Origin of the sequence: Bacillus sp. FSL P2-0069, from assembly GCF_038593315.1 — a bacterium.
Classification (GTDB): Bacteria; Bacillota; Bacilli; order Bacillales; family Bacillaceae; genus Bacillus; species Bacillus safensis.
In genome coordinates this window covers 516,981-630,188 of record NZ_CP151984.1, presented here as the reverse complement: position 1 = coordinate 630,188, position 113,208 = coordinate 516,981, and the positions used below count along the sequence as shown (strand labels likewise).

General features: G+C 41.2%; 121 protein-coding genes, 11 tRNA genes, 3 rRNA genes, 2 pseudogenes, 2 riboswitches and 1 other annotated feature (1 of these 140 cut by a window edge). Of the genes and pseudogenes, 40 read left to right on the top strand and 97 right to left on the bottom strand.

What is annotated here, in order from left to right; all coding sequences use genetic code 11:
- The 9 genes from purK to NSQ34_RS03120 all read right to left on the bottom strand — a co-directional run.
- Window positions 1-1,045, bottom strand: partial view of a 5-(carboxyamino)imidazole ribonucleotide synthase gene (gene purK, locus NSQ34_RS03160; RefSeq protein ID WP_111927667.1) — the 5' portion only. It extends 98 nt beyond the left edge of the window; the window shows 1,045 of its 1,143 coding nt (coding positions 1-1,045); it begins with the start codon at window positions 1,043-1,045; the stop codon falls past the left edge of the window.
- Window positions 1,038-1,526: a 5-(carboxyamino)imidazole ribonucleotide mutase gene (gene purE, locus NSQ34_RS03155; protein ID WP_024424506.1), complete on the bottom strand. Its 489-nt coding sequence runs from the start codon at window positions 1,524-1,526 to the stop codon at window positions 1,038-1,040. Before purE ends, purK begins: the two co-directional genes overlap by 8 nt.
- A gap of 169 nt (window positions 1,527-1,695) precedes the next feature.
- Window positions 1,696-1,797: riboswitch (purine riboswitch) on the bottom strand.
- A gap of 50 nt (window positions 1,798-1,847) precedes the next feature.
- Window positions 1,848-2,078 carry an NETI motif-containing protein gene (locus NSQ34_RS03150; RefSeq protein WP_342501037.1) on the bottom strand — a complete coding sequence of 77 codons (231 nt, stop codon included), beginning with the start codon at window positions 2,076-2,078 and terminating at the stop codon, window positions 1,848-1,850.
- Window positions 2,075-2,629 carry a DUF2179 domain-containing protein gene (locus tag NSQ34_RS03145; RefSeq protein WP_098676690.1) on the bottom strand — a complete coding sequence of 185 codons (555 nt, stop codon included), beginning with the start codon at window positions 2,627-2,629 and terminating at the stop codon, window positions 2,075-2,077. Before NSQ34_RS03145 ends, NSQ34_RS03150 begins: the two co-directional genes overlap by 4 nt.
- 205 nt (window positions 2,630-2,834) lie before the next feature.
- Window positions 2,835-3,626 (bottom strand): hypothetical protein, encoded by a 792-nt coding sequence (locus NSQ34_RS03140; RefSeq protein WP_254001589.1) that lies wholly within the window; start codon window positions 3,624-3,626, stop codon window positions 2,835-2,837.
- Between the two features lie 204 nt (window positions 3,627-3,830).
- Window positions 3,831-4,013 (bottom strand): YezD family protein, encoded by a 183-nt coding sequence (locus NSQ34_RS03135; RefSeq protein ID WP_234107621.1) that lies wholly within the window; start codon window positions 4,011-4,013, stop codon window positions 3,831-3,833.
- An 11-nt stretch (window positions 4,014-4,024) separates the two neighbouring features.
- On the bottom strand, window positions 4,025-4,186 hold the full coding sequence (locus tag NSQ34_RS03130) for a hypothetical protein (protein WP_166644707.1): 162 nt from the start codon (window positions 4,184-4,186) through the stop codon (window positions 4,025-4,027).
- Window positions 4,187-4,394: 208 nt separating this feature from the next.
- Window positions 4,395-5,720: an NCS2 family permease gene (locus NSQ34_RS03125; RefSeq protein ID WP_024424502.1), complete on the bottom strand. Its 1,326-nt coding sequence runs from the start codon at window positions 5,718-5,720 to the stop codon at window positions 4,395-4,397.
- A gap of 145 nt (window positions 5,721-5,865) precedes the next feature.
- A riboswitch (purine riboswitch) is annotated at window positions 5,866-5,967 on the bottom strand.
- Between the two features lie 115 nt (window positions 5,968-6,082).
- On the bottom strand, window positions 6,083-6,979 hold the full coding sequence (locus NSQ34_RS03120; protein WP_024426705.1) for a LysR family transcriptional regulator: 897 nt from the start codon (window positions 6,977-6,979) through the stop codon (window positions 6,083-6,085).
- A gap of 100 nt (window positions 6,980-7,079) precedes the next feature.
- Here NSQ34_RS03120 and NSQ34_RS03115 point away from each other — a divergent pair, with 100 nt between their 5' ends.
- Window positions 7,080-8,267, top strand: coding sequence for an MFS transporter (locus NSQ34_RS03115; RefSeq protein WP_342501036.1), 1,188 nt, complete (start codon window positions 7,080-7,082; stop codon window positions 8,265-8,267).
- An 18-nt stretch (window positions 8,268-8,285) separates the two neighbouring features.
- Here NSQ34_RS03115 and NSQ34_RS03110 read toward each other — a convergent pair whose 3' ends face one another.
- Window positions 8,286-9,734, bottom strand: coding sequence for a DUF4179 domain-containing protein (locus NSQ34_RS03110; protein ID WP_342501035.1), 1,449 nt, complete (start codon window positions 9,732-9,734; stop codon window positions 8,286-8,288).
- Window positions 9,703-10,248: a sigma-70 family RNA polymerase sigma factor gene (locus NSQ34_RS03105; RefSeq protein ID WP_041116055.1), complete on the bottom strand. Its 546-nt coding sequence runs from the start codon at window positions 10,246-10,248 to the stop codon at window positions 9,703-9,705. Before NSQ34_RS03105 ends, NSQ34_RS03110 begins: the two co-directional genes overlap by 32 nt.
- Window positions 10,249-10,427: 179 nt before the next feature.
- On the opposite strand from NSQ34_RS03105, the gene NSQ34_RS03100 reads away from it, so the two are divergent.
- Complete coding sequence (locus NSQ34_RS03100; protein WP_098676695.1) at window positions 10,428-10,601, top strand: Fe3+ hydroxamate ABC transporter substrate-binding protein; 174 nt, start codon at window positions 10,428-10,430, stop codon at window positions 10,599-10,601.
- A gap of 45 nt (window positions 10,602-10,646) precedes the next feature.
- Here NSQ34_RS03100 and NSQ34_RS03095 read toward each other — a convergent pair whose 3' ends face one another.
- Window positions 10,647-11,216, bottom strand: coding sequence for a hypothetical protein (locus NSQ34_RS03095; protein ID WP_024426710.1), 570 nt, complete (start codon window positions 11,214-11,216; stop codon window positions 10,647-10,649).
- Between the two features lie 141 nt (window positions 11,217-11,357).
- Between NSQ34_RS03095 and NSQ34_RS03090 the strand changes: the two genes are divergently transcribed.
- From NSQ34_RS03090 to NSQ34_RS03075, 4 genes are all read left to right on the top strand, one after another.
- A complete protein-coding gene (locus NSQ34_RS03090) occupies window positions 11,358-11,924 on the top strand; it encodes a GNAT family N-acetyltransferase (RefSeq protein WP_268456728.1) in 567 nt (188 codons plus the stop codon).
- A 749-nt stretch (window positions 11,925-12,673) separates the two neighbouring features.
- On the top strand, window positions 12,674-13,603 hold the full coding sequence (locus tag NSQ34_RS03085) for a S8 family serine peptidase (protein ID WP_024424495.1): 930 nt from the start codon (window positions 12,674-12,676) through the stop codon (window positions 13,601-13,603).
- 1 nt (window position 13,604) lies between these two features.
- A complete protein-coding gene (locus NSQ34_RS03080) occupies window positions 13,605-14,453 on the top strand; it encodes an SAR2788 family putative toxin (protein WP_098676696.1) in 849 nt (282 codons plus the stop codon).
- A complete protein-coding gene (locus NSQ34_RS03075) occupies window positions 14,429-14,899 on the top strand; it encodes a hypothetical protein (RefSeq protein WP_024424493.1) in 471 nt (156 codons plus the stop codon). Before NSQ34_RS03080 ends, NSQ34_RS03075 begins: the two co-directional genes overlap by 25 nt.
- A gap of 1,090 nt (window positions 14,900-15,989) precedes the next feature.
- Here the strand turns inward: NSQ34_RS03075 and NSQ34_RS03070 are convergent.
- Window positions 15,990-16,181 (bottom strand): annotated as a pseudogene (locus NSQ34_RS03070) (GMP synthase (glutamine-hydrolyzing)); the annotation flags it as partial.
- 104 nt (window positions 16,182-16,285) lie between these two features.
- Here NSQ34_RS03070 and NSQ34_RS03065 point away from each other — a divergent pair.
- From NSQ34_RS03065 to NSQ34_RS03050, 4 genes are all read left to right on the top strand, one after another.
- On the top strand, window positions 16,286-17,173 hold the full coding sequence (locus tag NSQ34_RS03065) for a helix-turn-helix domain-containing protein (protein ID WP_163115526.1): 888 nt from the start codon (window positions 16,286-16,288) through the stop codon (window positions 17,171-17,173).
- 219 nt (window positions 17,174-17,392) lie between these two features.
- Window positions 17,393-17,657, top strand: a binding site (T-box leader).
- 57 nt (window positions 17,658-17,714) lie between these two features.
- Window positions 17,715-19,376: a 2-isopropylmalate synthase gene (locus NSQ34_RS03060; protein WP_342501034.1), complete on the top strand. Its 1,662-nt coding sequence runs from the start codon at window positions 17,715-17,717 to the stop codon at window positions 19,374-19,376.
- Window positions 19,377-20,435: an AraC family transcriptional regulator gene (locus NSQ34_RS03055; RefSeq protein WP_176966841.1), complete on the top strand. Its 1,059-nt coding sequence runs from the start codon at window positions 19,377-19,379 to the stop codon at window positions 20,433-20,435.
- Between the two features lie 38 nt (window positions 20,436-20,473).
- Window positions 20,474-20,983 carry a YbaK/EbsC family protein gene (locus tag NSQ34_RS03050; RefSeq protein WP_065215072.1) on the top strand — a complete coding sequence of 170 codons (510 nt, stop codon included), beginning with the start codon at window positions 20,474-20,476 and terminating at the stop codon, window positions 20,981-20,983.
- A gap of 55 nt (window positions 20,984-21,038) precedes the next feature.
- On the opposite strand, the gene guaA is transcribed toward NSQ34_RS03050, so the two are convergent.
- From guaA to NSQ34_RS03025, 5 genes are all read right to left on the bottom strand, one after another.
- Window positions 21,039-22,580 (bottom strand): glutamine-hydrolyzing GMP synthase, encoded by a 1,542-nt coding sequence (guaA, locus tag NSQ34_RS03045; RefSeq protein WP_024424487.1) that lies wholly within the window; start codon window positions 22,578-22,580, stop codon window positions 21,039-21,041.
- A gap of 186 nt (window positions 22,581-22,766) precedes the next feature.
- Window positions 22,767-24,971, bottom strand: coding sequence for a transglutaminaseTgpA domain-containing protein (locus NSQ34_RS03040; RefSeq protein WP_098676700.1), 2,205 nt, complete (start codon window positions 24,969-24,971; stop codon window positions 22,767-22,769).
- 9 nt (window positions 24,972-24,980) lie between these two features.
- A complete protein-coding gene (locus NSQ34_RS03035) occupies window positions 24,981-26,171 on the bottom strand; it encodes a DUF58 domain-containing protein (RefSeq protein WP_342501033.1) in 1,191 nt (396 codons plus the stop codon).
- A complete protein-coding gene (locus NSQ34_RS03030; protein ID WP_034282878.1) occupies window positions 26,168-27,130 on the bottom strand; it encodes a MoxR family ATPase in 963 nt (320 codons plus the stop codon). Before NSQ34_RS03030 ends, NSQ34_RS03035 begins: the two co-directional genes overlap by 4 nt.
- A gap of 102 nt (window positions 27,131-27,232) precedes the next feature.
- Window positions 27,233-28,132 (bottom strand): cation diffusion facilitator family transporter, encoded by a 900-nt coding sequence (locus NSQ34_RS03025; RefSeq protein ID WP_034282879.1) that lies wholly within the window; start codon window positions 28,130-28,132, stop codon window positions 27,233-27,235.
- Window positions 28,133-28,613: 481 nt separating this feature from the next.
- On the opposite strand from NSQ34_RS03025, the gene gabP reads away from it, so the two are divergent.
- The 3 genes from gabP to NSQ34_RS03010 all read left to right on the top strand — a co-directional run bounded on the left by gabP (window position 28,614) and on the right by NSQ34_RS03010 (window position 32,285).
- On the top strand, window positions 28,614-30,002 hold the full coding sequence (gene gabP, locus NSQ34_RS03020; protein WP_176966842.1) for a GABA permease: 1,389 nt from the start codon (window positions 28,614-28,616) through the stop codon (window positions 30,000-30,002).
- Between the two features lie 105 nt (window positions 30,003-30,107).
- Window positions 30,108-31,640, top strand: a complete 1,533-nt coding sequence (locus NSQ34_RS03015) for a multicopper oxidase domain-containing protein (protein ID WP_342501032.1) — start codon at window positions 30,108-30,110, stop codon at window positions 31,638-31,640.
- A gap of 273 nt (window positions 31,641-31,913) precedes the next feature.
- The gene (locus NSQ34_RS03010; protein WP_034282883.1) at window positions 31,914-32,285 is read left to right on the top strand and encodes a carboxymuconolactone decarboxylase family protein; all 372 of its coding nucleotides are present in this window, start codon (window positions 31,914-31,916) and stop codon (window positions 32,283-32,285) included.
- Window positions 32,286-32,499: 214 nt separating this feature from the next.
- Here the strand turns inward: NSQ34_RS03010 and NSQ34_RS03005 are convergent, their stop codons facing one another.
- Together NSQ34_RS03005 and NSQ34_RS03000 are read right to left on the bottom strand one after the other, a co-directional pair.
- Window positions 32,500-33,549 carry a hypothetical protein gene (locus tag NSQ34_RS03005; protein WP_041116021.1) on the bottom strand — a complete coding sequence of 350 codons (1,050 nt, stop codon included), beginning with the start codon at window positions 33,547-33,549 and terminating at the stop codon, window positions 32,500-32,502.
- A gap of 73 nt (window positions 33,550-33,622) precedes the next feature.
- Window positions 33,623-33,991 carry an RlpA-like double-psi beta-barrel domain-containing protein gene (locus NSQ34_RS03000; RefSeq protein ID WP_024424478.1) on the bottom strand — a complete coding sequence of 123 codons (369 nt, stop codon included), beginning with the start codon at window positions 33,989-33,991 and terminating at the stop codon, window positions 33,623-33,625.
- A gap of 209 nt (window positions 33,992-34,200) precedes the next feature.
- Between NSQ34_RS03000 and NSQ34_RS02995 the strand changes: the two genes are divergently transcribed.
- The 3 genes from NSQ34_RS02995 to NSQ34_RS02985 all read left to right on the top strand — a co-directional run bounded on the left by NSQ34_RS02995 (window position 34,201) and on the right by NSQ34_RS02985 (window position 35,956).
- Window positions 34,201-34,875: a hypothetical protein gene (locus NSQ34_RS02995; protein WP_024424477.1), complete on the top strand. Its 675-nt coding sequence runs from the start codon at window positions 34,201-34,203 to the stop codon at window positions 34,873-34,875.
- A gap of 124 nt (window positions 34,876-34,999) precedes the next feature.
- Window positions 35,000-35,467: a hypothetical protein gene (locus tag NSQ34_RS02990; protein WP_024426723.1), complete on the top strand. Its 468-nt coding sequence runs from the start codon at window positions 35,000-35,002 to the stop codon at window positions 35,465-35,467.
- A gap of 138 nt (window positions 35,468-35,605) precedes the next feature.
- Window positions 35,606-35,956 carry a DUF4064 domain-containing protein gene (locus NSQ34_RS02985; RefSeq protein WP_025092751.1) on the top strand — a complete coding sequence of 117 codons (351 nt, stop codon included), beginning with the start codon at window positions 35,606-35,608 and terminating at the stop codon, window positions 35,954-35,956.
- Window positions 35,957-35,986: 30 nt separating this feature from the next.
- Here NSQ34_RS02985 and NSQ34_RS02980 read toward each other — a convergent pair whose 3' ends face one another.
- Window positions 35,987-36,421, bottom strand: a complete 435-nt coding sequence (locus tag NSQ34_RS02980) for a hypothetical protein (RefSeq protein WP_024426725.1) — start codon at window positions 36,419-36,421, stop codon at window positions 35,987-35,989.
- A 244-nt stretch (window positions 36,422-36,665) separates the two neighbouring features.
- Here NSQ34_RS02980 and NSQ34_RS02975 point away from each other — a divergent pair, with 244 nt between their 5' ends.
- Window positions 36,666-37,202 carry a hypothetical protein gene (locus tag NSQ34_RS02975; RefSeq protein ID WP_024426726.1) on the top strand — a complete coding sequence of 179 codons (537 nt, stop codon included), beginning with the start codon at window positions 36,666-36,668 and terminating at the stop codon, window positions 37,200-37,202.
- A 110-nt stretch (window positions 37,203-37,312) separates the two neighbouring features.
- Here NSQ34_RS02975 and NSQ34_RS02970 read toward each other — a convergent pair whose 3' ends face one another.
- From NSQ34_RS02970 to groES, 6 genes are all read right to left on the bottom strand, one after another.
- The gene (locus NSQ34_RS02970; RefSeq protein WP_098676706.1) at window positions 37,313-37,951 is read right to left on the bottom strand and encodes an FMN-binding negative transcriptional regulator; all 639 of its coding nucleotides are present in this window, start codon (window positions 37,949-37,951) and stop codon (window positions 37,313-37,315) included.
- A gap of 20 nt (window positions 37,952-37,971) precedes the next feature.
- On the bottom strand, window positions 37,972-38,490 hold the full coding sequence (locus tag NSQ34_RS02965) for a GNAT family N-acetyltransferase (RefSeq protein WP_046314197.1): 519 nt from the start codon (window positions 38,488-38,490) through the stop codon (window positions 37,972-37,974).
- Window positions 38,491-38,510: 20 nt separating this feature from the next.
- On the bottom strand, window positions 38,511-38,963 hold the full coding sequence (locus NSQ34_RS02960) for a MarR family transcriptional regulator (RefSeq protein WP_041116013.1): 453 nt from the start codon (window positions 38,961-38,963) through the stop codon (window positions 38,511-38,513).
- A 108-nt stretch (window positions 38,964-39,071) separates the two neighbouring features.
- Complete coding sequence (locus tag NSQ34_RS02955; protein WP_255290936.1) at window positions 39,072-39,203, bottom strand: hypothetical protein; 132 nt, start codon at window positions 39,201-39,203, stop codon at window positions 39,072-39,074.
- 138 nt (window positions 39,204-39,341) lie between these two features.
- The gene (gene groL, locus NSQ34_RS02950) at window positions 39,342-40,976 is read right to left on the bottom strand and encodes a chaperonin GroEL (RefSeq protein WP_024424467.1); all 1,635 of its coding nucleotides are present in this window, start codon (window positions 40,974-40,976) and stop codon (window positions 39,342-39,344) included.
- A 53-nt stretch (window positions 40,977-41,029) separates the two neighbouring features.
- Complete coding sequence (gene groES, locus NSQ34_RS02945; RefSeq protein WP_024426730.1) at window positions 41,030-41,314, bottom strand: co-chaperone GroES; 285 nt, start codon at window positions 41,312-41,314, stop codon at window positions 41,030-41,032.
- 229 nt (window positions 41,315-41,543) lie between these two features.
- Between groES and NSQ34_RS02940 the strand changes: the two genes are divergently transcribed.
- Genes NSQ34_RS02940 through NSQ34_RS02930 form a run of 3 tightly spaced genes read left to right on the top strand, consistent with a single transcriptional unit; the run spans window position 41,544 to window position 43,152 of the window.
- The gene (locus tag NSQ34_RS02940; protein ID WP_024424466.1) at window positions 41,544-42,278 is read left to right on the top strand and encodes a CPBP family intramembrane glutamic endopeptidase; all 735 of its coding nucleotides are present in this window, start codon (window positions 41,544-41,546) and stop codon (window positions 42,276-42,278) included.
- Window positions 42,275-42,469, top strand: coding sequence for a YdiK family protein (locus NSQ34_RS02935; protein ID WP_003213897.1), 195 nt, complete (start codon window positions 42,275-42,277; stop codon window positions 42,467-42,469). The genes NSQ34_RS02940 and NSQ34_RS02935 overlap by 4 nt, the downstream gene beginning before the upstream one ends.
- 56 nt (window positions 42,470-42,525) lie before the next feature.
- The gene (locus NSQ34_RS02930; protein WP_046314200.1) at window positions 42,526-43,152 is read left to right on the top strand and encodes an NUDIX domain-containing protein; all 627 of its coding nucleotides are present in this window, start codon (window positions 42,526-42,528) and stop codon (window positions 43,150-43,152) included.
- 38 nt (window positions 43,153-43,190) lie between these two features.
- Here the strand turns inward: NSQ34_RS02930 and tatC are convergent, their stop codons facing one another.
- Genes tatC through moaC form a run of 4 tightly spaced genes read right to left on the bottom strand, consistent with a single transcriptional unit; the run spans window position 43,191 to window position 45,323 of the window.
- A complete protein-coding gene (gene tatC, locus NSQ34_RS02925; protein ID WP_098676753.1) occupies window positions 43,191-43,949 on the bottom strand; it encodes a twin-arginine translocase subunit TatC in 759 nt (252 codons plus the stop codon).
- Between the two features lie 6 nt (window positions 43,950-43,955).
- The gene (locus NSQ34_RS02920; protein WP_008355689.1) at window positions 43,956-44,135 is read right to left on the bottom strand and encodes a twin-arginine translocase TatA/TatE family subunit; all 180 of its coding nucleotides are present in this window, start codon (window positions 44,133-44,135) and stop codon (window positions 43,956-43,958) included.
- Between the two features lie 27 nt (window positions 44,136-44,162).
- Window positions 44,163-44,816, bottom strand: a complete 654-nt coding sequence (locus NSQ34_RS02915; protein ID WP_008355687.1) for a redox-sensing transcriptional repressor Rex — start codon at window positions 44,814-44,816, stop codon at window positions 44,163-44,165.
- Window positions 44,817-44,831: 15 nt separating this feature from the next.
- A complete protein-coding gene (gene moaC / locus NSQ34_RS02910) occupies window positions 44,832-45,323 on the bottom strand; it encodes a cyclic pyranopterin monophosphate synthase MoaC (protein WP_024424463.1) in 492 nt (163 codons plus the stop codon).
- Between the two features lie 138 nt (window positions 45,324-45,461).
- Between moaC and NSQ34_RS02905 the strand changes: the two genes are divergently transcribed.
- Window positions 45,462-47,384 (top strand): ABC-F family ATP-binding cassette domain-containing protein, encoded by a 1,923-nt coding sequence (locus tag NSQ34_RS02905; protein WP_034283021.1) that lies wholly within the window; start codon window positions 45,462-45,464, stop codon window positions 47,382-47,384.
- Window positions 47,385-47,654: 270 nt separating this feature from the next.
- On the opposite strand, the gene tsaD is transcribed toward NSQ34_RS02905, so the two are convergent.
- From tsaD to NSQ34_RS02845, 12 genes are all read right to left on the bottom strand, one after another.
- Complete coding sequence (gene tsaD, locus NSQ34_RS02900; RefSeq protein WP_342501031.1) at window positions 47,655-48,683, bottom strand: tRNA (adenosine(37)-N6)-threonylcarbamoyltransferase complex transferase subunit TsaD; 1,029 nt, start codon at window positions 48,681-48,683, stop codon at window positions 47,655-47,657.
- A complete protein-coding gene (gene rimI, locus NSQ34_RS02895) occupies window positions 48,676-49,104 on the bottom strand; it encodes a ribosomal protein S18-alanine N-acetyltransferase (RefSeq protein ID WP_034283048.1) in 429 nt (142 codons plus the stop codon). Before rimI ends, tsaD begins: the two co-directional genes overlap by 8 nt.
- Window positions 49,105-49,129: 25 nt before the next feature.
- Entirely contained in the window at window positions 49,130-49,819 is a 690-nt protein-coding gene (gene tsaB, locus NSQ34_RS02890; protein ID WP_024426737.1) for a tRNA (adenosine(37)-N6)-threonylcarbamoyltransferase complex dimerization subunit type 1 TsaB, read from the bottom strand.
- On the bottom strand, window positions 49,800-50,276 hold the full coding sequence (tsaE, locus tag NSQ34_RS02885) for a tRNA (adenosine(37)-N6)-threonylcarbamoyltransferase complex ATPase subunit type 1 TsaE (protein ID WP_034283027.1): 477 nt from the start codon (window positions 50,274-50,276) through the stop codon (window positions 49,800-49,802). The genes tsaB and tsaE overlap by 20 nt, the downstream gene beginning before the upstream one ends.
- A gap of 13 nt (window positions 50,277-50,289) precedes the next feature.
- A complete protein-coding gene (gene thiL, locus NSQ34_RS02880) occupies window positions 50,290-51,267 on the bottom strand; it encodes a thiamine-phosphate kinase (protein WP_034283028.1) in 978 nt (325 codons plus the stop codon).
- A gap of 273 nt (window positions 51,268-51,540) precedes the next feature.
- Window positions 51,541-51,617: transfer RNA gene (locus NSQ34_RS02875), tRNA-Asp, on the bottom strand.
- A gap of 4 nt (window positions 51,618-51,621) precedes the next feature.
- A tRNA-Met gene (locus NSQ34_RS02870) sits at window positions 51,622-51,698 on the bottom strand.
- 18 nt (window positions 51,699-51,716) lie between these two features.
- Window positions 51,717-51,832 (bottom strand): 5S ribosomal RNA (rrf, locus tag NSQ34_RS02865).
- Between the two features lie 61 nt (window positions 51,833-51,893).
- Window positions 51,894-54,824: ribosomal RNA gene (locus NSQ34_RS02860) — 23S ribosomal RNA — on the bottom strand.
- A gap of 182 nt (window positions 54,825-55,006) precedes the next feature.
- A 16S ribosomal RNA gene (locus NSQ34_RS02855) occupies window positions 55,007-56,555 on the bottom strand.
- Together the 16S, 23S and 5S rRNA genes with 4 tRNA genes alongside form the textbook arrangement of a ribosomal RNA operon.
- Window positions 56,556-56,686: 131 nt before the next feature.
- Window positions 56,687-56,760 (bottom strand) — tRNA-Gly (locus NSQ34_RS02850).
- 11 nt (window positions 56,761-56,771) lie between these two features.
- Window positions 56,772-56,848 (bottom strand) — tRNA-Arg (locus NSQ34_RS02845).
- Between the two features lie 369 nt (window positions 56,849-57,217).
- Here NSQ34_RS02845 and gltP point away from each other — a divergent pair.
- Window positions 57,218-58,468: a glutamate-aspartate/proton symporter GltP gene (gene gltP, locus NSQ34_RS02840; RefSeq protein ID WP_024425437.1), complete on the top strand. Its 1,251-nt coding sequence runs from the start codon at window positions 57,218-57,220 to the stop codon at window positions 58,466-58,468.
- Window positions 58,469-58,503: 35 nt separating this feature from the next.
- Here gltP and NSQ34_RS02835 read toward each other — a convergent pair whose 3' ends face one another.
- A complete protein-coding gene (locus tag NSQ34_RS02835; RefSeq protein WP_217008901.1) occupies window positions 58,504-59,523 on the bottom strand; it encodes a S66 peptidase family protein in 1,020 nt (339 codons plus the stop codon).
- A gap of 63 nt (window positions 59,524-59,586) precedes the next feature.
- Window positions 59,587-60,462, bottom strand: coding sequence for a DMT family transporter (locus NSQ34_RS02830; RefSeq protein ID WP_034284064.1), 876 nt, complete (start codon window positions 60,460-60,462; stop codon window positions 59,587-59,589).
- Between the two features lie 297 nt (window positions 60,463-60,759).
- Here NSQ34_RS02830 and NSQ34_RS02825 point away from each other — a divergent pair, with 297 nt between their 5' ends.
- Window positions 60,760-61,485, top strand: a complete 726-nt coding sequence (locus tag NSQ34_RS02825) for an AzlC family ABC transporter permease (RefSeq protein ID WP_101677109.1) — start codon at window positions 60,760-60,762, stop codon at window positions 61,483-61,485.
- The gene (locus NSQ34_RS02820; protein WP_101677108.1) at window positions 61,482-61,808 is read left to right on the top strand and encodes an AzlD domain-containing protein; all 327 of its coding nucleotides are present in this window, start codon (window positions 61,482-61,484) and stop codon (window positions 61,806-61,808) included. Before NSQ34_RS02825 ends, NSQ34_RS02820 begins: the two co-directional genes overlap by 4 nt.
- A gap of 36 nt (window positions 61,809-61,844) precedes the next feature.
- Here the strand turns inward: NSQ34_RS02820 and NSQ34_RS02815 are convergent, their stop codons facing one another.
- Together NSQ34_RS02815 and NSQ34_RS02810 are read right to left on the bottom strand one after the other, a co-directional pair.
- Window positions 61,845-62,507 (bottom strand): O-methyltransferase, encoded by a 663-nt coding sequence (locus NSQ34_RS02815; protein ID WP_176967285.1) that lies wholly within the window; start codon window positions 62,505-62,507, stop codon window positions 61,845-61,847.
- A gap of 148 nt (window positions 62,508-62,655) precedes the next feature.
- A complete protein-coding gene (locus NSQ34_RS02810; protein WP_176967286.1) occupies window positions 62,656-62,841 on the bottom strand; it encodes a CsbD family protein in 186 nt (61 codons plus the stop codon).
- A gap of 126 nt (window positions 62,842-62,967) precedes the next feature.
- Here NSQ34_RS02810 and NSQ34_RS02805 point away from each other — a divergent pair, with 126 nt between their 5' ends.
- Window positions 62,968-63,519: a GNAT family N-acetyltransferase gene (locus tag NSQ34_RS02805; protein ID WP_176967287.1), complete on the top strand. Its 552-nt coding sequence runs from the start codon at window positions 62,968-62,970 to the stop codon at window positions 63,517-63,519.
- A 4-nt stretch (window positions 63,520-63,523) separates the two neighbouring features.
- On the opposite strand, the gene NSQ34_RS02800 is transcribed toward NSQ34_RS02805, so the two are convergent.
- Window positions 63,524-64,111 (bottom strand): LysE family transporter, encoded by a 588-nt coding sequence (locus NSQ34_RS02800; RefSeq protein ID WP_024425429.1) that lies wholly within the window; start codon window positions 64,109-64,111, stop codon window positions 63,524-63,526.
- Window positions 64,112-64,221: 110 nt separating this feature from the next.
- On the opposite strand from NSQ34_RS02800, the gene NSQ34_RS02795 reads away from it, so the two are divergent.
- Window positions 64,222-64,785 (top strand): XRE family transcriptional regulator, encoded by a 564-nt coding sequence (locus tag NSQ34_RS02795; protein ID WP_176967288.1) that lies wholly within the window; start codon window positions 64,222-64,224, stop codon window positions 64,783-64,785.
- 33 nt (window positions 64,786-64,818) lie between these two features.
- On the opposite strand, the gene NSQ34_RS02790 is transcribed toward NSQ34_RS02795, so the two are convergent.
- The 6 genes from NSQ34_RS02790 to NSQ34_RS02765 form a co-directional block, all read right to left on the bottom strand.
- Window positions 64,819-65,112 carry a hypothetical protein gene (locus NSQ34_RS02790; RefSeq protein ID WP_034284074.1) on the bottom strand — a complete coding sequence of 98 codons (294 nt, stop codon included), beginning with the start codon at window positions 65,110-65,112 and terminating at the stop codon, window positions 64,819-64,821.
- Window positions 65,113-65,462: 350 nt separating this feature from the next.
- Entirely contained in the window at window positions 65,463-66,515 is a 1,053-nt protein-coding gene (locus tag NSQ34_RS02785; RefSeq protein WP_024425426.1) for an LLM class flavin-dependent oxidoreductase, read from the bottom strand.
- Between the two features lie 17 nt (window positions 66,516-66,532).
- Entirely contained in the window at window positions 66,533-67,156 is a 624-nt protein-coding gene (locus tag NSQ34_RS02780) for a nitroreductase family protein (RefSeq protein WP_034284077.1), read from the bottom strand.
- On the bottom strand, window positions 67,140-67,613 hold the full coding sequence (locus NSQ34_RS02775; protein ID WP_034284080.1) for a MarR family transcriptional regulator: 474 nt from the start codon (window positions 67,611-67,613) through the stop codon (window positions 67,140-67,142). Before NSQ34_RS02775 ends, NSQ34_RS02780 begins: the two co-directional genes overlap by 17 nt.
- Before the next feature lie 108 nt (window positions 67,614-67,721).
- The gene (locus NSQ34_RS02770; RefSeq protein ID WP_034284082.1) at window positions 67,722-68,264 is read right to left on the bottom strand and encodes a dihydrofolate reductase family protein; all 543 of its coding nucleotides are present in this window, start codon (window positions 68,262-68,264) and stop codon (window positions 67,722-67,724) included.
- Window positions 68,265-68,349: 85 nt separating this feature from the next.
- Window positions 68,350-68,901, bottom strand: coding sequence for a TetR/AcrR family transcriptional regulator (locus tag NSQ34_RS02765; protein ID WP_048240359.1), 552 nt, complete (start codon window positions 68,899-68,901; stop codon window positions 68,350-68,352).
- A gap of 149 nt (window positions 68,902-69,050) precedes the next feature.
- Between NSQ34_RS02765 and NSQ34_RS02760 the strand changes: the two genes are divergently transcribed.
- From NSQ34_RS02760 to NSQ34_RS02750, 3 genes are all read left to right on the top strand, one after another.
- A complete protein-coding gene (locus tag NSQ34_RS02760; RefSeq protein WP_103132694.1) occupies window positions 69,051-69,674 on the top strand; it encodes a GNAT family N-acetyltransferase in 624 nt (207 codons plus the stop codon).
- Between the two features lie 68 nt (window positions 69,675-69,742).
- Window positions 69,743-70,138 carry a VOC family protein gene (locus NSQ34_RS02755; protein ID WP_024425420.1) on the top strand — a complete coding sequence of 132 codons (396 nt, stop codon included), beginning with the start codon at window positions 69,743-69,745 and terminating at the stop codon, window positions 70,136-70,138.
- Complete coding sequence (locus NSQ34_RS02750; RefSeq protein WP_024427798.1) at window positions 70,135-70,674, top strand: GNAT family protein; 540 nt, start codon at window positions 70,135-70,137, stop codon at window positions 70,672-70,674. The genes NSQ34_RS02755 and NSQ34_RS02750 overlap by 4 nt, the downstream gene beginning before the upstream one ends.
- Here the strand turns inward: NSQ34_RS02750 and NSQ34_RS02745 are convergent.
- Entirely contained in the window at window positions 70,671-70,940 is a 270-nt protein-coding gene (locus NSQ34_RS02745) for a YesK-like family protein (RefSeq protein ID WP_024425418.1), read from the bottom strand. The two genes, NSQ34_RS02750 and NSQ34_RS02745, sit on opposite strands and share 4 nt — an antisense overlap.
- A 41-nt stretch (window positions 70,941-70,981) precedes the next feature.
- Here NSQ34_RS02745 and NSQ34_RS02740 point away from each other — a divergent pair, with 41 nt between their 5' ends.
- Window positions 70,982-71,455 (top strand): GNAT family N-acetyltransferase, encoded by a 474-nt coding sequence (locus NSQ34_RS02740; protein WP_342501030.1) that lies wholly within the window; start codon window positions 70,982-70,984, stop codon window positions 71,453-71,455.
- Here the strand turns inward: NSQ34_RS02740 and NSQ34_RS02735 are convergent.
- From NSQ34_RS02735 to NSQ34_RS02725, 3 genes are all read right to left on the bottom strand, one after another.
- A complete protein-coding gene (locus NSQ34_RS02735) occupies window positions 71,447-72,235 on the bottom strand; it encodes a GNAT family N-acetyltransferase (RefSeq protein ID WP_342501029.1) in 789 nt (262 codons plus the stop codon). The two genes, NSQ34_RS02740 and NSQ34_RS02735, sit on opposite strands and share 9 nt — an antisense overlap.
- Window positions 72,236-72,375: 140 nt before the next feature.
- Entirely contained in the window at window positions 72,376-73,578 is a 1,203-nt protein-coding gene (locus NSQ34_RS02730; protein WP_098677655.1) for an MFS transporter, read from the bottom strand.
- Window positions 73,579-73,609: 31 nt separating this feature from the next.
- A complete protein-coding gene (locus NSQ34_RS02725) occupies window positions 73,610-74,215 on the bottom strand; it encodes a TetR/AcrR family transcriptional regulator (RefSeq protein WP_034284099.1) in 606 nt (201 codons plus the stop codon).
- 419 nt (window positions 74,216-74,634) lie between these two features.
- Here NSQ34_RS02725 and NSQ34_RS02720 point away from each other — a divergent pair, with 419 nt between their 5' ends.
- The gene (locus tag NSQ34_RS02720; protein ID WP_034284102.1) at window positions 74,635-75,087 is read left to right on the top strand and encodes a helix-turn-helix domain-containing protein; all 453 of its coding nucleotides are present in this window, start codon (window positions 74,635-74,637) and stop codon (window positions 75,085-75,087) included.
- A 56-nt stretch (window positions 75,088-75,143) separates the two neighbouring features.
- The gene (locus NSQ34_RS02715) at window positions 75,144-76,037 is read left to right on the top strand and encodes an alpha/beta hydrolase (RefSeq protein ID WP_176967292.1); all 894 of its coding nucleotides are present in this window, start codon (window positions 75,144-75,146) and stop codon (window positions 76,035-76,037) included.
- A 35-nt stretch (window positions 76,038-76,072) separates the two neighbouring features.
- On the opposite strand, the gene NSQ34_RS02710 is transcribed toward NSQ34_RS02715, so the two are convergent.
- Entirely contained in the window at window positions 76,073-77,221 is a 1,149-nt protein-coding gene (locus NSQ34_RS02710; protein ID WP_176967293.1) for a type II asparaginase, read from the bottom strand.
- Between the two features lie 267 nt (window positions 77,222-77,488).
- Here NSQ34_RS02710 and NSQ34_RS02705 point away from each other — a divergent pair, with 267 nt between their 5' ends.
- From NSQ34_RS02705 to NSQ34_RS02695, 3 genes are read left to right on the top strand one after another with little or no spacing between them, the layout of a single operon-like run.
- On the top strand, window positions 77,489-78,274 hold the full coding sequence (locus tag NSQ34_RS02705) for a S8 family serine peptidase (protein WP_176967294.1): 786 nt from the start codon (window positions 77,489-77,491) through the stop codon (window positions 78,272-78,274).
- A gap of 9 nt (window positions 78,275-78,283) precedes the next feature.
- Entirely contained in the window at window positions 78,284-79,141 is an 858-nt protein-coding gene (locus tag NSQ34_RS02700; RefSeq protein WP_176967295.1) for an SAR2788 family putative toxin, read from the top strand.
- Window positions 79,126-79,482, top strand: a complete 357-nt coding sequence (locus NSQ34_RS02695; RefSeq protein WP_051627378.1) for a hypothetical protein — start codon at window positions 79,126-79,128, stop codon at window positions 79,480-79,482. The genes NSQ34_RS02700 and NSQ34_RS02695 overlap by 16 nt, the downstream gene beginning before the upstream one ends.
- Window positions 79,483-79,780: 298 nt before the next feature.
- On the opposite strand, the gene NSQ34_RS02690 is transcribed toward NSQ34_RS02695, so the two are convergent.
- The 5 genes and pseudogenes from NSQ34_RS02690 to NSQ34_RS02670 all read right to left on the bottom strand — a co-directional run bounded on the left by NSQ34_RS02690 (window position 79,781) and on the right by NSQ34_RS02670 (window position 84,363).
- On the bottom strand, window positions 79,781-80,542 hold the full coding sequence (locus NSQ34_RS02690) for an SDR family NAD(P)-dependent oxidoreductase (RefSeq protein WP_176967296.1): 762 nt from the start codon (window positions 80,540-80,542) through the stop codon (window positions 79,781-79,783).
- A 166-nt stretch (window positions 80,543-80,708) separates the two neighbouring features.
- Window positions 80,709-81,032, bottom strand: a pseudogene (locus NSQ34_RS02685) (MmcQ/YjbR family DNA-binding protein).
- Window positions 81,033-81,184: 152 nt separating this feature from the next.
- Complete coding sequence (locus NSQ34_RS02680; RefSeq protein WP_065215271.1) at window positions 81,185-82,078, bottom strand: alpha/beta hydrolase; 894 nt, start codon at window positions 82,076-82,078, stop codon at window positions 81,185-81,187.
- Between the two features lie 193 nt (window positions 82,079-82,271).
- Entirely contained in the window at window positions 82,272-83,711 is a 1,440-nt protein-coding gene (locus tag NSQ34_RS02675; RefSeq protein ID WP_065215272.1) for a DHA2 family efflux MFS transporter permease subunit, read from the bottom strand.
- Between the two features lie 79 nt (window positions 83,712-83,790).
- A complete protein-coding gene (locus NSQ34_RS02670) occupies window positions 83,791-84,363 on the bottom strand; it encodes a TetR/AcrR family transcriptional regulator (RefSeq protein ID WP_098677671.1) in 573 nt (190 codons plus the stop codon).
- Window positions 84,364-84,634: 271 nt separating this feature from the next.
- Here NSQ34_RS02670 and NSQ34_RS02665 point away from each other — a divergent pair, with 271 nt between their 5' ends.
- Entirely contained in the window at window positions 84,635-85,363 is a 729-nt protein-coding gene (locus NSQ34_RS02665; protein ID WP_025093569.1) for a glycoside hydrolase family 16 protein, read from the top strand.
- Window positions 85,364-85,406: 43 nt separating this feature from the next.
- Here the strand turns inward: NSQ34_RS02665 and NSQ34_RS02660 are convergent, their stop codons facing one another.
- Window positions 85,407-85,808, bottom strand: coding sequence for a MerR family transcriptional regulator (locus tag NSQ34_RS02660; RefSeq protein WP_008346757.1), 402 nt, complete (start codon window positions 85,806-85,808; stop codon window positions 85,407-85,409).
- Between the two features lie 219 nt (window positions 85,809-86,027).
- Here NSQ34_RS02660 and NSQ34_RS02655 point away from each other — a divergent pair, with 219 nt between their 5' ends.
- Together NSQ34_RS02655 and NSQ34_RS02650 are read left to right on the top strand one after the other, a co-directional pair.
- Entirely contained in the window at window positions 86,028-87,077 is a 1,050-nt protein-coding gene (locus tag NSQ34_RS02655; protein WP_176967297.1) for an NAD(P)-dependent alcohol dehydrogenase, read from the top strand.
- Window positions 87,078-87,404: 327 nt separating this feature from the next.
- Window positions 87,405-87,866: a CarD family transcriptional regulator gene (locus tag NSQ34_RS02650; RefSeq protein ID WP_101677100.1), complete on the top strand. Its 462-nt coding sequence runs from the start codon at window positions 87,405-87,407 to the stop codon at window positions 87,864-87,866.
- 277 nt (window positions 87,867-88,143) lie between these two features.
- Here the strand turns inward: NSQ34_RS02650 and NSQ34_RS02645 are convergent, their stop codons facing one another.
- The 15 genes from NSQ34_RS02645 to NSQ34_RS02575 all read right to left on the bottom strand — a co-directional run bounded on the left by NSQ34_RS02645 (window position 88,144) and on the right by NSQ34_RS02575 (window position 97,535).
- Window positions 88,144-88,347 (bottom strand): cold-shock protein, encoded by a 204-nt coding sequence (locus NSQ34_RS02645; protein WP_003214229.1) that lies wholly within the window; start codon window positions 88,345-88,347, stop codon window positions 88,144-88,146.
- 367 nt (window positions 88,348-88,714) lie between these two features.
- Complete coding sequence (locus NSQ34_RS02640; protein WP_034284113.1) at window positions 88,715-89,092, bottom strand: hypothetical protein; 378 nt, start codon at window positions 89,090-89,092, stop codon at window positions 88,715-88,717.
- Between the two features lie 338 nt (window positions 89,093-89,430).
- Window positions 89,431-89,514: transfer RNA gene (locus tag NSQ34_RS02635), tRNA-Leu, on the bottom strand.
- Between the two features lie 48 nt (window positions 89,515-89,562).
- Window positions 89,563-89,645 (bottom strand) — tRNA-Leu (locus NSQ34_RS02630).
- Between the two features lie 7 nt (window positions 89,646-89,652).
- Window positions 89,653-89,728: transfer RNA gene (locus NSQ34_RS02625), tRNA-Lys, on the bottom strand.
- A 31-nt stretch (window positions 89,729-89,759) separates the two neighbouring features.
- Window positions 89,760-89,834: transfer RNA gene (locus NSQ34_RS02620), tRNA-Gln, on the bottom strand.
- 20 nt (window positions 89,835-89,854) lie between these two features.
- Window positions 89,855-89,926: transfer RNA gene (locus NSQ34_RS02615), tRNA-Glu, on the bottom strand.
- A 9-nt stretch (window positions 89,927-89,935) separates the two neighbouring features.
- Window positions 89,936-90,026: transfer RNA gene (locus NSQ34_RS02610), tRNA-Ser, on the bottom strand.
- A 4-nt stretch (window positions 90,027-90,030) separates the two neighbouring features.
- Window positions 90,031-90,105: transfer RNA gene (locus NSQ34_RS02605), tRNA-Asn, on the bottom strand.
- A 223-nt stretch (window positions 90,106-90,328) separates the two neighbouring features.
- Window positions 90,329-92,176: a sigma-54-dependent Fis family transcriptional regulator gene (locus tag NSQ34_RS02600; RefSeq protein WP_176967298.1), complete on the bottom strand. Its 1,848-nt coding sequence runs from the start codon at window positions 92,174-92,176 to the stop codon at window positions 90,329-90,331.
- A 103-nt stretch (window positions 92,177-92,279) separates the two neighbouring features.
- Window positions 92,280-93,659 (bottom strand): dihydrolipoyl dehydrogenase, encoded by a 1,380-nt coding sequence (lpdA, locus tag NSQ34_RS02595; protein WP_176967299.1) that lies wholly within the window; start codon window positions 93,657-93,659, stop codon window positions 92,280-92,282.
- Between the two features lie 16 nt (window positions 93,660-93,675).
- Window positions 93,676-94,809 carry a dihydrolipoamide acetyltransferase family protein gene (locus NSQ34_RS02590; RefSeq protein ID WP_144496838.1) on the bottom strand — a complete coding sequence of 378 codons (1,134 nt, stop codon included), beginning with the start codon at window positions 94,807-94,809 and terminating at the stop codon, window positions 93,676-93,678.
- 17 nt (window positions 94,810-94,826) lie between these two features.
- Window positions 94,827-95,864, bottom strand: coding sequence for an alpha-ketoacid dehydrogenase subunit beta (locus tag NSQ34_RS02585; RefSeq protein WP_024427383.1), 1,038 nt, complete (start codon window positions 95,862-95,864; stop codon window positions 94,827-94,829).
- A 19-nt stretch (window positions 95,865-95,883) separates the two neighbouring features.
- Window positions 95,884-96,861, bottom strand: a complete 978-nt coding sequence (locus NSQ34_RS02580; RefSeq protein ID WP_176967300.1) for a thiamine pyrophosphate-dependent dehydrogenase E1 component subunit alpha — start codon at window positions 96,859-96,861, stop codon at window positions 95,884-95,886.
- 200 nt (window positions 96,862-97,061) lie between these two features.
- The gene (locus tag NSQ34_RS02575; protein ID WP_342501028.1) at window positions 97,062-97,535 is read right to left on the bottom strand and encodes a SprT family protein; all 474 of its coding nucleotides are present in this window, start codon (window positions 97,533-97,535) and stop codon (window positions 97,062-97,064) included.
- 98 nt (window positions 97,536-97,633) lie between these two features.
- Between NSQ34_RS02575 and cmpA the strand changes: the two genes are divergently transcribed.
- On the top strand, window positions 97,634-97,768 hold the full coding sequence (cmpA, locus tag NSQ34_RS02570) for a cortex morphogenetic protein CmpA (RefSeq protein ID WP_008346893.1): 135 nt from the start codon (window positions 97,634-97,636) through the stop codon (window positions 97,766-97,768).
- 20 nt (window positions 97,769-97,788) lie between these two features.
- On the opposite strand, the gene NSQ34_RS02565 is transcribed toward cmpA, so the two are convergent.
- The 14 genes from NSQ34_RS02565 to acpS all read right to left on the bottom strand — a co-directional run bounded on the left by NSQ34_RS02565 (window position 97,789) and on the right by acpS (window position 108,775).
- Window positions 97,789-99,948, bottom strand: coding sequence for a Tex family protein (locus NSQ34_RS02565; protein WP_342501027.1), 2,160 nt, complete (start codon window positions 99,946-99,948; stop codon window positions 97,789-97,791).
- Window positions 99,949-100,024: 76 nt separating this feature from the next.
- Window positions 100,025-100,624, bottom strand: a complete 600-nt coding sequence (locus NSQ34_RS02560; RefSeq protein WP_176967302.1) for a PP2C family serine/threonine-protein phosphatase — start codon at window positions 100,622-100,624, stop codon at window positions 100,025-100,027.
- A complete protein-coding gene (gene sigB / locus NSQ34_RS02555) occupies window positions 100,624-101,412 on the bottom strand; it encodes an RNA polymerase sigma factor SigB (RefSeq protein WP_024427378.1) in 789 nt (262 codons plus the stop codon). The genes NSQ34_RS02560 and sigB overlap by 1 nt, the downstream gene beginning before the upstream one ends.
- Window positions 101,378-101,866 carry an anti-sigma B factor RsbW gene (rsbW, locus tag NSQ34_RS02550; RefSeq protein WP_034283945.1) on the bottom strand — a complete coding sequence of 163 codons (489 nt, stop codon included), beginning with the start codon at window positions 101,864-101,866 and terminating at the stop codon, window positions 101,378-101,380. The genes sigB and rsbW overlap by 35 nt, the downstream gene beginning before the upstream one ends.
- On the bottom strand, window positions 101,863-102,192 hold the full coding sequence (locus NSQ34_RS02545; protein ID WP_024425392.1) for an anti-sigma factor antagonist: 330 nt from the start codon (window positions 102,190-102,192) through the stop codon (window positions 101,863-101,865). Before NSQ34_RS02545 ends, rsbW begins: the two co-directional genes overlap by 4 nt.
- Before the next feature lie 59 nt (window positions 102,193-102,251).
- Entirely contained in the window at window positions 102,252-103,259 is a 1,008-nt protein-coding gene (locus NSQ34_RS02540; protein WP_024427377.1) for a PP2C family protein-serine/threonine phosphatase, read from the bottom strand.
- A gap of 10 nt (window positions 103,260-103,269) precedes the next feature.
- Window positions 103,270-103,671 (bottom strand): anti-sigma regulatory factor, encoded by a 402-nt coding sequence (locus NSQ34_RS02535; RefSeq protein ID WP_024427376.1) that lies wholly within the window; start codon window positions 103,669-103,671, stop codon window positions 103,270-103,272.
- Between the two features lie 2 nt (window positions 103,672-103,673).
- Complete coding sequence (rsbS, locus tag NSQ34_RS02530; RefSeq protein ID WP_003214235.1) at window positions 103,674-104,042, bottom strand: RsbT antagonist protein RsbS; 369 nt, start codon at window positions 104,040-104,042, stop codon at window positions 103,674-103,676.
- 4 nt (window positions 104,043-104,046) lie between these two features.
- Window positions 104,047-104,877, bottom strand: a complete 831-nt coding sequence (locus NSQ34_RS02525) for an RsbT co-antagonist protein RsbRA (protein WP_034283948.1) — start codon at window positions 104,875-104,877, stop codon at window positions 104,047-104,049.
- A 115-nt stretch (window positions 104,878-104,992) separates the two neighbouring features.
- The gene (ndoA, locus tag NSQ34_RS02520) at window positions 104,993-105,343 is read right to left on the bottom strand and encodes a type II toxin-antitoxin system endoribonuclease NdoA (protein ID WP_024425388.1); all 351 of its coding nucleotides are present in this window, start codon (window positions 105,341-105,343) and stop codon (window positions 104,993-104,995) included.
- A gap of 4 nt (window positions 105,344-105,347) precedes the next feature.
- Window positions 105,348-105,629: a hypothetical protein gene (locus NSQ34_RS02515; RefSeq protein WP_003214273.1), complete on the bottom strand. Its 282-nt coding sequence runs from the start codon at window positions 105,627-105,629 to the stop codon at window positions 105,348-105,350.
- A 294-nt stretch (window positions 105,630-105,923) separates the two neighbouring features.
- On the bottom strand, window positions 105,924-107,105 hold the full coding sequence (gene alr, locus NSQ34_RS02510; protein WP_061110629.1) for an alanine racemase: 1,182 nt from the start codon (window positions 107,103-107,105) through the stop codon (window positions 105,924-105,926).
- Between the two features lie 127 nt (window positions 107,106-107,232).
- Window positions 107,233-108,249 (bottom strand): outer membrane lipoprotein-sorting protein, encoded by a 1,017-nt coding sequence (locus NSQ34_RS02505; RefSeq protein ID WP_098677666.1) that lies wholly within the window; start codon window positions 108,247-108,249, stop codon window positions 107,233-107,235.
- Window positions 108,250-108,409: 160 nt separating this feature from the next.
- Complete coding sequence (gene acpS / locus NSQ34_RS02500; RefSeq protein WP_041116756.1) at window positions 108,410-108,775, bottom strand: holo-ACP synthase; 366 nt, start codon at window positions 108,773-108,775, stop codon at window positions 108,410-108,412.
- Window positions 108,776-108,869: 94 nt separating this feature from the next.
- Between acpS and NSQ34_RS02495 the strand changes: the two genes are divergently transcribed.
- Window positions 108,870-109,475: a rhomboid family intramembrane serine protease gene (locus tag NSQ34_RS02495; RefSeq protein ID WP_041116754.1), complete on the top strand. Its 606-nt coding sequence runs from the start codon at window positions 108,870-108,872 to the stop codon at window positions 109,473-109,475.
- 54 nt (window positions 109,476-109,529) lie between these two features.
- On the opposite strand, the gene NSQ34_RS02490 is transcribed toward NSQ34_RS02495, so the two are convergent.
- From NSQ34_RS02490 to NSQ34_RS02480, 3 genes are all read right to left on the bottom strand, one after another.
- Window positions 109,530-111,026 (bottom strand): PH domain-containing protein, encoded by a 1,497-nt coding sequence (locus tag NSQ34_RS02490; RefSeq protein ID WP_254001582.1) that lies wholly within the window; start codon window positions 111,024-111,026, stop codon window positions 109,530-109,532.
- Complete coding sequence (locus NSQ34_RS02485; RefSeq protein WP_024425383.1) at window positions 111,016-111,495, bottom strand: PH domain-containing protein; 480 nt, start codon at window positions 111,493-111,495, stop codon at window positions 111,016-111,018. The genes NSQ34_RS02490 and NSQ34_RS02485 overlap by 11 nt, the downstream gene beginning before the upstream one ends.
- Window positions 111,496-111,609: 114 nt before the next feature.
- Window positions 111,610-113,109, bottom strand: coding sequence for a DEAD/DEAH box helicase (locus NSQ34_RS02480; RefSeq protein WP_034283956.1), 1,500 nt, complete (start codon window positions 113,107-113,109; stop codon window positions 111,610-111,612).
- Between the last annotated feature and the right edge of the window lie 99 nt (window positions 113,110-113,208).

The following is a 113,208-nucleotide window of genomic DNA, read 5'->3' as shown; positions in this document are numbered from 1 at the left end:
TGCGGCCGGCTTTTACTTCATGCTTTCCATATAGATAAAGCTTCGCTTCTTTGAGAAGCTCAGGATGCTCTTTTGGAATGTCCACTTCATCGCCTAATAAATTCACCATCATTCCCTCTGACAAAAGGGCTGTACCGCCAAGCGGCAAACCACATATAGCGCGGACGTGCTGTTCAAACTGACTTGTCTCACATAAATCGAGTGTATAATGACCAGAATTATGCGGGCGTGGTGCCAGTTCATTGACGAGCAGCTTTCCGTCATTTGTCAGGAACAGTTCTACAGCAAGAGTACCAACCAGCCCCAGCTTTTCAGCCAGTGTTGTTGCCAGTTCTTTCGCCTTCTCCTGAATGCGGTTCTCTACCCTTGCAGGTACAATGCTTTGGAACAAAATATTATGCTTATGAATGTTTTCAGCGACTGGGAATACTGCAATCTCTCCATGAACAGAACGAGTGACGATCACTGATAGCTCCATTTGGAATGGAACCCAGCTTTCTAAAATACAAGTTCCATGTGTGAGCAGTGCAGCTGCTTCCTGAAGCTGTTCTTTTTCTTTAATGACGTACTGTCCTTTTCCATCGTAGCCGCCTCTGCATGTTTTCAGCACGGCTGGCAAACCAAGCACGTCCACTGCGTCTTCCAGCTCTTTTTCATCATGAATGATGCGGTAAGGCGCTACTTCACAGCCTGCGTCTACAATTCCTTTTTTCTCGGTCTCACGATTTTGAGTTAAAAGGAGAAGGTCGCTTCCTTGTGGTAAATAGGCTTCTTCCTTCAGCTGATTGAGTGCATCATAATCAATATTTTCAAACTCATAAGTCACCACATCGCTGATGTCTGCCAGCTTTCGAATCGCTTCAAGGTCACTATATGCGGCTGTGATTTCTTTATCGGCAACCTGTCCGCAAGGAGATTGTGCGACTGGGTCTAGAACTGCTGCCCGGTACCCCATTTGCTTTGCGCTGACAGCCATGTATCTGCCAAGCTGTCCGCCGCCAATGATCCCGATGGTTGCGTTTGGAAAAATGGTCTGCTTAGCCAAGCTGATCACTGCTTTCTAGTACAGTCTGTTTTGTCTGCTCTCTTCTTTCTTCAAGGCGAGCTGCGACCTTTTCATCAAATGCTGAAATCATTTGTGCGGCAAGAAGGCCTGCATTTGTTGCACCGGCTTTGCCAATTGCTACTGTAGCAACTGGTACACCGCCTGGCATTTGAACGATGGATAATAAGGAATCCAGCCCGTTTAGTGCCTTTGATTGTACAGGCACACCAATGACCGGCAGTGTCGTTTTTGCTGCGACCATCCCCGGTAAATGTGCTGCGCCTCCAGCACCGGCAATGATGACCTTTAGTCCTTTACCTCTTGCTTCAGTCGCATATTCAAACATCAAGTCAGGTGTCCGGTGTGCGGATACTACCTGTTTTTCATACGGAATGTTTAATTCCTCTAAGATGTCGCACGCATTTTTCATTGTTTCCCAATCAGATGTACTTCCCATGATGACACCTACAAGCGGCTTCATTTTGTCCCCACCTTTAAGCTGTTATTCGATTTTGTATCGTTTGACACGCTTCCCAAACCTAAGCAGCTTGTCAAACGCCGAACAAAAAGGCCCGGTCTGTATTGCAATGTTAGGAAGCAACACAAACCGGGCCATGGTAAGCGCTGTTCGCTTTTGAAACGCCATGTCAGTTTTGTTCACTATCCTGCATAGTCCAGTCATTTACGGTAACTGGGTAGAAACTTATGGGCCATATTCCCAAGATTATATGAGGCTCGTGTTTTGATTTCATGTTTATCTTAACAACGGATGTTCATGATGTCAACGGATTTATCGAACAATCTATGAAGTCGTCGTTTTAATGTTCGGATTTAGACTATTTTTTCCTTCAAATACGATTTTTTTCCCAATCGGAATGATCTGAATCGACCCATTTTCCTTCTTTTCTTGAAAAATCGGTTCCTCCATTCGACGGACAGGCGAGTAGCCTTCCGCTGCCATCCGGGACAACACTTGATCAATCGTCATGTTGTCTTCCACATAGAATTTTTTCTTCTTTGGTTTTGCGGTCATTCTTTAATTCTCCTTTTCTTCACAGCCTTCACCCAGAAGCCGCCGTGAATCGATTTGGGCTCATATGAAATGATAAACGCCTTTGAATCCAGCGTCTTAATCGTTTCATATAATTGCAGTTCATATTTCCTCGGTGTTAAAATTTGCAATGCTGTCCGGTCTCCTTCAAGACCGCCTGCTACCCAGCTGGTGACACCATATCCTTTTTCTCTCAATTGTCTTGGGAGATCGACATCCAATTCTTTTGTGATTACGTTAACAGTTGTGTAGCCAAGTGCCAGCTTCTCTTCAATTTTCATCCCGACAATGATCCCCATTCCATAACCTAGCGCATACGCAATGACATTTTGTATTTGATCTAAGTTATCTAGAACGATACTTAACCCAATGACATAAATGAGCATTTCGATCGTACCCGCAAAAGCAGCTACGTACCGTCTGCCTTTCATTGTTAAAATTAAACGCATGGTGGAAAAAGAAACATAAACAATATTAATCACTAAAATGATTAAAACCATGGTGAACGCATTGGATAAAAGTTGTTGAAGCACGATTCGAACCCCCTGCACTAAAAAATCAAATAAAGCACCCCATATTCTACTAGAGAACATACCTTGATACAATCAAATTTACGCGATCAAAACACATATATCTTTCGACAACAAGGATGGTGTTTGTTACCAAGAGTTTACCCGTTTTTTTCTCTTCTCAACATGAAAACCCCCTTTTTCAAAAAAGGAGGTTTTCAGTGTGTTTTTATCCAAATCGAACAGGAACAAGTGATGGAATCAAATACTCCCCGACTATGCCCCAGAGCAGCGCAATAATGACAAGCTCAACCAATAAAAAGACCCAGCCCGCATACATCAAATCTCCTCGTTCGGCATCATGCTCCGACTGAATCGAGCGAAAGAGCACGACCGCAATCAACTGAAGACCGACAAACATCATCACGGATAATATGACGGTCACATATGGAATATTCAGCATGGCAAATACAAGCCAAAGGATGGATAAAACCAAAACCGGCACAAGCGCAGCACCAAACTTCATGATCACTTCTTTCAGTGATATGTTTCCTTTTAGCATGTATTTTCCGAGCAGCCAGACGGTAAGCATCATCAATGTCAACACAATGAGTGTAAAGACCGCTACCCTTAAAAAGGCGTCACCAAAAGAATAATGAATGCCAAAGCCTAATAAACGGGTCTTTGACGCCTTTAATTGAACATAGTTGCCTAAAGCAAAAAACACGCTGAATAACACAATCGAGATCCAGGCGTACTTCATACGCAATGTTTCCGCTTGATTGATGGCCCGGCTCGGTGATTTTAACATCGCCAGTCCATATGAACCATAACGCTTAAACGCGCCTCCTACACCTTGCAGCATACGCTTCATGGTTGAACGCTCATCATCCGCTGATTTTGAGGTTCTTCCACGTTTTGCAGCGCTGCGGCTGAGGCGGGATTGCCTTGTTTCTTGATCTATTGATGACTCTTCATTTTTTCTTTCAGATGTCCCCTGATCTTGATCTTTCTCTAACATCTCATATCAACTCCTATCCAATCCTTACAGGCTCAAGTAAATGATCTGTTCGGATGACTCCTCTTAAAGTAGCGGAGTCTCTCTATTCAGTCAAGATTCCTCGACGTTCATACGAATAGACGGATAAAAGGCAGCAGAGGTTTTAAATAAGACAAAACAAAAAAGCTGACGGCCTCCATCAGCTTTTTACCATGTTGAAATCCGTCAAGAACGATATTGACTCCGCTTTCCTTGCTGGACCCGGAGATTCTCCTGATGAGCGGGGAACCGAGTCTTTTTGGTCGTATCAACCTGTGTAATATGTCCATTATGAATGGTGATGACCACTGATCCATAGTCGATCCCTTTTAAGGCAGATAAAATATAATTCAGCTTTTGTTCATCCATCGCTCATCCCCCTATTTTTGTTTTCGCTCTTTTAAATAGAGAACCTCATTTTCCAGCTCATGAATTGTATAATGCATGAGCGCTTCCTGCTTTTCTTCATGCCCCCATAAAAGGAGCTTTTGAATCAGCACCTGCTTTTTACGTTCAATCACCTGTCGAAGCCAGCGTGACAAAAGGCATCTCCTCCCCTTTTGAATGTCTGCAAGAAAAAAAGGCACCCTGAAACCTTCTATTAAAAAAGGAAATCAAAGCGCCTTTGGTGATCCAATCAGCGAATTATGTCTTTTTATCATAAACACATAATTCCTATAAGTCAACTATGTTTTGATTTTTTTAACAAAAAAACAGCAGCTTCTATGAGCTGCTGTTTCAAATGTTCAATTAATGATTTAAGAAAGCAAAATATAGAATAAAGATGACAAACAATCCGTACATAATTGGATGTACTTCTTTCGCTTTCCCTTTAAAGATCATGGTGATCGGGTAGAAAATAAAGCCAACCGCAATACCTGTTGCAATACTGTAAGTCAGTGGCATCATAATCATCGTTAAGAAAGCTGGTACCGCAATTTCAAAACGATCCCATGCAATCTTCGCCAGCGGAGCGACCATCAGTGCACCGACAATGATTAAAGCAGGTGCTGTTACATTCGATGTAACGATGGATAAAAGTGGTGAGAAGAACATCGCAAGCAAGAAGAAAATCCCTGTGACGACAGCTGCAAAACCAGAACGCGCACCAGCAGCAACACCTGAGCTAGATTCAACATAAGATGTTGTTGTAGATGTACCAAGAATAGAACCTACAACAATAGAAGAAGAATCCGCCAGAAGTGCTCTTCCTGCACGAGGCAGCTCATTATTCTTCATTAAACCAGCCTGTGTTGCCACAGCCACAAGTGTACCAGCTGTATCAAAGAACCCAACGAATAAGAACGTTAAAATCACGACAAGCATTTGAATAGAGAAAATTTCTGGTAAGTGAATCAAGGCTTGACCAAAGGTTGGAGACAAGCTTGGAATACTTCCCACAATTTGAGATGGTACTGGCACAAGACCAAAAATCATCCCTGCAATAGCTGTCACAAGCATCCCAATGAAGACACCTGCATTCACTCGAAGTACCATTAAAATGACCGTCACAACGATACCAAACACCGTTAACAGAACCGGACCACTATGAATATTTCCAAGCGAAACGAGCGTATTATCATTATTGGCGATAATGCCAGAGCCTTGAAGACCGACAAACGTAATGAACAAACCAATACCCGCACCAACTGCCAGCTTCAGCTCAGCCGGAATGGCATTGATGATTTTTTCACGGAAACCTGTTAAAGAAAGAGCAACGAAAATCAATCCTGAAACAAACACACCTGAAAGTGCAGCTTCCCATTTGATGCCCATGCCAAGTACAACCGAAAAGGCGAAGAACGCATTCAGACCCATACCGGGTGCAATCGCAATCGGATACCTGGCGATCAATCCCATCAGAATACACCCTGCAGCAGAAGCTAACGCCGTCGCTGTAAAGACTGCCCCCTGATCAATTCGTAATTTATCTGGAAAATCCGGCACAGACACTAATGCAAGTGTGATCGGATTAACAAACAGAATGTAAGCCATCGACAAAAATGTGGTTAAACCACCGATGATCTCTCTGCGGTAATTCGTACCTAATTCATCAAACTGAAAAAACTGTTTCAAGCCAACTGACTCCCTTCATGTCCTTTTGCTTTAGCCTGCCCCATTCACTAGTCAAATAAAAAACGCCCCAACAATTTTGGGACGCTTGACTACCATATGTGAATTCAGACTGTGACATAAAACAAGAACAATGCATGATTTATATCAAACGAGTGTGAATTGACGTAGTCAAGCCATTTACGGTAGCTTGGTAGAAACTTGCGGGCCATATCCCCGCGATTATACGACTTCTATCTATTTGATTTCTGTGTCTATTGTACCAACTTCATTTTTAAAACACAATACGAAAAGCGAACATTTTTCAAAGAAATGTCCGCTTCATTCGTCTTATTACACGAATTTGGAAATTCACATGTAGTTCTTTATACACCCTTCCCCAAATCCTTCTCTTTTGCAAAAACCGCTTCGGCTACATGGAAAAACTCTTTCACTGCCGGCGAAGCTTGAGAGAGCGACGGACAGGCGAGCGCAACCTCACGATGATGAGAGACATTCAGCTGGCGAATATGCACAAGCTGCTGCGTTTTTAAAAACAACTCCGGACCTATCGTGACGCCAAGTCCTTCCCCGACCATACGGGCAATGGTCGTACAATCATGAACTTCAAATAAAACAGCCGGCTTCATTTGCGCCTCTGAAAAAATATCCTCTACATGTGATTGATACATGCCAGTCGGCATAATAAATGGTTCACCCGCCAAATCTGTTATATCCACAATGGGCTGCTGTTCATATCGATGATTTGGGTGATAGGCGACGACCATCTCATCTTTCATAAGCGGCATTAAATCAAAGGCTTCATCCGCATGACCCTTTACAACGAATCCAACATCAATGATGCCAGAATCCAGCCACTCCAATATTTCTTCATACGTTCCCTCATAGAATTTAAATTCGATTTTCGGATGTTTTTTCTGATAGCTCACAAGCAGTTTAGGCAATAAACAAGCAGAGGCACTGGCAAATGTGCCGATACGAATCAGGCCCGTTTCAATATTTTTCGTTAACGCAATTTCTTGCTGGATTTTCTCCACTCTATTTAACACTTCTCTAATATGCGGGAGAAGCGTTTGACCAATCTCCGTCAGCATAATACCTTTTTTTCGGTCACGAATGAATAAAGACACGCCCCACTCTGACTCTAAATTTGCCACTGCATGACTGACAGCTGACTGCGTCATGTTTAATGCTTCAGCTGCTGCTGTAAAACTGCCAAGCTCCACAACTTTTGCGATAATATCAAAGCGAACAAAGCTCATGAGTATTTACTCATCTCCTTCATGAAAAACATCAATTTTACTTATGTTAGCACGGAATTTAAACTAAAGACAACGTATCAACATGAAGGAAGGGTTCAAAATGAAAAACACATCTCATCAGCTATTAATCATTCTTTTAGCTGTCGGTTCATTTGTCACAGGCACGTCAGAATTCGTTGTGTCAGGCATTCTAGATATCATTGCTGTTGATTTACACATCTCTATTCCTGCTGCCGGACAGCTCATCACCGTCTATTCTCTTTTTTATGCAGTGGGCGCTCTCTTTTTAGTCATGGCAACGTCGAAGCTGAACCGAAAAAAGGTTTTGTTATCAGCTATTTTTGTGTTTATTTTAGGCAATATGCTCGCCTTTTTCAGCCATCATTTTGTGCTGCTCCTGCTCTCTCGTGTCATCATGGCCATGAGCGGCGGTTTATATATTGTCGTCGCCACGAATTATGCAGCGCAGATCGCCCCGCCAGAAAAAAAGGGAAGCGCAATGGCGACTGTCATCACTGGATTCACTGTTTCACTCGTACTTGGTGTGCCGATTGGAACATTTCTATCAGGCCACGTGGATTGGCACTATATTTTTCTCATCATTGCACTAGTTACTGCTTGTCTCTTCTTGCTTCTTTATCAATTGCTGCCACGCATAGAGGGACATTCACATCTGCCATTAAAGCAGCAATTACACATTCTTCAAGACCGCAGAGTGATCAGCGGATTAGCCACGACGGTCTTTTGGATCTTAGGCTACACGATGGTCTTTGCTTATATCTCTCCTTTATTACGACAGACCGCCGGCTTTTCAATTGAAATGACAAGCATGGCCTTGCTCGTCTTAGGCATTTCTGCTTTTATCGGCTCACGCTTTGGCGGCTTCGCCGTTGATCAATGGGGACCAAACCGAACCATCTCGATCAGCATCATGATCCAGATGTTCGCTCTCTTTGCCTTATTCTTTACGCAATTCTCTACAATTAGCGTCTTGATCACACTCGCCATTTGGGGCATCGCCACATGGACAACAACACCAGCGAAGCAATTTTATCTGATCTCCCTTAAACCCCAAGCATCAGAAACCGTGCTAAGCTTTAATACAGCGATTATGAACATCGGCATGATGCTCGGATCGTCAATGGGCGGTGTGATTATACAGTATACAAATGTGACTAATTTAAGTTGGATTGGCGGATTAGCTAGTTTTGTGGCGTTGATGTTGATTCGGTATTCGTTCAATCGTCATCGACTGGTGGAACAACAGACAAAAAGCGAACATGTATAACCATGTTCGCTTTCTTATTTATCGACTAGCTTTTGAAGTTTCTTTTTTGACTGGAATGGTTACCTTTATCGCTTTCTGTGGTGCCAACATGTTCAGTTCAGTCAAATCAAGATAAAGCCCATATTCTTTAAAAGAAAAATGGTTTAATGATAAAGTCTCTAAATTCTTATCATCAAATTCAAAGGTGGATTGCATGGAAGCTGTCTTTAAATTCGTCACCTTCGCATGGTTCCCCTTCAAGTAATATCCGCTTTCATAGTCTGCTTGTGGATCGGGCCATGATTTCATCTTTTCAACATCGCCTAATCCAATGAATTCACCTATATTCTCCATCACATCCTGATCTAATTCTTTTTGATCTACTCCAGTAAATTGATAATCAACAATCACAGAACGGTCTTTTTGCTCTATCTTAATGATTTTGATTCCGATGCCATGGTGTTTTGTTTTGAACTGAACAGGCAGCTTTGTCTTGAGAGGAATGATGTGGCTGTATTCTCGTTCGTATCTCACATCTGTGTAAAATGTCAATTCAGTCGCCTTTGGATTGATCGGCTGATTCAAAATGGTCAAATGATCTTTTCTAGTTTTGTCAGAAGTCAGTTGTTTTTTTCTTAAAACGGTTCCAATCTCAAGCTCATACTCATTCCCTAAATTATCCTTCATTCTATCAATACTAACTCTATCATCTTTGGCAAAACCATTGTAATCAATGGCATATTGAATAGCAGAGCCATTCACTCCATTTTCTACCTTTACGTTTCTTATTTGATAACGTCCATTTAAAATAGACACGTCTTTTTGTCCTGCTAATAAAGTGGTTTTTTGCTTGACTACAGGTAATTCAAAACGCCAATTCCCTACAATATCTCCAATTTTTGAAATGACGAGTGGGGCTTTTTGACCTTGCTTAATTGTCTGTCCATTTGTATAGACTTCCATTTGTCCAACATATCGGTCATCCTTTAATTTTATCAATTCCTGATTATCGTAACTCGGTTGGAAATTTTCATTTATATGATCTAAGTTGCTGACGATGAATGGTACAGAATCTTCCTTTGTATTCAAATGATCGACAGTAAACGTATAAACAAGACGCCCAGCATCATAGTATACACTGTTTACTTTCACAGTAATTCCTCTTGATTCAGCCCCCTCATTGACATGCTTCACCAAATCACTCTGAAAAAGGGCCATTCCAACTTTATCGTGAAACATCATATAAAACTGCCCAATAATCGGTACACGTGCCATTGCTGTATTAAGAGAAGGAAAAAGAAAACCTGATGAAAAGTAAAGTACGAGGAGAACAACGGCAGAGTATACTGGCGTTCTCCAGTTCCATTTGAACCAATGTCTTTTCTGTTCCGCTTTTACATCTCCTATTGCTTGGCGAATCGCAGAGGTTACTTCAACCATTGGTACATCAATCTCATCATAAAGCTTTTTCATTTCTTTTCGTTTCATCGACACTCTCCTCCTTCTCCAATGTTTGCTTTAATAACTTTCTTGCTCGATACAAATGAGTTTTAACCGTTCCTTCAGGCACACCCATCTGCTCAGAAATCATCGAAATTGAATAATCTTGAAAATAAAACAACTGAATGACCACCTGGTATTGCTCATCTAACACTTCAAGTGCATTTTTTAAATCGAGCTTGTCTTCCAAAAAATCATGACGCTCCACGCTTTCGTGTTGCTGTTCAAACGGAACAACATCTTGCTGTTTTTTCTTCATCGCAAAAATTGTATGAATCAAAATTCTCGTCAGCCAGCTAGAAAAATAAGCCGGTTCTTTCAAACCAGATAGATGCTTAAACGCTTTAAATACCGTCTCTTGAACAGCATCTAACGAATCCTCTTTATTTCTTGTGTAGAGAAAAGCTGTTTTATATAAACGCTCTTGATACATCAGCATTAATTTCTCAAATGCCGGGACATTCCCTTTTTGTGCTTTTTTAATTAGACGCACTTGCTTCATCACACTCACACCTCCTACACCTGTTAGAGCAAGCTTTCTTTCAAACGGTTTCAACAAATGGAAATTTCTTTTACTTAGCATATGTCGGATAAAAATAGAGAAAGTGAAGAACGAGCCGCAAAGAACATGTCGAACATTTGATATAATGGAAGAAATATGTACAAAAAGGAGTAAGTCGATTGTTTCTATTTGAAGAACCCACGTGTGCTAGCTGTCAGAAAAAGATAGAAGGAAACGAAGAAGTGTACGTCAAGCTGACCTATCCAAAGAGAAAAGGAATGACAGAGGTAAAGGCTTGGCTCAGGAATGAAGGGGTTTTTTATTGTAAGACATGTTATGGAAAAGAAACATAAAAACAAGCATTTCAATTGAAATGCTTGTTTTTACTTTCTACTTTTTTATTTCCGCTTACTACGAAGTTCAATGAGTGCTAGTTTATTGTCATTGAAAAAGAACTCCAGAATGATACCGTTTGATTGATCTTGATATTGTATACCTTTGCTATACCCTTCGACAAACCAGAGCTTCTTGAATTGATCTCCATATGTTTGTAGCACAGATGAATAATCGTCTCCAATAGTGATTCCCTTAGATGTTTTGAGTTTTTTCTGTTTTGACTGATTGTAAATAGATGTAACTCGATGATGTTGATCAACTGATACTACAAAATCTTGATTTTCTTTTTCCATATAGACCCTCTGTTTAGGATGGGAGAATTGAGTATTCTCCACAAAAGTATGATCTCTCTCAAATTTTTCACCAATCTTAAAATGACCTAGCGATTCATTTGTTAAAGATACAGAGTGAAAATTAAAAAACATAGCCACCCAAACAAATAGTGCGGTTCCTCCTAAAACAGAACCTACAATCACTAACACTTTAGAATGGATGATTCCCTTTTTAAACAAATAGATCGCTAAAGATACGATGATCATCACGATGACGATCATAATTAGAAAAATACCCATTTCAATTATCCTCTTTTGCTTTTAATCGAATTCTGTTTGTGAATTATCCCCGCAATCACATTCTCACATATTATACCAAAGCATTACACAAAATCGACCAGTACAGGTATAATTTAAATAAAATTGCACGAGGAGAAAAATATGTATAGACATAAACTGATATTCCCGCAATCATTTCCAACCATACATACCGAAAGACTAATCTTAAAACAAGCAACAATCGAAGACGCTGAGGATATGCACATCTACTTATCCAATGAAACCGTGTGCCGCTACATGGGCATTGATGCTCATGAAACGATTGAAGACACAAAAGGAGAAATCAAGTGGTATCACGACATCTTCAAAGAACAAACAGGCATCCGCTGGGGCATTTCTCTAAAAGATGATCCTGCGATCATCGGCAGCTGCGGCTTTCTCAACCTAGAAAAACAGCACTGCCGCACGGAAATCGGCTATGAATTACACCACGATCATTGGAGAAAAGGCATCATGAGCGAAGCAATTGCTGCGGTGTTACGATATGGGTTTCAGGAAATGTATCTGAATCGGATTGATGCGATTATTGATCCAGCAAATACGTCCTCTGTTCAATTATTGGAGAATGTTGATTTTGTTCGAGAGGGTTTATTAAGGGAGTATGATCTTGGTCAGAATGGGTTTGATGATGTGTTTATTTATTCGATTTTGAAGAGGGATTTCAAATAAACTGAATGATTTTTAAACAGAAGCGTTAAAGTGAATGAATTAAAATTGCACAATTACCCAGTAAGAAACCTCTAGTCAAGTTTATGACTAGAGTTTCTTTGCATGGTAACCCTTCTAATTTACTTACAATTCCAGCAATATTCAACACCCTTTCTATAATTATAGTATCAGTAATAGTAAAAATTTTTGAACAAAATGCAGATCCACACTTAAGTAATTACACTATTTCACTTACTTTTCTTTTCTAAGTACAAGATTCAAATAAAAATAGCCTATTCTTTAATCTGTTTTAGTTGGAATAATTCATATTCTAAAAAAAGAACTTTTGTCCATTTGCAATTTCACTGATTAATTTAGATTTTTCATTTTCAAAATCTATTTTAGTGACATTATTTTTACGTTTACTTGTTTCGCTTTCAATTTTGGAGAACGTTGGACATGTGGAGTTGGAGTGAGGTTACAACAAGTAATGAATAAACTCATTGTGTTATCAGGTCATAGTTGGCAGTGGCAAAACATTTTTAATCAAAAAAATCATAGATAATTATTAAGTAAACGAGTCAAGAAGAAGAACTGGCATATTTACAGTAGTACACGCATGGGAAATTTTAAATATATAAGGATATATTACCTTAAATAACATTTACATCAAAATAAATATAGGTTAATATATTCTTGTATTTCATAAAAAGGGAAGGGAGGTATATTCTGTATTAATTCTAAATACTGCATGTGAGAAGGAAGCTTGAATGAAAAAGTCAAAAGCCTTATTACTATTTGTTTCGTGCCTAGTGATTCTTGCAATTGTATTATGTTGGGGACTATCTGGCGATGTTTCTGAGGATAATAGTAAATCATACAAAACAGAGAAGGAAAAAGACCTGCTATGGGGATATAAAGTTATAGGTCATGAAAAACCTAATAATCATAAGAATTATGTCAAAATTGCTATCCTTGATAGCGGTATTAATAAGTCACATAAAGAGTTTAAAGATTTAACTTTTTATGAGTACAATGCTATTAAACCAAAAAAATCTATCGAAGATGATTATGGTCATGGTACAGCAATTGCCGGAATAATCGCTGCAACTGGTGAAGAAATAAAAGGTATTTCACAGAATCCCATTATTTATGATGTCAAGGTACTAAATAAAAATGGCAAAGGAAAAGTTGAAGATGTTGTCAAAGGGATTAAATGGTGTATTGAGCAAAAGGTAGACATAATTAATATAAGTTTCGGATTTGGAAAAGACTACGATGAATTACGAAATGTTATAAAAATTGCTTTAGATAACAATATAACAATTACAGCTGCTTCTGGAAATACATTAGGTCTAACTGTTGAATACCCTGCAAAATATGAAGGCGTCTTATCGATATCCTCACTTAACGAAAAACTAAAAATTGATCCAATTTCAGCAAAAGGAAAAATTGACTTTTCTGCGCCTGGAGTAAATATTAAAACAACTGATATACACGGAGGATATACAAAGGTAAAAGGTACATCCTTTGCAACTGCGTTTGCAACAGGTGCTATAGGCTGTTTGTATTCTAAAAAATACAAATCTAAAGAGAATGTTCATCAAACACTCAAGAAAAATACAGTTGATCTTGGAAAGCTAGGTTATGACAGAGAGTATGGCAATGGGATGATTATTTGTAACAAGGGAGAGAATTAGATTGAAAAAGGTTTTAATAAAAATTCTTGTGTTAACATTGTTTTTGTGTGGAGTTGTTCCTGAATTTGCAAGTGCAAAATCAGGCGAAATTAATTCTGATGCTTTAAGAATAGAAGAGAATGCTAGTAAAGAATATGAAGTGAATGTTGAAAAAGAATTGGGGATAGAGCTAGAACAAGATATGTTAATGGAAGTTAAGGAAAGCCTAGATGAAGTTAATGTATCTACTCAGCTTGAAGCTGAGAGTATGAATGTCCAAACTGACATGAAAATTAATCATGAGACAGGTGAAATCACAGTTGATGGTATTACAGAGTTAGAAAATGGGGAAAAAGAAACTAACAAATTCAACGTGTTAATTGAAGAGATTGAAGGAAATGATTTTACAGCAACCTTTGTGGATGATGAAACAGGAAAAGAGTATAAAGTTAGCACCATAGAAGCTCAGTCATCAATTGTTCCAGCAATAATAGTTGGAATTGTTTCTAGGTTTGGTATTCAATATGCTATTAAAAAATACGGAAAGAAGCTAATAATAAAAACTTTTAAAAAACAGGTAATTAAACAAGGTATAAAAAAAGTTTCTAAGTTTTCTGTTAGCAACAAACATCTTAGTAATGCAAAAGGTAGATACAGAAAATTTGATACCAAAAGCAAGAGCACAGTAAATAAATGGATAAAAGAAGCTTTACAATCTAAAAATGTTTCGTTTACTATAAACAATAATAAAAAACTATCCTTTGTCATCACTGCAAATCTGAAAAAGAAAATCGGAACAAAAGGTGAGACAAAAATAAAAATAGTTATAGGTTGGGATGGTAAAATATGGACAGCTTATCCAATCAAGTAGAATTTGATTATATGTTCACATCTGATGAGAAAGATATTCCAAAGAACATGAAGAAAGATCCATCAACAGCTCTAAGAGTAGAGGGAGAGTTTAAAATAGTTATAAATGGCGAAGTATATTTTGAAGAAAATATCGCCTTATTAGAATTTTATGCATCTTTGCACGACTGGATTAAAAAGATAAAGAAAAAAAACAAAGTTACAGAGTATAGATATTACACAATGGAGTATGAGGAAGACGACCCCATTATTTCAGTAATACCATTTGATAATAAGGCTCGACTCACCACTATTTGGGAAACTCAACAGTTATATAATGTATTCGATCTTAATTATATAATTGAACAAATGAAGGTATTACATGAAAACCTTGGACGTGACATTGAACAACATTATAAAATTTCACTAAAAAACTTTATTGGAAATATCCCATTAAGAAAATATTGAATAGAGAAAGGAACTCCTGGTTAGGGGTTCTTTTCAATGTTTTAGTAGGATGTTTTTAGAGGAGGTGTATTTTTGATTTTATATTTCTTAGCTGGTTTTATAGGAATCATAATAGCCACAATTATGCTAGGTATTGAAATTGAAGGATATACATTTTTGACAAGTTTTATTTTAAAGATGTTTGGGATGTCTATATTTGTAGGATCGATATGGCTAATAAATCAAAACAGAGAAGAATGCCCAAAATAGCAATAAAAATGAAGAATGAAAGCTCATTGTAAAATTCGTCGTTACAAATATCTTTTATACCTATATCTCGAATTGCAAGCGTTCTTCCATCATTAATTACAAAAACCTTTATTTGATTTATTTTAGATAACTCATTAAAAGCATCATCTCTTGAACTGAAATTATGATAAAAATATCTCTTCCTTATTACTATTATCTATAAAAAAAGATTGTTCTATTAATCTTACATGGTAAATATCCCAAACTGTATTTAAAATGGGCTCAACAGTTTTTTTAGAGTACCCTCCAAATATTCTTATCAACACCACTTATATCGGACATTGAGCGTTCCATTAATGCAGTAGTAATATTATAATTGAATTGATTATTTTTAAAAAAATTTAGATAATCGAGAAATTCATTCTTCTGAATATTTTGTCTATAATCATTTAATAACCTGTTTAAATACGTCAAAATATTCAAATCAAAATGTACAACTTTACCAACTTTTATTTTCGGTAATCCCCTCCAATATAATTACTATCAAGAATCCACATTTTTGTATAGTCAGGAGAAATATTTTATAACCGTTAATTTCCCTATTTTTAAAACTTTCATTAATATTTGAATATTTTTATATGATCTGATTTATTAAAAAATTTTTCGAATATGATATTCTTTTCAATTGTATTATCTGCTTTAATTATGAGATCAATAATAATTTTAAGTTGTTCATTCATTGTATCCCCTTCACATCTGATTTTCCTTCAATATCCCTCAACCTACATTTATCTAATTAAATATTTTTTGCAGTTCTGCTGAAACTGTAATTAATCAAAGTGATAGCACCGATACCAATTGTTTAGTCGTATATTCTGGCGTCATCCATGGCACCTTTGTTGTGGATGTCTGGGAGAACCTCAAAATATTGTCAGATGTCTCACTCAAATCCTAAGATGGAAATTTCTTCGAGTAGAATTAAATCTTATTCCCGGATGATTTCTAGATTTTCTTCAGAAACTCCACCCAGTACACGGATACCCAGTCCTGAACCTAGGACTAAAAGGTCCATTCTATAATTACAACACAGCACAAAAAGTCAAGTTTCCTAAAGATCATTTCCGCTATACTAAACTCGTAAGGCAAGGAGGTGCTCGGTTGTCCTATCAAGAACATGAGAAAACGATTCAAGAAACATTAAATTATATTGAACAACATCTGAAAGATGATTTACCGCTTCAAACTCTAGCGAAACACGCTGGTTATTCTAGGTTTCACTTTCACCGTATGTTCAAAAAAGTGATTAAGAAGTCAGTTGTTGACTATATACGGGAACGTCGAATGACCCAAGCGGCGAAGGATTTAATTCATACGGACCAACGGGCGATTGACATCGCATTGCAGTATCGTTTTGGTTCACAGGAATCCTTCACTAGAGCCTTTAAGAAAATATATGACATGTCACCCGCACGTTATCGGAGATTATTAAGGAATGTGATTAATGAGGAGGAAACAATTATGGCTGATCATCAGAACACACCTACTGGCTGGATTATGACGGGGGACACCCCATCTGACTATGAAACAGGTTTGGATAACAGAATTGTTCACAGTGGTACTAACTCCGCTTATTTAAAATCAAAAGATGAAAAAGCTCGAGGTTTCGCGACATTGATGCAGCAAATTAAGTCTGATCGTTACCGTGGAGAACGCCTTCAATTTTCTGCTTTTGTCAAAAGCGAAGATGTGAAAGGTTCAGCTGGTTTATGGATGAGGATTGACCATTCTTCAGGTGAAGTTCTTGCGTTTGACAACATGATGAACCGCCCCATTACAGGAACAAACGGCTGGAATCATTTTAGTATAGTATTGGATGTTCCAGTCAAAAGTGAAGTCATTGCGTTTGGCATATTACTACATGGTCAAGGTCACATTTGGATGGACGAACTTAGTTTTAAAATTGTAGATGAAAGTGTCCCCGTGACAGAACAAAATACTGTGGATCATTTAGAGGATGAACCAGTGAATTTAAATTTTGAAGGCTAGCAGATCGAATTTAAGAGGAGGTTCATTGTCATGAAAAAAATTGGTGCGATTTTATTGTTCGCTATGAATTCACTCACCTTTATTTGTGGCCTCGGAATTTTATTTGGTGAAGATGATTAAAGATAAGCACCCATAGAACAAAAAAAATCAATTAAAAAAGATATCCCAATCACTATCTTCTTTTTATAGACTTGGTATAATAGAAAAAATCAGAAAAATGAGAATGCAATGATAAGGAATAGTACTTGCCGAAATGTTTTCAGAAAGTTGCTGGTTGATGAGAAGCAATAACAAAAAAGCAGGGAACTCACCTTAGAGTAGCCTTAGTGAAATGAAAAGTATTGATGTAGTTAAGGTCGGCACCCCACCGTTATATGGGAAGGATATAAGATCAAACAATCTGTATCCGAATAAGGGCATGATAATGTTTGTTTATCATGAAACAGGGGTGGTACCGCGTAAGAAGAAGTCTTTCGTCTCCAAGTTAAATCTTGGGGATGAAAGGCTTTTTTTATATTCTATTTTCTAGGAGGAATCGATGATGTTTAACCACAAAAAATACGAAAAGAAATACTTTTTGCCACCGAAGCTTACTTATGATTGGGTGAAGAAAGAAACATTAGAAAGTGCTCCGATATGGTGCAGTGTGGACTTACGGGATGGTAATCAAGCATTACCTATTTCTATGAACTTAGAAGAAAAATTAGAAATGTTTCAGTTACTAGTAGAGATAGGTTTTAAAGAAATTGAAATCGCATTTCCAGCTGCTTCTGATACGGAGTTTAGGCTGTTACGGACACTGATTGATCATCATATGATTCCAGACGATGTCACGATTATGGTGATCACACAAGCGAGAGAGCATATTATCCGCCGAACCTTCGAAGCCATTAAGGGAGTACCGAAAGCAATTGTTCATTTATATAATTCGACTTCAGAAGCGCAGCGCAGACAGGTATTTAAGAAAACAAAAGATGAAATTAAACAAATTGCCATTGATGGAGCTATTTTAGTAAAAGAACTTGCCGAAAAAACAAATAGTGATATTTATTTTCAATATAGTCCAGAAAGCTTTCCAGGAACAGAAGTTGATTATGCGTTAGATATTTGTAATAGTGTTTTAGATATTTGGAAACCGACACCAACTCATAAAGCCATCATCAATATTCCGACAACAGTTGAATATTCAATGCCTCATATCTTTGCAAGTCAGATTGAGTATATACACAAAAATCTGTCTTACCGAGACAGTGTGACATTATCTGTTCATCCTCATAATGACCGCGGCTCTGGGGTGAGTGATGCAGAATTTGGTGTTCTAGCTGGCGCAGAAAGAGTCGAAGGTACATTATTTGGTATCGGTGAACGTACAGGGAACGTTGACTTGATTACCTTGGCGATGAATATGTATTCACAAGGTTATGATCCAAAATTGAATTTCAATAACCTAGAAGCTATTCGTAAAAAATATGAAAAACTAACAAAAATCACTGTGCCTGAGAGGCAGCCCTATTCTGGGGAAATGGTTTTCACCGCATTCTCTGGGTCACATCAAGATGCGATATCTAAAGGTATGAAATATAGAAAAGAAAATAAAGTTGATAAATGGGACGTTCCGTATATCCCAGTAGATCCCGTTGACTTGGGGAGGAATTATCAAGCGGATGTGATTCGAATCAACAGCCAGTCTGGAAAAGGCGGCATAGGCTATATACTAGAAACAAATTATGGCATTCAACTTCCTTATCAAATGAATGAAGCCATGGGATATGAAGCGAAGAAAGTATCTGATCAGACAAGTAAGGAATTGTCTGTCGAAGAAATATATCATGTTTTTAAAGAACAGTATGTTGATTATCACCCTCATTTCCAGCTGCTTGATTATCAATTTCATAAAGGAGAGAAGCAGGAAGTTACCTTAACTTTGCTGAGAGATGATCAACAAATTAAAATACAAGGAACTGGCACTGGAAGTTTAGATGCAATCAGTAATGCGTTAAAAGCATATTTTCATCTCGAATATGTTTTAGAAGTCTATGAACAGAATTCTTTAGGCAAGGATTCCCAAGCACAAGCCTGTGCACAGATTGGAATTTCATATCAAGGAAACATGCATTGGGGTGCTGGAATTGATAAAGATATTATAGAAGCAACAGTGAAAGCCCTGATGGTTGCAGTAAATAAACTAGAGGTTTGGATGTAGATGGAAAAAGATAAACTTGAAAAACATGAAGTGATGCAATATTTAAGAGAATATAACGAGCAAGAAATCTTTTATCTACAATACCAACAGAAAAAGCAGGACTATCAATCATTGCAATTATTTTTGAAGGATTATAATAAACACAATTTAATGCATAAGCAAATATATATAGAAGAATTTTTGCAAAATGGGCAGAACGAATTTGAAAAGGAAGATACCATGTGGTTAGGTCAGGAGAAAGATATCGAAGTGAGAAAGTATAGCCGTTTTATGCCTCAATTGTCGGCTATCCATGATTTCTTTGAGATGATCTATGTTCTGGAAAATGAGATGTGTTTAGAAGTGGAAGATAAAAAAATGACTTTAAAATCAGGAGATATTGCCTTTATTCCACCTGACACCCTACACAAGCCAATTGTAATGGAGAATACAATCGCCATGCAAATCATGATCCGTAAGAGTACTTTTCAAAAAGTGTTTTTTAAAATGTTAAAAGGAAATAATGTCATTTCAGAATTCTTTTTGAATGCATTGTATATAAAAGAAAATAAAAATATTCTTATTTTCCATAGTCACTTGGATAAACATTTGCTAGACTGCTCTCTTCAACTATTTACAGAAAATTATAATCGGTTTCCTAGTTACCAGTTGATTATGAATAATTTGTTTGAGATATTATTATGTCTTTTATTAAGGTTCAAACCAAGTCATATGAACGTAAATCAGGTCAAACAATATCGTGAAATACGTATTATTCAAATGCTCCAATATATTCAGCAATGTTGTGAGCATATAACAATCCAGGAGATGGCAGAGGAATTTAACCTTTCACAGTCTTACCTGTCAAAATATATATCTCGTAAGCTTGGCAAATCATTTCGTGAGATTCGACAAGAAATAAGATTGGAAAAAGCCTGCGAAATGCTCACTGGCAGCAATTCACAAGTAGATCATATTGCGGCAGCCGTTGGTTATCAAAATGTAGAGCATTTCATTCGTTTATTTAAGAAAAAGTATCACGTAACACCACATCAATATCGTTTAAATAATAAAGTCTAGCAAACATCAATCAATACAAATAAAAAGGAGAAATCATCATGTCAATCAAACAAGTAAAAGATTATTTTAAACAATATGATATGGATACTCGAATTCAAGAATTTTCAGTATCTAGTGCAACTGTAGACTTGGCTGCTTCTGCATTGGGCTGCGAACCTGAAAGAATCGCAAAAACACTCTCCTTTCTAGTAAATGGACAAGCTATTTTAATTGTGACCTCTGGCGATGCAAAAGTTGATAACAAAAAATTCAAGGAATATTTTAAAACAAAAGCTAAAATGCTTTCTCCTCATGAGGTCGTTGACTTGGTCGGTCATGAAATTGGCGGAGTATGTCCTTTTGCTATAAAGAATGGCGTTTCTGTTTATTTAGATATTTCACTCAAACGTTTTGAGACAGTCTATCCAGCCTGCGGGAGCAGTAACAGTGCTATTGAACTCACAATAAAACAATTAGAAAAACACTCCGGTTATTCACAATGGATTGATGTGTGTAAGGGATGGAATGATTCATTAACACATGAAGACGGAAGGGAAAAGTGCAGTTAATAATAAAAAAGAGCTAGAAACCCTTGATACACAAAGGTTTTTAGCTCTTTTACAATTATTCCCACTCAATCGTAGCAGGCGGCTTACTCGTAATATCATACACCACGCGGTTAATATGCTTCACTTCATTGACGATACGAGTTGAGATCTTTTCAAGCACGTCCCAAGGGATTCTTGCCCAATCACTTGTCATACCATCAATAGAAGTAACAGCACGGATGCCGATTGTGTAGTCGTATGTTCTTGCGTCACCCATAACACCTACGCTGCGGATGTCTGGGAGAACGGTGAAGTATTGCCAGATGTCGCGCTCAAGGCCGAAGTTGGCAATTTCTTCGCGTAGAATTGCATCCGATTCACGGACGATTTCTAGTTTTTCTTCAGAAATTTCACCTAGTACACGGATACCTAGTCCTGGACCTGGGAATGGCTGTCTCCAGACAATGTCATCAGGAATCCCAAGCTCTGAACCTAGGGCACGAACTTCATCCTTGAATAGCGTATTGAGTGGCTCAATCAATTCGAACTGCATGTCTTCTGGAAGACCGCCTACGTTGTGGTGAGATTTGATTGTTTGTGCCGTTGCTGTTCCGCTCTCAATGATGTCTGTGTAAAGTGTTCCTTGTGCTAAGTAATCGATTCCTTTTAGCTTGTCCGCTTCGTCATCGAATACATAGATGAATTCGTTACCGATGATTTTACGTTTTTGCTCAGGATCAGACACACCTTTTAGCTTGTTTAAGAAACGATCTTTCGCATCTACTTTAATCACGTTCATGTTGAAACCTTCGCTAAATGTTTTCATAACCCCTTCTGCTTCGCCTTTGCGAAGAAGACCGTGGTCAACGAAAATACATGTCAGCTGATCGCCGATGGCTTTGTGGATCAATACTGCCACAACAGATGAATCCACCCCGCCGCTTAGTGCGCACAATACTTGCTTGTCGCCTACTGTTTCACGGATTTTCTGCATTTCGATTTCAATAAAGTTCTCCATTGACCATTTGCCATCACAATCACACACGCCGAAGACAAAGTTTTTCAATAGGTCATTTCCGTACTCAGAGTGACGAACCTCTGGGTGGAATTGAACGCCATAGAAATTCTTCTCAGCTAAGCTCATGGCTGAGTTTGGACAATGTGCACTTGTTGCATCGACTGTAAAGCCTTCTGGTACTTCAACAACGAGGTCACCATGGCTCATCCAAACGACTTGATCAGTTGGAAGGTCTTTGAATAAAGCAGGTGTTCCGTTAATATGGATATCTGCTTTTCCATATTCACGCTGGCTGGCCGCTTCTACTTTCCCGCCTAAATAGTGAGTCATGAGCTGCATGCCGTAGCAAATGCCTAGAACCGGAATGTCTAGATCAAAGATCTTTTCATCACAGCGGAAAGATCCTTCATCATAAACACTGTTTGGTCCACCAGAAAGGATGATTCCTTTAGGTGCCATTTCTTTAATTTCTTCAGCAGTTAAAGTGTGCGGATGAAGCTCACTGTACACACCAAATTCACGAATACGGCGTGTGATCAGCTGATTGTACTGACTGCCGAAATCGAGAACCAAAATCATTTCATTTACTAAATTTGTCATGGTGTCACCTCTATGTCCAATATAGTTTTTTATAAACGCACAGAAAAAATGAGAGGAGAAAACCTGCTCTCAGTGTGAATCACGCTTTTGAAGCGCCCAGACTCACATCCGAACGCTTCAATTTCATGTATTTTAGAAGGTTTTAATATTCACCTATTCTAACAACAGGAAGGTACGCGGTCAAGACTATCTCCTGTTTATTAAATTTTCCCATAACTTTGCCGATTGCTGCCAAAGCGCCGACGCATCCTCTCGCCGGTAGAGCGCACGTTCATAAAGCTGCGTCAGCTCTGACATATGATGATCTCCATCCTTCTCATCAATCAGCGAAGCGAATTCTCTTAGCGTCATACCTGGCTTTTTCTCGATTCCTCTGCGCCCTAGCTGCTTTAATAGAGCTGCATACGCATAGAAGAATGCTTCATCCTCTGGCAGACGTTTCACCTTTCTTACAATAAAGAATGGCAGCCATCTTGTTCTAAATCGATAAAGCATCCAGCTGATGAATCCAAGCAGGACAATAGCTCCTGCCGCATAACCTATAACCCAACCAACATGCACCATATTTGGCTTTGCCTGCGCTGTTTGTTCCTTTGGTTGTGCCGGCTGCTCTGTCTCCTGCTGCTTCGGCTGGTCTTGCTGCTGATCTTCACTTGCATCAGAACTAGACTGATCTTTTTCTTCCTTTTGATCATCCGTTTGATCGCTTGAAACAGCTTCATTCGTAAATGTCTCTGGGTTTGTAAAGCCTTTTGTCGGCTCAAAGGTGACCCAGCCTCTGTTTGGAAAATAAACCTCTACCCATGAATGCGCATTGTTATTGGTCACTTCATACACATTGTTTCCATCCATTTGTGTTTCATATAACTGGCCAGACGTATACCCTTTTACCCATCTCGCCGGAATTCCGATCGAACGAAGCATTACAATCATAGAGGTTGAAAAATTATCACAATAGCCGATCATCGTATCAAATAAAAATTGATCCACATAATCTTCATTACGACCAGGCACAGCGACATTCTGCGTTTCATATGAAAACTTCGCAGATCCTAAATAATCCTCGATTGCTTTGGCTTTATCATACATATTGTCCTTCGTTTCCGTTAAGCTGTTTGCCAAAGTTTTCACACGTTCTGGAAGTGAGGATGGAAGCTGCAAGTATTCACGGCCAACCTGCTGATTCACCTGCTTCTTTGTCGGTACTTTAATCCTTTGCAAATCTTCCAGGATAAATGTAGGAGATAAGAAACTGACTTGATAGTTCCCCAGATTTTTAGGTGGGTTTTGCATAGACGGGACAATTTTCTCCGTTTTGCCCATGATTTGCAGCGGAATATTTTCCATTGGCGTCAGCCTAATCGTTCCAATAGGGTACACAGCATGATTAAATCGATAATCCGATTCTATATCAATTCTTGTTTCATGGTCCTCAGTTTTCACACGATTAGTAAACCATCTATTTGGCACCTCGGAGTCCTTTAGCCGAGTAGGCTTCGTATCATTTGAAGCATCCTCCCAGCCCTTTCCTGTGTAAATACTTTTTGTTTCTACACGAAAGTAAGACGGCTCCTTTCCGCTCCATTTAAAGACAGGTGTGCGGTCCTCACTAAACGGTCCGCCTAGCGCCGAATCATCTGCACTATATCCCACTTTATTCTGCCCGGCTGTCCCATCTTGATTCGTAACTGCCTTAAAAAACGGGACAGGATCAGGCCATTTCGGATCAGACTTTGGCAAAGAAGCGCCGAGTGATGCTGATAGAAGGACAAACGCCAGCATGGGCAAAAACCACTTTAGACGTGCTTTCTGTGACACCCGAACGCCCTCAGCCGAACGCAGTCGATCGAAATACAGCAATCCAAGCAAACAAAAGCCAAATACCATAATACGAACGATCGCAAAGGTCGCATCATATGGCGTAAACGTATCAAGAATCGTGACATATACAATCGTCATCAGTAAAAAGAAAAAGATACGCTGCTGATAGACCACCCAATAATGAAGCAAATAGACAAGCAGCCACAGCAAAATATAAAACAACAATGTGCGGAAAGACGGATACATGTCACTCCACATGCCCATGCTCATTAACATGATATTATCCTTGATATCAGCAAACAATGCAGCCGGATAACCTGGCGCTGATTGATAAAAGATCAAATATAAGGCGAGCAAAATCAGTCCAGCACAAATAGGAAACGTCACATACCACTTCAGACGAAAGAACGTAAACAAACACGTAAGCCCGATAAAAATGATGAAATAAGACGTATGGCTCGTCTCTGTAAAATCTTGAAGCGGACGAAGCCACTCCCATAGCAGCAGAAAAGCTACAGCATAATAGATGAACAATTCAAAACGGCTTTGCCGCAGATGCGTATGCAGCATAAATGTTTGTCACCTCACAGTTCTTTCGTGCAGCCGGTCTTCAAATAAAAGGGTGATGCGTATTCCAGAGGCCTTGAGCCGGTCTACAAGCTGTTTTTCTTTTGTCGTTAAACGGTCAACGGCTTTCTTCACTAAAAGCACGGTGATGTTCTTTCTGTTTCGATTTCCAAAAAGACTTGCCGCAAGCTCCTCCTGCAGGTGACCCGTGACGACATATTTTCCTGAGTGCTGGTACTCACTCGCTGCTAACAGTTTATATTCTAGTGCGCGGGAAGACTGCTGCTGCACCCTTGTTAAATAATAAATCATGTCCTGTAAGTGAAGTTCTCCTTGATCGACTCGAAAGGCATGCTGATCTCCTAGAGGGACAAGACCTGACGGCACGCCTTTTTTCACAGCCATTTGAAGAACAGATGCTGTAATAGAGACGACTGTTTCAAAAACAGCTTGATCAGTAAAATCAGCAAACACGACAAGGTCCTTTGCTTGATCCTGTTCAAATTCCTTCGTCATCAGCTGGCCTCTTCTGGCCGTTGTCTTCCAGTCCACCCAAGCAAAACGGTCTCCTTGCTGATATTCCCGTACGCCTGTTGTTACATGGGCCGGTTCATTTAACCACGAGTGAACCGCTTTGCCTCCATTTTCACTCACTGACTCAGCAGGCTCCACCGGGATATCCAGCACTTTGGGGTAGACAAGCAGCTTCTTCTCTAACGGAATGATGATTTCTTTCTCAACAAACCCAAACATATCACCCGTTTTAATTCTAACGGCTGTCAAATGATGCTCTCCCCGTATGACATCATTCAATTGATAGGAAAATCGCCAAGTTTTCCGAAACCAAGGAAAGAGCATTTTCTTCATTTCAATCTGTTCCTTTAAGTGAAAGGTGTCTGGCGGAGCATCCTCTATCATGACGTAAATGTACGGAAATAGATGTGTCCGCTTGATTTCAAGGTCAACGGACAGCACATCCCCCGCCTTTAAGCGTGTTTGCTGTATTGTCCTCTTGGCTGTCGCGCGCAGCGGAACGAGTGCAAACAGGAATGCATACAAAGCATATGGTAAAAATGCATAAAAAAGGAACCAGCTCACAAACCCTCCCTGAAACATGGCATAACAAAAGGCTGCCGCAGTGAGAATGATGAGCACCATCACCCGTAACCATAATGAAACTGCTACACGATGACGTGACTTCATTGAGTCATCGACTTTTGAACTGGCACGCCAATTTGCTCAAGCATTTGTCGCAGCAGTGTCTCCGCCTTCTTCCCTTCATATGTCGCTTCTGATGTCAAAATCATACGATGCGGTAATGTATAAGGCGCCAAATACTGTACATCATCAGGAATCACATAATCGCGCTGATTCAAAAGCGCATACGCCTGTGCCGCTTTCATCAAGGCGATCGATCCCCTTGGACTCACACCTAGATAAACAGATGGGTGTTTACGCGTCGCTTGAGCAATTTCAACAATATATTCTTTAATGGATGCATCCACATGAATAGTCTGAACAGCCTGCTGCAATGCATGGATATGATCCTTTGTCATGACAGCTTGGAGCGTATCAATCGGGGATTCTTTCTCCTGCAAGTTGAGCACCTCCAGCTCCTCGAGCATGGTCGGATATCCCATCTGCAGCTTGAATAAAAACCGGTCCATTTGCGCTTCTGGCAGCGGATACGTCCCTTCATATTCCACTGGATTTTGCGTCGCCATGACGAAAAAAGGATCCGCAAGCGGCATCGTTTCTCCGTCCACTGTGACACTGCCTTCCTCCATCGCTTCAAGCAATGCTGATTGCGTTTTAGGAGAGGTCCGGTTGATCTCATCAGCCAAAATAATCTGCCCCATGATCGGCCCTTGCCTAAATTCAAATTCATTCGTCTTTTTATTGTAAATCGACACGCCTGTTACGTCTGAAGGCAAAAGGTCAGGAGTGAATTGGATTCTCTTAAACTCACAGCCAATGGATTTTGCCAAAGCACGAACCATCATCGTCTTCCCTACACCAGGCACATCCTCTAGCAGCACATGCCCCTTCGCCAAAATCGCAACAAGGCTTAATATCGCAATGTCTTTTTTCCCAACCATGACTTTATTGATGTTATCTACGATTTTTTGTAAATCTGAATGCATCGGTTCATCAAATGCCATCCTGATCCTCCTATCACGTTTCTGTCAAATTTCATATAGTCTAACTTTACCATACAACGCGCATTTGCATATAACATCAGCACGTATAAAAAAGAAGCCTTCTCACGATGGAAAAGACTTCTTCTCTTCTTTCGGCTCACTTGCTGGCTCCATATGAACATGAGAATGTAAAATATCATGCTCCTGCTTCATTCTACGTTCAATTTCATCTGCAATATCATGGCTTTCTGCTATGTTCAAGTTAGGCTCGACCTCAACCACTACATCCACATGGACTGTACTTCCAAGATAACGCGCTTTTATATCCTTTAAATCGCCCACTCCTGGTGTTGCTTCAATGGTCTCTTTATATTTAGACATATCTTTTATATGAAAACCGTCTGTTAACGAATGAGAGGCATCTCTGAAAATCTCCCACGCAGTTTTACAAATAATTAAGCCAATGACAAACGCTGCAAGCGTATCAATCCATGCCAGCTGAAATTGAGAAGCCATAATTCCTACAAATGTGCCAATACTTACATACGCATCTGATTTATTATCAGCAGCTGCCGCATGAAGAGCCTGGCTATTGATCCGTTTGGACAGATTGCGATTATAGATATACACACCGTACATCACAACAGCACTTCCTGCTGCTGTCCAAGCCGCGATCATATCCGGCGTTTGATGCTCAGATGAGAAGAGCGACTTGCCTGCACTCAGCAAAACCTGAAGCCCAACAAGCATCATGATAAAGGAAGCCACAAGAGACGCAATATTTTCCGCTCTAAAATGACCATACGGATGATCTTCATCAGGCGGCTTTTGAGAAATACGCAGCCCGATCAACACAGCAAGGGATGCAATAATATCCGTCGTGTTATTCAATCCATCTGCTGAAAGAGCCTCTGAATGAAACACATACCCAATAATGAGTTTGACCGCAGATAAGATCACATAGGCAATGATGCTGACCCAAGCACCTGTTTCACCTTGTCTTAATTCGTTATAGCGCTCCATGCTGAACCGCGCCTCCTCACACATCACTTTTCTATTATTTATCTTACAAAGCAAAGCTCGTGTGGGTCTACAGCAACATGATTCGCTTATGTCAGCAAAATAGGATAAATAGAAATGTGTTGACCTAAGCAAACTTATTTTTACAAGGTCAAATGACCTCAAGACCTACTCCTATCAACCTTTTTCCATTTCTCTTCGAAATGGACATATCGTCAAATCACTCTTCTTGGGTAAATTATCAGAATAATTTTATTTTAGGACACAACTTCCCTCCTTCCTTTTTTATGCTATTTTAAAATAAACAGAGGGAAAAGAGGGAACATAATCTCTCAAATCCTTTCTACTTTTTAACATCATGTTAAGAGGTTTGAAATGTCAGTTTGATAACCTGTCCAATGCTGAATGACAATTCAGTATGATAAAATTTAAAATATTCTAAAAACAAATTCTCTATTCATGAGAAATGTTTGGAGGTAAAGAAATGTCCAACATGACAAACGGTCTTCAAAAAAACCTTAAAACAAGACATATTTCGATGATCTCCATTGCTGGGGTCATTGGGGCAGGGCTATTTGTTGGTAGCGGCGCTGTCATTCATTCTGCAGGGCCTGGATCCATTCTTTCCTATTCTTTTGCCGGACTTCTGGTGATCTTTATTATGAGAATGCTTGGAGAAATGGCATGTGCCTATCCGACAAGCGGTTCTTTCTCACAATATGCGAGCGATGCCATCGGTCCATGGGCCGGGTTTACAATCGGCTGGCTTTACTGGTTCTTCTGGGTGATCGTCATCGCCATCGAAGCAATTGCCGGTGCTGCCATTATTCAATATTGGTATGGAGATGCACCTGTTTGGCTCACAAGTCTTATCCTCACAATCCTCTTAACATTAACAAATATCTTTTCTGTTAAATCTTTTGGCGAATTTGAATATTGGTTTTCATTAATTAAAGTCGTCAGCATCATTCTCTTTCTACTCATTGGTTTTGCATTTATCTTTGGTTTTGGCGGTCATCATACTTCAGGTCTTGCCAATCTAACAGGCAACGGCGGTTTTCTTCCAAATGGATTCAGCTCTGTGTTACTCGGAATCGTCGTCGTCATCTTTTCCTTCATGGGAACGGAAATTGTGGCCATAGCGGCCGGTGAATCAGCAGACCCAGTCAAATCTGTGACGACAGCCACCCGCTCTGTTGTATGGCGTATTATCGTATTCTATGTCGGATCAATTGCTGTCGTTGTCACCTTGCTTCCTTGGAATTCCGCAAGTATTTTAACAAGCCCGTTCGTTGCGGTATTAGAATACATTGGTGTTCCATCAGCCGCTCAAGTCATGAACGTCATTGTCTTAACAGCTGTTCTATCTTGTTTAAACTCCGGGTTGTACACAACGTCCAGAATGCTTTATTCATTAGCAGAAAGAGGCGAAGCACCGAAACGTTTTATGAAAATCAGCAAACGTGGTGTTCCTGTAGCGGCTACAGTCGCAGGTACCTTCTTTTCCTACATTGCCGTCATGATGAACTACTTTTATCCTGAAACCATCTTTTTGTTCTTAGTCAATGCATCTGGCGCCATTGCTCTTCTTGTCTACTTGGCCATTGCCGTTTCTCAATTAAGAATGCGACGCAAAATCGAAAAAGAAAATCCAGAACAGCTCAAAATCAAAATGTGGCTGTTCCCATACCTCACGTACTTTACCATTTTGGTCATTTGCGCCATCTTGGCATCGATGCTGTTTATCGAATCCATGCGGCCGCAGCTCATTTTGACGAGTATCATTACCTTTGGTGTACTAGCTGCTTATTTCATCTTTAAACCGAATAAAAAAGTGCCTGCAAATGCGGCGCTTGAAAATAAACACCCGTAATTTCTCCCGCTGAAAAGCGGGTTTTTTTATTTTTTATTTTATTCACCTATTTGGATGTCCGCTCTTATACTGTATCAAATTGAATTTAAGTGAGGATTAGTCAACATGAACCTAGAAAAATTTGTTGACGAGCTTCCAATTCCAGAAGTCGCGAAGCCCGTCAAAAAGAACCCAAGACAAACGTATTATGAAATTGCTATGGAGGAGGTATTCTTAAAAGTTCATAGAGACCTGCCGCCCACCAAGCTATGGACCTATAATGGCAGTTTGCCTGGTCCAACCATTAAAGCCAATAGAAATGAAAAGGTCAAAGTGAAATGGATGAACAAATTGCCATTGAAACATTTTCTGCCTGTCGATCACACCATCCACTCCGGTCATCACGATGAACCAGAGGTGAAAACAGTCGTTCATCTGCATGGCGGCGTCACACCAGCAAGCAGTGACGGCTACCCAGAGGCCTGGTTTTCACGGGACTTTGAAGCAACCGGCCCTTTTTTTGAAAGAGAGACTTACGTCTACCCCAATCATCAGCAAGCCTGCACATTGTGGTATCACGATCATGCGATGGCATTGACACGACTAAATGTGTACGCCGGTTTAGCTGGGTTTTATTTGATCTCAGATGCATTTGAAAAGTCCTTAGAGCTGCCTAAAGATGATTATGATATTCCTTTAATGATTATGGACCGGACGTTTCAGGAGGATGGCTCACTGTTTTATCCTAGCAGACCAAACAACACGCCAGAGGACAGTGACATACCAGACCCATCCATCGTGCCCTTTTTTTGCGGAGAAACCATTTTAGTCAATGGAAAAGTATGGCCGTATTTAGAAGTAGAGCCGCGAAAATACCGTTTTCGCATTTTAAATGCGTCCAATACTAGAACTTACGAGCTGCATCTAGATAACGACGCCACAATCTTGCAAATTGGTTCCGATGGGGGCTTTTTGCCAAGACCCGTTCGCCATCAATCCTTTAGCATCGCACCTGCTGAACGTTTCGATGTCATCATCGACTTTTCAGCTTACGAAAACAAAACGATCACTCTCAAAAATACAGCCGGCTGCGGACAGGATGTGAATCCTGAAACAGATGCGAACATTATGCAATTCAAAGTCACACGCCCGCTAAAAGGGAGAGTACCTAAAACCTTACGTCCAATTTCCAAACCGCTGCCAGCGCTTCGGCCAAGTCGAGCTGATAGAGAGCGTACACTCACACTTACCGGCACACAGGATAAATACGGCCGCCCTATCCTATTGCTCGATAACCAATTTTGGAATGACCCTGTCACAGAAAATCCTCGTCTTGGCAGTCTAGAGGTTTGGTCTATCGTCAATCCAACCAGAGGGACACACCCTATTCATTTGCATCTTGTTCAATTTAGGGTTTTAGACAGAAGGCCATTTGATACAGAAGTCTATCAATCGACAGGAGAAATCGTGTATACAGGACCAAACGAAGCGCCTCCTTTACATGAACAAGGCTACAAGGACACCATTCAGGCGCATGCAGGTGAAGTCATTCGGATCGTTGCTCGATTTGTTCCATACAGCGGCCGATATGTGTGGCATTGTCATATTTTAGAACATGAAGATTATGACATGATGAGGCCGATGGATATCATTCAGTAAAAATGAAACCACTCTTCCACTAAATGCGTAGAACTTATGAAACTGCTGATTACAAAGGGGCTAACGGACATCCATTCATTAGCCCTTTTATGATCCATTTCAAAATGGAAAAATAAATCGCATGAATCATTCCTTTGAAGAGCGTTCCATACTTAAAAAGTTGACGCAGCAAACCGATAATACTACTATATACCCATTACATCTATCAAAAGGCACATAAGCCATAATGAACGAACAAATGGAAAATTGCGATAAAAAACGGAGGAGTTCAATTTGAATGAAGAAAAAGAGACTTGCCAGGTCAAACAAGAAACAGCGGCAGGTAACAGAGAGAAGCTTTCAATCCATGAGAACGAGAGCATTCGCTCAAACATTGAACAACTAACCATTGAACTCAGTGAACAAAAAGAATTCAATCACTTCATATTAGATGAAAAACAAAAGGCCATCAGCACATTATCTTCCCTCATCACAAAAGGCGATTGTGAAGAAGACTTAAAGACTCATTTTGAACAAGCATTACATATTGGACTTTCTGTCATAGAGATTATGGAGATTATTAAACACTGTACAAAGGTTGCTGGATTCCCTCACTCCATTAATGCCCTGTTTATCTTTCAGAACTTATTAGATGAAAACAAATAAAACAGAGAAAACGAGATGTCATCAGTCCTCTCGTTTTTTTATGTTCACTCATACTACCCTTTTTCTTTTCTTCTGTCACATAAGTAAAATATGAAAATAGCCCTCGTATCCCTGCTTAAAAACTGATTTTCCTTCTATAAATCCACCATTTCTCCAGCATTTCAAGTGACAAAATAAAAAAACGTCCAGTTATATAAATAACTGAACGTTTCCTTTATCGATTGACAGTGAAATTGTTAACGATTCCGCCATCCTTCTCCCAAGCGGCTTCCACTGTTTTCTTCTTCATATTGTATTCAAAAATCGTTCTTACCTTCGCCTTTCGTCCGGTGTCATCCTTTAATTCTTTTGCGTTTTTTGCAACACCTAAGAAATAAACAGACGACCCGTCCGTAGAAAATTGCGGCTGTGCAGCACTTAAAATATGAACATCCTGGCTGTTTTTAACGAGTGTCGTCGTTTTTCCTGTTTCTACATCAAGCATCTTAATCGAGGATATTTCTTTTTCTTTACGAACCTTTACTTCTGTATAAATCAATTTCTTATGATCTGGAGAAAATGAAATATCATTGATCGTTTGTGAGATACGTGCAATGCGTTTCCCCTTCTCACCTGTTTGAAGGGTGATCTTCATGGTCGTTGGTTCAGGATCTCTTCCCTTTTCATTCGCTTCATCGGTTTTTTGATAATCTTCTTTTAAAGAATAATGCTGGATCGCCAAATCATTTGAAGTCGGATCATATGCAAAAGAACTCACCGTATCATCCTTGCTTTTTTCTGGATACAGCTCCTTCATTTTGTGTGTGTTCAAATCAAAAGACGCGACAAAAAATTGCTCTCCAGAATCCTTGTTATACCTTAGAAATAACTTCTTTCCGTCACCAGACAGCCTCATACTGTCGATAGAATCATCACTCGTAAACAGTGTTTTTTCTTCTTCAGATTTCACATTTAATTCCCGAATACTCACCTTTTGCGTGTCTTCATCCGTATACGTGTAATATAAAACTTGTTTCGTAGAATCATAAGCAATCGAAGGATATGCTGTCAGTTTCTCCGTATGAAGCGCCCGATCATGCAAGTAATAAGTATTGTTTAACTTTTGATCTGTAAATGAAACGAGCAATTCGTCTTTTGCATCTTGATTTGTTTTGACTTTTCCTGTATGTTTCGCCTCTTGCCCAGGCTTCATCATGAAGAAAATAACTGCCGCAATCACTGCGACGCCAATGACTGTGATGATCCACCATGTTGATTTTTTCATTGCCTTTCAGACCCTCTCTACAAGAAAAGAAGCCAGAAAATGAACTTTTCCCGCTTCTTTGCATGCCTATGTATTAATAAGTGTAATGCCCTTTTACGACACCTTTACTTGTTTTATACCCAAGTGCTTTGAATGCTTTTGGACTTACGTCTAGTACAGCATTTGGCATTCTGCCTACATCATATTTATATACTGTAATCACTTTATGTGGTTTCGCTTTTGTTGTCACTCTTAGTTTTGTACCTTTTTTCGGTACGTCAAAGCCCATTTTAGTTGCTGCATCCCAATGACCGAGTTTTTTTCCATCTGCGCCTTTTTTGCCGACACCATTGTACCAAGTAATATTGCCGCTTACTTTTTTTGCACTTGCTCCATGTGAGAAACTGAATGCTAAAAATAAACTAGCTACTGTTACGATTGTCGTGATAAGCTTTTTATTCATTAAGAAATCCTCCGTTTTTGGTTTCTGCACTCATTATACATGAAGATGAACCCAGTTATTTTACAGACACATTACAATTCAAATACAAGTTGACCACTTTATGACCGATAAAGTTCATAAATACTACCATAAACAGCCAGAACATTGTAAGCAGCCCCCCTCCTTCATTTTATATAATGAAAGTGAATCAAATTTAAGGAGGAATTTTCATGAAAAAGTGTTTCACCGTTTTGATTGTAAGTTTGGCCTTCGTTTTGATGTTTTCAAGTCTTCCTGCCTCAGCGGCTAGTCCTCGTCACGGCGCCATTGTGACGCAAACAGATGAAGCCAAATGGTCAGGTATCTCTGCTGATATTGTCCTGCCGAAAACAGCCACCATTAAAAATGGCTATGCGGACTGGTATCTCGGTCTCGGCTCTGCTGTTGTAGAGAGCGGTATTTCAAAAACGTCTTCTGGCTATAAGGTTTTTCTGGGCAGCGGCTCACAAGGCGGCAGTAAATACTGGAACAGCGAATACGATACAAGTATTAAAGATGGCGCACGGGTCAACTTAAAGCTCATCAACAATGGTGATGGCACGGTGTCACTATATGTCAATGGGAAATTGCGCTATAAGCAGCCTGTTTACAACCCTAGCCGTCTGAAAAACCTTGATGTTGTCAAAATGGTACATGGCGTACAGGATAATGGAACAAACAGCTATTCACAAGCAAGCTTTTCGAATGTACAGCTTCGTGCAAATACATCAGGAAGTGTCTATAAAAATTGGGACGGGTCAATCAAATCGTCACTTTTACGTAAAAATTTAGAATCCGGTGCCGCAGCTCCTAAATTCACCGTCATTTCTTCTATCCCATTAAGTACAAGCCTTTCAGCACAATAAGAAAAAAGCACCCTCCATTGGGTGCTTTTTATTGTTCACAGCTTATCAACACTTCTCTTTTAATCAAAACAAGGATTCGTGGTAACATAAACATACAACATTCGACGAAAAAAGGAGAACGAACGTGAAAAAAAGTCTACTTGTTTTCATGAGTCTAGTTGCAAGTCTCTCCATTCTAGCAGCTTGCTCAAATACGACAAAAGAACAAAAACCAGAATCTAAAGCACTTCCAACGATTAATGAACGCATTCAAAAGGAAACGAAAGAAGTGATGGAGCAGTCTAAGCTCATCAAAGACACTGACATCACCGTTGATCAAAAGAAAAAAATCATTTCTTTAAACGTAACGGCTTCCTCTGATACCAATAGTGATTACGCTGAAGTCATCGGTTTAAACTTTGCAAAAACGCTGGCCATTGGTGCATCAACTGAAAAAGAAAACAATCTGCATAAACCTGAAAATGACAGCCTCGGCGCCCTCTATTCCTTTTATGACCTAAACATCACCGTGAAACAAGAAAACGGCAAGGTGCTGGCAAAGGGAACGAAAAAAACAAATGAAACAAAAATCACTTGGGAAAGAGCCCAATAATTGGACAAGAAAATCCTTTATGGATTTTCTTGTTTTTTTTAACAAAACTATTAACTTTATGAAAAGAATGCCGATTAGTAAGATTGTGTTGGTTCTTAAGTACCAATAATTCTTATTTACATATCGGAGGAAAGTATCATGAAAAGAACAACTGAATTTGTTTTAGGTTTAATTGGAGGTATTTTTGGATTTTTCGGCGCAATGTTCGCTCTTGCTTTCGGAGGAATCGATGCAGCATTTAGCGATTCAGGCACGAGTGAAATTACAGGATTAGGCTGGGCAGCAATGCTTTTCTCTATTCTTGCCATTGTCTCATCTGTCATTGTAAAGAAAAAAGCAAAGCTTGGTGGAATTTTATTATTAGTATCTGCTGTAGGCGGCATTATTTCTATTTCTATGTTCTTCATCCTTCCAGCTGTATTAATCATCATTGCAGGCTGCATGGGCGTGTTTAGAAAAGAGCCTGTCGTCAATAACACAACTGCATAAAAATAGAGAATAAAGCTTGTAGAGATTGCTCTACAAGCCTTTTCTCTCTACTCTTTGTAATTCATATTGAATGGCATCAACTAACTCTATTATGTTTTCATCTGTCCAAAGATCCAACATAAATAATATATCATTCACCATGTGTGACAAATCTTCTTGGCTCATCAATTCTTCTTTGTAAGCAGGGACAACAAAGAAATAGAGTAGATCAGCCAATTCAAGAACGACACGTACATCTTTTTCATCCATGATGGCTTTATGCAAAGAATGAATCAGCCATTTGAGGTCTTCATGAATCTCAATAGGAACATACATCAATTGGTGTATTTCATCGGTATCCCTCTCACTTAGAATCCTCTCAGCAGATTCCTTTGAAAGAGCCCCAACTGTATTTGAAGATATATTCAGAAACAAGAATTCATGTTGATCCTCTCTATTAACCGTCTTGATTGACGAACCTTCCATCTCAATCACTCCCAATCCCTTATAATAATTCTATTATAAGGAAATTTAAGTTCGTTTTAAGTCACAAGAAGTGGATTTTATGTAATTTTAAGCTAACTGGTTTATAAAAAACTCTCCAAAACAATTATTTTCTATTTTTATCATTTTTTGTTGATTCACAAGTACTTTTATCCTATTATAATAGTCATGATCAATATATAAGCACAGGACGCTTATATAAATTAAACAAAAGGGGATTTTCATTTTGAAGAAATTCTATGCTTTATTTTTAGCTTTAGGGCTGACATTTACACTGGCTGCTTGCGGCTCAACAGAAGATGTGTCTACAGGTGCATCTAAAGAAAAAGAGTCTACAAGCACAAAAACACAATCAAAAAACAAAAAAGACGATGGTTCAAAGAAAATAAATGCGAGCAAACACAAAACAACTGCTCAAGGAATGAAAGTAAACCTTGGCGAGATTAAAATTATGAAGGATAGAATCAATGTTGGGATGAATATCGAAAATACGACAGATAAAGTTCTAAACTTCTATCCAGATCAAGGTAAAGTTGTAGCTGGAAGCATGCAATTAGATGCCAATATGTTTATGACTGATGGTGATATTGGTGGCGAAGTTGAAGGTGGCGTTAAACAAGATGGTGTTATTCAATTCTTAGCTCCTGAGGGCAAAGAGATCAACATTAAAAATATCAAAGAATTAAAGCTGAAATTTGGAAATGTCACAACTGACGATTACATGAATAGTAAAGATGTAACCTTCACAGTTAAAGTAAAATAATTTGTTTCATTAAAGCCCTTGAATGATGAGGGCTTTTTTATTTATCATCACAAAAAAACACTTTCCTAGAAGAAAGTGTTTAAGTAACGTTCTCATTCATTTTTAGCGCTTCATAAGAATAACTGATCTTTCGAGAAGCCTCTTACACGGAACTCTCTTTTCATCGCCTCAGCCATTTCCACTTCACCCTCTGCCTCCAGCTTTTCAATGATGCGGTCATAATCCCTTTCGTGGCGATTTTGGCTTAATTTGAAAGCTGCCTGAACTTCATCAATGATGATTTTAAAACCTACAATGCCTTTCATTTGCTTCTCTAACAGTTCCTCAGACAACGTATCCCATAACACTGGATGTTCTCTGTGAGTTTCGTATGTCTCCAGCATTGTGGTTAATTCCTTAACCAGTTCCGATTTTTCAAGCAGTTCCGCCTTTCCATAAACATGAACAGCCTGGTAATTCCATGTTGGTACTGCTTCTTTTTCATACCATGAAGAGGATATGTAGGCATGCGGCCCTTGAAAGATGACGAGCGTCTTCTCGCTCTCTTCAAACGTTTTCCACTGAGGATTCCCAATCGCCATATGCCCTGAGATCACATACGAATCGTCAACTTGATGAAAACTCAACGGAATATGTGTCGCAATGGGCTTTCCATTCGATGTCGTCACAACTGTTGCAAATGAATGAGATTGAATAAATGATTTGATTTTCTCCATATCTTTCACTTGAAAAAATGATGGAACATGCATGTACCCTTCCCCCTTTTTGATCACCTCAATGTTTTGGTCATAATGAAATCCATTTGCTCTTCGTCCCCCATGAGAAAGGCGTGCACCCCTGTTTGAACAAACCCATGCTTTTGATAGAAAGCGATGGCCGCTCTATTGTGCTCCCACACCCCAAGCCAAACATCCCGTTTATGATGATTTTTCGCAATTTCAATGGCTTGATCGATTAAATATTTGCCTAATCCTTGCTTTTGAAAGGACTGCTTGATATAAATTCTTTCAATCTCTAACGCGTCACTCCCCATCTCTTCTGATTGGGCATCATTCATATTGATCTTCAAATAACCAGCTACTTCCCCATTCACTTGAACAAAATAAAACTGTGAAGAAGGGTGCTGTAATTCCTTTAACAGCTGGTTTAGGTGAAAAGCTGTCTTCACGTAAGCTTCGATATGTTCCACTTTGTTTTGATCCAGAAAGGTTTCTTTAAACGTATTGATCCCTATTTTCTGTAGCTCCTTTACATGTTGTACATTGCACCGAATGAAATTGACGGTCATAAAGTCGCCCTCCTTATTAATTAGTAGCTTCTCTTTATCCCTTTTTTCACATCTTCCCAGTCTTTTTCTATATTCTTTCGCACCCTTAGAAGATACTCATAAATCTGTTCCGCTTCTTCCTCAGAAAACCCACTGAGCGCCACTTGATTCGAATAATCATGTTCTCGTTTGATCATTGGGTAGACCGTTTCCCCTTTTTCAGTTGGAAACAGCTTTTTGATTTTTTTATTCACACGATCCTCTTTTTTCTCAATAAACCCATGCAGTTCTAGCTTTTTGATAGCCCGAGCCGCCGTAGTTCGATCCACCTTAATCATTTCCGCCAGCTTTTCCTGAATGATACCAGGCTCCTCACAAATACGCACAAGATACAAATACTGCCCCTTCGTTAAATCGTATTCTTTAAATTCAATATTACTTATGGAATCAAGCGCACGAGCAATCACGCCGATCTCCCGCAAAATCTCTTTCATGTACCTCGACTCCTTTTGTTGCATTTACAACAAACAACTAAAATTAGTATAACCAATTAATGTTGTATTTGCAATAAAAAACCCACCCTCCAATTGGAAGTGGGTTTTTTATTTATCACGCTTCTTTGATCCAAACACTCCAAACACAACGGCCAGTGCAACAATAATCGCTACCCATGTAGTGAAGCCCATATGATCACCGCTTTTCTTTTTAAAATACCGTATCGGGTAAAAACCCATGAAATCACTTGCTCTTATTTTAACGGTTGAAAAGCAGTAAAGGTTTCAATTCAGCAGCCCTGATACTTTTTATTGCATGTGATCAAATTCATGAAGACATAACAAAAACCCCTATATTTCAAGGGGTTTTCGAGGGTGTTACATCATTCCGCCCATTCCACCCATGCCGCCCATATCCGGCATTCCGCCGCCTGAGCCGCCTTCTTCTGGTTTGTCAGCAACGACTGCTTCAGTTGTTAGAAGCATTGCTGCTACAGAAGCTGCGTTTTGAAGTGCAGAGCGAGTTACTTTTGTTGGGTCAACGATTCCTTTTTCGATCATGTTTACCCATTCGTTTGTTGCTGCGTTGAAGCCTACGCCAATTTCTTCGTTTTTCAAGCGCTCAACGATAACGGACCCTTCAAGACCTGCGTTGTGAGCGATTTGACGAATTGGCTCTTCAAGAGAACGTAGAACGATGTTCACACCTGTTTGAACGTCACCATCAGCTTCGATTGAAGCGACTTTGTTGTATACATTCACAAGTGCTGTACCACCACCGGATACGATACCTTCTTCAACTGCTGCGCGAGTTGAGTTCAGTGCATCCTCGATGCGTAGTTTACGCTCTTTTAGTTCTGTTTCAGTTGCAGCACCAACTTTGATGACAGCGACGCCGCCAGCTAGTTTTGCAAGACGTTCTTGTAATTTTTCTTTATCGAATTCAGAAGTTGTTTCTTCTACTTGAGCACGGATTTGGTTCACACGTGCTGCAATTTGAGCAGAATCTCCTGAGCCCTCTACGATTGTTGTGTTTTCTTTTGTCACAACAACTTTAGACGCGCGGCCAAGCTGACCGATTTCAGTTGATTTCAGGTCAAGTCCTAGGTCTTCTGTGATTAATTCTCCGCCAGTTAGAACAGAGATGTCTTCAAGCATTGCTTTACGACGATCACCGAATCCAGGTGCTTTTACTGCCACTGCGTTGAATGTACCACGAAGTTTGTTCACAACAAGAGTTGCAAGTGCTTCGCCTTCTACATCTTCAGCAATGAGCAATAATGGTTTTCCTTGTTGTACAACTTGCTCAAGTACAGGAAGGATTTCTTGAATGTTTGTGATCTTTTTATCCGTAATTAAGATGTAAGGATTTTCAAGAACCGCTTCCATCTTATCAGAATCCGTCACCATGTATGGTGAAGCATATCCGCGGTCAAATTGCATACCTTCAACCACTTCAAGCTCAGTTGTGAATCCTTTAGATTCTTCAATTGTGATAACTCCGTCGTTACCTACACGTTCCATAGCTTCTGCGATTAGGCTGCCGACTTCTTCATCTGCTGCAGAAATAGCCGCAACTTGAGCAATTGATTCTTTGCCTTCGATTGGTTTAGAAATCTCGTGCAAGCCTTCAAGTGCTACTTTCACTGCTTCTTCGATCCCTTTACGCACGCCAACAGGGTTTGCACCAGCTGTTACGTTTTTCAGACCTTCACGGATCATCGCTTGAGCTAGAACTGTTGCAGTCGTAGTACCGTCACCAGCTACGTCGTTTGTTTTGCTTGCAACTTCAGCCACAAGTTTTGCACCCATGTTTTCAAATGCATCTTCTAATTCGATTTCTTTTGCAATCGTTACACCATCATTTGTGATAAGTGGAGAACCGAATTTTTTCTCAAGAACCACGTTACGTCCTTTAGGTCCTAAAGTTACTTTTACAGCATCTGCAAGTGCATCTACACCGCGTAACATCGCGCGACGTGCTTCTTCACTGAACTTAATATCTTTTGCCATAATAACGAAACCTCCTCAGTCTTTTTAAAAATTTATCTCAATTTTTTATGTGATTAGCCAATAACAGCTAAAATGTCGCTCTCACGAAGGATTAAATATTCTTTGCCTTCATATTTCACTTCAGTGCCTGCATATTTTGAGAAGATAATGCGGTCGCCTGTGCTTACTTCTAACGCAACGCGCTCACCACTTTCAAGTACACGCCCTGAACCTGCTGCAACAATTTTACCTTCTTGCGGTTTTTCTTTTGCAGAATCCGGTAAAACAATACCGCTAGCGGTTTTTTCCTCAGATTCAACGAGTTCAATGATTACGCGATCGCCTAATGGCTTTAACATAAGAAACAACCTCCTCAATTTTTATATGTAGTCTTTTTTAGCACTCATCACCAGAGAGTGCTAACACATTTATTATAATAAAGAATGTCTTCTGCAATTTCAAGTAAAAACCTTTAAAAATTTTTACGCTTTCACGATCTTTTTTGATCTCAGATTCTTTCCTTTTCATCGAAAAAGGAGACTTGTGTTACAATAAATCTAGTTCTTTTAGTAAAGGGGTTTTCGTTACTTGAAAAAACAATATTGGTACATCATCTTAACGTATATATTGGTGCAGGTTTCTGCGTTTCCTTATGTGCTCATTATGAAGTGGCTGGGATTCATTCAATCACCGATGACTCAAACAGAGCTTTCAAAATTATCAGGAACGTGGACAATCATCAGTTTTTGTATCGGATTAATCATTATTCTGCTCATCCTTCGAACCGTCCCAAAAGCTTCACTGCGAAATGAAGCGCCAGTTTCAATCGGTTCTGCTATCGCATGGATCATTGGCGGTTTCTTTCTTTCCCTCTTTGCACAATCAATTGCGGGGGCGATTGAACAATATGCATTCGGCATTGGCCGTGAGTCAGAAAATACGCAAACCATTTTATCCATTATGGATGCCGTTCCTTGGCTTGTCATTGTCATCGCCCTGATTGGTCCAATCTTAGAGGAAATCATTTTCCGTAAAATCATCTTTGGTGTGATTTATGAAAAAACGAATTTCTTCATTGGAGCACTTGCCAGTTCAGTGGTTTTCGCTGCTGTACACTATGATTTTCCCCATATCTTGCTCTATACCGCAATGGGCTTTACCTTTGCCTTTTTATATGCGAAAACAAAACGAATCATTGTTCCAATCGGCGCTCACATGCTGATGAATTCACTTGTCGTTCTTGTGCAGATTGAGCCAGTGAAAAAAATGATTGAAGAACAATCTCAAACCATGCAAATGATTATTGGAGGCTTTTTCTCATGAGAAACCCAGTCGTATGGGGCATCATTTATTTTGCCGTAGGTGTGGCTTTCACCTATATGGCCATTCAAAACCCAGGTGACATGTGGTCATTTTACAGTATTTTGCTGATGGTGTTTGCGGCCTATAATATCAATATCGCGCTTAAAATGTTTGCCTTCTCTGTCAAACTCAAAAAACAGCAGCAAAAATAAATTAAAAACCATTTTCCACTGTTGGAAAATGGTTTTTTTATGGAGGATGTATCTTCATGGAACATGAAAAACTTCGTATATTCAATGATCAGCATGAAACAATTGGAGCTGCCGCTCGTTCAGTTGTCCACGCCCAAGGCCATTGGCATGAAACATTTCATTTCTGGCTTCTTAAAAAAGAGCATAACACCGTATATCTCTATTTTCAGCTAAGAAGTCCCGCAAAAAAGGATTTTCCTTCTCTGTTTGATATCACCGCAGCGGGCCATCTTCTCGCAGATGAACAGCCTTCTGATGGCTTAAGAGAGGTAGAAGAAGAACTTGGTCTTTCCATCCCTTTTGAGAACCTCACCTTTGCAGGTGTCATACAGGATGAAATCCATATGCCTTCGTTCATCGATCGTGAGTTCTGCCATGTGTACCTTTATATGAATCAAGTTGAGCACATGGAAGTTCATCTACAGAAAGAAGAAGTCGCTGGTCTCTACAGAGCAAAGCTGCTTGATGCGCAGCAGCTGTTAACAGGGACATTTGAAAGAATTCGAATCGAGGGCTTTCAAGTTGATGCAAATGAAGAACGACGTGAGAAAAGCATCGAAGTGGGTGTTCATGATTTTGTCCCGCATGTGCCCGCCTATTATGAGCACCTCTTTCACGCGATCAATCAATTTCTTATACAATAGAAAAAGCATCGTGATCCTCATTGGATCATGATGCTTTTTTATGAAACATAATGTTTTTCTTTCTCCTCTGTTTGCTGCATTTTGCGGTAGGTCACTCTCGAAATGATAATGCTCACTTCATATAAAACGAGCATTGGCAAGGTGACCATGAGGTGAGAAACAAGCTCTGGCGGTGTAATAAGTGCGGCAATGACAAGGAGGACAAAATAGGCATACTTCCGTATTTTTGATAAAAACATCGGTGTGATGATACCAAGTCTTGTGAGAAACATCAACACGACGGGCATCTGAAACAAAAAGCCAAATGGAAGTGTTAACTGCATCAGAAATGTAAAATACTCATGAATCCCAATGACTTGCTCTACATTTAAATCATTCGACATTCGCATCATAAAGTCGACGACAAACGGAAACAAAATAAAATAAGAGAAAGCCACACCGCTCAAAAATAAAAGCAGTGCAATCGGAATGTAAGCAAGTGTCACCTTTCTTTCTTTTTCATATAAGCCAGGACTCACAAACGCCCACAGCTGATATAAAATAACGGGACACGTCAAAACCAAAGCAATGACAAATGCGAACTGCATAAACACGTACAGTGGATCTGTAAGCTTAAATGCGTTCAGCGTGAGTGTTGCCGCTTCATCGGTATTTTGTAAATACACAATGACCGGCTTCGCGAGAAAAAAACCAGCCACCATAAAGGCGACAAAAAACATCGCAATGATCACTAAACGTTTTCGCAGTTCCACAATATGCTCCATAAGCGGCATATCTTTGACATTCATGAAGCTCATCCTATTCTACTGATCTTCTTTTTTCTTTTTTTCTTCCTGATCATCAGCTAAGCCTTTTGTGGCATTTTTGAATTCACGTAGTGTATCTCCTGCTGCTCTTCCTAATTCAGGAAGCTTTTTCGGCCCAAAAATAATGAGCGCTACAATCGCAATCAGAATCAAACTCCCAGGACCGATCGGACCCATTTGCTCCACCCCCTTTACCCCTTTTCGTCAGTCCTCCTGCGTAACAGAGTAATGCTTTAAGAAATACACAAGAGACTGAAGTTCAACCGCCAAATCTATATGATGAATTCGAATGTGTTCCGGCACATTCAATCGAGCCGGCGTAAAGTTAAGGATTCCTTTGATGCCAAGGGCAATCAAACGATCTGTAATGGATTGAGCTGCTACGGCAGGTACTGTCAAAATCGCAACAGGGATATCTCCTACCTCTTGAACATGCTCTTCAAGCTTATCCAAATCATAGACAGGCACGCCGCCTATCTCACTTCCTATTTTACTCTCATTGACGTCAAAAGCCATTGAAATTTTTGTATTATTATTTTTTATGAAATTATAGTGTAAAAAAGCAGTCCCTAAATTCCCGACACCGATGAGCATGACATTGGTCATTTCATCTTGGTCAAGGGTCTTTCTGAAGAAGGTCAAGAGATAATCGACATTATAGCCATACCCTTTCTTCCCAAGTGCACCAAAGTACGAAAAATCTCGGCGAATGGTGGCAGAATCCACTTTGACTGCATCACTAAGCTCTGCCGATGACACCCTTTGTTTTCCTGATGCATGCAGATTTTTTAAAAAACGGTAGTATAGCGGCAAACGTTTGGCTGTCGCTTGTGGAATTTTTGACTGATCTATATTCATATAAGGTCCTCCAACTTAAATATCAGATGCTCTGTGAAAATCACCGTTTTTCCCGCCTGTCTTTTCAATTAGATAGGTAGGACCGATGATCATGCCTTTATCAATCGCTTTGCACATGTCGTAAACGGTCAGTGCACATACTGAAGCAGAAGTGAGCGCTTCCATCTCCACACCCGTACTTCCTTTTGTTTTTACCTGTACTTGTATGTTCAGGATGTGCGCATTTCCGTCTTCCTCCCAATGAAAGGAGATATCCACGCCTTTTAGTGCAAGCGGATGACACATTGGAATGATGGTAGATGTTTGCTTTGCTGCCATGATGCCAGCAACCTGTGCAACAGACAGCACATCTCCTTTTCCAATTTCACGTTGCTCTATTTTATGAAACACTTCTTTTATCATACGAACACTTGAAACAGCAACGGCGGTTCTCACTGTAGACGATTTGTCACTAATGTCGACCATCTTTGCTCTTCCCTGTTCGTTAAAGTGGCTAAATTGACTCATCTTTCAACGCTCCCTCACTCAAATGATACACTATTTTTTCCTATCTGTCTTTCATTTGAATATGGCGATTGTATGTAACATTTGCCGGTTTACTGCTGATAAGCTACACTTAACATATTATAGCAGAGGTGAAGTTACATGATGATTCTACAAGTGAATCAGCTGTCCAAATCGTTTGGCGCTGATACCGTTTTAACGAATATAAAATTGGAAGTCAAAGCAAGGGATCGCATTGCCATTGTAGGTCGTAACGGCGCAGGCAAATCCACGCTTTTAAAAATCATTGCCGGTCAAATGTCTTACGAGCAAGGTGAGATCATCAAACCAAAAGACCTATCGATCGGCTATTTAGCACAGCATACCGATGTAACGTCTACACGTACGTTAAAAGACGAATTATTATCGGTTTTTGATCATTTAAAAGAGATGGAACAAGAAATGAGAACCATTGAGGAGAAAATGGCTTCTTCCACAGGTTCTGAGCTGGATGCCCTTATGAAAACCTATGACAGGCTGCAGCAGGAATTTAAAGATCAAGGCGGCTATCAATATGAAGCAGATGTCCGCTCCATTCTTCATGGACTCGGCTTTAGTCATTTCGAAGATGAGACAACCGTCCAATCCTTAAGCGGCGGCCAGAAAACCCGTCTAGCGCTTGGAAAGCTCTTATTAATGAAACCAGAACTCTTAATTCTGGATGAGCCGACCAACCATTTAGATATTGATACCTTATCATGGCTGGAGCAGTATTTGCAAAATTATACAGGTGCCATTCTCATCGTGTCCCATGACCGCTATTTCTTAGACAAAGTCGTAAACCACGTCTATGAAGTCTCAAGAACTTCGATGAAAAAGTTTGCAGGAAACTATAGTAAGTATCTTGAGCTGAAAGCAGAGCAGCTAGAGCGTGATATGAAACTCTACGAAAAACAGCAAGAAGAGATCTCAAAGCTTCAGGATTTCGTGGATCGCAACCTGGCAAGAGCCTCGACCACAAAGCGCGCTCAAAGCAGACGCAAGCAGCTCGAACGGATGGATCGTTTAGATAAGCCTTTAGGAGACGAAAAATCCGCAAACTTTCATTTTGATATTACGAGACAAAGCGGCAATGATGTGCTGAAGGTGCATGATCTCGATATTCGTTATGATGAAAAAACACCGCTCCTATCCTCTCTTTCTTTTCAGATTAAACGAGAGGATAGTGTGGCACTCATTGGTCCTAACGGGATCGGGAAATCAACCCTTTTAAAAACGTTAACAAACACATTAACACCAGTAAAAGGCGAGATCACTTTTGGATCTCATGTCACGATCGGCTACTATGACCAAGAGCAAGCCAAACTGACATCCTCGAAAAAAGTGCTCAATGAGCTTTGGGATGATTATCCTCATATGAATGAAAAAGAAATTCGGACATGTTTAGGAAACTTCCTATTTTCCGGTGATGACGTTTTAAAGCCTGTCCATGCATTAAGCGGTGGAGAAAAAGCACGCCTTGCACTAGCAAAGCTGATGCTCCAAAAAGCCAACTTTCTTATTCTCGATGAGCCTACAAACCATCTGGACTTAGATAGTAAGGAAATTTTAGAGAATGCACTAATTGATTATCCAGGAACCATCTTATTTGTCTCGCATGATCGTTATTTTATCAATCGTCTCGCCACGAAAGTATTTGAGCTTTCGCCTACAGAAACAAGAGAATATCTCGGTGATTATGATTACTATCTTGAAAAGAAAAATGAACAACTAGAGCTGGAGGCACTTCAAGAAAATGAACCGCTTAAAATACAAGCTGCACAGCAAGCAGAAAAGGCAAAGCTTTCTTATGCGGAAGAAAAAGAGCTGAAAAAGAAAGAAAGACAAAAGCAGCGCAGAATCGAAGAAATTGAAGAACGTATTGCTGTCATTGAAGAAAAGCTCAGTGAAAATGAAAAGCTTCTATGTGATCCTGAAATTTTTCAAGATCACGAAAAGGTCCAAGACATTCAGACAGAAAATGATACGCTCAATCAAGAGCTGGAATCACTTTTTGCGGAGTGGGAAGAGCTGTCAGAAGCTTAAAGAGTGCCCTAAGGGTACTCTTTTTTCTTTCAATGAAAATTTATTATCCACAACGATACCCACAATAACTTCTTGATTATTCTTAAATACTTTGGACTTATCCACTTTATCCACAGAGTTTTAATCACATATCCACAAAAAAGATCATATTTATACACACCCTCTTCATTTTAAAACAAAATTTTCTAACAATTGTGGATATATAACGTTTACATGTGAATAAATCGCTTTCATCGAAAAATAAAAAACCCCTGTAATCCACAGGAGTTTTCATTCATATGAGACTAGTGATAACCCTGGCTGGCCATTCATCGTCATATCGCCTCTGATTCCTTTTTCAAATGCAACGGTTCCAGCAGCAGCGATCATGGCTGCATTGTCTGTACAAAGAGATAATGGCGGAATAATGACCTTCACGTCTGGCAGCTTCGTAAATGCTGAGGTTAAAGCTTCTCTTAGTCCTTTATTGGCAGCGACTCCTCCAGCTAGAACAACTTGCTTCACACCATAGGCTTCTGCTGCTTTCAATGTTTTCCCAACAAGCACCTCAATGACGCTTGCTTGAAAACTTGCGGCCAAATTCTCTGGGGCAATCGTTTCACCCTTTTGTGACGCATTGTGTAAGGTGTTGATCACAGCTGATTTTAAACCACTGAAGCTAAAGTGATAGGATCCTTCTTCAAGCCATGCACGAGGAAGCTTAATTGTCGGCTCCCCTTCATGCGCTAACCGATCAATGTGAGGTCCGCCTGGATACGGGAGACCCATCGTCCGGGCCACTTTATCGTACGTTTCTCCAGCTGCATCATCTAATGTTTCTCCGATGACCTCAAAAGATCCGTGCTCCTTCATTAAAACAAGCTCAGTATGTCCGCCAGAGACAACAAGAGCTAAACACGGAAACTCCAATTCATCAACAAGCTGGTTTGCATAAATATGCCCTGCAATATGATGAACACCTACAAGAGGAATTTGATGGGCAAAGCTCAGTGCCTTTGCTGCATTGACACCAATCAGCAGAGCACCGACGAGGCCAGGTCCTTCTGTGACAGCAATCGCATCTAAATCCTTAAAGCTCATACCCGCCTGTGCCATCACTTCTTCTAAGACGATGGTGATTTGCTCCACGTGATGCCTTGAAGCAATTTCGGGTACAACACCGCCAAATCGTTTATGACTGTCTATTTGCGAGGCCACCACATTTGCCACGATTTCCTTTCCATTTTTGACAATGGACGCAGCTGTTTCATCGCAGCTTGTTTCTATACCTAATATGAATCGATCTGTTTGTTCACTCATTTATATTCACCCACATGACTAATGCATCTTCTCCATTATCCGTATAATAATTCTTTCGAATTGAAGCTGGTCTGAAACCGAGCTTTTCATAGAGGGATTGTGCTGGTGTATTCGAAACCCGCACCTCTAAAGAAAGATGATCTGTCTTTTTTTCTTTGCAAAATTCCATGACATGTCGAAGCAATGCTTCCCCGTAGCCTTTTCCTCTATGCTCAGGGAGAATGGCAATGTTCGTAATTTGTGCATCGTCCATGACAATCCAGACCCCGCAATACCCAACAGGCTTCTTATCTTCTTCGATGAGGAAATAATGGCTGTATTGGTTATGGAGAATCTCATACACAAACGATTCCTTTTTCCAGGGTGCTGTAAACGAATGCACTTCAATCGTATACACCTCTGGAATGTCTGCTACTGTCATTTGTCGAATCTCTGCTAGGTTAAGATTATTTTTGTCCTTCAAGCCATTTCACTTCCGCTTCTGCCAAACGAATATAGTTAGGAACAAGCTGATGGACATCTTCAGCAGGACGATCTGCGCCTAAAAATGCAAGCACTGCAGGTCTTGGGTTATGAAATGTCCCCTCTGCCAGTACAGCCGTTTCTCCTAAAATGGAGCGAATGCTCTCTTCATGAAGATGCACATCTTGCCCAAGAAATAGAACAGGCTTTCCTGTCTGCTTCAGTTCATGAAGCCAATCCGTGAGCAGGATATTTTGATCTGGTTCTACCTCTTTGATCTTACCCTTTTCAAACATATATAGTCCGGTATAAACTTGGCCTCTTCTCGCATCAAATAGAGGTGAGATATATCCATCAAAATATTGGCCATTTGCCGCAAGTGTTTCTAAACTCGAAACAGCTGATATCGGGATAGACAGGGTCCACGCAAGTGTTTTTGCGATGGTAACACCGATTCTGACGCCAGTGTAAGAACCAGGTCCTTTTGCTACAACGATTTTGCTTAGTTCGCTTGGTGATACACCACATTCTTTCATCAATGCTTCAACAGTAGGCATCGCTCGGACGGAATGGTTCTTTTTTAAATACGTAATGCTCTCGCCAATCACAGTGAAATCTCTTACAAGAGCAATTCCTAGTGTATGGTTTGATGTATCAATGGCCAGTATGGTCAAATTCTTTCATCTCCTTACAAAGGGTCTCATAACGCTCCCCTTTTGCATCAAACGTGAGATGCCGTTCTTCTTCACGTTCTGTTCTCAGCATTTCTATTTTTAAATAGGAAGAAGGCAATTGAGGCTCAATAAGATGTGCCCATTCAACCAAGCATATACCTTCACCCTCAAAATATTCTTCGAGTCCGATCTCTTCATCTGCATCTTCCATGCGATACACGTCCATATGATAAAGTGGCAGTCTGCCATCAGTATATTCTTTAATAATTGTAAAGGTGGGGCTGTTGACGATACGGGTAATTCCTAAGCCTTCCGCAAAACCTTTTGAAAAAGTGGTTTTGCCTGCACCTAAATCTCCTTCTAATGTCAATACATCGCCTGGCATCACAAGTTTGGCCAAAGCAGCGGCAATTCGTTTCGTCTCATCCGCACCTTTTGTCGTCCATGTTAATTTCACCGTTGATGTCACCTCATTTCTTAAAATGATTATATCCTTTTTTCATTAACATTGTTTGTTGATCATTGTCTTTTAACATAACACTGGCTGCTTGATCATCTTTGACTTGTCCAATACGTGTGACCTGAATGCCTTCTTTTTGACATTGCGATTCAAAGCTTTCCCAATTAGATTCTGGTATCGTACCAGTTAAAACAAAGTCTTCTCCCCCAAATAACACCCATTCAAGCCAGTCTTTGCGCAGCACCTGTAAATCTGGATGAATTGGAAGCTTATCAGCTTCTATCTCGATCATCACACAGCTCGCTTCGGCTATCTCATTCAACTCACTCGCTAATCCATCACTTACATCATTCAAGGTGACCCGCGGGAAACTTGAACAAATGTGTCCAGCAGCAATATGAGGCTGAGGCATTTTATGACGCTTAAGAAAAAAATCAGCATCGACCGCCTTAGAAGGGGCTGCTTTGTTCATTAAGATTGATAACCCAGCAGCTGATGAACCGAGTTCACCTGTGACAAAGACAACGTCTCCAGTCTGAGCACTGTGACGATAACAAGCTTTTCCCTTTGAAACCTCACCAATCACCGTCACGGTAATAACAAAGTCACTGCGGGTGGCCACTGTATCTCCACCAATTAAATCCATATGATAAGAGTCAGCCAACGCTTTCATTCCCTCGTAAAGTTCCGTGACGATTGTCTCATCACCATGAGGCGGGATCGCAATTGAAACAAGATAATACTTTGGGGTCCCTCCCATTGCAGCGATATCACTGACATTGACTGCCACTGCCTTAAAGCCAACTTCAAATGGTGTGGAAAAGTCAAAACGAAAATGAACATGCTCCACCATTGTATCAACACAAACGACCTCTTCACAATGTGAATGAGGTTGATAAACACTTGCATCATCACCGATGCCCATGATCAAAGAGCGCTGATATGTATCTTTTGGTGTGATTCGGCGAATAAGATCAAATTCATCCATAAAAAGACAGCCCCTTCTTGCAATCAATTGGTTAAGTAGACATGAGGTCAAACACAGTTAGTATTAGTGTAGCGAATATAAGTCTCAGTTCCAACTAAAAATGATATAAAGAAAGCCTGGTGTGAAAAAACCAGGCTGAGTTGAGGTAATCTATCTATTCTTTCTTATAGTGTAGCCAAACATAAATCATTTCATTGCAACTTGGGCACTTGTAGAAAGAAAAAGACATAAAAAAAAACGAAACTATACGTTTTCGTTTACAAGTCATAAAAATGGCGGTCCGGACGGGACTCGAACCCGCGACCTCCTGCGTGACAGGCAGGCATTCTAACCAACTGAACTACCGGACCATTTTGGTTGCGGGGGCAGGATTTGAACCTGCGACCTTCGGGTTATGAGCCCGACGAGCTACCGAACTGCTCCACCCCGCGATGATATAAAGATAACAAGCTTGGCGGCGTCCTACTCTCACAGGGGGAAACCCCCAACTACCATCGGCGCTGAAGAGCTTAACTTCCGTGTTCGGTATGGGAACGGGTGTGACCTCTTCGCTATCGCCACCAAACCTGATGGAGAGAATGTTCTCTCAAAACTAGATAACAATGTTCATGCTTCACATTAGAATATAGGTTAAGTCCTCGATCTATTAGTATCTGTCAGCTCCACGTGTCACCACGCTTCCACCTCAGACCTATCAACCTGATCATCTTTCAGGGATCTTACTTCCTTGCGGAATGGGAAATCTCATCTTGAGGGGGGCTTCATGCTTAGATGCTTTCAGCACTTATCCCGTCCGCACATAGCTACCCAGCGATGCCCTTGGCAGAACAACTGGTACACCAGCGGTGCGTCCATCCCGGTCCTCTCGTACTAAGGACAGCTCCTCTCAAATTTCCTGCGCCCGCGACGGATAGGGACCGAACTGTCTCACGACGTTCTGAACCCAGCTCGCGTACCGCTTTAATGGGCGAACAGCCCAACCCTTGGGACCGACTACAGCCCCAGGATGCGATGAGCCGACATCGAGGTGCCAAACCTCCCCGTCGATGTGGACTCTTGGGGGAGATAAGCCTGTTATCCCCGGGGTAGCTTTTATCCGTTGAGCGATGGCCCTTCCATGCGGAACCACCGGATCACTAAGCCCGACTTTCGTCCCTGCTCGACTTGTAGGTCTCGCAGTCAAGCTCCCTTGTGCCTTTACACTCTGCGAATGATTTCCAACCATTCTGAGGGAACCTTTGGGCGCCTCCGTTACATTTTAGGAGGCGACCGCCCCAGTCAAACTGCCCACCTGACACTGTCTCCCTGCCCGATAAGGGCAGCGGGTTAGAAGGTCAATACAGCCAGGGTAGTATCCCACCGATGCCTCCACCGAAGCTAGCGCTCCGGTTTCCAAGGCTCCTACCTATCCTGTACAAGCTGTACCAACATTCAATATCAGGCTGCAGTAAAGCTCCACGGGGTCTTTCCGTCCTGTCGCGGGTAACCTGCATCTTCACAGGTACTATAATTTCACCGAGTCTCTCGTTGAGACAGTGCCCAGATCGTTGCGCCTTTCGTGCGGGTCGGAACTTACCCGACAAGGAATTTCGCTACCTTAGGACCGTTATAGTTACGGCCGCCGTTTACTGGGGCTTCAATTCGCACCTTCGCTTACGCTAAGCGCTCCTCTTAACCTTCCAGCACCGGGCAGGCGTCAGCCCCTATACTTCGCCTTACGGCTTCGCAGAGACCTGTGTTTTTGCTAAACAGTCGCCTGGGCCTATTCACTGCGGCTTCTCGGGGCTTTAACACCCTAAGAAGCACCCCTTCTCCCGAAGTTACGGGGTCATTTTGCCGAGTTCCTTAACGAGAGTTCTCTCGATCACCTTAGGATTCTCTCCTCGCCTACCTGTGTCGGTTTGCGGTACGGGCACCTCTCACCTCGCTAGAGGCTTTTCTTGGCAGTGTGGAATCAGGAACTTCGCTACTAAATTTCGCTCGCCATCACAGCTCAGCCTTTACGGGAAACGGATTTGCCTATTTCCCAGCCTAACTGCTTGGACGCGGATATCCAATACCGCGCTTACCCTATCCTCCTGCGTCCCCCCATTGCTCAAATGGTGAGGAGGTGGTACAGGAATATCAACCTGTTGTCCATCGCCTACGCCTTTCGGCCTCGGCTTAGGTCCCGACTAACCCTGAGCGGACGAGCCTTCCTCAGGAAACCTTAGGCATTCGGTGGACGGGATTCTCACCCGTCTTTCGCTACTCATACCGGCATTCTCACTTCTAAGCGCTCCACCAGTCCTTCCGGTCTGGCTTCACAGCCCTTAGAACGCTCTCCTACCACTGTTCGTAAGAACAGTCCGCAGCTTCGGTGATACGTTTAGCCCCGGTACATTTTCGGCGCAGAGTCACTCGACCAGTGAGCTATTACGCACTCTTTAAATGGTGGCTGCTTCTAAGCCAACATCCTGGTTGTCTAAGCAACTCCACATCCTTTTCCACTTAACGTATACTTTGGGACCTTAGCTGGCGGTCTGGGCTGTTTCCCTTTCGACTACGGATCTTATCACTCGCAGTCTGACTCCCAAGGATAAGTCATCGGCATTCGGAGTTTGACTGAATTCGGTAACCCGGTAGGGGCCCCTAGTCCAATCAGTGCTCTACCTCCGAGACTCTTACCTTGAGGCTAGCCCTAAAGCTATTTCGGAGAGAACCAGCTATCTCCAGGTTCGATTGGCATTTCACCCCTACCCACACCTCATCCCCGCACTTTTCAACGTGCGTGGGTTCGGGCCTCCATTCAGTGTTACCTGAACTTCACCCTGGACATGGGTAGATCACCTGGTTTCGGGTCTACGACCACGTACTCATGCGCCCTATTCAGACTCGCTTTCGCTGCGGCTCCGCATCTTCTGCTTAACCTTGCACGGGATCGTAACTCGCCGGTTCATTCTACAAAAGGCACGCCATCACCCGTTAACGGGCTCTGACTACTTGTAGGCACACGGTTTCAGGATCTATTTCACTCCCCTTCCGGGGTGCTTTTCACCTTTCCCTCACGGTACTGGTTCACTATCGGTCACTAGGGAGTATTTAGCCTTGGGAGATGGTCCTCCCGGATTCCGACGGAATTTCACGTGTTCCGCCGTACTCAGGATCCACTCTGGAGAGAACGACATTTCAGTTACAGGGCTGTTACCTTCTTTGGCGGGCCTTTCCAGACCTCTTCGCTTATATCATTCCTTTGTAACTCCGTATAGAGTGTCCTACAACCCCAAGAGGCAAGCCTCTTGGTTTGGGCTGTTCCCGTTTCGCTCGCCGCTACTCAGGGAATCGCATTTGCTTTCTCTTCCTCCGGGTACTTAGATGTTTCAGTTCCCCGGGTATGCCTTCTCATACTCTATGTATTCAAGTATGGATACTACTCCATTACGAGCAGTGGGTTTCCCCATTCGGAAATCTCCGGATCAAAGCTTGCTTACAGCTCCCCGAAGCATATCGGTGTTCGTCCCGTCCTTCATCGGCTCCTAGTGCCAAGGCATCCACCGTGCGCCCTTTCTAACTTAACCATTTCTTACTTTAGAAAGAATCACTATGTGTGATGAACTTTGCATTGCATTCAATGTGAATGTATTACTTATTGTTATCTAGTTTTCAAAGAACAATCCTGTCTCGCTAGAGACATGTTTTGAAGGAATGATCCTTCAAAACTAAACAAGACGAAAACGTACGCTGCTCCATATATCCTTAGAAAGGAGGTGATCCAGCCGCACCTTCCGATACGGCTACCTTGTTACGACTTCACCCCAATCATCTGCCCCACCTTCGGCGGCTGGCTCCATAAAGGTTACCTCACCGACTTCGGGTGTTGCAAACTCTCGTGGTGTGACGGGCGGTGTGTACAAGGCCCGGGAACGTATTCACCGCGGCATGCTGATCCGCGATTACTAGCGATTCCAGCTTCACGCAGTCGAGTTGCAGACTGCGATCCGAACTGAGAACAGATTTATGGGATTGGCTAAACCTTGCGGTCTTGCAGCCCTTTGTTCTGTCCATTGTAGCACGTGTGTAGCCCAGGTCATAAGGGGCATGATGATTTGACGTCATCCCCACCTTCCTCCGGTTTGTCACCGGCAGTCACCTTAGAGTGCCCAACTGAATGCTGGCAACTAAGATCAAGGGTTGCGCTCGTTGCGGGACTTAACCCAACATCTCACGACACGAGCTGACGACAACCATGCACCACCTGTCACTCTGTCCCCGAAGGGAAAGCCCTATCTCTAGGGTTGTCAGAGGATGTCAAGACCTGGTAAGGTTCTTCGCGTTGCTTCGAATTAAACCACATGCTCCACCGCTTGTGCGGGCCCCCGTCAATTCCTTTGAGTTTCAGTCTTGCGACCGTACTCCCCAGGCGGAGTGCTTAATGCGTTAGCTGCAGCACTAAGGGGCGGAAACCCCCTAACACTTAGCACTCATCGTTTACGGCGTGGACTACCAGGGTATCTAATCCTGTTCGCTCCCCACGCTTTCGCTCCTCAGCGTCAGTTACAGACCAGAGAGTCGCCTTCGCCACTGGTGTTCCTCCACATCTCTACGCATTTCACCGCTACACGTGGAATTCCACTCTCCTCTTCTGCACTCAAGTTTCCCAGTTTCCAATGACCCTCCCCGGTTGAGCCGGGGGCTTTCACATCAGACTTAAGAAACCGCCTGCGAGCCCTTTACGCCCAATAATTCCGGACAACGCTTGCCACCTACGTATTACCGCGGCTGCTGGCACGTAGTTAGCCGTGGCTTTCTGGTTAGGTACCGTCAAGGTGCGAGCAGTTACTCTCGCACTTGTTCTTCCCTAACAACAGAGCTTTACGATCCGAAAACCTTCATCACTCACGCGGCGTTGCTCCGTCAGACTTTCGTCCATTGCGGAAGATTCCCTACTGCTGCCTCCCGTAGGAGTCTGGGCCGTGTCTCAGTCCCAGTGTGGCCGATCACCCTCTCAGGTCGGCTACGCATCGTCGCCTTGGTGAGCCATTACCCCACCAACTAGCTAATGCGCCGCGGGTCCATCTGTAAGTGACAGCCGAAACCGTCTTTCATCCTTGAACCATGCGGTTCAAGGAACTATCCGGTATTAGCTCCGGTTTCCCGGAGTTATCCCAGTCTTACAGGCAGGTTACCCACGTGTTACTCACCCGTCCGCCGCTAACATCCGGGAGCAAGCTCCCTTCTGTCCGCTCGACTTGCATGTATTAGGCACGCCGCCAGCGTTCGTCCTGAGCCAGGATCAAACTCTCCGAAAAAGTACAAAACCGAAGTTTTGCTTTTCGCCAGTTTGACTGACTACCTATGAAGTTTCATAGGATTTTTTTATAAAAACTCGAATTAACAGGTACGTTTTGTCTTGTTTAGTTTTCAAAGATCATGTTCAAAATGGAGCGGGTGATGAGAATCGAACTCACGACATCAGCTTGGAAGGCTGAGGTTTTACCACTAAACTACACCCGCGTGGTTTGTATTGGCGCGCCCGAGAGGAGTCGAACCCCTAACCTTTTGATCCGTAGTCAAACGCTCTATCCAATTGAGCTACGGGCGCTTAATCAGGCGACTTAATTATCTTAACATATCGTTTTTCTTAAGTCAACATCTTTTTAAAATTTGTTTGCCGCATGTGTGTGAACGTCTGCGTTTCAAATACGTCATCAGCGACGAATAAAAATATACCATGAATCACATAAAAGGGTCAATACATTTTTCTAAAAAAGTTTCATGTTTTTTAAAATTGATTTTTTCTTAGATCAATAGACATGTAATAGCCCTATTTTCTTCTCTTTCTTCATAATTCCAATGATTCTTAAATAAAATCTTTCTAAATACAAAGGAGGACAAAACATGGCCACATAGAATTTTTATTTATTGGAAAATTCTTAATACTTTTCCAGACATTTAAAGGAGGTAGGAGATGATGAAAAAGTTTATCGCTTTTCAAATCATGATCGCTTTGGTGATAGGAGCTCTTATCGGCCATTTCTTCCCTGACTTCGGAATGGCACTCAGGCCAATTGGAGATGGATTCATCAGGCTGATTAAAATGATCGTTGTTCCAATCGTTTTCTCAACCATTGTAATTGGTGCAGCCGGCAGCGGCGGCATGAAGAAAATGGGCAGCCTTGGATTAAAGACGATCATTTGGTTTGAGGTCATCACAACCATCGTTCTTGGGATCGGATTATTATTGGCAAACGGGCTAAAGCCTGGGGTTGGCCTCGATTTCTCTAAATTAGCTAAGAAAGATATTGGGGAATTAGATGGTTATACTGAGAAGGTCGTTGACTTTAAACAAATGGTATTAGATATCATTCCAACCAATATCGTCGATGTTATGGCTCAGAATGATTTACTTGCTGTCATTTTCTTCGCCATCTTATTTGGTGTAGCGGCAAGCGGCATCGGTAAAGCTTCTGCTCCTGTTCTCACCTTCTTTGAATCAGTGGCACAAATCATGTTTAAGCTCACACAGATGGTGATGGTGACAGCACCTATTGGGGTTCTTGCATTAATGGCTGCTTCTGTCGGCCAATATGGCATTGTTTTATTAATCCCAATGATGAAGCTTGTCGGGACTGTATTTTTAGGATTATTCATTATTCTCTTTGCTTTATTCCCTCTGGTCGCACTGATCTTCCGTTTTAACTACTTCGAAGTATTAAAAATGATTTGGGATTTGTTCCTTGTTGCCTTCTCTACTACGAGCACTGAAACTGTCCTTCCTCAATTGATGGAACGAATGGAGAAATACGGGTGTCCAAAAAGAATCGTTTCCTTCGTGATTCCATCTGGTCTTTCTCTCAATTGCGATGGATCAAGTTTATATTTATCGGTTGCCTGTGTATTCCTTGCACAAGCGTTTGGTGTAGACATGAGTCTGTCACAGCAGCTTTTGATGATGCTGGTTCTTGTATTAACGAGTAAAGGGATTGCAGCTGTGCCATCCGGTTCACTCGTTGTTCTTTTGGCAACCGCTCATGCAGTCGGTCTTCCAGCAGAAGGCGTCGCCATCATAGCCGGTGTTGACCGAATTATGGATATGGCACGAACAGGCGTGAATGTTCCAGGGCATGCCGTAGCATGTATTGTCGTATCTAAATGGGAAAAAGTATTCCGTGAGTCAGCGTGGGAAGTTCCTAAAGCTGGTGAAGAAACAAAAGGGATGTAATGTTATATGAAGGAAAGGGTTCACCCTTTCCTTTTTTATGCTAAAAATGTTTGCTTTAGTACGGCTTTTCCTTGAGGTTGCAGCTGCACTTCTGCATATGCCCCATTAATCAGCGTCATTTGCGGCGGGACATGCCCACAATCTATATCGTAAAAAATGGGGATTTGTAGTTCCTTTTGTAATTCTTCATATACATCCTGATACTGATACCCTTCAACAGGCACATCTACTGCACTTCTCCCAAACATCATACCTGAACAGTGATCAAACCACCCTGCTAGTTTTAATTGAACAAGTGATCTCTTCACGCTTGCAGCATTTAATTCACAGTTTTCGAAATACCAGAGAATTGGTTCATCTTTTATGAATATTTTCTGAAAAGTTTTGACGTCCCCATAAGGTGTCCCTGCTAAATGACGTATGACATCAATGCAGCCACCCAGCAGTCTTCCCTTTACTGTCTTTTCTTGTTGATCAATCGTATGCCATGAGGTCGATTCTGTTAAATGAAAGACATGTTTAATCGGATCGTCACGCTTCCATTCCTTTTGATACATAGATGAAGAAAACTGACTTATGTCCATTTCGCCTTTTGTTGAAAGTACTTCTTCCCACATGACAGTCGTTTGATCAAGTTCTTCTCCCTGAAGATCTACTAAGTTCGGCCCATGCGCTGTAGCAATGCCTGTTTTTAATGTCAACGCCAGCAGGAGTGCACTCGTATCTGAGTATCCTAGAATCCACTTTTTTTGCATGGATGAGAAATCAAGGTGCTCTAACACTTCCATAAGCAGCTGTCCTCCCCATGGCGGGATGATGTGATCAATCTCCTCACATGTCATCATGTACTGAAGTTCGTTTGCTCGTTCTATCGCAGGCGCAGATTTTGCCTTTTCCTGCTGCCAGACCGTCTCTCCACATATGACATCATAACCTCTATGTTTCATTCGTTCACATGAAAGCTGAAACATGTCATGCAAAGATGGCTGTACACCTGAGGAAGGTGCTGTGACGCCAATTGTTTGTCCTTTTTGCAAATGCGGAAATTGTATCATCCTGTTTCCCTTTCCCTCTCTCATTTATAAAGAAGATGCCCCTGTTAAAAGGGACATCTTCTTTTATTCCTTTTGACGCAATACAGTATAGACTCCTGCAAAGATACACAGAATCCCAATGAATGAGCGTATCCCCATCTCTTCACCTAAAAGCAGCCAGCCAAGAGCTGTCCCTACGATCGGTTGAAAGAAGAAGAACAGACCGCCGCTCGAGGCATCCATCAATTGAAGCCCTCTATTCCACAAAAAGAATGCTAGAGCTGTTGAGATGATGCCTAGATAGAGAATACCGCCCCAAATCTCTGGCCTGGCCATCTGCTCCACATCTAGATGAGGTAAACGAAATAAAGCAGGTGGTGTTAAGACAATGAATGCAATGATGATCGCATATGTGGTCGTCACGACTTGAGGGTATTTTCCTGGAACTCGTTTCAGCAAAACAGACATCAGCGCCCAAGTTAAAGCAGCGAAAACTAATGAAAGACCGCCAACAAATTCATCTGTTTGCACTGCGACTGGTCCAATCATGAGCCATACACCTGCTGTCGCAAGCAGGATGGATGCGCACTTTCGAACAGTCATGGCTTCTTTTAATAGAAAGAACGCAAACAGCACCATAAAAGCAGGGGTCGCAGATGTAATCACAGCCCCCATTTGTGCCGACGTATACATGGTGCCAATTTCTTGGGTCACAATTGATAGGAAATTTCCGATCAATCCGATCATGACAACAAGCGGGATATCTTTTTTATCTAATCGAAAGGAATAGCCCAAGCGCCAGATGGTGCACACCAGCACGATTCCTGCTACAGCATATCTCATCCATACAAGCTCAAGCGGCGGAACCACCGCTACTGTTACTTTGACAACAACGTACATGCCGCCCCAAATACTTGCAGCGATTGCTAGGTAAAGGGCGCCTATATATTTTTCCTTCATCTTTTCCCCTCCGTTACTGGATATATTGATCGCCATATCCACAAACGGAGATCACTCTCCGTTATGGACGGAGGGTGTTTGGTACATCATGTTCAAATAAAGGCTTCCATAGCATTGTCGTCACCTCATTTGTTTTTATTTTCAGACTACTTTATAACAAATTCTGGTTGACTTCAATCCTTTTTTGTCACCATTTTTCTTCATATAATAGAAGATAAACGGGTATTGACATGCTGAATTCGTTTTCATATAGTAAGTAAAACTATTGGTGGCCACGGAGAAAAGGAGTAGAGGACGTTGGATATTGAAGCAAGGAAACACATTCCCAGCACGGAACATGAACCGTTTCTTGAGGGAATAAAAGATTGTGTGCCAACCCTGCTCGGTTATATGAGTATTGGGTTTGCCTTCGGAATTGTTGGGATTAGCGCACAGTTAAGTATATGGGACATTGCGCTTTTATCGATTTTTATTTACGCAGGTGCTTCACAGTTTATTATCTGTGCACTGCTTGTGACAGGGAGTCCCCTTTCTGCTATTATTTTCACCACATTTATTGTGAATCTGCGTCATTTATTGCTCAGCCTGACGCTTGCTCCTCATTTTACACGCTACTCTGTGAAACAAAATATTGGGTTCGGTCTTTTGCTGACTGATGAATCCTTCGGTGTAGCGATGAATAAATTAGCGCAGCAAGGAAAGCTGAATAACAGGTGGATGCACGGACTGAACATAACGGCGTATTTATGCTGGATTGCAACCTGCATACTTGGCGGCATTTTTGGACACTGGATTTCAAATCCTGAAGCGCTTGGTCTTGATTTTGCTTTATCAGCGATGTTTGCCGCACTGCTAGTCCTTTCGTTACAGACAGTACCCAAAAATAAGTTAACTCATCGCCTGTCGCTTGTGTTGTATATGGTCGTTGCCATGTTTGTTCTGCTTCATTTTGTTCCATCACATGTGGCTGTTCTCATAGCTACTGTACTTGTCGCAACCATTGGGGTGGTGACAGATAAATGATCAGCAGCTTTATGTTATGGCTCATTGTTGGTTGTATGATCGTCACCGTCATTCCGAGAGTCGTACCCTTTATATTTGTACGGAGTATTCAGCTGCCTGAAGTGGTGCTGAAATGGTTATCGTTTATTCCTATTTGTATCTTTGCAGCTTTGATTGCAGAGCATCTCTTCATCCATACAACAACAGGCACAGGCGTCACTATCCACTGGATGTATCTGGCTGTCTTGACTCCTACTGTACTCATTGCTGTTTGGACAAAAAGCTTGTCACTTACTGTTCTTGTCGGCGTCATGCTGATGGGCATTGCTAGATGGTTTTTCTAAAAGAAAAAGCTTAACCACATGTGGTTAAGCTTTGTTTCATTTGACGATTCCGTATACAAATCCATCATAACCTTTTTCCCCAACAGTTTGAATCGCTGTTGCCTCTATTCTCGGCTCTTGTTTGAGTAAATCGAAAAATTCACGAGTTCCTTGTACTCGTTCATCCTCATCAGAGTTATGAAGGACTGCACCATTTCTGACGACATTGTCTGCAATAATGACTGTTCCCTTTTTCGAGAAATCTAACGCCCACTTCAGATATTTCGGATTGTTCGGTTTATCTGCATCAATGAAAATGAAATCGAATAGAAGCGCAGCCTTCTCTTTTAACTGAGATAACGTATCTAATGCCTTTCCTTCCAAAATGCTCACCCGTTCTGATAAGCCCGCTCTGCTGATGTTTTGCTGTGCGATCTGTACATGATGGCTGACAACCTCTAACGTGATGAGTTCCCCATCCTCTTCAAGAGCACGGGCCAGCCAAATAGTACTGTATCCACCGAGTGTCCCGATTTCTAAAATGCGCTTTGCATTCTTCGTTTTTGCTAATAAATAAAGCATTTTCCCTTGGGCTGGTGACACATCAATTTCTGGCAGACCCGCTTGCTTATTATGAGTAAGGGTTTGCTCCAATACATCATCTTTAGGGATCAGCTTGTCTGTGATATACTCGTCGACTTTCTCCCACACGTGCTCCATTTCATCCATCTCCCTTGATTATGTCTTCTCTCTCAAGTCTACATGATGATCGTGAGAGCGTATAATCAATTCTTTTCACATATCTATTCATTTTTTTGATGAAAGACATGTGATGAGGAATACATGAAGCAACCTACTAGTTTCGGTTCTACTCGTTCAGCTTATTTTTGACATCCCCTTTTTTATCTTGAAGCTTTCCTTTTGCTTGATCCTTTTTCCCTTCTGCTTTCAAGTTTTGATGATCGGCTGCTTCACCAAGCTTTTCTTTGACTTGACCTTTGACTCGATTTGTTTTTCCTTTCGCTTTATCCATATGTCCTTTTTCTTTACTCATTTGTTCCACCTCCACGTTTGATACTATTCATTTAGCCTTTTTGAAAGATACAAAACATCTGAGTGTGCGATGTACACGTTTCAGGTATGATAGACATACTGGAAAGAAGGGTGGGTGTTCTCATTAATGATCATCTCTAAAAAGATATTCACAGTTCGTGGGTTGACCTGTCATATTCGGTCCGCTTCAGCGGCTGATGCCAAGCAGTTATCAGCTCTCAGACTGAAAATCGATGGTGAAACAGAATATTTAGACAGTGAACCAGGCGAAGCCTTTCTTGATGAAAAAGCATTTGAGGCTTTGATTCAAGAGGATACTAAACAAAGCCGGCATTTATTTTTGGTCGCTGCTATTGAAGGAAAAATTGTCGGTTTTTCAAGATGCGAGGGCCATTTACTCAAGCGATCTGCTCACAAAGTGACATTTGGCGTCGCCATCCAGAAAGATGCTTGGGGCTATCACATCGGGAAAGAGCTTTTAGCCGCTTCGATCGACTGGGCAGATCAGCAGGGTATTCAGAAGATGTCACTTCAAGTGCTGGAAACGAACAAAAAAGCCATTCGGTTATATGAGAACCACGGCTTTTTGATTGAAGGCGTATTAAAAAACGATAAACGGCTGAGTGACGGATTATATTATGATACTGTTGTGATGGGCAGACAGCGGCCAAGCTCCTGACTACTTACATCACATAGCCCCATATCATTGAAATCGCACTGTATATCAGAAGCAGCCCCATCACATACTGGAACGGTTTTTCGTAAGCAGTCAAAAAACGCTTATACAAAGAGCCAAATAAGCTCCAGCTGAATGTACCGAGAAAGCCAATGAGTGCGAGAATCAGCGTCCATATGACATACTGCATATTAGATTGTCCATATGGCAAAACAAATGTTGAAATCACAGTCAATCCATACAAAATCGCTTTTGGGTTGATAAATTGCAGCATCATACCAGGGATAAAATGATTGTAGCGATCAAGTGTTTCGTCATCCCCGCCTTTACTTTTCATGATTTTGACCGCTAAATAAATCATGTATGCAGCTCCGATGAACGCCATAACCCAGCCTATTTTCGGCATCACTTGATAAAGAATGAGATTAAAGAAGCAGCTCAAACACAAAATAACGAGAAATCCGATACCCACACCTAAACAAAAGCGAAATGTTTGCTTGACCCCGTATTTATTCGTAAAGACCATGGCCATGATGTTGTTGGGCCCTGGGGTAAAGCTGCTAACAAAAGCATAGATCAACATGGATACAATCAAAATGCCGCCTCCCTTATACGTTATTTAGACTTTAATTACTTTATGGCGTACATTACGTTTTATTGTAACGTTCGGTCTTTATAAAGTAAATAGAGAAAGGAGCTTTTTTCATGGAAGACGTACAATCGATTATTTCTAAAAATGTGAGGCTTCTTAGAGATCAAAAAAAATTGAGCCTCGAAAAGATGGCAGAATTAACTGGTGTCAGCAAGACGATGATTGGACAAATTGAAAGAGGAGAATCGACCCCTACCATCACGACTTTGTGGAAAATCGCCAACGGATTAAAAGTATCTTTTAGTGAGCTCATTCACTCACCGCAGCCTGAAATCAAGGTAGTACGCAAGGAAGATGCACAGGTTTTAACTGAGGACGACGGACGATATCGTGTGTACACGATTTTTCCTTTTGATGACCGGGGGAAATTTGAAATGTACCGAGTGGAAATTGATCGAGGCGGGTCACTTCGTGCGAGTGAACACATTGGGGGAACAGAGGAATTGATCACTGTTTTTGAGGGAGTCCTTGATTTATCCATTGGTGATGAACAATACACCTTAAAAGCCGGAGACTCTATTCGTTTTAAAGCGGACCGGACGCACACGTATCAACAAACCGGGGAACAAATGGTCCGAATGCAAATGATTCTTTATTATCCTCATGAAAAAAGCTGACAGGCTTGTCCACCTGTCAGCTTTGCGTTTTATTTAATTAAATCCTGGATCGCGTACCACTGTTCCAGTAAATGTGACACTATATTTTCCTAATCCTAATTCTTTAATAGAGGTTTGTTTTAAAATCCCGACCCAGCCATCCTCTGCATATACAATACTTTCTGGGATGTTTGATGTCGTATATGTTCTTGTTACTGAAACAGTTCGACTGGCCTGAGCCGTTATTTCACTGTTTGTTTGCTCCTTTGCTTCCACTGGAGCAATTGTGACTCCAGCACCCGTTAAGACAATTGCTCCAACCAAAACAGAAGACATGACCTTTTTCATAAAAAAATCCCTCCCTTTTTTGTTGAACGTATAAACTATACCATAATTTAGAACTTTTGTAAGTTTATTTTTTAATTATTTTGAAAATTATGATATCATTGTCTTATGCTGGATAGAGCGTGTTACATACTTCTATGCTTTTATCCTCATCTCAATCTAGTGAAACAATTGTGAACGGAGGTGATTTCATGAAAAAATGGCTCATCTGTTTTCAACTTGTTTTCCTCTTCACTTTGACGACCACACCATTTGCTTCTGCCGCCTCATGTCCTACAGTGAAACCATGTGTCATTGATCCTTAAGCATAAGAAAAAGCCGATCAAGCCTATTCTCTTGATCGGCCTTTTTATTTATTTTTGCTCTGCTTCCCAGCGGGCAACCTCTTCTCTTACTTTAGGAGCCACTTCTTTTCCAAATAGCTCAATGGCTTTTAGCACTTGATCATGCGGCATTGAACCAACCGGTACATGAAGCATAAAACGTGTGATGCCTACATTTTTTCTAAGGTGAATGACTTTCTCTGCCACGGTATCTGGATCTCCTACATACAGCGCGCCTTCTAAAGTTCTGGCTGCATCAAACGTAGAACGAGTATAAGGTCCCCAGCCTCGCTCTCTCGCTAATGTGTTCATCACATGCTGTGTAGATGGGAAGAATTGATCTGCTGCCAGGTCTGTTTCTGCCGCAACAAATCCATGAGAATGTGATGCTACAGTTAATTTCTCAGGGTCATGTCCAGCGTGCACTGCCGCTTGCTTGTACAGCTGAACGAGCGGTGCGAACTGTCTAGGACTACCGCCAATGATTGCAAGTACAAGTGGTAACCCTAGTAATCCAGCACGTACGACGGATTCACGGTTTCCTCCACTGCCGATCCAGATTGGAAGCGGATCTTGAACAGGTCTTGGATACACGCCAACATCCTGAATGGACGGGCGGTGCTTTCCGCTCCATGTGACACGCTCTGACTGCTGTAATTTGAGCAGCAAATCAAGCTTTTCTTCAAATAATTCTTCATAGTCATCCAGGTCATAGCCAAAGAGCGGAAATGATTCAATAAATGAACCACGGCCTGCCATAATTTCTGCACGTCCGTTTGATAGTCCATCCAGCGTTGCAAAATCCTGAAAGACACGAACAGGATCTGCTGATGAAAGGACTGTCACTGCACTTGTCAGACGAATATTTTTTGTTTGTGTGGCTGCAGCCGCTAAGACGACAGCTGGATTCGATGCGGCGAAATCCTCACGGTGATGCTCACCTACGCCAAATACATCGAGACCGACTTGATCTGCTAAAATAATTTCTTCTACTACTTCTCGAATACGCTGTGCGTGACTGACTGTTTTTCCTGTTTGAAAATCGGGTGTTGTTTCAACAAATGTACTAATTCCTAGTTCCATGATGGGAACCCCCTATCTTATAAATATGTCACAAATTCAGAAACTGGCTTTCTATAGCCTCTCGCTTGTCTGCTCTCTACTTTTTCTTTTCCGAGTGTAATCATTAACACAGGAACCAAATCTGATTGAATGTTTAATACCTTTTTCATTGTTTCGGGATCAAAACCGATCATCGGGCAAGTATCCCAGCCTTTATTTTTAGCGGCAAGCATAAACAGCATGGCAGATAATGAAGCATTGCGGATTGCCTCTTCCTTCTGGAAATCTGCTCCTCTCTGCTCATAAAAGCTCACGGTCTCTCTGACCATTTCTTCATATTGCTGCGCATTGATAATGCCTAGCATTTTTAGGCCTTCATATATGTTCCCTGCGTGCTCATAAGCATTTGGATCTCCGAGTACGATGATCGCTGCTGAAGCAGAGTGCACTTTATATTGTCCAAATGCCGCTTCTCTTACTTGTTCTTTCAGCTCTTCTGTTTGGACGACAACATATTGTGTGTGCTGTAAGTTAAAAGCGGATGGTGCCAGCTTGACCTCTTCAAATATGCTGTTAAGCTCTTCTCTCGAAATCGAGATATTTGGCAAAAAATTTGATGCGGATCGTCTTTCACGTACCAACGTATCAAAGCTGAGTGTCATCTTGTTTCCCCTTTTCGCGAAGTTGTTTTGCACCTAAACCGATTTTTTTCAGTAATTCAATGAGCTGCTCTTTTTCTTCTATTTCAATAAAGGCTAGATTTTGTGAAATGACCTCTGTGTGTTTAGGGAAAATGTCGTCAAACAATTGCTTCCCTTTTTCCGTCAGCCGTACATGAAAGACCCGCTTATCTGAAGGCGCACATTGCCTTTTCACCAGTTCTTGTTTTTCTAGTTTGTTCACGACATATGTCATGCTTCCACTTGGGATTGACAGGATGTCGCTGATTTTTTGAACAGGCTGAGGCCCTTTACTGTAGAGCAATTCTAGGATTTGAAAGTTTTCAAATCCGATATCATAACGTTCAATGTCTTTTTGGATATTTGTAAAAAGGGCTTGATAGGCTTTCATCCACACGCGGAATAGCCTTAAATCTAATTCATGATCATGCTGCACCATGGCAACTACTCCTTTTTCAAGAAATCCTAAAACTAGGATAAATTTATCCTAACACTAGGATATTTTCTTGTCAACGAGTTTATTTCATAAAAAAAAGACCACCTTGGTTCAGTGATCCTCTTCTTTTAAGATAAAATGCATTTCAGCAATTTGCTTGTATTGATGTACTCCCTGTAATGAAAACCTAGATTCCAGATCCGCCGGTGAAAATAGAGGAATTCCTCTTCCAATCATGACAGGTACGATTTGAAGAAAAAGCTCATCAACCAATCTTGCTTGTATGAAAGATTGAAGCAGTCCCCCGCCGCCGACAATCCAAATATGCCGGCCTGTTTCATTCTTTAATTTTTTGACAAATGATAAGATATCTTCGCGAATGATATGCGTTCCTTCCAAACTGTCTTGTAACGTACGTGACATGATATAACATGTCTTTCCTTCATAAGGAAACCCATCTGGTGACAGCTGAAGAACTTGTTCATATGTATTGCGCCCCATAATCAGCGTATCGACTGACGCATAAAAGGTGTCATAGCTCGTTTCTTCTTCGCCCTCTGTCCCTATCAGCCAATCGAGGCGGTGATCCTCTCTCGCTAAATATCCATCGATACTCATCGCCCCATAAAAAAGCAGCTTCCTTTTCTCACTCAATCCCACCACTCCCTTACTTCAAATAAGAACATATATTCTATTTTATCAAAAAGGAAAGACAAAGGCTACATAACTTTCTCCCTTTTTACGATTCCTGTTCCACCTTGACGAGTAGCTCATATAATTTATGCGCGAGCTTGCCGGCATCAATGGTCATTTCTTCATGAATCCATTCCTCGAGTACACCCACGACACCAGACACGACAAAAGAGGCCTCGATTTGTTCATTTTCTGTAATCGGCCGCTGATCAAGCTGCCACTCTTTCATGATTTTTTCTTTGAAAAATGCTTTGAATTGGTTTGTCGTTGGACCATTTGGTTTTACAAATAACGTCAACATATATTGATTCTCTTTCAAGTACTCCGTCGTTTTGTTTAAAAAGGAAAGCATATCAAGAGGGTCCTGACTTGGAAAGGTTTCATCATATAACCCCCCGAGCTGATCGAATAGTTCTTTCTCAAGCTGTTCATATAAATCAAACACATCTTGATAATGCAAATAAAAGGTTCCCCTGCCTAAATCCGCTTTCCTTGATAGCTCTGATACCGTAATCTGCTGCACTTCCTTTTCCTTTAACAGCTCAAGGAAGCTTTCCCGAATGGCTCTTTTTGTTTTGATTGTTCGTCTGTCCTTCATGACATCCCCTCCATTGTTGAACAATCAGGCGCCAAATGTCTATTTATGAACAGGATCTCATCCATTGCCGATGTTCGATTGGTTTACTTCTTATTATACTCAACACATGTTCAATAATCTATATGTGTTCAGTAAAGGAGGACCATTATATGTTTCATTTTAGACTTGCTAGAGAGGATGAACTGCCTCAAGTGGCAGAGTTGTTAGATGATTCGTTTCAGGACTATTCATTTTTTGACCTATTATGTGAAAAGGTCTCAAACCGGTCTGCTTTCGCTCGTCAGCTGCATTTGGTCAATACAAAGGTGTATTTTCAGCATCAAATCTGTTTGGTCGGGGTTGAAAACGAGAACATTGTGTCTGCTGCCCTTTTAAAGCATCCGCGTCTTCCTGAACCAAGCTTCATGGATTATGTGTTATCAGGTGGGTTAAAGCTGCTCTTCATTGGCGGTATATCGGCGGTTCAGCATGTGTTCCGTGTGTTAAAGGAGGCGAAAAAGGCATGTTCTTCCTTAAAGCAGCCTTACTGGTATTTAGAAGCACTTGTCGTGGCAAAAGACCAGCAAGGAAAAAAACTCGGAAGCCGCATGTTAAAGCAATGCCTTTTTCCCTTTATCGCCCGGCAAGGCGGCGGACTGTTTACACTGATGACACACAACGAGGCCAATCGTCATTTCTACCGAAAAAATGGCTGGATGGAGTTTGATGAAAGGGTACTGCGTGGAAAGGAAATGTCCTTGGAAAGCTGGAGCTATAAAACCGTGATTAAATAAGGTATCCTCTTCAGGTGATGATATAATAGAGTCAGTTCAATCAATGATCATACTTGGAGGAGAGACTGATGATACGACGACTTGATCATATCGTGTTGACTGTACAACATATGGAGGACACCATTCGCTTTTATACAAACGTATTAGGGATGAAGGAAGAAACTTTTGGTGAAGGCCGTAAAGCGCTTCGTTTTGGTTTACAGAAGATCAACCTTCATGAAGCTGGTCATGAATTTGAGCCAAAAGCAGCTCATCCTCTTCCTGGATCTCATGATTTGTGCTTTATCACCGATTTAGACATGGACAGTTTGCTGCTGCACCTCCGGAAGCAAGTGGTCCCCATTGAAGAGGGGCCGGTCAGACGCACAGGTACATTAGGTCCAATTGAATCTGTTTATATCCGTGATCCTGATCTGAATTTAATTGAAATCTCTCGATATATAGAGGAGGGTGATCCGTCATGACTCGTATATTTTTGAGACCGATTGAAGAGCAAGATTATCCTGGTATTCAAAGAGGATGCCAGCATGCAGAAACACTTTATATGACTGGCACACGCAAAACGTTCACACTAGAAGAAATTCGCTCCGCCTATACTCGCTTTTTGCAAGATGACAGCAGACGAGATTTCGCCATTTGTCTGCTAGACACGAAAGAGATGATTGGAGATGCGGCGATTGTGGACATTGATCCAATCAATCATACGGCAAGCTTCCGCATTGCGCTTCACGGGCCAGAGCATTTTCAAAAAGGCTATGGCACTGAAGCTGTTCGGATGGTTCAAGCATTTGCCTTTGACACATTAGAACTCAACCGTCTTGAGCTTGAAGTCTTTTCCCACAATCCAAGGGCCTTTCGAAGCTATGAGAAAGCCGGATTTCAATACGAAGGAAAAAGACGCCAAGCGCTCTATTTCAACGGTACATACTCAGATGTCATCATCATGGGCATCCTTCGTGAAGAATATAAAAACATGATGAATACAGATGCTCCTGCTTAAGAAGGGTCATCTTTTTTAAAAAATTGAATTCCAGTGACGATGATTAAACAAATAATGGAAGAGAGAACGATAGAGATACTCGCTAGACTAAGCACCATGCCTTCCCATCTGCCAATAAAAAAACTAACAATCAATAAAACCAAACCAAATAAAATCAAGCATATTGGGACAATGAACCCCGCATGGCGCTGCCGGCGTCTTTTCCCTGCCCACCATGAGAGACACAAGACAACGATTGTAAAAAAGGCGGTTTGCAGCCAGAACATGTGATATCAACTCCTAACCCATAACAATGGAGGTACTTCAAATGAACATTAGACCCATTGAGCAAAAAGACAACCCGTATATCGCAGCGATTATCCGCCAGTCACTAGAATCAGCGAATCTAGCGATTGAAGGAACAGCCTACACTGATCCCCAACTTGACCAGCTTTTCGAATACTATCAATCATTGACTCATGCAGCCTATTGGATTGCTGAAGAGCAGGGTGAGATTGTGGGCGGTGTAGGGATTGCTCCATTTACAAAGGGAGTATGTGAATTACAAAAGCTTTATTTAAGTCCAAAAGCACAAGGAAAAGGTGCGGGCAAAAAACTGATGGATACGGCGCTGGAATATGCCTCTGCATACTACGAAGCGTGTTATTTAGAAACCCGCCGGGAATTAACAGCAGCTATAGGCCTTTATCAGCGATATGGCTTTTCTATTCTTTCAGAACCGCTTGAAGGCTCTGAGCATTCTGCAATGGATGCTTGGTATCTCAAAACCTTCTCATCTTGAACCATAAAACAATCGATAGGTTTTGAGCCTCTGAAAGCCTAACTTCTCTGCCAGTTTGATTGAAGCTAGGTGATGGACATCGCAATCCCAATGCGGTGTCCTCTTTTTTTCAAGACAGGTGCTGATCATATGCTGAGCTGACAGCAGCGCCAAACCTTTTCCGCGATAAGACTCATCTGTCCAAATATCTATCTCCGCACGATCCATACTTGAAAAAATAGAGACGCATTCACTGACCACGTTCTCTCCATTTAAAATGGCAATCCCGATTCCCTTTGATAGAAAACGAGCTGTTTCTCCCCAATAGGCTTCGTAATAGCTAGGAGGGAAAGCACTGCTTGCAGTCATCACCTGCTCATTTGTCCGCTCTACTCTATAGCCTGGATGAGGCTGAGTGGCATGAGAATATGCCTGTGAATAAACGTACGCATGTCTTTCCATTTCATTCAGATGTAACCCAAGACATTTTTTCATCATTGCATCTGTTAATGGATTTGCTGAAAATAAGGTGAATCGGCCGTTTTGTCTTTTCTGCCTTTCGTACACATCCACAATGAAGGCTGAGCAGCGTAACAGCTCCGCTTCATTCCTTCCTGCTACATAATAAATGCCGCATGAAGCTTCGAGAAAATAAACAAGCGGATGCGCTTCATTATCTACATAAAGATTTCCTTGAATAAAACCATCCATGACCGCATCTACAAACACTGGATATGCCGGATCAATCTGCCGAATTCCTTTTTTCATTGATGGTGTCTTTTGCCGTTCTAAGAGATGCACGATTTCTCCTCCTTTCCTTCCATTATAAAGAAAAAGCTGCTGACATTCAGGTCTCTTTTCAGCAAAAGGAATTCTTCTGCATCAATAACGCAATTAAAAAAAGAGACCTTAGTTAAAAGGTCTCTTACTTCTGCATGACATTATTCTGTCGCTGCCTCTTCTGACACTTTTCCCTTCCAAATCAGGGTTAAGCCTAATCCAAGAAATAAGACAACACCTGCGAATAGAAATGGGAAGTGAATATTTTGGTCAAATAAGATGCCGCCAAGTGCCGGCCCGAAAATCGTACCTAGGCTTGTGTAGGTGGAGTTCATTCCTGCGACAAATCCTTGCTGGTTGCCAGCGATTTTAGATAAGAAGGTCGTTAATGCTGGACGTAATAAATCAAACGCAAGGAAAATGACACATGTGACAATCAGAACAACCAAAAAGCCTGAAACAACAGTTGAAACGAAAGCAAGGACAGCCCCGATAATCAGACATAGCTGAATGACTCTTTTTTCTCCTAGGGCATTTACCAGTTTACCAAACACAAGTACTTGTATGATGACAGCCACAATCGAGCTGACGGTAATGATCACGGCAATATCTTTTGGACCAAATCCAAACTTATGATTTGTGAACAAGCTAAAGACTGTTTCATATGCAGATAGTCCAAATGCGAGGACAAACACAATGATAAAGGCGATGAGGTAGCTTGGATGAATTGATTTTTTCAAATCTTTAAAGAAAGTCGATTCTTTCACTTCATTCATTTGCTTCGCTCGCTCTTCTTTTGTTAAAGGCTCCTTCAGCATAAACATAGACGAAATAACGGCAATAAACGCAATCCCTGCCGCAAAGAAGAATGGCAGGCGTACGCCGTATTCTGCAATAAACCCGCCAATTCCCGGGCCAATGATAAAACCGGTACTAATGGCCGCAGAGACATAACCCATCGCCTTTGATCTTTCTTGAACGGTCGTAATATCTGCGACATACGCAGTGACAGCCGGCATAATAAATGCCGCACTAATACCGCCTAGAAGCCTTGCAACATACAGAACATACACGTGTGTACCAAGACCAAAAACGAGTTCTGATAATGCGAATAGAAACAGCCCAGACACAATCATAATCTTTCTTCCGTAGCGGTCTACCCATCTACCTGCAATAGGTGATGCGATGAGCTGAGCAACGGCAAACGCCGCCACAAGGTATCCCATTGTACTTCCTGTTAGATGCATGACATTCATGAATAGCGGCATGACAGGAATAATGAGACCGATGCCTAAAAACGCAATAAATATATTACTTAATAAAATAACGAGTACTGCTTTTTGCTCACGAATCGGTTTTTGCATGATGTTTGTTTCCCCTTTACTGACTCACTTGTTACTCATGATGGTTGATTCCGTGAATAAACAATGAGATCGCCTCTTTTTGTAACTCTTTCTTCTGCTCGATGGTGTCATTTTTATATAACACGTCTAATCCATAAAAAACGGAAAGTAATATTTTCACTTTTGACTCCACATGCTGGATTGACCAGCTGCCATCTTTGTTTCCTTCAAGTAAGATATCTCTCATCACATCATCAAAATCGACATCAATCTTGTTCAGCCGTTCCATGACTTCGTCTGATGTAAAGGCACTGGCACAAAATTCCTCACTCGCTCTCATTAATGGGTAGTTAATGCCCATTTGACTGAGCAGTTCTGCAAACCCGGCAAGCTTGTCGATAGCTCGGTTCAGTGTTTTCTTCTCCTCTTGCCACGTTTCCATCATCAAACGATGATCCTCTTCCATAATATGAAGAAACAAAAACTCTTTTCCTTTGAAATGATGATAGAGATTGCCTTTACTCACCTCAGCAGCCTCTAAAATATCACGCACGGATGTTTCTGAATAACCTTTTTTCGCAAATAAATCACGAGAAGCGGTGACGATTTTTTGCTTCGTCTTCTCACTCTTTCCAGCCCCGCTTTGTGTACTTGTCATGTGTCACAATCCCTTTCTACCCTGCATTTCTTCATGCAGACTAAATAAAACCGACCAGTTGGTTTATTTTTAATTATAAATGGATTTTCCTTATAATACAATGAAAAGGTCATCGACTTCATAAGGAGTGATTCATGTGAAAACAAACAGAACAGTCATTTGCGCTATCACCAAAAAGGACTTATATGTATTTTTCTTCTGCGACCTTTTCATGGCTGCTTTGGCGTACTACGTGTTCAAATTCAAACCAACCACATTTTATGAATGTGCAGGGGTCATGGGAAGTATACTATGTCCCTTTTTGATGAAAAAGTGGATATACCGGTGATCTCCTTTCAAATATATCCGTCATTCATTTAACTTTTCTTTATATTTAACTTCACTTAAATATAAAGATTGCCTATAATAGAAGAGAGGTGATGTCATTGGATGAGGAAATCATTCATTACGGTAAAAAGATCATTGAATACTCGAATGCTCTAGGCTCAATTTATGTAGAAGAGTATCAACGATTTTTAAAACATGAGTATGCAGATTTATCAGCCAAACAAGAGCTGACACTTGAGCTGCTGCGCACGAAAACGAGAACAATCAATGAATTAGCTGATTACTTTTCGATTTCTGCCAGCGCAGCTAGCCAGCTTGTATCAAAGCTTGAGCAGCTCGGCTATGTCAAACGAGAAATTAATCCACATAACCGAAGAGAAATCATTGTTGATTTTGCTCAAAAGGGCCATGACTACCACAAGAATACAGAAGACATTCAATTGCACCTTATTCAAAAATATTATGCAAAGCTTCCAAAAGAAGATTTAAAAACATTACTATCTCTATACGAAAAAATCTATCAGATTGCGAAAGAAGCACCTTAATACGGTGTTTCTCTCACTGATATTTAAGTTATCTAAAATATTAAGGAGGTGAAAATATGCAAAGCATTCATTTACAAGATGGCCGGTACATTGGTTTGATTCAATACGGTGATCTTGAGGGGTTTCCAATTTTCTTTTTTCATGGAACACCTGGATCAAGAGTGATGTTTTTAGATGATGATCCAATCTCTCAAAAGCTCGGCATTCGTCTCATCTGTTTGGATCGACCTGGATTCGGTTTATCCACCCCTCTACCTGACCGTACAATTTTAGACTGGGCAAAAGACGTGCTGGAAGTGGCAGATAATCTTGGCATTCAACATTTTTCAGTGATGGGTGTATCTGGAGGCGGCGCATTCGCAGCTGGTTGTGCCTATCAATTGCCGGATCGCGTCCTTTCAGCCGCTCTGATCTCAAGCACAACCCCTTTTCAAGGCGGAAAACCGCCAAAAAGCATGCTAAAAGAAAATAAATTAGCCTTTTTCCTTAGTAAGAAGTTTCCTTGGCTATTGAAAGCAAGCTATCGTTCCCAGAAAAAATTGATTGAGAACAAACCAGAGAAATTTAAAAAACTGGCCAAAAACGGGAACAAGCATTTACATCCATGGGATCGGCAATTCCTTCAAACCGATGAGCAGTTAGAGATGATGATGACACATTTACACGAAGCGACTCGTCAATCAGTGGATGAATGTATTCGTGAACCCATTTTACTCTCGAAACCATGGGCATTCGATATGAAAGATGTTCAAATCCCTGTTGATGTATGGCATGGAAAAGAAGATACAATGGCTCCATTTGTAGAAATAGAAAAAATAGCTCAGGCGATTCCAAATGTCAAAACCCATTATATAGATCAAGCGGGGCACTTTCTTACTGATGTAGACGATATTTGGCGAGATATTTTACTCTCTTTAAAGGAACGTGCTGAACATCAGAAACATGCATAAAAAAAGACCCAATATGACTTGGGTCTTTTTCTTCATTAATACTGTTCATAATACCTTTGCACTTTAACTGGATCTTTTGTCTTCGTCAGTGCCAGCATGAGCAGAATACGTGCTTTTTGCGGGTTTAATGAATCAGAGGACACAAAGTGATGTTCATCATCCGTTTTTTCGCGGGTGACAATTCCATTCCCCGTACGGCTTGATCTCACAACAACCACATCTTTTTTCACTGCATCTGTTGCCCCTTTGATGGCTTCTGTAGACATCGTTCCATTTCCAGCTGCAGCCACGACAATCCCTTTCGCACCTGCTTTGACTGCGGCATCATACATATATTTTTGATCATTTTGATAGCCGTATAAAATATCAACTTGCGGCAATTCTTTTATCTTTGATACATCAAATTCACTTTCAGTCGTATGTTTTCTTGTCGGTTCGTTATAAAAGGACACCACTTCACCAGTAACTTCTCCGATGTATCCTTGCTCAAGTGACTTGAAGGCATCGGTTGTGGTCGTGTTTGTTTTTGTAACAAATCGAGCTGATGCAATTCGGTCATTTAATGTGACCATGACCCCTTTGCCCTTTGCTTCTTTGGCTGATGCAATTTTCACCGCATGATACAAGTTAAGCGGACCATCCGCACTGATTGCCGATGCTGGTCTCATTGAGCCAACGACCACCACAGGCTTATCACTTTTAACAACCAGATGTAAAAAGTAAGCTGTTTCTTCAAGTGTATCTGTTCCATGCGTGATGACAATGCCATCTACTTGATCATCTTTTAATAGTTCATTCACTCGCTTGGCTAATTTTAAAAGAAGAGCGTTATCAACATTTTCACTGCCGACATTCGCAACCTGCTCACCCGTGACATTTGCAATATCCTTCAGCTGTGGAACGGAAGCAATGACTTTATCAATGCCGAGTGAACCAGATTTATAGCCCGTCGTATCTGTATCACTGTCTGAACTGCCAGCAATCGTCCCGCCTGTGGCTAATACCTTAATATTTGATAAGGACTTATTCCCTGTTTCAACGACCTTGTTTTTCTCTTTTGTTTCATTGGATGCGTTTTCTTTTTCATTTTGACTATTCTCTTGAGTGCCCGTGTTCGCACAGGCTGCTGTCACCAGTAATAAAACAGAAAGAAGGACAGCACCTAACCATTTTGTCATGTTCATTGGATCATCTCTTTTCCTCATTTGATGGATTTCATGGCTAAATCTCTTTCTATAGGCTTTACTTTATACCATACCTTCATTCATCGGCATGAGGCTAAAGGTATAGAACCAAATGCTAGGAATAATCTTTATATTTTTAATGAGTTACTTTAAAATATAAACAAAATTATAAAAATAAACTAATTAACCTTAAATTTACCTTAACAAAATTATTTATATATGGAAAAAGTTAATTACGTGAGTAGAATATACTATAAAGGAGGTAATATGAAAATAAAGTTTATTTTTCTTTTCTTGTTCATCATATTCACAATTGTTTTCATTTACATACCTAAAAATGATCACAACATTAAAATAGCAGTCATAGATAGCGGTATTGACGTAAATCATGTTGATGTTTCTGTTATAAAGCGCTTTGATAATAAACAAACAGTGATGGATTCTTTCGGACATGGTTCTGCTATTGCTGAAATTATTAATAAAAACAATGAGAACATAGATTTTTATGATGGAAATATTTTAGACGAGAATGGAAACACAAGTGTAGAAACTTTAATAAAAGCATTAGATTGGTGTATTGAAAACAAAGTGAATCTCATCAATATGAGTTTTGGTCTTTCTGAGAATAATGTAAAACTTAAAAAAAAGATTGACGAAGTCGTTAGTCATAATATTTTAATTATAGCTGCTGCAGGTAATAAATTTGGTTTAAAAAGTGATTATCCTGCTCGTTATAATAACGTGATTTCTATTTCTGCTGTTGATTCTAAAAATAAGATATATAAATTTGCAGCTAAAGGAAAAATCGACTTTGTTTCTCTTGGTGTAGATGTAGAAACAGTGAAAATAAAAAAATTGGCTGAAGTTAAAGTTTTAAGCGGTACTTCTTTTGCTACAGCAAATGCTACAGGGTATATTTCCAAGCTAATACCAGATGACTTTTCGCTACCTTTTAAAGATATTCTTCACAGATTAAAACAGAAAACTCAAACGCTGAATAATGACGAACGAGATTCAACCTATGGTTATGGACTATTATTAAATAAGAATTAGGAGTATATGATGTTTAAGAATATTATTAAAGTAATATGTTTAGTAATGATATTTTCAATTATTGGACCTAGCATTTCTAATGCGACTATGAATTCAAATGAACATGACGAAATTAATTCAAATGCTATTAACACTCTACAAAACACGGGAGAATTGCATAGTACAGAGGTCATAAAAAACACGAATAATGAACAGGAACTTGAAGTAAGTGTTGAAAACGAAAATTTATTGATCAACAGTAAAGTGATTTTATCTCAAGAATCAGAACAATTACCAATGGTTGAGGCTGAAATTGTTGATGAAGACACAAAAGAGACTGTAAAATATAATTTTGAAATAACAGATATTGATGTTGCTGAAAAAAGTGACCCTCATCTCTTATTAGTGGATATTGAAACTGGCGAGGAGTACACAGTAAGTGACTCACAAATTCAAGCATCATGGTATCCTTTAGTAGTCGTAGCAATCTATATTGCTCGTGTTGGAATTAACCAAGCAATAAAGAAGTTTGGTAAAACTGCTGTTAAAAATGCTGTTAAAAAACATGGTAAGAAAACCACTACTTCAAACGCAGTCAAAAAAGTGAGTATGTCACGACTAGACTATCATTATAAGAAACACAAAAAAGAATTTGGTAACATTACCAAATCTGAGTATTTAAATAAAGCACGCAAACTATTAGGAGCAAGTAAGAGCAACAATATTTTAGAAAAGAAAAGCAAGAAAAAATTTAATGGTAAACACCGTTATTATAAATATAATAAAAAAACAAATGAATTTTTATCTGTAGAGAAACAAAAAGATAAAGATGTCATTATCACTTTTTTCAAGCCTAAAAGAGGAATTAATTATTGGAAGGACCAGTAGAAATGAATAAAAACGTTTGTTTAATTTGTGGCTATAATGAATTAGAAGAAAGACCTTACTATTCCGATTTTGCAGGTAGTAACGAGATTTGTCCATGTTGCGGTTTTGAGTTCGGAGTAGATGATTTTGATTGTGATGAATTTGATCATGAAGGGTTAACAGACCAAGAAATTGTTGAAAAATCCCATATCATTTGGAGAAAACATTGGATTGAAAACGGACTAGAATTGTTCAATCCTCAAATCTTTTCTCCAGAATTTCGAAACGGAAAATTTTTAAAAAGAGATTACTTAGAGATTCAAATGAAAAAGAATCTTGGATTAGATTTTAATGACATTTAAATGGACAAAGACCACTCAGGTTTTATTCTGAGTGGTTTTCATATTTTAATATATGTCTTTACTACAGCAAAAAAGCATTTAATGTGTAGGTTGTTTTTATTATGCGTTTTCAGTGATCCAAATACGCTTGACCCAGCAGACATCTTTCAGTGCAGTGATCACTGTTAATCTAGTAAGGGTAGCTGACATACCTCTCCACTTGTTACATACGTCACCATATCCCCTCCTATGCTTGTACACACAGTCAATCACACCATAAAAAAATCACTGAGGAAATCTACCTCAGTGATGGGAATCGTTATTTCATACTTGTACCAGCATGTGAAAAGATCGGATCATTTAATTCAAATTCGAATGTCTTTCCGTCCACAATACCGACTGTTTTTTCACTGTCATAAAGCTCAAGCAGACAAGCTGCCATTTCTTTTGATGTATGATATTTCTTGAAATTGCCTTCATATTCAAATTCGTCTACATCCAATGAACGCTTTGCAAATTCTGATTCTGTCGCGGAAGGTGCTAATATTTTTGCCTGTAACTTAGCTCCCTTTTCTTTCAACTCTAGTGCCAGTCCTTCTGTAAAGGCACTCACGTAAAACTTCGTGGCCGAATAGGTGACGGCATTGCCGACGACTGTATAGCCAGCTCGTGAAGAAATGTTAATGAGCTGCGCTCCCTCTACTTGCTCATAATCACGGACAAATAAGGTGGATAGAATCGTTAATGCTTCGATATTCAGATGAAGCATATCCCCTATTTTACTTAAATCTTGTTCTCCTATAGAACCAAAGTGACCAAACCCTGCATTATTAATGAACGTATCCAGCTCATAATCAGACAATGACTCATAAAATGAATACACTTGCTCTATGTTTGTTAAATCGACTGACTGTATGACTACTTTGATATCGGGATATTGATCATGAATCTTCTTTTTCAATTCTTGGAGTTTATCGAGCCGGCGTGCAGCTAATATAAGATTTTTCCCTCGTGCTGCAAAGGCGAGAGCCGCCTCATATCCAATACCTGAGCTTGCTCCTGTAATGACTGTATAACTCATTTTATATCCCCCTATTCGCGTCTTCTAACTGGTTAAATTATAACGACAGCGTTTCGCTCAAGTCAATTTTGAAGAGAGTCAAAGGGCAGCATGTCTAACTTAGGACAGCTCCTCAGTCATTTCCTTTTGAATCATTTTGGAGGATATCATGTTGAGATTTTTTTGTTCATTTTTGAAAAACCAATTGGTAGGAATGTTCGATTAACTCCTCTACAAATGAGGATGGAATGTCTGCATTAAGGTAAATGGAATTCCAATGAGTCTTATTCATATAGTAGCCAGGGATAATTCCTTCATGCATCTCTCTTAGTTCTTCAGCACGTTGAGGGTCACATTTTAATGTGATGACAGGCTTTCGATTCGCATCTCCGCCCATCATAGCAAACATCTTTCCGCCAATATGATAACGATCTGCCTGCCATTCCGGCTAATAATCATGGGTTGTTCCTTTTAAAGAAAGACAAAATGCCTGTAGCTGTTCTTTTTTCATTTCATTAGCTCCTTTTGAGAGATCATCTATTCTTTCTATTATATCGACGAGGAAAGATATCTGACCCTTTTTACATTCACTTTTCTTTTTCAGAAACAGTAATAAAAGCACAGGCCCATTGTCTCCTGTGCTTTTGAATCACTCTACTTTTCTTATTCAAACGCTTTCTTTAGTTGATCCCCCATCAAATGCCAAGCCTCTTCAGCTATGGCTAAATCTCCGGCGTGTGTGAAGCCGTGAGGAACTCCTTTAAACTGTCTGTACGTGACATCTACCCCTGCTTCTTTTAACTTCTTCGCATATTGTTCGGCTTCTTGAGCTAGCGAATCTCTTTCAGCTGTGATGACGAGAGCTGGAGGCATTTGTGCTAAGGATGAACGATCTGCAAAAACCGGAGAAACGAGCGGATTGTGCGGATCTTGGCCTTGCAGATAGAAGGAATTAAAGAGCCTCGCCAATTCAACTGGGATCGCTTCTTCAAACGCTGGCTTTTGTGCTGGATCAGTGGCTAGATCAAGCGGCGGATAATCAAGCACTTGATAGGCAATTGGGAGTGTATTTCCTCTTTGAATATTCAATAGACAAGCAGCCGTTGCCAAATTTCCTCCTGCGCTATGTCCGCCAATGGCTAATGCATTCCGATCGATTTGAAGCTCCTCAGGATGTTCATACAGCCACTTCAGTACATCGTAGCATTCATGAAGAGCGGCTGGGAAAGGGTGCTCGGGTGCAAGCTGATACTCGACATTGACGACGATACATTGCGCCCGGTCTGCAATGACTGGACACCAGGGATTATCCATTTCAGCACTGCCCATGATAAATCCGCCGCCATGTAAATTCACAAAAACAGGAAGCAGCTGTTTTTGTGTGTTCACTGGCTTAAATACCCACACCTTTGTTTCGCCAGCACTTGTTGGAATGTCATATTCCATTTTGTTCACTTCAGGAGGATTTACTGGCTTTAGTTCCGATTGACTCGCTAATGAACCTTCAGATGGCTGGCGTAATGAAGCAGCGATTTTGATTTGTTCTTCTAAGTTCATGATCTCAGACTCCTATCTTATTCATTTCTTAGTTACTCATTCGTTTCCTTTTCCTCTTTTCCTCCTACCGAATCAACAGCAACTTATATTGGTTCACTTTTTACCTATCTCCCCTTTTTCCCTCTCTTTGAAACAAGCATTGAGCAAATAAAAAAGCACTGCGGCGCTATGTCCTCAGTGCTTTTGATTTCTCTTATGATACTTGCTGTTCTACCTTCACTCGTTTAATGAAGAAAGCAATAATTAAACCAACGATGGTCATGATTACTGCAAAGATAAATGCATGCTGGACGCCATTTGTAAAGGCGAGCAGCTGATTCACCGGATTTGCGGGATCAGACACATTTTCCATAAAGCTGCGGGCGCCTGAAGAAAGGATCGAGATACCGACCGCAGTACCAATGGCTCCTGACACTTGCTGCAATGTATTCATAATCGCTGTACCATGCGGATATAGCTCTGGCGGCAGCTGATTCAATCCATTTGTTTGAGCAGGCATCATGATCATCGCGATTCCGATCATTAATGTAATATGAAGGGTGACAATGAATCCAATCGACGTATTCACACTTAGATTCGTAAAGCCAAACATCGTCGCTGCGACAATGACAAGACCTGGAATGACAAGCCATTTTGGACCAAACTTATCAAATAGACCACCCATGATTGGAGATAGGAGTCCGTTGATAATTCCACCTGGCAACAGCATTAAACCTGCTGTAAATGTAGAAAGCGCCAAGGATGTTTGCAGATACAATGGCAAAATCATCATAGCAGACAGCATCACCATCATACACACTAAAATTAGAAGCAACCCAATGACAAACATCGGATATTTAAACGGGCTTAAGTTCAGCATTGGTTCTTTCATGTTCAACTGTCTTAAAGAGAACACAAGAATCCCAATGACACCTACTACAATTGCCACGATCACATGCATACTGCTCCAGCCGCCGCCTTCACCGGCACTGCTAAAGCCATACACAATTCCGCCGAAACCAATGGTTGAAAGCACAATTGATAAGATGTCGATTTTCGGTCTTGTTGGTTCTGTAATATTTTGCATAAAGATATAACCAAATACGAGTGCAGCCATTAATAAAGGAAGTGAAATCCAGAAAATCCAATGCCACGTCAGCGATTTCAGAATAAGACCGGAGACGGTTGGACCGACTGCTGGTGCAAACATGATCACAAGACCAATAATCCCCATCGATCTGCCTCGTTTATGAGGCGGGATGATGACCAAAATCGTATTAAACATCAATGGCAGAAGCAATGCTGTACCGACTGCCTGCACGACACGTGCTACCATTAAAATACTAAAGACCGGCGCAACCGCCGCAATAAATGTTCCGATGATTGAAAAGACGAGCGATGTAATGAAAAGCTGTCTTGTCGTAAACCATTGAAGAATGAGTCCTGAAATCGGTACGAGAATACCAAGTGTTAATAAATATCCTGTTGTCAGCCACTGAGCAGTCGTCGCTTCAATTCCAAAGTCTAACGTTAAACTTCTCAGCGCCATGTTTAATGCCGTTTCACTGAACAGGCCAATAAATCCAGCCGTGATAAAAGAAATAATTATGGGCAGCGTTCGAATGTCAGAAGCTGCTGCTTTCTGTTTGTTCATATTAAGTTGGCTCCTTTTCTTTTTCAATTTAGATGAACCTTAGGAAGTCAGGGTGGTCAGAAATGAGCCACTTTCATGTCTATTGAAAGACGGATAAAATCTGTTTTTCTGCAGCAAATTGAGCGATTCTTTCGATTGAATAGCCAGATTCATGTATATAAAACATGAGCTCAGGCGTCATTGGAGAGGACATACATAACGTTGTCAGTTCTATGTCCTGTATATTCGCTTCTCCCTTTTCTCTCGCTTCCTCAAGCAAATCACGAATGATTTGTCTAAGTGATTGACTGTAATGACTCTCATACACTTTACTTGTCTGCTCTAAATTCCCAGATATTGTAAGTATCCGAATCCAGTCTAGATGGTGACCGACGATGAGATGAATTTCTTCGAGAACATAGCGCAAACGTTCACGGACCGGCTGATCACTTATTTTGCTCAAGTAAAGATGCAAAGCTGGGATCAGCTGTTCAAATCTCTCCCCAAGGATAGAAAGGCACAAATCACTTTTATTGGCGTAGCGGCGGTAAAGAGTACCCTGCCCAACACCAGCTGTTTTCGCAATTTTATGCATGCTGACATTTTCTACACCAAATTCTTGAAACAAGGAGAAAGCAATCTCTTCAATTTCCTCCCCAATATCCTTTTCCACCATGCTCACCTTCTTTACCTTCATCCACATGACACTCATCTCTATGTGTTAAATCAAAACACTTTAGGTTTTTCTTAGGACAATTGTCCCGATATTATCTTACGGACAACTGTCCGCAATGTCAATCATTATTTTTTACTTATGATCCTTCTTTCAATTCTATTAAATAATACACGCTGTTTATCATTATTTAGACCGATTTTCCCTTTTGAAAGAATCATGTATGATCAATAAAGAAAGCGCTTCCATAAAAGGAGAGGAGAATGCGAATATGTACCGTATGAAACGAATGTTGATGCTGCTTGTCACTGGATTAGTCTTGAGTTTGTCCACATTTACAGCGGGTGCCTCGGCACAAACGGGTGGATCGTTTTATGAACCTTTTAATAACTATAATACGGGGTTATGGCAAAAAGCCGATGGATACTCGAATGGAAACATGTTTAACTGTACGTGGCGTGCAAATAACGTGTCGATGACCTCATCAGGTGAAATGCGTTTATCGCTCACAAGTCCCGCCTATAATAAATTTGACTGCGGAGAAAACCGCTCCGTTCAAACGTACGGCTATGGGCTATATGAAGTCAACATGAAGCCAGCCAAAAATGTGGGGATCGTCTCTTCTTTCTTCACTTATACGGGACCGACTGATGGTACGCCTTGGGATGAGATTGACATTGAATTTCTAGGAAAAGACACGACAAAGGTACAGTTTAACTACTATACCAATGGTGTAGGAAATCATGAAAAGATCGTCAACCTTGGTTTCGATGCAGCGAACTCTTATCACACGTATGCATTTGACTGGCAGCCAAACTCTATCAAATGGTATGTCGATGGACAATTAAAACATACCGCCACCACTCAAATTCCTCAAACACCAGGGAAAATTATGATGAACCTGTGGAATGGTGCAGGTGTCGATGAATGGCTCGGCTCCTACAACGGTGTTACCCCGCTCCACGCACATTATAACTGGGTGCGTTACACAAAAAGATAACTCTATCAAAAAAACCTGTGATTTTTCACAGGTTTTTCTTCGTTTAATTAGAATGAGTTTTCAGCTGATGAGCGAGTTTTTTCTCATGATTGTGGATAATATCTTCATAACTTTCTATTTTGAAATCCAATCGTTTAATGGTCTCTTCGATTTCCTTTTGTTTTTGGACGAGTCTTTCTCGTTCATTGACCAAAATGTTTTTTCGCGAAGATAACGTATGATCATCATCCTCAAAAAATAAGGCTGTATATTCTCTAAGCGCATCAATCGAGAGCCCTGCATTTCTCATACACTTGATAAATTCAATCCATTGAAGATCATCCTCTGTATAATCACGAATTCCATGATCATCACGTTTGATTTCCCTAATCAAACCAATATTCTCGTAATATCTAAGTGTCGCAGTGGATAAATCGAGCTGTTTTGCTGCTTGTGCTATTTTCATTGTGCCCTCCTTCTTTCTCTTACCTTCCGATCTCCCTTTCCTCATCATCTCCATTTTGAAAAAGAAAGCAAGATGCTTTTGGCTCAATTCTTGATATCAAGAATGTTGTAACAGCCTGGATTTATTATTACAGAAGGTTTTCTGTTGACTTATAGTTCACTTTAAGACGTACAGTATAGAGGAAAGAATCGAATCTTATTTTTGAAAGGATGATCAAGAATGTGTCAGACGCACCAATCAAACGTTTTAAGTGTATCACATGCAAAAGCGAATTTTGAACGGACGACCATTGAAAGAAGAGCGCTTCGTCCACATGATATTTTAATTGATATTCAATTTAGCGGGATCTGTCATTCAGATATCCACAGCGCTTTTGATGAATGGGGCGGCGGCATTTTCCCGATGGTTCCAGGTCATGAGATCACTGGGGTCGTTACAGCTGTAGGGGATGATGTGACGAAGTTTCAGATCGGAGACCGTGTAGGCGTTGGCTGCTTTGTGGATTCCTGCGGCACCTGTGAATATTGTCAAAATGGAGACGAGCAGTATTGCACAAAAGGGGTCGTCCAAACGTATAACAGCCGTGACTATGACGGGGAGCCGACTTATGGCGGCTACAGTCAAAAAATTGTCGTGACTGAACGATTTGTCGTCAGCATTCCTGATCAACTGCCCCTTGATGCCGCAAGCCCTCTTCTCTGTGCTGGCATTACAACTTATTCTCCATTAAAGCACTGGAAGGCAGGCCCTGGCAAAAAGGTTGCGATCGTCGGAATGGGCGGGCTCGGCCATGTTGCTATTCAATTCGCGAGTGCTCTAGGCGCTGAAGTGACGGTATTGAGCCGCTCTTTGAATAAAAAAGAAGAGGCCCTATCATTTGGTGCAAAAGACTATTTTGCTACAAGTGATCCTGATACGTTTCAGACACTAGCCGGTCAGTACGACCTTATTCTCAATACGGTCTCTGCCAACATTAACGTGGATGCCTATTTGTCCTTACTCCGTGTAGATGGAACCTTGGTGAACGTCGGTGCACCGCCTAAGCCGGATCAATTCCACGTCTTTTCATTAATTTCCGGCCGCCGCAGCATAGCTGGTTCACTCGTTGGCGGCATCCAAGAAACACAAGAAATGCTCGATTTCGCAGCTGCTCATAACATTGCGCCACAAATTGAAGTGATCAACGCTAATCAAGTTGATGAAGCGTATGAACGGGTGCTGAAAAGTGATGTTCGTTACCGGTTTGTGATTGATATTTCGACATTATGATCGGATTCTTTTTTGAAAGACTAGCTCAATGGCTGGTCTTTTTTTAACATGATTTCCTCATAAACAGCTGTTTACGTTTCAATGACTTGATACGGATATAAAGGCTGGCACCCGAGCTGTTATTGTGGATATCCTGTTTTTCTTATAGCGAGGAGGATATGTTCAAATGAAAAAAATCACATCCAAAATTCCCACAAAATAACCTCCCTTTTTTAGAACAAAATTTATTGACAACAAATAAATAAACATGTTATTATTAAAAATTTGATTATTTAACCTCTAAGTGTGGTACCCTTAAAGTAGATACATTATATGGAGGTGGATGATATGTTTCAAATTGGTGATAACATTGTTTATCCAATGCACGGAGCAGGTATAATTGAAGCCATAGAAGAAAAAGAATTCTCTGATGAAAAACAACAGTATTATGTGATTAAAATGTCAATCAGTCATATGAAAGTAATGATTCCAACACGGAAAATGTCAGGTTCACGTATTAGACCTGTTACAGATATACTGGCTTTAAAGAATGTAATGCACATTTTCCAGCATGGCAAATCAGATCAATTACTGACATGGAAAGAACGGCATACAATTAACACAAACAAAATAAAAACGGGTAACATCCAAGAAGGTGCTGAAGTTGTGCGTGATCTGATGCGTATGAGGAAAGAGAAAGCACTCAATGCAAGTGAAAAGAAAATGCTGGATGATGCCCATGAATTTTTGCTAAGTGAATTAGAAGTCATCAAAGGAATTACAGAAAAACAAATCAAAAGTTTCTGTTAAGAACCTCTTCCACACTCACCATTTTTGAATACAAGTTCTCTACGAACATGTCCATCCTTCAATTTATTAAAGAAAAAAAGAATTTATTTAGGCAAATTCCGCATATTGTAAATCCAATATGCTATACTGTTGATAAACCTTTGAAGCATGAATTTTTTTACGATTACCTTGTAACACCTCCCTACTTGTACGCTGAGTAGGGTTTTTTATTGAAAAAATGCGTGAAAGCATAAAAAAACAGGCTCTCTACAGAGAACCTGTTTTAAAAGGATGAAGATTAAGCAGTTTTTTGAACGTTAGCAGCTTGAGCTCCACGAGAACCTTGCTCTACGTCAAATGTTACTTTTTGACCTTCGTCTAAAGATTTGAATCCGTCACCTTGGATAGCTGAGAAATGTACGAATACATCGTCGCCTTCTTCACGTTCGATAAATCCAAAACCTTTTTCTGCGTTAAACCATTTTACTGTACCTTGTTCCATGTTTGTTGCCTCCTCGTGCGTATACCACACAATGTATTATACTATCCTTGCCCAAAGTATCCTCAAGACGAAAAGTCTTTCTTCATGCTATCCTTTACGCCGAACAAAAATAATTATTCTTATTGTAACATGAATCGGAAATAATTGCAATTTAGGATTTAAAAGAACAAAATCAACGATCCCACATAATTTTGTTCTTCTCTGACTTTAAGATAATTTTTTCTACAAAATGGACGTTCAATCTCGAAAGGAATAAACAAGTTCATAACGTCATTCCATTTTTCAGACATCTGTCAGTATTATTTAAAAGTGGTAATAACGAAAACATTACTGTACTCTTAGAAAATTGATGTCATTTCTATTTCAGCTAATATTCAACATTTTTATTCCTATCTATTATTAAAGTTACTATAAGACTAGCTACGCTGACTAAAGTTCCTGCGATAGAAACAACAATTGTCAAAAAGCCATCTGGAATAAAAAATCCTATTGGAATTAGTACCAGAAAAGAGAGAACAATAAAACATTGGTATACACCAGATATAGTTCTCACAATCAAGTTACTGAAAAAAGACATCACCAACGGAGGAATGAATAAAAAAACCACTATTCCAATTGATATTATTAAGATGCGAGGCTGATCAAATGAAATGACATTATCTCCAGGGGAATTTTGAGCAGCCACTAGCATAACAACTATAGACATCATTAGAGTAAGTAAAACTAGAGAAAACCTTTTTATCATGCTATAACTCCTTTTTCATATTGAATAGTTTTATAGGGACAGGCTAATTTAGTCAACCAATTTTTATGTTGACACAAATTGCTGTATTTTCTGGATAATCATGAATTGGTCATGAGCTTATAAATTTTTTGAAGTTGACCTTATGCAACTTAATTCCATTTTATCAAATTATCTCATCGAAACCTTTATTTAACAATATAAAAAATGAAAGGAAGCTAGAAGCTGAATAAAAGAATTTATTCATGATGTTCTTATGGACAACAACCGCATCATGACTGGTAACTATACTTTAGAGGATACAAAAAAAACCAAAGGTCTACAAACTTTGGTTTCTTAGATGCGGCCGAGAGGACTTGAACCTCCACGGGTTATTCACCCACTAGGCCCTCAACCTAGCGCGTCTGCCATTCCGCCACGACCGCGTGTATGATGTGCTCATATATTCATAAGTGCACTGTTTGAAAAAACAATGCGGGTGAAGGGACTTGAACCCCCACGTCATAAAGACACTAGATCCTAAGTCTAGCGCGTCTGCCAATTCCGCCACACCCGCGTGACAATGGTGAGCCATGAAGGACTCGAACCTTCGACCCTCTGATTAAAAGTCAGATGCTCTACCAACTGAGCTAATGGCTCATCTGCTATGCAGAAAAACATATATAAAAAATGGCTGGGCTAGCTGGATTCGAACCAACGCATGACGGAGTCAAAGTCCGTTGCCTTACCGCTTGGCTATAGCCCAACGAATCAAAAAACAAAACATGACCCGTACGGGATTCGAACCCGTGTTACCGCCGTGAAAGGGCGGTGTCTTAACCGCTTGACCAACGGGCCATACAATAATGGCGGAGAAGGAGGGATTTGAACCCTCGCGCCGCTTACACGACCTACACCCTTAGCAGGGGCGCCTCTTCAGCCACTTGAGTACTTCTCCATTATGGCTCCGCAGGTAGGACTCGAACCTACGACCGATCGGTTAACAGCCGATAGCTCTACCACTGAGCTACTGCGGAATAATAAGACATGTTTCATTATATCTATGCCAGAAAAATGTGTCAAGAATTTTTAAGTGTTTCATTCCTGTCTCATTAGCGACGGCTTTTATAATTTAACATATACTAATATAACAGTCAAGCCTTTCTTCCTTCCTTTTTGTTTTCTGTTTAGACATGACAGAAAGACCCCGACCTCTAATTGAAAGACCAAGGCCTCCTTGCTGCTGCGCTCTTTATGGGTTCATGACAGCTTATACTTCCGCATCCACTTGTAAAAGGTGCTTCTTGGCACGCCTGCTGACCTCGCTGCTTCTGACACATGGCCCTTCGTTTTGTGAAGTGCGTCTATCACTGTTTGCTTTTGAATGCGTTCCCTAAACGTGAGTTCTTTTGGATTCTCGGTATACTCTGGTAGATGCAGCTTCTGCTTTTTCTGATCCATCGCCTCTAATACCGCCGCATATTGCGATTCACCAATCCATCCTCCTCTAGGAAACAGTACCCTTATATGTTCAAACAGATTAAAAAGCTCTCGTATGTTTCCAGGCCAATGGTACGCTTCTAGCTTACGAAAAAAAGATTCAGGAAATGTCGCATTCCATTGGTGTTTCTTTTGGTAGTAACGATATAAATCAACAATGTCTTCTTTTCTTTCCCTAAGCGGCGGGATGTTGATTGGATAAACATGAAGACGGTAATACAAATCTTCACGTATTTTTCCTTCCTTCAGCAGTTCGTTCATATTCCGGTGTGTCGCTGTAATGATTCTAATATCCAAAGGGATTTCGTGTGTCCCGCTGAGCGGTACGACTTTCCTTTCTTCAATGACCCTTAGAAGCGCCACTTGCATCGCATAAGGGATTTCGCCAATTTCGTCTAAAAAGAGCGTTCCTTTTTGCGCCTGTTCAAATTTCCCCTTTGCTCCATGACGTTTTGCCCCTGTAAAAGCCCCTTCAGCATAACCAAATAGTTCGCTTTCTAACAGGCTTTCAGGTATGGCTCCACAATTAACGGCAATAAACGGTCCTTCATGTCTTTCACTAGCTAAGTGAATCGCTCGAGCGGCCAGTTCTTTCCCTGTACCTGTTTCTCCCCAAATATAGACATTTGCATCTGTTTGTGCCGCTCGTTTTATTTTGCTGAGCGTCTGTTGAAATACCGTGCTTGTTCCAGATTCCCCGGGAAATTGAGCAAAAGAAACGGTGATATTGCTCTTCGCTGCTTCTTCAAGCGAAAAAGACATCCCAAGCATTTTTCCGTCCTGCTCTGACTGAATGATCTGCTTGTCCCGTGTAACAAATGTATCACCCGTGAGCAGCTCAACATCCATTCCGTACCAGTCTGAAAATCGGTCTCTAATCGGCCTGCTTGCCAAAACAATCTGCTTTTTCTCATTACAGATAACATACGGTTCGTCCGCTTCCACCTGCTGGAGACAATGACTGATCAGCTCCATCTCTTTCCTTTTTTGCTGGACCTGAATTTCTCTCTCTATGGCATATGCAACTGTTGAAGCCATCCCAAGCATAAAAGGATGCCTTTGATCCGCCATACAGGAGATATCAATGACTCCTATGATCGTGCCGTCTGCATCACGAATAGGGGCCGCTGAACAACTCCAATGGTGGGAAGCGACTGAAAAATGCTCAGTTCCGTTGATCGCTACAGCTTCCCCAATGACCAGTGCCGTTCCAATAGCGTTCGTCCCCACATCGGCTTCGGTCCAGCGCGCGCCCTCCATAAAATTTATTTTTTTCGCTTCGACCAGCGTCCTTTGGCTTCCAGTCAGACTTAGCACATAACCATCTGCATCGATGAGTAAAGCCATCATGTCAGATTCTTTTAATTGCTGACTGATTTTATTTAAGTAAGGAAGAGCGGCATTTAGAAAGAGTGAGTACTTCTTTTTTTGAACACTGAATAATTCCTTTTCTAACAACGACTGTCCTTTATCTAAATACGGATTCACATTTGCCTGTTTACATCTGTGCCATGACTCCATCACTCTCTTATCCAGACGAGACCTATCAAGCAAACCTTCATGAACAAAACGTTTCCAAGTATTTAAATAACAAGGCGTCGGATTCATTCCATCCTCTCCTCTGGGGGCTTTTTATCCATTATAGATAATTATAAAAGCGCTTTCAATTATTGGCTGACCCAGGAAGTCATTCGGATAGAAGGTTTCTCTATCAGCAGTGCACCGCTCGCCCATTTGTTTGCAGCAAGGCTTCGTGTATCGCCTCAGAGAGTGTCGGATGTGCCGCAATAAACTGCTCTAATGTATCAGCTGTCAACTCTGTATGCATCATCACCGCCGCTTGTCCAATCAGTTCTGTGGCATTCGGTCCGATGATGGATACACCTAAAATTTCTTGATATTGCGGTTCGACAATGACCTTTACTTGACCAGCTGGCTGATTTAAAATTAGTGCTTTTCCATTTGCAGAGAATGCGAATGTCCCTATCCGAATCTCCCCATATTGTTTTCTAGCATTCTCTTCATTTAAACCGACACTAGCGATTTCTGGAGACGTGTAGATGCACCTTGGAATCACTTGTTCATTGACCTTTACATCTTCCCCTGATGCATGTGATGCCGCAATTGTTCCTTCATGAAAAGCAGCATGAGCAAGCTGAACGCCGCCTGTCACATCACCGCACGCATAGATATGCGGGAGATTGGTTTGCATATGCTCATTCACGCAGATGCCGTTCCTGTCAAATTCAATGCCGATCTGCTCAAGATTCAGCTCTTCCAGCCTCGGTTTTCTGCCAATGGCGACTAAACAATGATCGGACTGGATTTCACAGCGCTCCCCATGAACCTTCTCAACGACCACTTTTTTTGAGCTTGCATCAAGCTGTTTGACTGCTGCTGATGTCAAAATCTCTACACCTGCTTTTTGAAGCTGATCGTAAAGACAGTTAGCTGTATCGTGATCTTCTTCAGGTAAAATGTGTGCTGCCTGCTCCACCATGACAACCTTTGATCCCATTCTGCTAAAGATGCTTGCAAACTCACAGCCGATCACCCCTCCACCAATGATACAAAGCGAATCTGGTATTGAAGGGAGCGTCATGGCATCCTTACTATCAATGATCCACTCTCTGTCAAATGGGGCGAAAGGTAAAGCAGCAGGTTCTGATCCCGTAGCAATAATGAATTGTTTGGATTGAATGATTTCAGATTTCCTTTCACTTTCTATTAATAGCTCATGAGCTGAAAGAAATGATGCTTTCCCATTTAACACGCTGATTTTGTTTTTATTCATCAAATAACGAACGCCATCAGTCAACTGCTTGACGACTGACCGTTTCCGCTTTTGAACGGCCTCCCAATGAATAACAGGCTCCTTTTCTGAAAGCTCAATTCCAAAATGTCCAGCTGATTTCACATGTTCGTACATATCAGCGCTTTGCAAAAGTGCTTTCGTTGGAATACAGCCTTCATTCAGGCAGGTACCTCCTAACAGGCCTTGGTCGATTAATACAACCTCTCTGTCAAAACGGGCGGCTGTTATTGCCGCCACATATCCTGCTGGCCCGCCTCCTATAATGACAAGCGTCATTCATTTCACCTTCTTCCTATAAAAGAATGGATACTGGATTTTCTAAATAGGCTTTAACAGTTGATATAAATTGTGATGCCGGCGCTCCGTCCAGCACGCGATGGTCAAATGTCAGACTGAGTGGCAGGATCGTCCCTTTACATAATTCATTCCCATGATAAACAGGCATGTGATCCGCTTTGCCAACGCCAAGAATACCTGCTTCCGGCGGATTTAAAATCGGTGTAAAATGTTCCACACCATAGGCGCCTAGGTTAGTGATTGTAAAGGTAGAGCCTTCAATTTCATCGTGAAGAAGTCTGCCTTCACGTGCTTTTTTGCCATACGATTTGATGCTCTTCGCCAGCTCAATAAGTGAAAGCTTTTCCGCATGCCGAATAACAGGCACTGCCAGACCGTGATCTAAAGCAGCAGCGATTCCAAGATGAACATACTCAAAAGTTTCGACTCTATCATTCTGATATTGACTGTTCATTGCAGGATGCTCTAGCAGGGAAAGAACCACTGCTTTGGCTACAAAATCTGTCAGGGTTAATTTCATATCGTGTCGTGCTGCGGCTGTTTCGTTCAACTCAGACTGTAATGCTGTCAGCTTTGTCACATCCGCTTTCATCGTTATTGTTAATTGTGCACTTGTTTGCAGGCTTTCCATCATTCGTGAGGCAATGGTTTTCCGCATCATGCTGACTGGCTGATACTTTGTTGGTTCATTGTGTTGTTTTTCTTTTTCATCAGGAAGTGCCCGAAGCACATCCGCTTTCGTGATTCTCCCATCTGGCCCTGTTCCCACTAAAGTATGAATATCCAGATTAGCGCTTTGAGCAATCTTACGTGCCACAGGGGAGATTTTCTTTCTCTCTTTCTTTTGTTTTGGCGGCAGGTCTTTTTCTTTCTTTTCCTCGACCTGTTCATTTCCTTCACCGATATAGCAGATGACCGTGCCAGGCGGTACACCTTCTCCCTCAGGCACTTTTATATCCAATATGGTTCCTTCTGCAGGTGACTCGATCTCCATTTCAATTTTTTCAGAGTTGATGCTTGCAATGCTTTCCCCTTTATTTACGGTTTCACCGACCTCTTTATTCCAGACAGATACCGTTCCTTCTTTCATTGACATGCCCAATTTCGGCATCACAACCTCGACAGCCATCTCCCTCTCTCCTTTCTTTAGTTCAAGATCTTGTCATGACTCTTTCCAACCATCTCTAATACGGTGTTCACAACCTTATCAGGTGTCGGCAAATAGATATCTTCAAGCGGTGGTGAAAACGGGACCGGTGTATGAGGAGCCGTCACTTTTTTGATTGGAGCGTCAAGTAAATCGAATCCTTTATCCGCAACCAGAGAAGAAATATCTGCGGCAATTCCGCACCTTGGATTTGCTTCATCTACAATGACAAGCCGATTTGTTTTTTCTACTGAAGTTAGAATGGCCTCTTCATCGAGCGGTGACAAGCTTCTTGGATCAATCACCTCTGCTTCAATTCCACGTGCAGTTAATTGCTCTGCCGCTTCAAGTGCTGTATGAACTTGTTTGCCTACTGCAAAAATGGTCACATCTGAGCCTTCTCTTTTCACATCTGCTTTGCCAAGCGGCAGCGTGTAGTATCGCTCTGGAACATCTCCTGTGATATTGTAAAGCGTTTTGTCTTCAAAAAAGATGACAGGGTCCTGATCCTCGATGGCTGCCAGCAGCAATCCTTTGGCATCGTATGGTGAAGAAGGCACCACTACTTTCAATCCAGGGATGCTTGTAAATAGCGCATACAAGCTTTGCGAATGCTGAGCAGCTGCTCTAAAACCCGCCCCATGTGTCGTTCTGATCGTGATCGGCACCTCTGCTTTTCCGCCAAACATATATCGGAATTTTGCTCCTTGATTCAGCACTTGATCCAGACAGGTGCCGATAAAATCATTAAACATGAGTTCTGCAATTGGCCTTAACCCTGTGGAAGCTGCTGCCATGGCCGCACCTACATAGCCAGCTTCACTAATCGGTGTGTCAAGAACTCGCTCACGTCCAAACTCCTGAACGATTCCTTTCGTTACACCAAGCACACCGCCCCATGCTTCATCATCCTGTAAGTGATCGACATGAGCACCTCCAGCAACATCTTCCCCCATTAAAATGACATCCTCGTCTCTTCTCATGGCAAGTTTAATCGCTTCATTTAATGCACTAGACATGCTGATTTCTCTTGTCATTTTCCTCTCCCCCTTTGATTTATTGATACGAAACATACACGTCGGTCAATAATTCGGTCTGATCTGGATAATCACTTTCTTCACTGAATGTAACGGCTTCATCTATCGCTTCTGCTACAGCCGCTTCAATCTTTGATAGCTCCCCATTCGTCAGCAGCTGCTGCTTGATCAATTCATTTTTAAAAAGAGCGATCGCATCTCTCTCTTCTTGGTGTTCTGTTTTTTCTTGATTGGTTTTATAACGCTGGGCGTCTCCTTCGAAATGGCCATAATTCCGATATGTCATGCATTCAATCAATGTTGGACCTTCTCCATTTTTTGCTCGTTCAATTGCTTGTTCTGCGGCTTGATAAACGGCCATCACATCTTTTCCATCTACTTGAATCCCAGGAATGTCATAACCGGCCGCTCGATCCACGATTGATTTGCAGCTTGAAGCATAAGAAAATGGTGTCGCTTCCCCGTATCCATTGTTTTCTGCAATGAAAATGACGGGCAGTTTCCAGATGGCCGCGAGATTGATTCCTTCGTGGAAAGTCCCTTGATTGTTTGCACCATCTCCAAAAAAGCAAACGCTTACATTTTCTGTCTTTTTATATTTGGCTGTGAGGGCTGCCCCGCACGCAAGAGGAAAGCCGCCTCCAACAATTCCGTTGGCACCGAGCATTCCTTTATCAAAATCTGCAATGTGCATGGATCCGCCTTTGCCTTTACAGAGACCTGTGGCTTTCCCATAGATTTCTGCCATCATTCCTTTTAGATCACAGCCTTTCGCTATACAGTGGCCGTGGCCCCGGTGTGTACTTGTAATACTGTCTTTTTCATTCAGATGAGCACAGACTCCTACGGCAACAGCTTCTTCGCCAGCATAAAGATGGACAAACCCCGGCAAAATTCCTTTTGTAAAAAGCGTGTGCACCCGGTCTTCAAATTGGCGGATTTCCTGCATCTTTTGATACATCCATACGGCTTTTTCTTTACTCAATGCCATTTCCATTTAGTAAAACCTCCTATCCTTTTTTGCTTGCACTTCTATACAAGCAAAAATCGTGCCAACATGAAGACACATGAACACTTAGGTTTTGACCGAATCACACTGATGAAAAAAGAGACAAAATGAGACATGCGTCTCTTTTTGTCTCAATATGTCCACACATCAATTGGAACAAAAAAAGCATCCCCGTAGAGGAATGCTTATCACAATGAATTGATTGTGCGCAGCCACTTTAATTTTCCTTTGCAGACGCCGCATACATAACGAGAGGTATCAAACCGTCTTTTCCTTATAAAAGACCGGCCGCATCCTGTGCAAATATATTCATGGCGTTTCCCCGCACGGCGCTTATTTTGTACGGTCTTTAGCGGTGTACAAAAACGCGGGGCTCCTACTTGCTTTAATAACGCTTTAAAATCACGGTCGCGATGCTGATAGCCCTTTCCTTCAAGATGCAGATGATAATGACACAGCTCATGCTTGATGATTCCGATTAATTCTTCTCGTCCATGCTCCTCTAGGTATCGGCGGTTTAGTTCAATGTTGTGTGTACCAAGTAAATATCGCCCGCCTGTCGTTTTTAACCGGTCATTAAAAACAGCCTGATGGCGGAATGTCTTGCCAAAGAACTGCTGGGAAATGTGCTCTGTTAACTGCTGTAGCTCTTTCTCGTTCAATCAGATCGTTCCTTTCTATAAAAACCTCGAACGGGACAATTTCCCCTATGCATACATTGAAGGTACATCCACTGTTTCGACCAAAGGAGGAATGGGCGATGCCCAACTGGCTGAAAAATCAGATGCAGAAGGCATTTTATGAGAAAAATCATTATCAAATCAAATTGCTGAATCAATGCTGGTACTTCTATAGAAAAAAACATTCAGTCACATCAAGGCACACCCCATCCTAAGGTGCGCCTCGTTTTTTTGTTTACTCTGGTTTCAGCATGGTGAGGGCAACGCGGCCTTTTGCTTGGTCAACGGAGTCCACCCATACGGTCACAATGTCACCAACTGATACAACATCAAGCGGATGCTTCACAAAACGGTTGCTTAGCTTAGAAATATGCACAAGCCCATCCTGCTTTACTCCTATATCAACGAATGCGCCGAAGTCTACAACGTTTCTCACCGTTCCTTGCAGCTCCATTCCTTGCTTCAAGTCTTCCAATTTCAACACATCTGTTTTGAGCAGCGGTTTTGGCACTTCATCCCGCGGATCACGCTCAGGTCTTGTCAGCTGATCAATGATATCTCGAAGTGTAATGGTCCCAATGTCCAGCTGCTGGGCTGCTTCGTCCAGTTTAACTTCAGCAATCTTCTCTTTTAACTGCTCTGTGCCAAGATCGTCTGGCGTCATGTTGATCATGCGTAAAAACTGTTTTGTTTCTTTATAGCTCTCAGGGTGAATACCTGTACGATCAAGCGGGTCTTGTCCATCTGTAATGCGAAGGAAGCCGATACACTGCTCATATGTCTTAGCACCGAGCCTTGGAATATCCTTCAATTCTTTTCTGCTTGTGAATCTCCCAATCTCTTCGCGGCGCTTGATGATATTCCCTGCGACGGCTTTTGAAAGGCCTGATACGTATTGCAGCAGCGCCTGTGAGGCTGTATTGACGTTCACACCGACTTGGTTGACGACTGTCTCAACAACGAAGGTTAACGAGCTGTTTAATTGCTTTTGACTCACGTCATGCTGGTATTGGCCCACACCGACAGACTTCGGATCAATTTTCACGAGCTCTGCTAAAGGATCTTGTAATCTTCTAGCGATTGAGATGGCGCTTCGTTCTTCGACTTGCAGATCTGGAAACTCTTCTCGTGCCAGCGCTGATGCGGAGTATACACTTGCTCCAGCTTCATTCACGATCAAATAAGACACCGGCTGATCCAGCTCTTGAATCAAGTCTGCAATGAATTGTTCTGTCTCTCTTGAGGCTGTTCCGTTTCCAATCGCAATGACTTCAATGTTTGATGATTGAATGATCTCTTTGACTTTTTGTTTCGCTTCCGCTTTTTTCTGCACGGGCGGATGCGGGTAAATGACGCCAATATGATGGACTTTGCCTGTATCATCCACGACAGCTAATTTACAGCCTGTCCGAAATGCAGGGTCGACTCCAAGTACACGCTTCCCTTTCATCGGCGGCTGAAGCAGCAGTTTTCTTAAGTTTTCAGCAAAAATATGAATCGCTTGTTCCTCTGCTTTTTCTGTCAGCTCTTTTCGTATTTCTCGCTCGATGGAAGGCTGAATGAGGCGTTTATACGCATCATCGATTGCCGCTTCAATAAACGGTCTCGCCGTTGTCTGTCTGCCTTTTAGAACTTGTTTGTCGAGATAGAAGCGAATATTTTCAGCAGGTGGTTCGATGGCTGCCTTTAAAATGCCTTCTTTCTCCCCGCGGTTGACCGCTAGTACACGGTGAGGGACAATCTTTTTGATTGGCTCTTGATAATCGTAATACATTTCATAGACGTTTTTCTCATCGCTTTCGACGTCTTTTCCTGATGTGATCAGACTGCCCTTTTGGTACGTTTCACTGCGAATCCATTTTCGCATATCGGGATCATCTGCGAGCTGTTCAGCAATGATGTGCTGCGCACCCTCAAGTGCCTCTTCTACATTTGTTACTTCTTTTTCTTCGTTAATAAAAGCAGCTGCCTTCTTCTCGACCTGATCGCTTGGCAGCGTGAGTAAATATTCCGCCAGTGGCTCCAGCCCTTTTGCTTTGGCTACATTCGCCTTTGTTTTGCGCTTTTGTTTGAATGGCCTGTATAAATCTTCGACCTCTTGCAGTTTATGAGCTTGTTCAATTTTTTGTTTTAATTCATCGGTTAGTTTGTCTTGTTCAGCAATTAAGCGAATGACTTCTTCTTTTCGGTTCGTGACATTTTGGATATATGTATAGCGCTCTGAAATGGTTTGAATTTGCACCTCACCCAGTGAGCCTGTCTGCTCTTTCCGATAACGGGCAATAAAGGGGACGGTGTTGCCATCCTCTAAGAGCTTGATCACACTTTCAATTTGTTTTGTTGAAAGCTTTAATTCTGTCGCAATTTGTTTCAATAAAAAGTCAGATGTCTTCATACTTTGCATCCTCTCACTGTGTCTTCTCTTTTAGTGTATCAAAAAAACCGGCAAAACAGAAAAAAGGTCAGCTATTTTACGTGAGCTGACCAAGTACATAGGTGAGATCGTCCTTTTTGTCTTGTGTGTATGTTTCAAGCTGTTTGGCGATGTCTTCAACTGAATGTCCATGCTTTAAAAACATGCGCATGTTTGGCACATTCAGTCCGTCTGAATACATAATGAATATCGATCCTTTTTCGTAGGAATAGGTGTATGTTTTATATTTTCTAGGTTTCCCTGATAAGTATCCTGATGTCGGAAGTGGATAAATATAGTCGCCAGAAGGTGCATTCAAGATAAACCGAATATTGCCAACCGAACAATAGGTAAATTGCTGCTGGGAAAAATTCACCTTTAATATGGCCACAGTGGCCCCGCGTTTATTTTTCATAGCCTGATTGCATCTGTCGATGAGGGCCGCCACATCCTCATGTCCATATTCTTCGACAATTTCGCTGACTAAAGAAGATGATTCATTGGCGTACTGGCCGCTGCCTAATCCGTCTGCTACAGCACAAATTAGTTCTTCATCATCTGCTTTAATAAAAAAACTGTCCCCGCAGCATGGTTTTCCTTCTTTATTCGATTGATAGATAATGGCGTTTACATGCTCATGCTGTTCAATCTGTTTCATTACCCTAGCTCCATAGACGCATCTTCTGATAATGCATCTCGCAGTTTTTTCACTGCCTTCCGCTGAAGTCTCGATACATGCATTTGAGATATGCCAAGTAAATCGCCTGTCTCTTTCTGACTCTTATTTTGCAAGTAAGTCAGATTGATAATCTCTTTTTCTCTATCCGACAGCACATGAAGCACACTCTCAAGCATCATTTTTTGATTCACACGTTCGTAGCCCTCTTCCTGTGAGCCGACAACGTCTAAAATCGTCACAGTACTTCCTTCAGAATCAGCCTCTACGCCTTGGTCAACAGACAGCGCTTGATAGCTTTTGCCCATCTCCATGGTTTCAAGTACTTCTTCTTCTGTTACATCTAAGTATTCTGCAATTTCTTGGACTTTAGGTGATTTCTGTGTCTCTGTTGTCAAATGATCAACTGCCATTTTGATTCTTGGTCCAAGCTCTTTAATCCGCCTTGGTACATGGACACTCCATGTCTTATCTCGTAAAAAGCGTTTGATTTCCCCGATGATGGTTGGAATGGCAAAGGCTTCAAATGATTTACCGACGAGCGGGTCGTATCGTTTAATGGCGCCAAGTAAACCTATCATTCCAACTTGTCTAAGGTCCTCATGAAAGCTTTTTCCTTTAGAATATTTTTTCGCCAGCATATCAACCAAGTTTGTATAGCATTCGACCAGCGTGAGCTGCGCCTGCTCGTCTTGATTGGTTTGATAGCTTTGGATGAGGCGGTCTACTTCATCTTTAGTTAGTTTCATAGTTTTGGATGGTTGTGTCATGGTCAACTCGCTCCCTGTTTAAAAACTTTGTCATCGCCACGGTAACTCCGGAGTTTGCTTGCACCTCGACTTCATCCATCAATGTTTGCATTAAGTATAAACCAAGACCTCCTTCTGCCAATTGATCCACCGTATGAGCAGATGTGTACGGTCCCAGGTCTTCCTGTTTTTGCTTAAAGTCAAAGCTACCGCCTTTGTCAGCGACAATGATTTCTAGACGATCCTCGTAGACAAGAAAGCGAACAGCCACCTCTCCATCTTCGCCGTCTTCACCTTTGTAGGCATGCTGAACTGCATTTGTACAGGCTTCACTGACGGCTATTTTTAAGTCTTCAATTTCTTCATAGACATATCCCATCCGGCTCGCTACGCCTGACAGAGTCAAACGAATGATGCCTACATATTCTGGTTTTGCCGGTATTTTCATCTCGATTCGATCTACTGATTCGTTCATTGTACCCCACCCTCTGACTTTGCAGAAATGTCAATGATGTCCTTTAATCCAGTGATTTCAAACAACCTTACAAGCCGTTCTGACAAGTTCTCAAGCTTTAATGTGCCACCTGCTTTTTGAGCCGCTTTAAACAGCCCAACGAATACACCTAAACCTGTACTATCCATATACGTAACATCCTTTAGACAGATTTCAAGATGCTCTCCCGCCTCAGCTTTAGGCATGAGCGTTTCTCTTAGCTCAGGAGCGGAGTACACATCAATTTCACCGCTGACACTGATTTTCGTTTTTTGATCTATTTGATGCTCTTTTACAGACATATTCATTATGCATTCACCTCGAAATTCTTGTTTCCTAAAGTTTTATATACCCGCATGTTCACTTTCTAAACCTTTCTTTTGAGAACAAGTAAAGTAAAGTCATCGTGCAGCTGAAAATCCTGCAGTTTGAGTAAGCTGGCGTAGATGGCATCCACCATTTCTTGAGCTGAGTAGGATAGGTGCTCTGATATGAGTGTTTTGATGTCCTCCCTCTCTAAGAAACCATCCTCTGACTTGGATTCTGTGACCCCATCAGAGAATAAGATCACCATGTCTCCTGCATCCAAATGCTTCTCGTACTGTCTGTAGTCAAATTCTGGTGCGATCCCAAGGACAAGCCCTTTTGCGTCTAAATCGTAAAATGTGTTCTCTTTTTTGCAATAGAAAAAGCCCGGCTCATGACCAGCCGATGCGTATTTAAACTCATGCGTTTCTTTATTATAGCTGCCATAGAACATCGTGATAAACATACTTGGGTCTACGTTTTGCTCGACAACACGATTCAGGGTTTTCAGCACCTTTGTTGGGCCGCTCCCTGACTCTGGCAAGGAATCCATCGCATATTTAATCATCGACATACAGAGCGCAGCCGGGATTCCCTTTCCAATGACATCTGCGATCGCGATATTGATTGTATCGTGATCTGTTACAAAGTGGTAATAATCTCCACTCATCTGTTTTGCCGGTACACTAATTGCACCAATATCAAAGGTATCTCCTTCTGGAATTTTCGTTTCCAGAAGGGTTTGCTGAACATTTGCAGCAATTTCAATTTCAGATTTTATTTCTTGCTGGATGCCTCTGAGTGTTAAATGTTCTTGGTAGGCAAGTCCGTACCCAATCATGACTTCAATTAAGAAGTCTAGTGAATGAAAAACATCTTCCGGCAAATCAGGGTAAAGCTCCTGAATCACTTTTCGGTGAACACTCACTATTTCTTCAGGAGGTATTTGATGCTCAATGGTTTTACGGCTAAATTTTTGAGCTTGATAAAGCGATGTTTCAGTTAAATCACTGATATAACGACTGAGCAGCTGATGGTACCGCTGCTCCATTACCTCCTTAAAATCCATGGTTTCCCTCCTAGCGAAGCCACTTAACAGCTTGTATCTCCGTTCCTTGTTCTGGTGCAGAATCTAATTTAAATTCATCCATCAGCCGTCTGACGCCCGGAAGACCTGCTCCGAGTCCGCCTGATGTTGAAAATCCGTCTTCCATTACTTTACGTATATCCATGATACCCGGCCCCTCATCTGCTGCGATGACTTTGAGTCCACGCTTTCCGCGCTCCATCACTTCTTCTATACAAATCTGACCTTTACCAGCGTATAAATAGATGTTTCGAGCTAATTCTGAAATGGCCGTCGTAATTCTTGCTTGGTCAACTGTTCCAAATCCAAGTTCTTTTGCAACATTGCGCCCCAATTGTCTTGCTGCGACTATGTCCCATTCCGTCAATATTCTTACACAGGATTGGTCTTTCATATCTATTCCCCCAATTCCCGCTTCAGTGTCTCAAGCCCTTGTTCAAGATCTAGTGCTGTCTGAATTTCTTCAAGCGATATTCCAAGTTCAATCAGCGTCACAGCGACTGCCGGCTGTATTCCTGTTAATACAACTTTCGCCCCCATGAGCTTGGACATCGTGATCACATCACCTAATACCTTTGCAATAAAGGAATCAATCATGTCAACGGATGTGAGGTCAATGACAACACCGTTTGCTCCTGTTTCATGAATTTTATTCAGCAAGTCTTCTTGAAAGTGGAGAGCTGTTTGATCATCAAGCTCCCACTGTATCGAAATCAGAAGACAGTTATATAGTTTTAAGATTGGAATCTTCGGGTGATTTCTCACTAGGTTATCCCTCCAATGAAACAATTTTTCGATTTGTCATTTCCAAAGCAGTTTGAATTCCTTTTTGAAGGGTATTCTTTGTTGTAACTTGAGATAAATCAATTCCAAGGTTCACAATGGTTTGGGCTATTTCTGGACGAATACCGACAAGCAAGCACTTCGCACCTACTAATCTCACAGCCTCTGATGCTTGAATGATATGATGCGCTACCATTGTGTCAACGACAGGTACACCCGTAATATCAATTAAGACGACTTGTGAGCGATGTTTGACGACACCGTTGAGCAGATTCTCCATAATTTTTTTGGCACGTTCTGTGTCAATTGTTCCAACAAGCGGCATGACGGTAATGTGCTCAAATACTGGGATCAGCGGGGCAGAAAGTTCCTGCAGCGCGATTTTTTGAAGGTTGACTGTTTTCTCCCATGAGATGGAATACTGGTTTAAGATCTCGTTATGAATAGGTGTGATGAATCGATCAATTTGCCAGATGAGGTCATGACTTTCTTCTGTTGTATCTTTGTCATCGTTCATTTTGTGATATAAATGTGAACGGATTTCTGTTAGACCATTTGCCAGTAACTTAAGTGATATACCCATTTGAACAATTTTTAAAGCAAAAGTTTGCACTTTTTCTTCAAAATCTTCAGCATACCCTTCTGAAAGAGATGTAATGATTAATTGAACATATTCCGAACAGATGGTTTCATACATATTGTCGTTCAGCATCATGTCCGTTTCTTTTTCTCCGAGTCGTCTAAAAATGTCCGTCCACTCTTTTTGTAATTCCTCTCGATGCTCTCTTGCAAAAGCTAACACGATATGATTCGACATGTTTTACCCCCTACGTACATAAACAGCACTTCTTTTAGTCTTTCTTCATTATAACGTTAATAAAAATTGAACACAAAAAAAGTTGCTCCCAACAGAGCAACCAAGTATCACCATATTAAAAATCAATAAGAGCCAAACTAACTTGTAAGGCTTCATCAACCTTCTCCATCATCTCATCATCAAGATGTGTGATTTTATCTGTCAATCTTTGTTTATCGATTGTACGAATCTGCTCCAAGAGAATGACAGAATCTCGTTCAAAGCCGTAGCGCTTTGCATCAATTTCGACGTGAGTCGGTAATTTCGCTTTTTGTATTTGGGCTGTTATGGCTGCAACGATAGCAGTCGGGCTGAAGCGATTTCCAATGTCATTTTGAATCACCAATACTGGGCGAACCCCGCCCTGCTCGGAGCCAACAACAGGAGATAAATCAGCAAAGTAAACATCACCGCGTTTAACAATCAAATGTTTAACCCCCGCTGACTAATCGCTCAACTGTATTCTCAGCCTCAAATTCTGCGTATTGTGCCTCTGAAGAGATATTCAGATTAATTTTCGCCATCTCCATGTAGCCGCGTCTCATCGATTCACGATTTTGTCGAATATTACGTTCACGAATATACGTTTTTGTCGCTCGGTAGATCAATTCATTTCTTGTTACCTTATCCTGCTCTGCTACTCGTTCGATTTCAGACATCAAAGCCTCCGGTAGTCGAATCTTCATTTCGTTTGTTGCGCTGGATTCAGACAAAAAACATACACCTCCACAAAACTTACGGATACCGTTTCGATCCATTCCAAGACTAATCATACCATTATTCAATGCGCAAGCAAAGCTGTTTTTTCATGATTTCTTATTAGAACATGAAGCGGCTGTTCACCCGTAAATCAAAGATGATAATGGAGTTCCTCTTTCACATTATACGCTTTTTTCCGAAAATCATACGGTATTTCCAAAATCTCTAAAAAAGGGAGAATGTTTACCCCTTCTTTGTAGAATAAAAAGGAACGATGTCAGTTTGACGATCGTTCCTGTGTAAGCTGTTTAGAAAAAGCTTGGCCCGCTTTGAAGCAGCGGATTCCGCACATGCACCCTTTTGCCGTCCTCTATATAAACTCTTGGGACGCGGTGGCCAATGGAGCAAGTGACTTCATAGTTAATGGTTTCAAGCCTTTTTGCAATTTCATCGACTGATACCATTTCTTCACCTTGTCCACCAATCAAAACGACTGGCTCCCCTGCCGGAAGGTTCTCTTTCAGTTCAACCATGAATTGATCCATACATATCCTTCCGGCAATCTTCCGGCGCTTTCCGCCAACAAGTACTTCCGTGCCTGCCAGCTTCCGGATCCATCCGTCTGCATAGCCGACTGGTACCGTACCGATCCATGTATCTTGATTAGCTGTATACGTCGCCCCATAGCTGACACTCTCACCCTTTTGAATGAGCTTCACATGGGCAAGCTTTGTATGAAGAGACATGGCTTCTTCCAGCTTGAAAGGAAGTTCATCTTTGATTTCCTCTGATGGTGACAGCCCGTACATACTGATGCCGAAGCGAACCATATTAAACAACACTTCTTTAAACCTCAAACCTGCTGCACTATTGGCACAATGAACGAGCAGCTTTTCCGTATGAAGCGGCTGAAGCAGGGTTTGAAAGGTGTCGATTTGCCGCTCAAAATAGTTCTCATCCTTTTCATCTGCTGTCGCAAAGTGAGTAAATACACCTTCCAGCTGTAAATAAGAATGCTCGCTGACAAGCTTCTTTACTTCATTCACTTCCTCCAACGTTTTCACACCTAAACGGTTCATTCCGCTGTCTATTTTCAAATGAAAACGAATGGGTTGTCCCATCTGCCCTTTCATCATATCGACGACTTCCCTCAGCCAGCTGGTGGAGTAAGCGGTCATGACCACATTGTATCGAACGGCGGTTTTGACATACTCCGGCGGCACAGCGCCGAGTACAAGAATCGGTGCTTTAATGCCTTGATTTCTTAAAGAAATGGCCTCATCTAAAAAGGCTACAGCTAACAAGTCTGCACCTGCTTTGAGGGCAGCTCTTGCCACTTCTATATCTCCATGTCCATATGCATTGGCTTTCACAACAGCCATCAATTGAACATTTTGACCGATATGATCTTTCATATGTGAAACATTGTGCTTGATTGCTGTTAAATTAATTTCTGCCCATGTGTCTCTATAAAAGGCATTTGTGTCCATCAGTCACACTTCCCTATTGAATGATTCAATCCCCTCATATGATACTAAAAATCAAGAATAATGTGAAACAAATCAAAGAAAATCAGCCCTTGCACAGGGCTGATATGTTGTTTTTTAAGGCTCTCGCCTATTTAGCTGACTGGCCTTCTACACTCTTTGCAACCATCAAAAGCTCTTCCTTCGATAAATCACTTGAGGAAATTAAATAGTCAACTCCGTCAGATGTCCATGAGAGGGATTGATCTGTCAGAACCCCTACTGTCATGCCAAGATCGACCGGCTCGCCGTTCATCGTGACAGGCGTAGATGCTTCAGCTACTCTCGCTTTTTCCTGGATGAGTGTGAAGGATTTCTTGCCGCCGTAAGTAATCACATAACGCTTCCCAGCATCTGTCGTCATTTCTTTTTCTTCCATCTTCTTCACGCCTTCTGGCATATCAACTGGTGTTTTCACCGCAAAGCTGTCAGATGGGTCTGCACTTGTGGCAACATCCATTTGAGAGAGTGTCATGTTTTTCTTCTCATCAAATGCATCTTTGTCAAAGGATTTATTGAATTCAAAGTGAGAGAATTCCACTTTCACCATTGGCTTTTTGTCGCTATCCAGCACTTTCACACTGGCAGGCGCCATTGTTTTCTTATGAAAGGTAATCTCTTGGGTAGGCAGCATTTGGTTGTGCTGATAATTGGTCTTCGTTTCGAACACATACTTTGACTCTTTCGCTTTGAACTGAGCTGCACTGTCATTTTTAATGTCCTTCACAAGTGATTCGAATAAATAGACCTGACTGCTATTATTCGGCCAATCACTATGGAAACGGAAGCTCTTGTTCAATGAAGGTGTCAGCACAAACACACCATTGCCATTTCTTAAAATGACTTGACTCTGATCCTTTTTCGGATTTTCTAAATAGACACGGTAAAGCTCCGGCTTTTTGTACCAAATTTCTACCTGGTACTCCTGCGGGTCATTTCCTGTCTCAATGGTCATTTTTGCTTTGGCTTTGTATGATGTCATTTCCTCTGCCTTTTTGTTTAAATCTCCAACGATATCCTTCTGAGATTTTTGACCGCATGCGGAGAGAATCAGTACAAAAAGGATTCCCGTTACAAGCAAAACAAAGCTTTTTCTCACCCTTTTCAACCCCTTCGTTAATTGTGTTAAAAGGAAGAAACCGCTTGTTTGACTTTAACAGTACGCCTCAAGAGTTAACTGCGTACCGCGAACCATCAAAGCCTGTTAGCAACTCGCCCTTCCTTATCGCACTACCCAATATATGAAGGGGGGACAAACAATATGCAGACTAGCTTGACAACCTTTCAATTAAAACTTGTGCAGCAGCATATTCCTTTGTATGGGTTATCGACACATGGACCTGATCTCCCTCTGCTTTCTCGCTTTTGATGAAGGGTTTCCCCTTATCGTCTTTTTGAATGTCTATGTCATGAAAGCTTAAATGCTGACCGATTCCCGTTCCGTATGCTTTAGCGAAGGCTTCCTTTGCCGCAAAGCGTCCTGCCAAAAATTCCAGCTGTCTTTTTTCACTGAGTGTAAGAAAGACGTCCTGTTCACTTAAAGTCAAAATTCGTTCCGGTAAACGGGGCTGTCTGCTGAGCACTCGCGAAAGACGGTCGATCTCTACAATATCAATGCCTATTCCTTTGATCATGAGGTACCTCCTATGATACTCGTACTAATTTGAGTGTTCGCTTCATAAACGTGTTACTATAAACTTACCATTATCTAGTCAAAAGGGGTTTGTTATGTTTATTCGAACGGAGAGCTTTCAACAATTTATTAGATCGTATCCAATCGTAACAGCGATCCTTGCTTTACAAATTGGCCTGTGGCTTATATTTGCGGTTCCTATCCCTATTATACAGCTTGGACAGGATCATCTCGTCGGTTTCAATTATGGTGTAGCAGCTGGGGAATGGTGGCGTCTCGTCACACCTATTTTTCTGCACGGGAGTCTCACGCATATTTTATTCAATTCCATGTCCCTTTTCTTGTTCGCCCCAGCGCTTGAACATTTGCTTGGGAAGGTTCGATTTCTAATCATTTATCTCGGTGCAGGATTCATTGGCAATCTCGGAACCTATTGGGTGGAGCCTTTAGAGTATGTACATGTTGGCGCTTCTGGTGCGATCTTCGGTTTGTTTGGGGTTTATCTATACCTTGTCCTGTTTAAACCGCACATGATGGACCGCGGGAATTCACAAGTGATTTTAACGATTCTTGCTGTTTCTGTCATCATGACGTTCGTCAATTCGAACATCAATATCATGGCTCACTTATTTGGATTGATCGGCGGTATGATTCTAGCACCGATTACGCTGCTTTTCCATTCGAAAAAAAGACGCTATTAATCTCATAAAAAATGTCGATCACTCCTCAAGCAGGAGCTGATCGACATTTTTCGTTTAAGACGATTGATTTTTTTCATACGAATACCAATCAAATACACGTGCCGCATCTTCTTCCTCAAGGTGATGCACACCAAAGGAATCAAGCAGCGCAGAGGATTTCACAAAGGTGTGAATACTGGCGACCCGACCTTTCTTTTGGAAAAAAGATTGCGTCATCGTATAGTTTTGCATTCGTTTTCTCAAGACAATGCCAGTGGTCTTGCCAATGCCTCTTGATGTCATTTGAATCAATGAATCTTTGATTGTATATCCTGATTGTTTATAAGCTAAATAGCCAAAGAATAGAGCAAGCGGTAACGGAATGAGTCCCAAATATCCCCATGGCGGAAAGCGTACCGACAGGATGATACCTACAAGTAACGGCACAAAGCCATATGAGATCAGGTAGCGCTTGAGCGAACGTTTTGGCACTTTTTTCAGCTCTGTTTCTGGTGCTACATGATAATGATCGGTGAATTGTGACAGCAATTCATTTATTTTTTTCTTCCGAATGAGCGGAAATAAGACGGAAGAGGTTTCTTTCTCTGTAATCGAACCTCCCGCACTAACAAGCATCACCGTCGCAAAACCAAAAGGCTCACGGATCATATTCTCTTTGATTTTCACTGCTTGAATTCTCGCAAGTGGAATGGTCATTTGATGTCTCTCGATGAGCCCTCTTGTAATGATGATGTCATTCCCTTTTCGTTTTGCAGCAAAATTCGCATACTGAAGTGCTGTTACCCCAACACTCAAGATCCATGCGATCAATACGGCAAGAAATATCAAAATCGCATAGATTTCAATGCTCGCATGGCTTAAAAAAGAGAACTGCTTGAAGAACCCGTCCAAAGGGAGAATTTCATCTATTTGCGTGTAGATGGCGAGACACCCTGAGATAATGACACCGATACCGCTTGAAGTGGTCGCAGCCAAAAGCAATTCTGGCACACCCATACGATAGGAGACATTGATTTCTTCCTGCACAGGTTTTTGCGCAGTCAAATGGCCATTCAGATCACCTGCTTCATCCGTCATTTCTTCTTCCTGCAAGCTTTTCTTCCGGTTGAAAATCGACTTTTTTAATTGTTCCGCTTCTGCTTTTGTAATCGCGGTCAGGCTCACTTCTGGACCATCCGTTCCGCCTGCCGTTTCGATTTGGACCCGTACTAAACCGAAAATTCGCTGGAAAATACCTTCACTTGTATTGACCGTTTGAATACGTTCTAACGAGATATATTTTTTCTTTTTCGTAATCACACCCGATTCCACACGAAATTCATCGTCTTCCATCCGGTAAGTGAATCGTCTCCATTCTAAAATGGTAAAAACGGCTTTCCATAAAAGAAGCACACCAAGAATGATAAATGCATAAAAGCGAATGCTCGAATTCGAGTTCACAAAAATCAACACGAAAAAAGGGATAATGAAGTTTTTGATCATGGATACAGCATCTGATATAAAATCAATGAACATCGAAATGGGGTGTACACGTTTTTGTTCAGACATCATCTTCCGTCACCCTTGCTAAACGAGATATGTAATCACGAAGCTCATCTGCCTCTTCTAATTCTAGCGCCGGTATATCATGAACTGTGGCAGCAGTCGAAATTTGAACAGATGCCAAACGGTAGCGCCTTAAAAGCGGTCCTTGTGATGTATCAACATGCTGAACACGAACCATTGGCACAATGACACGTGTGACGCGAATGAGTCCATGCTGTATTTCAATTTCATTTTCGAATACTTCGTAGCGCCAGATGTGGTGGCGGATTTTTGGTATGAGCCAAATGCCAAAAATGACCTGTAAGACCCATAAACCAGAAAGAATCGCTCCAATCCAATATGGCCATTGAAAATAGTAGCTGGCAACAAATACCCCAATGATGATGAGTAAGAAAATCAATGAGATAATTCCATTTTGAAGACGCCATACCTTTAAACCATTTAAACTAATTTGACGTTGCGGCTGTTTTCTCACATTCTTCCCCCATTCTCATACTTTTCTATCAATATATTACGTAACAAAGCCTAAAAAGTTTCAATTTCAGCCTGTTAAAAAAAGCGAACCCTGCAAAGGATTCGCTCTTGTATGTTAGTTGTTATAAGATTTCTTTTGACGACGATCGTTAGAAGAACGATTGCGGTCATTTGAAGAACGCTTTTTATCACCATAAGATGAACGGGTGTTCTTGCCTTTTCCACGGTAGCCTCCGCCACCGCCGCCGTCTCTGCGTTTAGAAGAGCTGCGGTTGTTACGATGACGTTTAGAAATCATCGGTGCTTCATCTGTTAAACGAACTGGCGTTGCATCCGGCTCTTTTGTCATCATTTTAATCGCAGCTGCAACCACTGTCACAGAATCATGATCTTCCAACAATTCAGCAGCAGCTGTCATATAGAAGTTCAAGTTGTTTTCACTGATGATCGTGCGTAGACGGTCAACTGTTACTTGCTGTTGTCCTTCAATCGCCTCATCTAGTGTAGGTTCTTTCATACGATCCATTTTACGTTTAGTCGTTTGCTCAATCGCACGAAGCATATCTTTTTCACGTGGTGTGATGAATGTCATCGCCATACCTGTACGTCCAGCACGTCCTGTACGTCCAATACGGTGCACGTAGCTTTCTGGATCTTGCGGTACGTCAAAGTTATACACGTGTGTTACTCCTGAGATATCAAGTCCACGTGCTGCAACGTCTGTTGCGACAAGCACATCGATTGAACCCTCTTTGAATTTACGAAGCGCAACCATACGTTTTGCTTGAGTCAGGTCACCATGAATTCCTTCAGCTGTATAACCTCTAAGGTTAAGTGCTTCAGTCAATTCGTCCACACGGCGTTTCGTACGGCCGAAGACAATTGAAAGCTCAGGTGATTGAATGTCAAGAAGACGAGTCAATGTATCAAACTTTTTACGTTCGTGAATATCCAAATAGAACTGTTGGATGTTAGATACAGTCATTTCTTTCGCTTTTACTTTTACGTGTTCTGGGTTTGTCATGAAACGCTCTGCAATGCGCTTAATTGGTGCAGGCATTGTCGCAGAGAATAAAAGTGTTTGGTGTTCACTTGGTACATTTGAAAGGATCGCTTCAATGTCTTCGATGAAACCCATGTTTAGCATTTCGTCTGCTTCATCTAGCACAACTGTTTCAACGTTTTGAAGACGCATTGTACGACGGTTAATGTGATCGAGTAAACGTCCTGGAGTCCCTACGATGATATGAGGATTTTTCTTGAGCGAACGGATTTGACGGCCGATATCTTGTCCACCGTAAATAGGAAGTACGCGTGCACGCTTGTCTTGGCCGATTTTATATAGCTCTTCAGATACTTGAATCGCTAATTCTCTTGTTGGCGCAATGATAATCGCTTGGATATTTGGAGACGCTGGGTCAATTTTTTCTACAAGAGGAATACCAAATGCTGCAGTTTTTCCTGTTCCTGTTTGTGCTTGTCCGATGACATCTTTATTTTGAAGACCGAGAGGAATCGTTTCTGCTTGAATCGGTGTTGCTTCTTCGAATCCCATGCGGTTAATAGCCTTCATGAGACTTTCGCTTAATTGAAAATCTTGAAACGTTATAGTCAATTTATTCAAACTCCTTCTAATTGCTGTTTCAGTAATCTCGTGAATGATCATTAAAAACTGCCCTTTTCTGAAAGGACAGGTCCATTATATACAAAGCCC

What these genes read in the sequence shown, in the direction of transcription:
- purE (WP_024424506.1), bottom strand. Translation starts at nt 1,526, where the DNA reads ATGAAGCCGCTTGTAGGTGTCATCATGGGAAGTACATCTGATTGGGAA.
- NSQ34_RS03150 (WP_342501037.1), bottom strand. Translation starts at nt 2,078, where the DNA reads ATGACCGCAAAACCAAAGAAGAAAAAATTCTATGTGGAAGACAACATG.
- NSQ34_RS03140 (WP_254001589.1), bottom strand. Translation starts at nt 3,626, where the DNA reads ATGTTAGAGAAAGATCAAGATCAGGGGACATCTGAAAGAAAAAATGAA.
- NSQ34_RS03135 (WP_234107621.1), bottom strand. Translation starts at nt 4,013, where the DNA reads ATGGATGAACAAAAGCTGAATTATATTTTATCTGCCTTAAAAGGGATC.
- NSQ34_RS03120 (WP_024426705.1), bottom strand. Translation starts at nt 6,979, where the DNA reads ATGAGCTTTGTTCGCTTTGATATTATCGCAAAAGTTGTGGAGCTTGGC.
- NSQ34_RS03115 (WP_342501036.1), top strand. Translation starts at nt 7,080, where the DNA reads ATGAAAAACACATCTCATCAGCTATTAATCATTCTTTTAGCTGTCGGT.
- NSQ34_RS03110 (WP_342501035.1), bottom strand. Translation starts at nt 9,734, where the DNA reads ATGAAACGAAAAGAAATGAAAAAGCTTTATGATGAGATTGATGTACCA.
- NSQ34_RS03105 (WP_041116055.1), bottom strand. Translation starts at nt 10,248, where the DNA reads ATGAAGCAAGTGCGTCTAATTAAAAAAGCACAAAAAGGGAATGTCCCG.
- NSQ34_RS03095 (WP_024426710.1), bottom strand. Translation starts at nt 11,216, where the DNA reads ATGGGTATTTTTCTAATTATGATCGTCATCGTGATGATCATCGTATCT.
- NSQ34_RS03090 (WP_268456728.1), top strand. Translation starts at nt 11,358, where the DNA reads ATGTATAGACATAAACTGATATTCCCGCAATCATTTCCAACCATACAT.
- NSQ34_RS03085 (WP_024424495.1), top strand. Translation starts at nt 12,674, where the DNA reads ATGAAAAAGTCAAAAGCCTTATTACTATTTGTTTCGTGCCTAGTGATT.
- NSQ34_RS03075 (WP_024424493.1), top strand. Translation starts at nt 14,429, where the DNA reads ATGGACAGCTTATCCAATCAAGTAGAATTTGATTATATGTTCACATCT.
- NSQ34_RS03060 (WP_342501034.1), top strand. Translation starts at nt 17,715, where the DNA reads ATGTTTAACCACAAAAAATACGAAAAGAAATACTTTTTGCCACCGAAG.
- NSQ34_RS03055 (WP_176966841.1), top strand. Translation starts at nt 19,377, where the DNA reads ATGGAAAAAGATAAACTTGAAAAACATGAAGTGATGCAATATTTAAGA.
- NSQ34_RS03050 (WP_065215072.1), top strand. Translation starts at nt 20,474, where the DNA reads ATGTCAATCAAACAAGTAAAAGATTATTTTAAACAATATGATATGGAT.
- guaA (WP_024424487.1), bottom strand. Translation starts at nt 22,580, where the DNA reads ATGACAAATTTAGTAAATGAAATGATTTTGGTTCTCGATTTCGGCAGT.
- NSQ34_RS03040 (WP_098676700.1), bottom strand. Translation starts at nt 24,971, where the DNA reads ATGCTGCATACGCATCTGCGGCAAAGCCGTTTTGAATTGTTCATCTAT.
- NSQ34_RS03035 (WP_342501033.1), bottom strand. Translation starts at nt 26,171, where the DNA reads ATGAAGTCACGTCATCGTGTAGCAGTTTCATTATGGTTACGGGTGATG.
- NSQ34_RS03030 (WP_034282878.1), bottom strand. Translation starts at nt 27,130, where the DNA reads ATGGCATTTGATGAACCGATGCATTCAGATTTACAAAAAATCGTAGAT.
- NSQ34_RS03025 (WP_034282879.1), bottom strand. Translation starts at nt 28,132, where the DNA reads ATGGAGCGCTATAACGAATTAAGACAAGGTGAAACAGGTGCTTGGGTC.
- gabP (WP_176966842.1), top strand. Translation starts at nt 28,614, where the DNA reads ATGTCCAACATGACAAACGGTCTTCAAAAAAACCTTAAAACAAGACAT.
- NSQ34_RS03015 (WP_342501032.1), top strand. Translation starts at nt 30,108, where the DNA reads ATGAACCTAGAAAAATTTGTTGACGAGCTTCCAATTCCAGAAGTCGCG.
- NSQ34_RS03005 (WP_041116021.1), bottom strand. Translation starts at nt 33,549, where the DNA reads ATGAAAAAATCAACATGGTGGATCATCACAGTCATTGGCGTCGCAGTG.
- NSQ34_RS03000 (WP_024424478.1), bottom strand. Translation starts at nt 33,991, where the DNA reads ATGAATAAAAAGCTTATCACGACAATCGTAACAGTAGCTAGTTTATTT.
- NSQ34_RS02995 (WP_024424477.1), top strand. Translation starts at nt 34,201, where the DNA reads ATGAAAAAGTGTTTCACCGTTTTGATTGTAAGTTTGGCCTTCGTTTTG.
- NSQ34_RS02985 (WP_025092751.1), top strand. Translation starts at nt 35,606, where the DNA reads ATGAAAAGAACAACTGAATTTGTTTTAGGTTTAATTGGAGGTATTTTT.
- NSQ34_RS02980 (WP_024426725.1), bottom strand. Translation starts at nt 36,421, where the DNA reads ATGGAAGGTTCGTCAATCAAGACGGTTAATAGAGAGGATCAACATGAA.
- NSQ34_RS02970 (WP_098676706.1), bottom strand. Translation starts at nt 37,951, where the DNA reads ATGCATGTTCCATCATTTTTTCAAGTGAAAGATATGGAGAAAATCAAA.
- NSQ34_RS02965 (WP_046314197.1), bottom strand. Translation starts at nt 38,490, where the DNA reads ATGACCGTCAATTTCATTCGGTGCAATGTACAACATGTAAAGGAGCTA.
- NSQ34_RS02960 (WP_041116013.1), bottom strand. Translation starts at nt 38,963, where the DNA reads ATGAAAGAGATTTTGCGGGAGATCGGCGTGATTGCTCGTGCGCTTGAT.
- NSQ34_RS02955 (WP_255290936.1), bottom strand. Translation starts at nt 39,203, where the DNA reads ATGGGTTTTTACCCGATACGGTATTTTAAAAAGAAAAGCGGTGATCAT.
- groL (WP_024424467.1), bottom strand. Translation starts at nt 40,976, where the DNA reads ATGGCAAAAGATATTAAGTTCAGTGAAGAAGCACGTCGCGCGATGTTA.
- groES (WP_024426730.1), bottom strand. Translation starts at nt 41,314, where the DNA reads ATGTTAAAGCCATTAGGCGATCGCGTAATCATTGAACTCGTTGAATCT.
- NSQ34_RS02935 (WP_003213897.1), top strand. Translation starts at nt 42,275, where the DNA reads ATGAGAAACCCAGTCGTATGGGGCATCATTTATTTTGCCGTAGGTGTG.
- NSQ34_RS02930 (WP_046314200.1), top strand. Translation starts at nt 42,526, where the DNA reads ATGGAACATGAAAAACTTCGTATATTCAATGATCAGCATGAAACAATT.
- tatC (WP_098676753.1), bottom strand. Translation starts at nt 43,949, where the DNA reads ATGAGCTTCATGAATGTCAAAGATATGCCGCTTATGGAGCATATTGTG.
- NSQ34_RS02920 (WP_008355689.1), bottom strand. Translation starts at nt 44,135, where the DNA reads ATGGGTCCGATCGGTCCTGGGAGTTTGATTCTGATTGCGATTGTAGCG.
- NSQ34_RS02915 (WP_008355687.1), bottom strand. Translation starts at nt 44,816, where the DNA reads ATGAATATAGATCAGTCAAAAATTCCACAAGCGACAGCCAAACGTTTG.
- moaC (WP_024424463.1), bottom strand. Translation starts at nt 45,323, where the DNA reads ATGAGTCAATTTAGCCACTTTAACGAACAGGGAAGAGCAAAGATGGTC.
- NSQ34_RS02905 (WP_034283021.1), top strand. Translation starts at nt 45,462, where the DNA reads ATGATGATTCTACAAGTGAATCAGCTGTCCAAATCGTTTGGCGCTGAT.
- tsaD (WP_342501031.1), bottom strand. Translation starts at nt 48,683, where the DNA reads ATGAGTGAACAAACAGATCGATTCATATTAGGTATAGAAACAAGCTGC.
- rimI (WP_034283048.1), bottom strand. Translation starts at nt 49,104, where the DNA reads ATGACAGTAGCAGACATTCCAGAGGTGTATACGATTGAAGTGCATTCG.
- thiL (WP_034283028.1), bottom strand. Translation starts at nt 51,267, where the DNA reads ATGGATGAATTTGATCTTATTCGCCGAATCACACCAAAAGATACATAT.
- gltP (WP_024425437.1), top strand. Translation starts at nt 57,218, where the DNA reads ATGAAAAAGTTTATCGCTTTTCAAATCATGATCGCTTTGGTGATAGGA.
- NSQ34_RS02835 (WP_217008901.1), bottom strand. Translation starts at nt 59,523, where the DNA reads ATGATACAATTTCCGCATTTGCAAAAAGGACAAACAATTGGCGTCACA.
- NSQ34_RS02830 (WP_034284064.1), bottom strand. Translation starts at nt 60,462, where the DNA reads ATGAAGGAAAAATATATAGGCGCCCTTTACCTAGCAATCGCTGCAAGT.
- NSQ34_RS02820 (WP_101677108.1), top strand. Translation starts at nt 61,482, where the DNA reads ATGATCAGCAGCTTTATGTTATGGCTCATTGTTGGTTGTATGATCGTC.
- NSQ34_RS02815 (WP_176967285.1), bottom strand. Translation starts at nt 62,507, where the DNA reads ATGGAGCACGTGTGGGAGAAAGTCGACGAGTATATCACAGACAAGCTG.
- NSQ34_RS02810 (WP_176967286.1), bottom strand. Translation starts at nt 62,841, where the DNA reads ATGAGTAAAGAAAAAGGACATATGGATAAAGCGAAAGGAAAAACAAAT.
- NSQ34_RS02805 (WP_176967287.1), top strand. Translation starts at nt 62,968, where the DNA reads ATGATCATCTCTAAAAAGATATTCACAGTTCGTGGGTTGACCTGTCAT.
- NSQ34_RS02795 (WP_176967288.1), top strand. Translation starts at nt 64,222, where the DNA reads ATGGAAGACGTACAATCGATTATTTCTAAAAATGTGAGGCTTCTTAGA.
- NSQ34_RS02790 (WP_034284074.1), bottom strand. Translation starts at nt 65,112, where the DNA reads ATGAAAAAGGTCATGTCTTCTGTTTTGGTTGGAGCAATTGTCTTAACG.
- NSQ34_RS02785 (WP_024425426.1), bottom strand. Translation starts at nt 66,515, where the DNA reads ATGGAACTAGGAATTAGTACATTTGTTGAAACAACACCCGATTTTCAA.
- NSQ34_RS02780 (WP_034284077.1), bottom strand. Translation starts at nt 67,156, where the DNA reads ATGACACTCAGCTTTGATACGTTGGTACGTGAAAGACGATCCGCATCA.
- NSQ34_RS02775 (WP_034284080.1), bottom strand. Translation starts at nt 67,613, where the DNA reads ATGGTGCAGCATGATCATGAATTAGATTTAAGGCTATTCCGCGTGTGG.
- NSQ34_RS02765 (WP_048240359.1), bottom strand. Translation starts at nt 68,901, where the DNA reads ATGAAGGACAGACGAACAATCAAAACAAAAAGAGCCATTCGGGAAAGC.
- NSQ34_RS02760 (WP_103132694.1), top strand. Translation starts at nt 69,051, where the DNA reads ATGTTTCATTTTAGACTTGCTAGAGAGGATGAACTGCCTCAAGTGGCA.
- NSQ34_RS02755 (WP_024425420.1), top strand. Translation starts at nt 69,743, where the DNA reads ATGATACGACGACTTGATCATATCGTGTTGACTGTACAACATATGGAG.
- NSQ34_RS02750 (WP_024427798.1), top strand. Translation starts at nt 70,135, where the DNA reads ATGACTCGTATATTTTTGAGACCGATTGAAGAGCAAGATTATCCTGGT.
- NSQ34_RS02745 (WP_024425418.1), bottom strand. Translation starts at nt 70,940, where the DNA reads ATGTTCTGGCTGCAAACCGCCTTTTTTACAATCGTTGTCTTGTGTCTC.
- NSQ34_RS02740 (WP_342501030.1), top strand. Translation starts at nt 70,982, where the DNA reads ATGAACATTAGACCCATTGAGCAAAAAGACAACCCGTATATCGCAGCG.
- NSQ34_RS02730 (WP_098677655.1), bottom strand. Translation starts at nt 73,578, where the DNA reads ATGCAAAAACCGATTCGTGAGCAAAAAGCAGTACTCGTTATTTTATTA.
- NSQ34_RS02725 (WP_034284099.1), bottom strand. Translation starts at nt 74,215, where the DNA reads ATGACAAGTACACAAAGCGGGGCTGGAAAGAGTGAGAAGACGAAGCAA.
- NSQ34_RS02720 (WP_034284102.1), top strand. Translation starts at nt 74,635, where the DNA reads ATGTCATTGGATGAGGAAATCATTCATTACGGTAAAAAGATCATTGAA.
- NSQ34_RS02715 (WP_176967292.1), top strand. Translation starts at nt 75,144, where the DNA reads ATGCAAAGCATTCATTTACAAGATGGCCGGTACATTGGTTTGATTCAA.
- NSQ34_RS02710 (WP_176967293.1), bottom strand. Translation starts at nt 77,221, where the DNA reads ATGAACATGACAAAATGGTTAGGTGCTGTCCTTCTTTCTGTTTTATTA.
- NSQ34_RS02705 (WP_176967294.1), top strand. Translation starts at nt 77,489, where the DNA reads ATGAAAATAAAGTTTATTTTTCTTTTCTTGTTCATCATATTCACAATT.
- NSQ34_RS02700 (WP_176967295.1), top strand. Translation starts at nt 78,284, where the DNA reads ATGTTTAAGAATATTATTAAAGTAATATGTTTAGTAATGATATTTTCA.
- NSQ34_RS02690 (WP_176967296.1), bottom strand. Translation starts at nt 80,542, where the DNA reads ATGAGTTATACAGTCATTACAGGAGCAAGCTCAGGTATTGGATATGAG.
- NSQ34_RS02680 (WP_065215271.1), bottom strand. Translation starts at nt 82,078, where the DNA reads ATGAACTTAGAAGAACAAATCAAAATCGCTGCTTCATTACGCCAGCCA.
- NSQ34_RS02675 (WP_065215272.1), bottom strand. Translation starts at nt 83,711, where the DNA reads ATGAACAAACAGAAAGCAGCAGCTTCTGACATTCGAACGCTGCCCATA.
- NSQ34_RS02665 (WP_025093569.1), top strand. Translation starts at nt 84,635, where the DNA reads ATGTACCGTATGAAACGAATGTTGATGCTGCTTGTCACTGGATTAGTC.
- NSQ34_RS02660 (WP_008346757.1), bottom strand. Translation starts at nt 85,808, where the DNA reads ATGAAAATAGCACAAGCAGCAAAACAGCTCGATTTATCCACTGCGACA.
- NSQ34_RS02655 (WP_176967297.1), top strand. Translation starts at nt 86,028, where the DNA reads ATGTGTCAGACGCACCAATCAAACGTTTTAAGTGTATCACATGCAAAA.
- NSQ34_RS02650 (WP_101677100.1), top strand. Translation starts at nt 87,405, where the DNA reads ATGTTTCAAATTGGTGATAACATTGTTTATCCAATGCACGGAGCAGGT.
- NSQ34_RS02645 (WP_003214229.1), bottom strand. Translation starts at nt 88,347, where the DNA reads ATGGAACAAGGTACAGTAAAATGGTTTAACGCAGAAAAAGGTTTTGGA.
- NSQ34_RS02640 (WP_034284113.1), bottom strand. Translation starts at nt 89,092, where the DNA reads ATGATAAAAAGGTTTTCTCTAGTTTTACTTACTCTAATGATGTCTATA.
- NSQ34_RS02600 (WP_176967298.1), bottom strand. Translation starts at nt 92,176, where the DNA reads ATGAATCCGACGCCTTGTTATTTAAATACTTGGAAACGTTTTGTTCAT.
- lpdA (WP_176967299.1), bottom strand. Translation starts at nt 93,659, where the DNA reads ATGACGCTTGTCATTATAGGAGGCGGGCCAGCAGGATATGTGGCGGCA.
- NSQ34_RS02590 (WP_144496838.1), bottom strand. Translation starts at nt 94,809, where the DNA reads ATGGCTGTCGAGGTTGTGATGCCGAAATTGGGCATGTCAATGAAAGAA.
- NSQ34_RS02585 (WP_024427383.1), bottom strand. Translation starts at nt 95,864, where the DNA reads ATGACAAGAGAAATCAGCATGTCTAGTGCATTAAATGAAGCGATTAAA.
- NSQ34_RS02580 (WP_176967300.1), bottom strand. Translation starts at nt 96,861, where the DNA reads ATGGAAATGGCATTGAGTAAAGAAAAAGCCGTATGGATGTATCAAAAG.
- cmpA (WP_008346893.1), top strand. Translation starts at nt 97,634, where the DNA reads ATGCCCAACTGGCTGAAAAATCAGATGCAGAAGGCATTTTATGAGAAA.
- NSQ34_RS02565 (WP_342501027.1), bottom strand. Translation starts at nt 99,948, where the DNA reads ATGAAGACATCTGACTTTTTATTGAAACAAATTGCGACAGAATTAAAG.
- NSQ34_RS02560 (WP_176967302.1), bottom strand. Translation starts at nt 100,624, where the DNA reads ATGAAACAGATTGAACAGCATGAGCATGTAAACGCCATTATCTATCAA.
- sigB (WP_024427378.1), bottom strand. Translation starts at nt 101,412, where the DNA reads ATGACACAACCATCCAAAACTATGAAACTAACTAAAGATGAAGTAGAC.
- rsbW (WP_034283945.1), bottom strand. Translation starts at nt 101,866, where the DNA reads ATGAACGAATCAGTAGATCGAATCGAGATGAAAATACCGGCAAAACCA.
- NSQ34_RS02545 (WP_024425392.1), bottom strand. Translation starts at nt 102,192, where the DNA reads ATGAATATGTCTGTAAAAGAGCATCAAATAGATCAAAAAACGAAAATC.
- NSQ34_RS02540 (WP_024427377.1), bottom strand. Translation starts at nt 103,259, where the DNA reads ATGGATTTTAAGGAGGTAATGGAGCAGCGGTACCATCAGCTGCTCAGT.
- NSQ34_RS02535 (WP_024427376.1), bottom strand. Translation starts at nt 103,671, where the DNA reads ATGAAAGACCAATCCTGTGTAAGAATATTGACGGAATGGGACATAGTC.
- NSQ34_RS02525 (WP_034283948.1), bottom strand. Translation starts at nt 104,877, where the DNA reads ATGTCGAATCATATCGTGTTAGCTTTTGCAAGAGAGCATCGAGAGGAA.
- alr (WP_061110629.1), bottom strand. Translation starts at nt 107,105, where the DNA reads ATGGACACAAATGCCTTTTATAGAGACACATGGGCAGAAATTAATTTA.
- acpS (WP_041116756.1), bottom strand. Translation starts at nt 108,775, where the DNA reads ATGATCAAAGGAATAGGCATTGATATTGTAGAGATCGACCGTCTTTCG.
- NSQ34_RS02495 (WP_041116754.1), top strand. Translation starts at nt 108,870, where the DNA reads ATGTTTATTCGAACGGAGAGCTTTCAACAATTTATTAGATCGTATCCA.
- NSQ34_RS02490 (WP_254001582.1), bottom strand. Translation starts at nt 111,026, where the DNA reads ATGATGTCTGAACAAAAACGTGTACACCCCATTTCGATGTTCATTGAT.